Genomic DNA, 115343 nt, shown 5'->3' with positions numbered 1-115343 from the left:
CAAAAGGCGTTATTGCAAGCTCTGCCGATGATGAAGAATGGTTATTTTACCGAAAGTCGGCATTAACTCAGTGGACATACACGACGACGGTAAGCCGCAGTCAAATGGCCAAGGAATCGGCGGGCATCGGATGGCTTGCTTTTTATGCGTGTATTGCGGTGTTTCTCTGCATGACGATCGTTTCCTTGATTATGACCCGCACGCTTTACGTACCGGTTCGCAAGTTGTATGAATCCGTGCAGCGTCTGAAAATACGCAATGATGCAAAAAGGACCTACGACGAGCTGGAGACGATTGCGCAGGAGTTCCGTTCGCTTCAATATGTGGAAGAACACCTGAACCACAGGATGAAATCGCAAAGCATGCAGCTGCGCGATCTGTTTCTGATCGAGTTGATTCAGGGCGAGCTGCATGAACGGGAAATTGAGCAAAACATCGTGTCGTACGGCCTGCCTGCGGATTGGAAACAGCTGTGCATCGCCGTAATTGATATCGATACTCTGGAGGATACCCGTTATAACGAGCAGGACCATCATCTGCTGCTGTACGCCATCGGCAATATCATTCAAGAGACCGTGCCCCAAAACCGGATGTACCACTGTTTTTCCTACCAGCATACGCTTGTTGTTGTATTGCGTTTCGACGATTCCTCGAAAGATACTTTCCTGAAGCTGTTATTTGAAGACGCCCAAAACATCCAGAAACAAGTAAGACGGTTTTTGCAGCTGAACGTCAGCATCGGCTTAAGCCGCATTTTTTTCGCTATGTCCCGTTGTGTTGACGCTTACATGGAAAGTGTGGAAGCTTTGAAATACCGTATGCGGGTCGGAGGAGGAGCCTTGCTTTACATCGACGACCTGGAGCCCTCGCGTGGTCAGCCGCCGGCAAGAGTGGATGAGCACAAGCGGGAGCTGGTTTTAGCCATCAAGTCGGGCGACGAAACGACGGCGAAAGCGGCTTTGCGCCTGCTGCTAAGCGATTTGACGGAGGGTAACCGGACACACCGGGATGTCCGGCTGGCTTTGCTGCTGGTGATGACGGATATTGCCCGCGAAGTGCTCGGATCGTCGGAGGCGGCGCTGAATTTCGCGACGGAAGGCAAGTCGCTGCAGAATGCGATTACGGAACTGAAGACGGCGAAGGAGGCGGAATATTGGTTTATACGCCACGTGCTTACGCCGCTGAGCCGGAAATATGAAGAGCGGATTGCCGCGCAATACCAAAGTATATCCGCCGACGTCATCCGCTTGATCGAAACCCGCTATGACCAGCCGATTTCCTTGGAAATGTGCTCGGCCCAACTTCATTACAGTCCTGATTATATCAAAAGGGTGTTCCGTAAGGAGACGGGAATCAGCTTTAGCGATTATGTGGCGAATTATCGGCTTAAGCTGGCCAAGGAATGGCTTGTGTACACGGAAATGTCGATCTCTCAAATCGCCGAGCGGCTGCAGTACAGTAATATTCAAAATTTCAGCAGATATTTTCGCAAAATGGAAACAATGTCTCCCACCGAATACCGCTTAAAATTCCAGTCCCGAAATGATTGAGCAGGTACTGTAAGGATTGATACGCAAATCAAGAGCCCGATGGCCCTCTGATGATTGATGACGGATAAATGAGCTCCCGGATAAGCTGATGATGTGCCTGCCGATTTCAAATGAAGGGAAGGGTTTCATGAAAAACCGTGTCATGATGAAAAAAACGTTTGTTTTGTTGACGGGGGGAGCGCTGCTTTTAGCCGGGTGCCAAGCGGGGGCTCCGAGTGCCGACAAACCGGCGGCTGCGCCCATATCCGCAGAGAAAAAAAGCGAGCCGCTCAAGATCAGTCTGCTGCTCAAATATTTCAGCACGGAGCCGCCGACCAAAGCCGCCGAAGCTTTTAAAGTGGTCGAAGACTACACGCATACGAAGCTGGACATCATTTGGGCGCCAAGTCCTTCTTATGACGAGAAGGTCAATACAACGCTGGCTTCCGGCAATGTGCCCCAGGTGCTGCTTGTTTCCAGGGATCGGGCGGACAACATCGTGGCTGCGGTCAAGTCGGGCGCTTTCTGGGAAATCGGCCCTTACTTAAAAAATTACCCGAACATTTCCAAGGCGGTAGGCGACATTCGTCTGTACAACGTGTCGCAAAACGGGAAAGTGTACGGCATTCCGTCCGCCCGCGATCTTAGCGAAAATGCGCTGATTTACCGCAAGGATTGGCTCGATAACTTGGGGATGAAACCGCCGACCACCGTCGATGAGCTATACGCCATGATGAAGGCGTTTACACAAAAGGACCCGGATAAAAACGGCAAAGACGATACGTTTGGCGTGATCGAAAACGACGGCAGCGGTATTTTTAATCAAATCAAAGTGTGGATGGGCGGTCCCAACGGCTGGTCCATTAAAAATGGCAAGCTGGTACCCGAGTTTATGTCGGATGAATATAAGCAAGCGATGGATTTTATGCGCAAGCTTTACCAGGAGAAGCTGATCAACCAGGATTTTCCCGTAACCAAGCAAAACCAGATGCTGGATTATTTGGGCAAAAGCCGCGGCGGCGGATATGCCGGGGCGTATGCGCAATTTTCCAACGGATGGCATACGCCGCTGCAGAAGGCCAACCCGGACGCGAAGCTGGATTTTATCTATAAAATCAAAAGCTCCGACGGCAAATATTACAAGCAGGCGGGCGGCGGATATAACGGCGTGTTTATGTTTCCGAAAAGCAGTGTAAAAAGCGAAGCGGCGTTAAAAGAAATTCTCGATTTCTTCGAAAAGCTGGCGGACGACAAAATGAGGACACTGATTAAACTCGGGATCGAAGGAAAGCACTACAAAATGGATAACGGCAAGCCGGTCATCATCAATCCCGAATTGTTCAGCGACGAGGTGATTCCGCTGCGCTGGATCATGGTGGCCGACGGCATTACTGACCGCACCGCCGTTGGTTTGACGCCGCTTGACGAACGTATTACGAAAGCGCAGGAAGATAAGGAAATTACGTATACGTCCAACCCGGCGTTTCCTTTTACATCCAAGCTGATTGTGGACGATAAAATCATCGAAGATGCCAGAACAAAATACATCCTTGGCGAGATTGACGACAACGGCTGGAAAGCGTCCATTGAGAAGTGGCGTACCAACCGCGGCGATCAATTGATAGAAGAATATCAGAAACAATATGACTCGGCTCAGGCCAACCGCAAGTGATCACGTTCAGCTTGGCTGAAGATCGGGGGATTCGTGGAGGACTTTGCCCCGCCTGATTCAAGGCCCGTCGGGTGGGCTTTGCCCGATAGATTTGCCCGGTAAATTTTCCTGGATCAATGGCAGGGCGACATGAAAGGAGGGAGCGGCTTGAGCCAAGTTATGGAAACGGCGGTTTCTGCGGCAGCGGTCAAACCGGCAGCGTCCCGGTTCGGCTATTACGTGAAAAACCGTTGGTTATACGTATTGCTGCTGCCCGGAATTGTGTATTTTGTTTTGTTTAAATATGTGCCGATGTGGGGCATCCTCATTGCCTTTATGGATTATCAGCCGTTTCTCGGCGTAACGGGAAGCCCGTGGGTCGGCTTGGAGCATTTTGAAATGCTGGTGACGGACCCCGCCTTCACGATGCTGCTGGGCAATACGTTTATTTTGGCCATCTACAATATCGTGTTTTACTTTCCGCTGCCGATTATCGTTGCGCTGCTGCTGCATGAAGTCCGGCATATGCTTTATAAGCGGTTGGTGCAGACGGTGATTTATGTGCCGCATTTTGTATCTTGGGTGATCGTTATCGGGATCGCATATATTTTCTTTACGACGGAAGGCGGGCTGGTCAATGAGATCATCGCTTCTCTAGGCTGGGACAAAATCCCGTTTCTGACCAGCTCGGGCTGGTTCAGGAGCATGATTCTGGCGGAGATCATCTGGAAGGAATCCGGCTGGGGCACGATTATTTTTCTTGCCGCCATCGCCGGCGTCGATCCCCAGCTTTATGAAGCGGCGCGTATGGACGGCGCCGGACGGTTCCGCCAGCTCTGGCATGTCACGTTGCCCGCGATCCGCAGCACCATTGTGATCTTGCTAATCTTGCGTCTGGGCAACTTTCTGGATACCGGCTTTGAACAAATTTTTTTAAGTCTCAACGCAACCAACCGCGAGGTCGGCGAGGTGTTCGACACGTATGTGTACCGGCTTGGCTTGCAGGAGGGGCGTTACAGCTACAGCACCGCGATAGGTTTATTCAAGTCGGTTGTCGGTTTTGTTATGCTGGCTGGCGCCAATTATTTAGCAAAGCGGCTTGGAGAAGAGGGGGTGTATTAGCTTGATCGAATCCAAATCGTTGTCTTACCGGATCATCGATGCAGCGGTGTACGGTGCGCTGTTTGTTCTTGCACTGATCGCGGCGATTCCTTTTCTGTACATTATCGCCGGATCTTTTGCTGCGCCGGACGAATATTTGAACAAAACGTTTCTTTTATTTCCGACACAGTTTTCTTGGGAAGCGTATACGTTTATTTTTTCCTCCGGCACGTTTGTATCAAGTCTGCTTATCAGCATATATATTACGGTTGTCGGTACGGCGGTAAATCTGTTTTTTACGGTGACGATGGCTTATCCGCTCGCTCGGCGCGATCTGCGGCACAGGCGTGCCATTCTGTTGGGCGTGCTGTTCACGATGCTGTTCAGCGGCGGCATTATCCCTTTGTTTCTTGTGATCAAAGGGGTCGGCCTGCTCGATTCATTGTGGTCGCTTATGCTTCCCGTAGCGATCAGCCCATTTTATTTAATCATTTTAAAAAATTTCTTTCAGCAGTTGCCCGACGGCATTGAGGAATCGGCGAAAATCGACGGCTGCAACGAGCTGCAAACGTTGTTTCGTATCGTGCTTCCGCTGTCGCTCCCGGCGATCGCGACCTTTTCGCTGTTTTACGCGGTGATGCATTGGAACACTTTTTTTCACGCCATTATGTTTATTAACGATTCCACTAAATGGCCGATTCAGGTGCTGCTGCGGCAGGTCGTCATTATCTCTTCGGGTGTCTTCGAGTCCACGGGGGGGAACGACGTCGTTCCGCCCGGCCAAACGATCAAGATGGCGGTTATCGTTGTATCGACGATTCCGATCATGCTTGTGTATCCTTTTTTGCAAAAGCATTTTGCGCAAGGCGTGTTGTTAGGTTCCGTTAAAGGGTGACGATTAGAGGCAAGAGGGAAGAGGGAAAAGGGAAAAGGGAAAAGGGAGAAGGGAGAAGGGAGAAGCAAATAAGCCAAAGGGAATTTCGCGGATCAGGGCGAAAGAAGGAGCGGATCAGGATGGCGAACGGGAACCGGCCGAATATTGTATATATTTTGGCTGACGATATGGGGTACGGAGATATTTCTTATTTAAATGAAGCGTCGAAAATAAATACGATTCATCTGGACCGGATGGCCCGCGAAGGCATGGCGTTTACGGACGCACATTCGTCTTCGGCGGTGTGCACGCCGTCGCGGTACAGCATTTTGACAGGGAGGTACAATTGGCGCTCGGCGTTAAAGCAGTTCGTGCTTTTTGGCTACGATGCCCCTCTGATCGAGAAAGAGCGCATGACGGTAGCTTCCATGCTGAAGGAGGCGGGTTACCGGACAGCCTGTATCGGCAAATGGCATCTTGGCTTGGATTGGTCCCGCAGCGGCGACAACAAGGAGGATGTCGATTTTACAAGACCGGTTTCAGGGGGGCCGGTTGAGCATGGCTTCGATTATTTCTTCGGGATCAGCGCTTCCTTGGATATGGCGCCGTATGTGTATATCGAAAATGACCGGGTAACGGCGGTTCCCGACTCGTTTTCACAGAACCCGGATCCTATGCAGATGTGGCGTCACGGACCAGTTGCTCCGGACTTTAAGCATGAGGAGGTACTGCAGGTATTAACGCAAAAAGTGCTGGATACGCTGGAGACGAATCGGGACGAGCCGTTTTTCATCTATTTCCCACTGACTGCGCCGCATACGCCGATCCTCCCATCCGAGCCGTTTCAGGGGAAATCGGGAACCAATAGCTATGGAGATTTTGTGCTGATGTGCGACGATGTCGTCGGACAAATTAATGCCAAACTCGAGGAACTGGGATTAAGCGACAATACAATTGTCATTTACACAAGCGATAACGGCTGTTCGCCAAGGGCGAATTACAGCGAACTGCTGCAGGTCGGGCACAATCCGAGTTACATTTTCCGCGGCACCAAAGCGGATATTTATGAAGGAGGACACCGGATTCCGCTTATTATCAAATGGCCGGCGGGGATTCAGGCGGGGAGCATTTGCGGCGAGACCGTATGTCTCGTCGATCTCATGCGTACGGCTGCTGAGCTAATCGGCTACCAGCTTCCCGACAACACAGGGGAAGACAGCGTGAGCAACCTGCCGCTTTGGCGGGGGGAACCGCTTGCCGCGCCGCTGCGCGAAGCGGTCGTACACCACTCCATTGACGGTTCGTTTTCGATTCGTCAGGGGCGGTGGAAGCTGGAGTTGTGTCCGGGCTCGGGCGGCTGGAGCGATCCGGTGCCGGGTCAGGAGCCGGCCGATTCGCCTCCCATTCAGCTGTACGATCTCACGCAGGATATCGGGGAAAGGCGCAATATGTGGGACCAGCAGCCGGAGGTAGTGGAGCGGCTTCGCACGCTGCTCATTTCATACATCGAGGATGGCCGCAGTACGCCGGGAGCACGGCAGCAAAATACCGGCGTTGACGATTGGCCGCAGCTTGCGCGTGTCCGCAGGTGAGTGGAACTTGGCCGCATAAGCCGGTTTAGGCCGCTTCGTTGTCGTTCGAAATGGAGCGGCAATAAGCCTAGCGGTCAGCCTAGTAGATCGATCCCGATTTAATGTTACTTTCAATTTATGGTAGTTCAATCCTGATTTAACGTTATTTTTAAGTGGTTGATGGACGGATACGCCTAATTCGCTTTAACGGACCCCGGAGGCTGTCCATTCGCTGTGCGTAGCCAATATGCGATCAGAGCCTGCCACCTCTAACGGACATGAGCGACGCAATTTACACAAAATCAGAGGTTTGCCAAATGCAACGGACACCCGTGCACTTATTCTGCCTATCACCTGCGGTTTCCCTGACTTTTTGAGCGAATAAGGGCGTGCATGACCGTTAAAAAGGCAAACCTCGATTTTTTTGCTGGATAAGCGCGCCTGTGTCCGTTAGCGCCCAACCGTGACGATTCGTCAGGTTCAACGTTAGAGTAACGTCGCATTTATGCACAAGCCGGACCAGGGAAGCTGCAAAAGCAGCCGTCTTGGGCCCGGCATCTTTCATTTGTCCGCTGCGCTCAAAGCCTTCTACGCATGCGATCCGTTCGCCCCATGTCCGCTGCGTTCAAAGCCTTCTACGCATGCGGTCTGTTTGCTCTATGTCCGCAGCACTCTACAGCTACTACGCACGCGATCCGTTCATCCATGTTCGCCGCGTTCATTGCTTTTCTGCGCACATGATCCTTTCGCAACATATTCACTGCGCCTCCGCGCGCGATCCGTTCACCCATGTCCGCTACGCTCAAAGCTTCTCACACTTAACCCGTTCACCCATGTCCGCTACGCTCAAAGCTTCTCACACTTAACCCTTTCGGCATATGTTCGCAGCACTCTACAGCTACTACGCATGCGATCCGTACGCCCCATGTCCGCTGCATTCACGAACTCTTTACGCGCGAGGTCCGTTCGACACGTCGTCCCCTTGGGCCGAGCGCGCCTCCGCAAGCTCCTGCTCCCATTGGAGGGAGCGGAACTCGGTGGTTTGTTCGGCGTTTTCGAACCAGTTTACAAAATCCTCCCAGATGTCGAGTGTCCAATCGCGGTCGATCTGCGCGGTGGAGTAACGGCCTTCCTCCAGTCGGATAAATCCGAATATGTCGCGCACCATTGATTTTTCCGCAAGCACGACGGTCAGCTCCGCCAAGTGCGGCGGGATAAATATGACCCCGGCCGGTGTCCCCAGCACGACGTCGCCCGGCAGACAGATCGCTTTGCCGATTTGGCACGGTACGTTCATGCCAAGCATCGTCACCTCGCGGATCGGCGTCGGATCGCTGCCCCGGTAAAAAATGTTGATGTTTTCAATCTCCACGATCTGTTCGGTATCGCGGATGCCACCCCAGATGACGGCCCCGCCCCGTTTCGTGCGCGCCGAGATAGCGGTGGACAGGTTGCCCCCGACAAACGTGCCTTTGTACACTTTATCGAACATATCGACGACAACCACGTCGTCCTCCTGCAGGCTGTCGATGACCCACTGGTTAAAAAAACCTTTGCGGTTTTCCTGCTCTTGCCCGTACTTCAGCAGCGTCTCGTGCAGATCGGGGCGCTGCGGCGCAAATACGGCGGTTACAGCCCGGCCGGCCATCGTTTGCCCGGGGCGGGTCGATTTAAATTCGGTTTCTACCTGGAAGTTGTAGTCTCTGTGCCACAGCGGGCTCCAGGCTTCTTCCAGCTTAATGCGCCGCATCCGGCGCAATATATCGTCCGGCACTCTCGGGCGTCCGTTCGGAAACCGCTCCCCTTGCCATAGCGGAGTCAGTTGAATGATATCTTCGGCATTATCGAATTTCATAGATGAACCCTTCTTTCGTTAAAAGTATAAAACGAGCTTGCTGCTGACGGCCGCCGAAGCGAAAGTGGCACCTGCGTGGGGGAAAAAGTGGCAGCCAATTGAACCTCGGCTCTTCGCCGGCGTCGGAGCGGATTGTTTCGGAGCGGGCTTCGCGTCCGGGTGGCGGAACGGCGTGGGTTAGCTCCATAACCTATCGTGCGAGCGGTAGTCGTTCCATGAATCGGTGGACTCCCATAAGCCGGGCACTTCGGGATGCAGGTGGGCGGCGATCACTTCGTCGTTCAAATCGTCGATGCCGAGCCCCGGAGCGTCGGGAACGGTTATAAATCCGTTTTGCACAAGCGGCTTTGGCAGCTTGCTGACGATAATGTCGTCCCACCAGGCGACGTCGTTGGAATGAAACTCCAGCGCAAGGAAGTTTTCCGTAGCCGCTGCGGCATGGACGGCTGCAAGGCAGGCGATTGGGCTTTCCGCCATATGGATAGCCATGGCGACGCCGTATTCCTGCGCCATATCGCCGATTTTTTTCGTTTCCATAATACCGCCCGTGCTCAGCACATCCGGATGGATGACGGAAACGGCGCCGGCTTCCAGCAGCGGCTTGAAGTTTTCTTTGAGGTAAATATCTTCACCGGTGCAGACGGGCGTCGCCACGGCTCTGGAAAGACGGACATATTGCTCCGTGTACTGCCACGGAATCATGTCCTCCATCCAGGCCAGGTTGAATTTATCGATCCGTCGTCCCAGCTTGATGCAGTCTTCGACGCCGATATGACCGAAATGATCGATGGCGAGCGGCACTTCATAACCGATGACGGAGCGGACGTCGGCGACATATTGCTCCAGGATATCAAGGCCTTTTTCCGTAATATGGATGCCGGTGAAAGGGTGGGCGATGTTGTGCAAATCGTATTGCCGGTTGCGCAATGTCCGTATTTCATGTTCGGGAAGCGACATCATCTTGCGGCTTCGCCATGTGGAAGAAACTTCTCTCATTTCTTCCACAAAGCCAAGCGGGCCGCTTAAGGTGCCGGGTTCATGAACAAGCTGATTGATGCCGAGGTCCATTTTCAGGAAGGTGAATCCTTTTTCCATCCGTTTCTTTAAAGCCTGGCCCATGGCGCTGCCCGTATCTTTGCCTTCGATGTCGGTGTCGCAGTACATGCGGATGCGGTCGCGAAACTTGCCGCCCAGCATTTGATAAATCGGGATATGGTAAGCTTTTCCTGCCAAATCCCACAGCGCGATTTCCAGTCCGCTGACGCCGCCGCCTTGACGAGCATGGCCGCCGAATTGCTTGATCCTGCGGAACAACTTGTCGATCTGGCAAGGGTTTTCGCCAAGCAGACGGCTTTTTAGCATAAGGGCGTACAATTTATCAGCTCCGTCGCGCACTTCGCCAAATCCGACCAGCCCCTGATTTGTGTACACCTTGATTAAGCTGCAGTGCATGGGGGCGCCGTGAATATCGGCAAAACGGATATCGGTGATGCGCAGCTCGGACGGCCTGGAATTCGTATTGACATGAGCCAGCGTGCTTTCATAGGTTTCCTTGTGGGACACAGGATGTTCCTCCTCACAGTTTGGTGAAACGTACGGACTTCAAAAGGCATGAACCAGTCTGGCAGCTGGCGGCTGCAGCGGAGAGTGAAGGCGCCAGGCAGCTCTCCTCCCCATTATACAAAGCTCAAAAACGAAACTTCGATGCCGTAAATTTATGATTTTGTTTAATTTTTTTTGCTTCCTAATTATTCTAATATTTTCGAAAAATCGAACAAAATCATAAAAATACCATGTATAATCATTTCGACGGGACTAGTATTTTAGGAGTAGGAGGGGAGAGTTCATGGGGAACGTATGTGTAGTGACCGGAGGCATGTCGGGGCTCGGAAATGCGGTCAGCCGCAGATTGTGGGGCAAAGGGCATACGGTGGCAGTCGTCGATATTGTTGAGCGTTCGGATGCAGCGCCCGAAGGCGCAGACGGCTCGCCTGCATGGTACGCCGTACAGGCCGACGTCACGCAAAAAGAAAGCGCTGTCCAAGCGGCCGCGCACATTATCGAGCGGTTTGGCCGAATCGACGTGCTGATTAATGCCGCGGGCATCATTCGCCGATCGCCGGCCGCCGACATTCCGGAGGCGGAAATCCGCTCCGTGCTGGAGGTCAATTTGCTCGGCACCGTATTCATGTGCCAAGCGGTACATCCGCATATGGCCCAAACGGGCGGGGGAGCGATCGTCAACTTCGGTTCGATGCTGGCTCATTACGGAAGCGAGAACCTGCTCTCCTACGGAGCGTCCAAAGGCGCCGTCGTGCAGGTGACCCAATGCCTCGCCGTCGAATGGGCCAAGTACAATATTCGCGTGAATGCCGTCAGTCCCGGTTACATTGAGACACCGTTGTCGGCGGGAGCGACGCAAGACCCCGTATTCCGCGAACGCATTTTATCGCGCACTCCGTTCCGGCGTTTCGGCAAAGCCGAGGAGGTGGCTGCGGCTATCGATTTTTTATGTTCCGACGATGCGAGTTTCATTACCGGGGTTGATCTGCCAGTGGATGGCGGCCTGCTCGCCGGTGATCCTTCTTTGTTTCCGCCCGCGATGAAGATCATGGCAAAGGGAGAGGAATAAACATGAGCCCATCTTTATATGATTTTGCCAAAATGGTGCAGCTCAGCGATCGCGCAATCGATTTCGATGCGGTTCCCTGGGTCCCGCAGACGGATCGCGTCTGGTTTAAGCCGATGCGCTTCGACCTCGCCAGAGGCAGCTGGGTCAACCTGCTGAAGGTGACGCCCGGCGGCAAGGTCAACCGGCACCGTCACAGCGGCGGACAGGTGCTCGCGTACACGATTCAAGGCACATGGAGATATGCGGAAAGGGACTGGGTAGCCAAACCGGGAACGTTTGTGTATGAGCCGCCGGGCGACATCCATACGCTTTTGGTGGATGGGGAAGAAGAGATGATTACGTTGTTTTTGCTGGAGGGCACGATTCAATATTTGGATGACGAAGACCGTCTTGTGTACCAAGACGATGTTTTCACCAAGCTGAAATTGTATAATGAATACTGCGAGCAGCATCGGATTCCGTATATCGACTTAACTTATTAAACAGACACGCCAAACGATCTGCCCGGCAGGCATGCCAGGATTCTGTCCGAAATATTCACCGATTTACTTTCGTCGGACAGACTCCTAGCTAAGTTTGTCCGGGTTCGCTTTGGCGTAAGGAGGAGCAGAGCATGTCACACAAAATCGTATCCGTACAACCGATCAAACCGGAGCATGAACAGCAAATTCGCAGCATCGCGCCGGATTGGGAATTCGTGAACGGCCAAACAAAGGAGGACTGGCTGCCTCATCTGCAGGAGGCGGAAATCGTGATTGGCTGGAAATCTGAAGTGGGACAGCTGCTGAATCCCGGCACGGGATTGCGCTGGGTGCAGAATTGGGGGGCTGGCGTGGACAAGTTTCCGCTGGCCGCGTTTGGGACGGCGGGTGTGAAGCTGACATCCACAAGCGGGATTCATCCGTATCCAATCTCGGAGCATGTTATTGCCATGATGTTATCGTTTACGCGCAAAATCCATCTTTCCCTCTTGAATCAACAACGGCGCAAATGGCAAAATGTCGGGCCGCTGGGAGAAATGCACGGCAAAACGGTGGGTATTATCGGAGTTGGCGCCATCGGCACAGAAATCGCCCGCTTGTCGAAAGCGTTTGGCATGAAGGTGCTTGGCGTGAAACGGACGGTGGCGCCGGTGGAACATGTGGATCATATGTTTACTTTGGCACAGCTTGATGAAGTGCTGCAGGAAAGCGATTATGTGGTGGTGACGCTGCCTTTGACTAAAGACACGACACACATTTTTGGCCGCGGGCAGTTCCAGGCGATGAAGCGGGACGCTTTCTTCATTAATATCGGAAGAGGCGGGACGACGGATACGAAAGCATTAATCGACGCTTTGCGCGAGGGTGAAATTGCCGGAGCGGGTCTTGATGTATTTGAAGTGGAGCCGCTGCCGGAAGATCATCCGCTGTGGGAGATGGAGAACGTCATGATCACGCCGCATAACTCCGGCAGCTCGGGACATTACGATGAGCGGGCTATGCAGATCTTCACGGAAAATCTGCGTTATTATATAGAAGGTAAACCGCTGCGCAACCTGATTGATTTGCAGAACGAATATTAAGCGAGCGATAGCGGTACGGCATTTTTGAATTGATGGATCGGGGCTTGAACTTGAAAGCTGGGCAAAAAAAAGGAACCTGGGAGTCCGTTTTAAGAACGGTGGCCGCAGGTTCCTTATTGTATTATCTGCTTACGCCGGTAGCGTACGGGTAAGCGTAGTTCAGTTCTTCGTCGAAGGTGATGTAGTCCAGGTTGACCATCAGCAGCAGGTAACGCATGCCGGTCATCGGATCGCTGATGATGATGTGGTCGCGTCCGGCAGCTTCGATGCGGCCTTTGAAAATTTTGGCGTTCCACTCGCGGTTGTTTTCATAAGTCATGTACAAAGTCGCCATTTTGCCGAGGTTGAGGCGCAAAATATTTTCGATAAAAGATTGCTCAATCGGCAGCTGTCCTGCGGCATTCAAACCAGGCGCACCGGCGGGGGACCCGCCCGGACCGGCGATAAAGCCGCCGCTGGAAGGCGGAACCTGAGTTTGAGCAGGCATTTGGGCAGGCATTTGGCCAGCCATTTGGCCGTACATTGGGAATCCGTACGGGTTAACTCCCGGCATGGACCCGATTTTGTAAGGATTGTTCATCATGGTTGATTTCCTCCTAAGTATGTTTTTGCCAGTGATATGGGCGTTTATCTCAATACCCATATTATGGAGGGAGCCCAGATTTGGTGACTGACGCCAAAAGGAAAAATATAGTTCCTGTACAGTTGCGTTACCGGTTGTTTTCTATACAATAGGACATGTAGGCCATTAGAAAAAGGTGCGGAGGTACAGCGATGAAATATCGGGAATTAGGCAATACCGGGCTCATGCTGAGCGAAATCAGCTTTGGCACGTGGGCGATCGGCGGATCGTGGGGGCAAGTGAACGACGGCGAGTCGATGCGTGCGCTTCATGCGGCGATGGATGCGGGAGTGAACTTCTTCGATACGGCCGATGTATACGGAGACGGGCACAGTGAAAGGCTGCTGGAGGAAGCAACCAAAGGCAAAGAAGACGAAATTCACATTGCGACGAAATTTTGCCGGGCCGGGGACATTCACGATCCGCATACGTATTCGGAGGAACAAGTGCGCGCTTATTGCGAAGGAAGCTTGAAACGGCTGAATCGCGAACGGCTTGACCTGTATCAAATTCATTGCCCTCCGCTTGCGATATTGCAGGACGGCCGCGTGTTTGAGGTGCTGGACAAGCTGCAGCAGGAAGGGAAAATACGCCATTACGGAGTCAGTGTTGAAAGTGTGGAAGAGGGTTTGCTTTGTTTGGACAATCCGAATGTCAAAGCACTGCAGGTCATTCTGAACTTATTCCGGCAAAAACCGCTGGAGCGGCTGCTGCCCAAAGCACATGCCCAAGGTGTCGGCATTTTGGCGCGGCTGCCGCTCGCAAGCGGTTTGTTAACCGGTAAATTTACCGCGCAATCCGAATTTGAGGCGGGGGATCACCGCAATTTCAACCGCAACGGAGAGCAGTTTAACGTCGGCGAAACGTTCGCCGGACTGGAATTCGAACGTGGCGTAACGCTCAGCCGGGGGCTGGCGTGGATTGCCGAAGGCCGCGAAAGCATGACACGGGCTGCGCTGCGTTGGCTGCTCGATTTGCCGGAGGTGACGTGTGTCATTCCCGGTTTCCGGTCGGTGTCTCAAATCGAGGACAATTTGGCTGCGCGCGAAGTGCCGTCATTTACCGCGGCGGAGCAGCGCCAGCTTGCCGAATTTTACCGGGACAATGTTCACCCTTACATTCGCGGATCTTACTAAAAGTCTGAAGCCTGAAGCCAGAGGCGTGGGTTCGGAGAATGCTGATCTCATCAACCGCCATTGCGACGCCATAAATGCGCTCAAAGGATTATTCGCGCGTGATGCCATCATCCGGCATGTGCTGTTGCATCACACGCGTGGGGTTCGATCGACCGACCGCCGCGCCCGCTAATCGATCATGCCTTTGCGCTGAATTTTTACCTTGACATGAACGTCGGTTTTCAGGGAAGGAAATGTTTGGTCAAGCCATTGATCTTTGTCCAGTTCCCCGCCATGAGCGACCCGGTACTTTTCGCCAAATCCGACCGGGTCGCTTTTCAGTTGCTGCAGCGTGGTGATGAGCTTGCGGAGATCCTGTTCAATTACCCCTGCCATTTCGTTTTCCACTTTGGTCATAGAAGCGTGGTCCATCAAATAAATCCCCGGAGATTGATCGAAATCAAGCTTCACACGAAGGTTGACCTTCATTTTATCTGCTTCCCAAGCGATATCGGTTTTGTAATCAAGCAGGATAAATGACATTTTGTCCTTGGTGATGGTAAACCCCGTCGGAAGCAGGCTTCGTTGTTGCAGCATCGATATATACTTGACGTTGGATGCGTTCAAATAGCCGGTCAGCCGGTCGCGGCGGAACAGGGCGATTTTATCGATATTGACATCTTTCTCGCGTTCCTTCGACGAACCGAGCACCATGGCGTAAGGCGATATGCCCGGCTCGAAGACCCGGCTGTAAAACTCGTATAAGTAGATCGGCAAAATTTCAAATGTATCCGATCCGGCCTGGGAGAACACATCCACCATCCAATCTCCGACGGATTGCGGCACCGACGGGCTGATATTCATCACGGCTTTGGGGCTTTCCCGTGTGACAGCGATCCAGGATATCGTTTGCAGCTCCTCTCTGCGCATGAAAAAATCCAAATGTTCCGTAAGTCCTTTTTCTGCGAGCTCGCTGGAAATCAATAAAATTTTGGTATGGCCGAATTGAATGTCGCGGGCTGTTTTTCGCTTCATCTGATACAAAGCGTCGGATATGGTGCTTCCTTGTTGGGTAATGATATAATTCGGCGATGTGTCGCTGCCACCGCCTCCCGAACCCGGCGACAAGGAGGCGTATTTTCCGGGAATAGCCGCCATCGCATGGACTAGCACGCCGTTTTCTGCGGATTCGATGCCCAGTGCCGTCACAAAGGTGATACGGTTGATTTGCTTGGCGTTGCCGCATCCGCCGAGCAGCGGGACGAACAAGAGAATGAGCAGCCAGATTCGGTTTCTGTTCAATTGGAGCGCCCCCTCGCAAGCATCAACATATATAACAGCAGAGGAAACGCGACCAGCATCGCAGCGCCGTAACAGCCCAGCCAGTAAGCGAAGTCTCTGAAGAAGAAAGGCTTGCTTGTTGCGACCACAAATATGGCCGAACCGATCCCGACACCGATGATATGCAAGGGGGACAACTTCCAACCGAAGGCTTGCGCTAAACAAAACGACGCGCAGCGGATGAAAAAGGTGCTGCCGGCGATCTCTAAATATTTCCACAATAAAATATGGATAAACACGATTCGCTCCATGACGAAATTTTCGGCGCGTACGGCATCGAATATAGCTTGGGTAAGAGATTCGAATTGCCTGGCGGTATGAACGCCAAATGTCGTAATGCCCATCGTTACCGTATAAGCCCCGAATAAAGCCGAGCCGCTTGCCAGAAGGGAGACGGAAACAAATACCCTTTTTCGTTTGATGCGACTGCTGAGTACGGTGACCGCGGCGAGCGGAATAAACATCAGCATGGCGCCGGATATGCCGTGAATCGGCTGCGCCCATTCCCGGGCACGAATGACGGGCATCAGATAGGACCAATTCGAATTCATCAGTGCGGTCAGAGAAAAAACGATATAAAGCGGAATGATGAATATCATCAGCAGATGCCCGTAACGTCCAACCGTTTCGATGGAAAACAAAGCCAATAATGTGGCTATCAACGTCCCCGATATCATTAATGTCGTCGAATTGCCGTACAGCAAAGTACGGGAAAAAAAGTCCCCGCCCGTGATCAGGTAATAGACCGCCCCGCCCCAAAAGAGAATGGCATACAGCAAATAAGAGACAGGGGTCAGCAGCTTGGGACCGATGCGTCCGCTGGCCAGCATAATGGATTCGCCTTCATAACGCGAGCTGATGCGCAAGCTCAGCCACACTCCTCCAAGCACCACCAGTAGGCAGGCAAAAAAAATCCAAGGGCTGTCCCGGCCAAAACCGGTCAGTGCCATTTTATTAACCCCACGTGTTGTGGACAAACCGGTCATCACGATAAAAAACAACACCGGATAATGAACTTCTTCCTCTTGCGTCTTCCACTTCATAACAGCTTTTCTCCTTCCTTGCGGGGCGATCGCCCGGATGGTTTCAATTTGACTTTGTATGTGCGCGACGCAAGCAGCGACAGCGCCTGTGGGGCGCGAATCAAGGAGTCGCGCAGCAGATCCGAATACATAAACGTGCTGAATGGGGCCAAATATGGGATATCCATCGATTTTAACGAGCACAGATAAAAAAGAATAAGCGCCGAACCGACCGCCATGCCGTAGATTCCCCAGAACACGGAGAAAACGACCAGCAAATAGCTGCACAGCCGCAGCGCTACGCCAAGCATATAGTTCGGTATGGTGTAGCTGCCGATGGCCGTTGCGGCTGTAATGACGATCATAATATTGCTGATCAGATGCGCTTGGGCGGCGGCGGTGCCGATGATCAGACCGCCGACGATCGTGGCGGTGCCGCCGATCACTTTGGGCAAACGCACGGTTGCTTCATTAATCAGCTCCAGCAATATCATCATGACGATTACTTCGATAAAGGCAGGGTACGGGACGCCTTCACGGCTGGCGGCAATGGCGATCATGAACTGAATCCGCAGCACGTCATGATTCACCGACGTGACGGCGACATAAAGCGCCGGGAAATATAAGGTCATCAGCAGTCCGATAAAACGGATCAAGCGTAAAAAGGTGCCGGGCAAGCTCGGAAAATAATAGTCGTCAGCCGTCTGGTACAATGCGGTCATCGTCACCGGCAAAATGACAGCAGTCGGCGAAGTATTCATCAGCACCGCAATTCTTCCTTCCAGCAAGGAAGCTACGGTTTTATCGGGGCGCTCAGTGGATTGCATGAGCGGGAACGGCGTCAGCCATTTTGGCCTGTCCAATATGATCTGCCCCAGTTGGGTCGTATCCAGAAATCCGGATTCTTGGATGCCGCTTAACCTGTATCTGATTTGCTCAATCAGATGAGGTTTCGCCAATCCTTTCATATAAACGATCATGACCTGCGATTGGGTCGTTTCGCCGATCGTTAAAGATTCGACGGTTAAATGCTCATGACGGATCCGAAACCGAATCATCGATAAGTTCGCTTCAATATGTTCCACAAAGGAGTCCCGCGGACCGATCAGCGAACTTTCGATTTCCGGTGTCATTACCGAGCGCTGCGACCATTTTGCCGCATCGATCGCTAAATACCGATTCTGCTCCTCCAAGATCAGCAAGCAATGTCCGGCAAACAATTGCAGCGACATCTTTTTCAGATGAAGCGGGTAGTAGTTCCCCAGAATCGAGAGATGCTGAGGCAAGTCGTGATTCGATTCTTTTCCCGCAACTTTCTTGTTCTCTTGTCCCCCGATCCGCAATACGCCGCCGCTGGATGGATCGCTTTGCTTAGCTGGGACGTCGTTGGTGTGGCGGGATTCGGAATCGGAGGATTGCGGAAGAGGGGACAACAGCTGAGCGATTCTTGCCGTATCGGTAACGGTGGAAAGAAACGCGGCAAAACCCGGCAGTCCGTAACCATCGGGAAGCGGCCGGATAATCAGATCGGGCGGATGCCCGAGAGCCGCTTGCAAATCTTCTTTGGCGAACAAGTCAGCACCTCCTTGGATGTTTTTGCTTCAACTGACGACCTGTTTCCATCTTTAGATTACTTCGGATGCAGCGTCGCTATTCATATTTACCTGTTATTGGAAAACGCTGCGCGCCGAAATCAGGCTTTTATCAGCTCCTGAGACACCGCGACCTGTGACATTTTTTTCTTGCACGAGCTGAATTGCCTTGGCCTGCCTACGGCGGATGACAAAATTTTCCCGTCACAACGATTAACAGTTACGAGCCGGATGTTTCTCCGCTTAAGATAGGTTCAACGGGGACATCCGCAGGGCCCGCGGAAGCCAATCGTTGGTACAGCTTAATTTTTATCGCTCAGCCTTGATGATGACGAGCTGGCAAGCCACTTTTACGGGGAGGATCATTCGATGCAAGACAAGCAGCAAACGACGATAGCGATGCAGGTAGGCGCCGTATCTTTTGTAGACGAAGGCGTGGAGCAGGTACTGGACAATCTTCAGGAGCTTGGCGGCGTGAACACGTTATTTCTGGCCAACTTTACTTATACAAGGGGTACGGGAGGACGCCAGCTGGAAGGGCATCCGCTTCCCGATCACGGCAAAATGGCCTACGACCCGGAATTTGTCGGCGGCAATTACGGGATCGCTCACCCGCAGTATTATAACCGCACGTTTATTCGCCCGGAACAATTCAGAGCGAAGGAACACGGCGATTACGACATGATGGCGGAAGTGATTCCGGAGGCCAAACGCCGCGGCATGAAATCGTATTGCTGGATTGAAGAAAGCTCGGGATTATGGCAGTCCCAGACGATTCCGAATTACGCCCAGCTGCTGGAGCAGGACCCACGTGGGATTAGCGGCCGCAAGCCCTGCTTTAACCATCCGGAGTACAGAAATTGGCACTTCAGTCTGATCGAGGATTATATCAAATCATATGAAGTGGACGGAGTGGCATGGTGCTCGGAGCGGCAGGGACCGCTGGGCAATTTGTTCGGCGGACCTTGGGCGACGGGCGAAGTCACCTGCTTTTGCCCGCACTGCCGGGCCAGAGCCAGAGAGCTTGGCATCAACGTAGAGCGGGCCAGACAAGGTTATATCGCCTTAAGAGACTTTATCCATAAAGCACGCGCCGATGTAAGGCCTAACGACGGATATTTCGTCATGTTCTGGCGTTTGCTCCTGCGATATCCGGAGATTTTGGCTTGGGAAAACCATTGGCATGAAGGGCAACGCCAGTTTTTTAAAGAAATATACGGCATGGTTAAGGCGATTAACCCGGAGGTTCAGGTCGGCTGGCACGTGTTCCATCTAAACTCGCTGTCGCCGTTTTATCGGGCAACGCAGGATTTGTCCGAGATGAGCCATTACAGCGACTTCATCAAGCTGGTCGCCTATAACAACTGCGCAGGTCCGCGTTTTGCCGACTACATGAAACATCTGCACAGCACGATTTTCCGGGATGCCGCGCCGCAGGAAGCGCTGCAGCTGATTTACCGCTTCCTTGGCATCGCGGAAGGGTCGCTTGAGGACATTCCGCAGCAAGGCTGGTCGGCCGATTATGTGCGTCGAGAAACGCAGCGGGCCGTCCAGGCCGTTAAGCTGTCGGGGTGCCCGACCCGCATTTATCCCGGCATCGACGTCGATATTCCGACAGGCCAGGGCCTTAAACAAACGGAACCGCAAGATGTGTACGAGTCGGTCACGGCCGCTATGCAAGCGGGAGCGCAAGGTGTCGTATTGTCGCGCAAATATTCCGAGATGCGGCTGGCCAACCTGGAGGCTTGCGGCAAAGCGCTCAAAGATTTGAGTTTATTGTAAGCGACCCCAACCATCTAAGCGCAAAGGACGTGGTACCATTGACAAGACAAGGAATTATCGATTGCGACGTACATCCTACGCCCAAAAGCATTGAGGAAATTCGCTCTTATATGAAGCAGCCGTGGAAGGACCGCTACAGTGGGAGCGGGCGAGGCTTTTACGGCAATCCGGTCCATGGCGCGCGCCTGGACGCCAAACCTCCGGGTGGAGGCCCGATCGGCTCGGATCCGGACTTTGTGCGGCAGCAGCTGATTGAAGAATATGGCGAAGCTTATGCCATTCTTCTGCCCCGGGCGTTTTGCAACCTGCATCCCGACCCGGATTTTGCTACGGCGATCGCCGCGGCGTACAACGATTGGCTGGCGGATACGTGGCTTGGAAAATACAACCATGACGGCGTGTTTAAAGGCTCCATCACGATAGCGCATCAAGATCCGGCCGCGGCGGCCAAAGAAATCGAACGGTGGGCGGGGCACCCGCATTTTGTGCAGGTAATGACCGACTCCGGCGCCAGAGCGCCGTTTGGACAGCGCCAATATTATCCGATCTACGAAGCTTGCGAGAAACACGGGCTGCCGATGGCGATTCATCCCGGGACGGACGGTATGGGCATTAATGTTCAGCCTTCTCCGGGTTATCCGACGCATTATATCGAGTGGCATACGTGTTTGTCGCTTGGATTCCAGGCGCATCTGGTCAGTTTTTTGACCGAAGGGGTATTCGAGAAATATCCCGGTTTCCGGGTCGTGCTGGTCGAAGGCGGCGTGTCGTGGCTGCCGGCATTGATGTGGCGTCTGGATGCGGAATATAAGGCGCTGCGTTACGAGGTGCCGTGGCTGAAGAAGAAACCAAGCGAATATTTGCGCGACCATGTGCGCCTCTCGTCGCAGCCGCTGGAACGGCCGGACAACGACCAGCATTTGCTGAGCATGCTGGAGATGATGGATGCCGAGCATATTCTGATGTTCGCCAGCGATTATCCGCATTGGGACTTCGATTCGCCGAAGCTGGCTTTCCCCAAGCTCCCGGATGCGCTGAAGCAAAACATATTTTACGAAAACGCCAAGCAGTTTTATCGCCTGTGAGCGTAAGCGGAAAGGAGCCGGCATTATGGGCAGGCACGTCGTATGCAATGTAAAGGAACTTCCGGACGGTTCCAGCAAAATAGTGTCGCTGGAAAACCGCTCCATCGGAGTGTTTCATGTCAAAAGCCGCTTTTATGCGCTGAAAAACAGCTGCCCCCATCAGGGCGCGCCGTTATGCGTAGGCACGGTCACCGGGATGACGCTGCCGTCATTGCCCGGGGAATATTTGTACGGCAAGGAGGGGGAAATCGTCAGATGCCCGTGGCACGGCTGGGAATTTGACATTTTAACCGGCAAGTCGATCTACGATCCCCGCAAATGCCTTGTGAAGACGTATGACGTAGCCGTGGAGACGGAGGAGGAAGTGAAGGCCGTCGAAACGTATACCGTGAAAGTCGAAGAGGAGAAAGTGGTCGTTTATATATAATCGGAGGAGGTTGTTTCATGGGTCGAATTATTCGTTCCGCATCGGTATGCGCTTTGGCCGGGGTTATCGTTTCAACCGGCATGATGTCGGCGTGCAGCACCCAAGACGGAGCTGCTGCGCCCGGCGCCAAGAAAGAGAAGCTGAATATTAAAATGATGTCTTCGCTGCAGACGGAGCCGCCGGATATGAACAGCGCGTTCTGGACCGGTCTGGAGGAACGCACCAATGTGCACCTGGATATCGACTGGGTGCCGATTAACGACTATATCAACAAGGTGAACCTTGTGCTTGCGTCGGGCAATATCCCGGAAGTGCTGACGGTGACGGACACCAACTTGTCCAGCTTGATCGATGCGATCAACAAAGGATCGTTTTGGGATCTCGGCGAACTGCTCGGCGATTTCAGCAAATACCCGAATTTGAAAAATAATGTCCCGGAAAGCGCATGGAGGCTGCTCCGCTACAACGGCAAAACCTTCGGCCTACCACGGACAAGACCGCAAATTACCGCCTCCGAGCACATCCGCAGAGACTGGCTCGATAAGCTGGGATTGCCTGTGCCCAAAACGATGGATGAGCTGCTTGTCACGCTGAAGAAGGTGGTCGACAGCGATCCCGACGGAAATGGCAAGCGGGATACGGTGGGTCTGATGTTTGACGAGTCGTATCGCACGGCGTTCGGCGGATTTGATCCGGAGAATACGCCCGATGGCGGAATGTATCCGAAACAGCTGACCAATGCTTATACGAGCATGGTGGAATGGTACCGCAAAGCGTATGCCGACGGGCTGATGTCGCAGGAATTTGCGATCATGAAAGATTTGCAGTACTCCGACATGTTCGGAGCAGGGCTTGCCGCGTTTTACCGTAAAAATCCGTGGCACCAATACGGGCTGGAGCAATCGGCCAAAAAGGTGCAGCCCGATGCTAAAACGGAAATTATCCCTTATTTGACTGGACCCAACGGGACGACGGCGGTGCTTTCGCCGGGTTTCTTCGGCGGGTTGTACATTCCGAAAAGCGTGCCGAAAGACAAGGTCGAGAAAATTTTGCAGTATTACAATGTGATCGCCAGCGATGAAATTACGAAATACATTACGTACGGCAAAGAAGGAGTACATCACACCGTGGACAACGGCGTGATCAAGATGACCGATCAAGGCAAGAAAGAAATCAACAATACGACCATCGAGCCGTTTGTGCTGAAGCTGGACCCGTGGTCCAAAACGGACAGCCCGATCGCGCCGCAGGAAGTGAACTTAAAAAACCGCGAGAAAGTAAAACCGGAGCTTGATGTCGGCAAAATCGACCCGTTCAGCGTGATCAATTCGCCTTCATGGGTGACACAATGGCCGAAATACGAAGGGGAATTTACTTCGATGAGAACCCAAGTCATTATCGGCAAAATTACGATGGAGCAGTACAAAAGCTACATCGACCAGCTGAAAGCGAAAAAAGAATTTGCCGTGGCTTATAAGGAATTCGGGGACAATTACAAAGCTTTATTTGGAAAATAACAACCGCCGCCGGGCCGCCTTCGGCCCGGCTCCGATTTACAAACCGATAGAGGGGAGGAGTAACTTCATGACACGGAGCGATTTGTTCAAATACCGGCATATGTATATGCTGGTATTCCCCGGGCTGCTCTATTTCATCGTCTTTAAGCTGGTGCCGATGTGGGGGCTGCTTGTCGCTTTCCAGGATTACACCCCGATTCTCGGCATGCTGCACAGCAAATGGGTTGGCTTTAAACATTTTATCGAGCTGTTCCAATACGATTTTTTTTACAATTTGCTGCGCAATACGCTGCTGATTAATGTATTCAGCCTTGTCTTCTTGTTTCCGCTTCCGATCCTGCTCGCCATTATGCTGAATGAAGCGCGGCACGAAGTGTTCAAGCGGATCAACCAGTCGATTGTGTATATGCCGCATTTTTTATCTTGGGTCATTATTACAAGTTTGACCTTTTTTATCTTGTCGACGGACGTAGGGCTAATCAATAAAGCGGTTCGCAGCTTCGGTTACGAGCCGATCCCTTTCTTAAACGAACCGCGGTTTTTCTGGGGACTCCTGACCGTGCAAAACATCTGGAAAGACGCAGGATGGGGCACGATCATCTTTTTGGCCGCCATCGCCGGCGTCGACCCTTCGAGGTATGAAGCCGCCGTCATCGACGGGGCAAGCCGCATGAGGCAAATATGGCATATTACGCTGCCCGCGATCCGGCCGACCATTCTGATTTTGCTTATCCTCCGCTTGGGGCATATTGCCGATGTGAGCTTCGAGCAGGTGCTGCTGATGCTGAACCCGCTGGTGCTTTCCGTCGGTGACGTGTTCGACACCTATGCGTATAAGCAGGGCATACTCAGCGGCCAGACGAGCGTAGGGGTTGCGGTTGGCATGTTCAAAGGCGTCGTAGGTCTTGCTCTGGTGCTCATATCCAACCATATCGTCAAAAAGCTGGGACACGAGGGCATTTATTAGAAAGCAGAAAGGAGGCCTGCCGTGTGAGCTTTGTATATAAAAAACGGCTGACGCTGTTTGACTATGCCAATTATTCGCTGCTGACGCTTATTTCCGTCGTCTGTATATTCCCGATTTTTTATTTGGTCATGGTTTCACTGACGTCCAAAGACGTGTACGTGCCTTTTCAGTTTCATATATGGCCGCAAAAAATGTCTCTGGATGCGTACACGTATATTTTATCGACAAAAAGCTTCCTCACCGCGCTGAAAAATACGGTATTTGTCACCGTTGTCGGCACGCTGCTTAATCTGCTGTTTACCTTTACGATGGCTTACGGCCTTACGGAAAAAAACATGCCGTACCGCGGTCTGATCATGGGTATCGTGGTGCTAACGCTGGTTTTTAATCCGGGCATTATCCCGAATTATTTGCTCGTGAAAAACTTGGGGCTGCTCAATTCGTTCTGGGCGCTGATTTGGCCCGCGCTGACCAATGCCTGGAGCCTGATCGTCGTCAAAAGTTTCCTCGACTCGATTCCTTCCGAGCTTAGAGAATCGGCCAAAATCGACGGCTGCACCGATATCGGGGTGTTTATGCGGATCATCCTGCCGTTATCGATGCCTGCCATCGCCGCGTTTACGCTGTTTTTTGCGATTGCCCATTGGAACACGTATTTCAACGCCATCTTGTATTTGACCGACACGAATAAATGGACGCTGCAGGTGCTCGTCAAAACGATGGTACTTGACGCCAGCTCCAATATGACGGGCAATATGGCCGCGTCCACCGACGATCAGGTGCTTCCCCAGGAGACGGTCCGGCTTGCCTCCGTTGTGCTGGCGATGCTGCCGATTTTGATCGTATATCCGTTTTTGCAGAGGCATTTTGCCAAAGGCGTTATGTTAGGTTCGGTCAAAGGATAAGTCAGGAAAAGGATTCGGCCGGCCTGGGGCGAATATATTCCGGTACGTCCGGGATAAGGACCGTTATTGCGCTGAAAAGGGGAGAGAGGCGTGAAGGGAGTGCTCGGCCACATACTGCGGCTTTTTTCCGTCAAACACCGCATGAAGCATGATTTGTACCGGTTTATTTGGTTCGGATGCATATCGGTTTGTATCCCGATAGTGCTGATCGGCGGCGTCCAATACCAGCTGTCCATGAGGTCCGCGGTGAACGAAGCGACGCAAATTGCCGATTCGTCGCTTTCGCTGGCGAAAGACAGGCTGGAGCGCATCTTCGGCGGGATCGAACTTTCGTCGCTGCAATTGTCGGCCAATCCGCTGATTAACAGCACCTTCTTTGACGGCGATCCGAACGAAAAAATACTCGCCCATCTGGAAATATTGAAGCTGCTGCAGGTGGCGAAGGGCTCCAACGATTTTATCGACGACATCATTTTGTACAATGATGCTTCCGAAGATATTTTAAACAACGAACACGGGTATGTGCTGAAAAAAATGTACAAGCTGCGGCCGGTGCTCGATCAGCTGATGCAATCCGAGCCGCTCGACCAGTGCCTGAACATTAAGCAGCCGCTAATGACCGACACGCTTGCTTGTGTCCGGTTTCTCCCGCCTTCCAGCGTTCACAAGGCCAGAGGACTGCTTGTCGTCAAGCTGCGGCAGGATCTGATCGAAAAATATTTGGAAGGGCCGGCCGTATACAACGCCAAACAATCGATGCTGGTGCTGGATTCATCCCACCACGTGTTGTCCGCAATCGGCAGTCATTTTCAAGGCGCTTCGGCGATTCTTAATGAGGCTTCCGTGAAATCGATTATTCGCTCGGAACTGAGCCATGGCAGTTTTTTTATGGAGGATGCGTCGGGGGAGCAATTTTTTTATTCGTTCCGCAAAACCGAGCTTGGCCGTATTTATATTAGCAAAATCGCCAAAGCCGATATTTACGAGCATATCAGCTGGATTCGCTGGGCTATTGCGCTGACCATTTTGCTCTTCATCAACATCGGCATCGCGCTGTCGATTTATACAAGCTTAAAAGCGTACCGGCCGATCCGCCAGCTGGTCAGTCTCGGCGAAAAGCTGAACAAGGATGCCGACTTGGCGTTACGTTCTTCGGGGGACATCTCCTTTATTCAGGACTGCTGGCTGTATCTTAACGAACAGACGCAAAAGCTGAATGCATATATGCGGCGGTGGGAGCCGACAATCAAGGAGAGTTATTACCGGCAGCTGCTGGAGCTGCGTCCGCCCGATCATGGCGCGCCGGATTTGAAGGAGCTTGCCGCGATTGCCGGCGGCGAACCGAGGGTTTATGCCGTCCTGGTGGCGAAGCTGGAAAACATGCACCGGGAAACCCGTTTCCAGCGCGACGACGGGCCGATTTTATCGTTTATCGTGAAAAATGTGATCGGCGAAATGATGCAGAAAGCCGGACAGCCTGAAGGAGAGGTCATTCTCGACCGGAGCGGGTTAGGCACCGCCGTGTTGACGTTCCCGCAGGATATGGCTGCGGAGGAGATCAGGGAGCGGCTGGCGCGTTTTGCAGCCGATCTCGTCGGGGCGTTCCATAATTATTTGAAGCTGAACGTCAGCATCGGCGTAGGCGGCGTTTATCGCAGTGTGACGGAGGTGTCCGTTTCTTATAAGGATGCGTTGGAAGCGCTTCAGCAGCGGCTGTTTAAAGATCAGCGGCAGGTGTTTTTTGCGGAAGAGCTGGAGTCGCCGAGAAAACACGCCTCCTTTTATTATCCGTTCCTGATTGAAGAAGCGCTGATCGAGCTGCTCGAAAGCCGCAACATAGCCGAAGCGGAGACGCAGCTGAAGGAATATATCGCGGCGGTCAAAACGTCCGAATCCCCGGCGACGATATCGCAATGTTACGTGCTGCTGCTCAGTTCCATTACCAAATCGCTGATCCGCAAAGGATACGCCGGTATTTTCGATCACCATTTTGTGCAGGCGCTGCAGGAGAAAAAAACGTCGCTCGAAATTTTCGACTGGTTTGTGCAGTCCATATTCCCTTATTACGATAAAGCGGAAAAAAACGAAAATACAAATCAGCTTGTCGTTAAAGTGTGCCGGTACATCAACGAACACGTCCACGAAGATATTTCGCTGATCCAATGCGCGGAGCTGGTTCATATCAGCCCGTCCCATTTAAGCAAGCTGTTCCGCAAAGAGACGGGGATGCATTTTCTCGACTACGTGCTGGACCGCAAGCTGAAGGAAGCCCAGTATTTGCTTGCCAATACGGGGCTTACCGTCAGCGAGATCGCGCAAAAAATCGGCTATTCGGAAAGAAGCCTCATCCGTATTTTTCAAAAATACATCCATATGACACCAAGCCAGTTCCGGCTTTCCCATACTTCCGATTGAGCGGGTGTAACCCATGTCAGACGACCAAATGCTTTTTTACCTGATCTTCCGACAGATCCGACGAACTGCCTTGGGCAACGACGGTCCCCTTGTCGAGCACGTAATAGTAGTCGGCGATGCTGGTTGCGAAGGTAAGGCTTTGCTCGACAAGCAGGATCGCCATGTCACGTCTGGCTTTCAGCGACTCGATGGCTTTCTCGATGTCCATCACGATGGACGGCTGAATGCCTTCCATCGGCTCGTCGAGCAGCAGCAGCTTCGGCTCGGCGACAAGCGCCCGGGCGATCGCAAGCTGCTGCTGCTGGCCGCCGCTTAAGTCGCCTCCCTTGCGCTGCAGCATCTCGTGCAGTACAGGAAACATGCCGAAGACGGCTTCCGGCAGCTTGCGTATTCTCCCGCGGGTGGCTTCGAGCCCGAGCAGCAGGTTTTCCTCGACCGTGAGCTGCGGAAAGATGTCGCGCCCCTGCGGGACGTAACCGATGCCTAGCCGGGCGCGTTCCTCCGGCTGCAAACGGGTGATATCGCGGCCGTCCAAGCGGATGCTTCCGCGCCGGGGCCGCAGCAGTCCCATCACGCCGCGTAGCAGCGTTGTTTTGCCGACGCCGTTGCGTCCCATCAGGCAGACGACCTGGCCCATCTTCACCTGCAAGGCGGCCCCGCGCATAATCATGCTTTCGCCGTAACCGACCTCAAGTTGTTCAATCTCCAGCATGGCGTTCGCCCCGCCTCCCTAGATAAACTTCGGCCACCTTGTCGTCCTGCTGAATGTCCTGCATCGTGCCTTCCCGCAGGATGGAGCCTTCGTGCATTACCGTGACCGTTTTGGCGAATTGGCGCACAAACTCCATATCATGCTCAACGACGATCACCGTTTGGTTGTTGTTGATTTTGTGCAGCAGCTCGCCCGTTTTTTCCGTCTCCGCGTCGGTCATTCCGGCGGCGGGTTCGTCGAGCAGCAGCAGCTCCGGCTCCTGAATGAGCAGCATGCCGATTTCCAGCCATTGTTTTTCCCCGTGGGACAGCGAACCCGCTTTCTCCTTACTCTTGTTCGAAAGTCCGATCATGCTTAAATAATGCACCAGTTTATCGCGTTGCTCGGACGTTGTTTTGGTGATCAGCGAGCTGAGCAAGCCGCGGTTTTGCTTTAAGGACAGCAGCATGTTTTCGAGCACCGATAGCGTCATGAAAATCGAGGGGGCCTGAAATTTGCGGCCGATCCCGAGTTGGGCGATTTGGTGCTCCTGATGGCGGGCGATATCGATATGGCCCTTAAACAGCATCTTGCCTTTGGAGGGCTTCGCTTTGCCGCAAATGACATCCAGCAGTGTTGTTTTACCGGCTCCGTTGGGCCCGATTAGAAACCGCAGCTCCCCGTATTGCAGCTGAAAATCGAGCCCGAGGATCGCCTTGAAGCCGTCAAAATCGACCTCCAGGTTCTCTGCCCGTAAAATAGCGGTCTCGGCTTGTTTTCTCGGTGACGTTTCGTTCATGGTTTGGTTCGACCTCCTTAAAGCTTTCCGGAGGAAAGCTGGCATCGAAAGCGTTACTGAGCTTTCCGGAGGAAAGCTGGCATCGAAAGTGTTACTGAGCTTTCCGGAGGAAAGCTAGCATCGAAAGTGTAACAGCGCTACATAGTACGGAAGAGACTTTCCGTACTTCGGAAGATGGACTCCGCCAATATAAGGAAACTGCCGTTTCCACGGGACATAAAGAGAACATAGCCCGTGCGACCGAAACTAATGTGGTTCATACGGAAATTTTTGTCTTTTCCATTACTGAAATAGAGCATACTTTAACAATTAGAAGAAATCTTGCACACTTCATAAAGAAACTTTAGTCTTTATAGGAGCCGGCCTATTAAATTTCATTCCGAATTGGTCAGGATCCCCGAGCATACCGAATCTTAAGGCCGCGTGAGGGTCTGCCGCCGCCATATTACGCCGGGACTCGAGCTCGACTTATAAAGTGCCGGTCTTGCCCTTCAAAGCAGCTTCGCCTGCTGCTGCCGGTGAAATCGAAGGTGACCCCGGCACAGAAGGCGAAGCAGCGGGTATCACGATGCCGGAAGCTGTCTCAGCCGCCAGCGCCATATCCGCCGACGCAGCGGAGCCGCGTCCCGGCCGTACCAGCAAATCCTGCAGCGTGCCAAAGATGCCTTTGGGCATATAGAGCACGACAACGATAAACATCGCTCCCAAAATAATCGGCCACCATTCCGGATACGCCTCGCTGAACGTCGTTTTGGCCGCGCCGGTCACAATAGCCCCGATAATGGCCCCAAACAGCGAGGCGCGCCCGCCGATCGCGACCCACAGCACCATTTCGATGGACGGTACGATACCCATCTGCGCCGGAGAAATGATGCCTTCCTGCAGCACAAACAAGATCCCGGATAATCCGGCGAGTCCCGCGGAAACGCAATAGATGAACATTTTATACGTGACGGGGTTGTAGCCGATGAAACGAACGCGGTTTTCCGCGTCGCGCACCGCCACTAAAATTTTGCCAAGCCGGGTCGACATCAGCCACAGGCAAAGCGCCAATACGAGAGCGAGCACGCCGACGGTCACGTAATAAAAGACCAGCTTGGTCGCGGGTTCGCCAAACGTCAGTCCCAAAAAGCTGTCAAAGTTGGTCAGCCCGTTTGTGCCTCCGGTGTAGCCCTGCTGTCCGACAAACAGCGTCACCGCGATAATGACCAGCGCCTGCGACAAAATCGAAAAGAAGGCGCCCCGGATCCGATTGCGGAACGTAAAATAGCCGAGCACAAACGCAACCGCCATCGGCACCAACAATGCAAGCAGCACCGCGAACCCCACATACTGAAAAGGAAGCCAAAATGCGGGCAGCTGCTCGACGCCGCTCCAAGACATAAAATCCGGCAAACTGCCATGAGAGGCGATCAGCTTCAAATGCATAGCCATGCAGTAAGCGCCCAGCCCGAAGTAAACGCCATGGCCGAGACTGAGAATGCCGGCATATCCCCATATCAGATCGAGACCGATCGCCAGTACCGAATAAGCCAAAAATTTGCCGAGCAGAGAAAGCCGGAACTCCGACAAGAAAAACGGAGCCGCCAGCATAATGACAAACAACGCGATGCTTAATATCCATTTGGCTTTTACACTCATAGCTCTTTAAGCCGCCTCCTTTCTAATCCAATGTCCTGGAACGGACTGTCACAAGACCGGACGGCTTCCATTGCAAAAAGGCGATAATCAGCGTAAACACAATCACTTTGCCCAGTGTGGCGCTTGTGCTGTACTCAAAGGCAGTGCCAAGCACGCCGATACCCAGCGCCCCGGCAACTGAGCCGACCAGCTTGCCGATCCCGCCGAGCACAACGACCATAAAGGCGTCGACGATGTAATACGTGCCGATCGTCGGACCGATCGGGCCAAGCAGCGTCAGCGCGCATCCCGCGATACCGGCCATGCCGGAACCGAAGGCGAAGCTGACGGCATCCACGCGCCGGGTTGAGATGCCAAGGCAGGAAGCCATGCCGCGGTTTTGCATAACGGCCCGCATCCGTCTGCCCCCGGCCGAACGGTAAAGGAACAAATAGATGCCGACGATGCAGACGATCACAAGCGCAATAATAAACAGCCGCTTATAGGGAAGCATCAGCTCCGCATTCAGCGCAAGACCGCCTTCCAGCCAAGCGGGCGCTTTGACGGCGACATTGGGCGCGCCGAAAATTTGCCTTGCCAGCTGCTGCAGCACCAGGCTTACGCCCCACGTGGCCAGCAGGCTGTCGAGCGGCCTGCCGTACAGATGCCGGATCAGCAGCACTTCAAGCAGCCAGCCGACGGCAAACGCCGCCGCAAAAGCAACGATGATCGATAGCGGAAAATACCAGCCGAACAGGCCGGGCGGCAGCGCTTTGAGAAAAAGCTGCTGGATCGTGTACGCCATGTACGCTCCGATCATAATAAATTCGCCGTGCGCCATATTAATCACATTCATGAGACCAAACGTAATGGCAAGGCCCAGCGCAATCAAAAGCAGAATCGAGCTGAGGCTGATGCCGTTAAACAATTGGAGCAGCAGGATGCTCATCGGCTTCCCCTCCACATGACTTTAGTAGAACCACAAACACGATGCCGCCGTACGCATTTGACGGACGGTGTTCTCAAATGCGGTTGCGGTTTTGAGGTTTTCTATAAAAGGCAGGACCGCCGCCGACGCCAGCGGCAGTCCCATCCTTGCATAACGCTACTTTTTGTTCACCTCGGCTCCCCAAGGATAAGTTTTCAGGAACGGATCGGGTTTGACGGCCTGACCGGAGTTCCACACTTCTTTGAATTGTCCGTCCGCTTGCACTTGACCGATACGAACGGTTTTGTAGATGTGCTGGTTTTCGCCGTCGATTTTTACTTTTCCGCCCGGTGCATTAAACTCGATGCCTTTGGCCGCTTCCTTCACCTTGTCTACGTCGACTGAGCCGGCTTTTTTGACAGCTTCCGCCCACAAATATACGGCGTCGTAGGCCGCTTCGATCGGATCGTCGGTGACGCGGTCTTTGCCGTATTTGGCTTTGTACGCTTCGACGAACGTTTTATTTTCCGGCGTATCCGTCGTTTGGTAATAGTTCCAAGCCGCATAGTGGCCTTCGAGGATCGATGCGCCGATGCCGCGGATTTCTTCTTCAGCGATCGATACCGATAAGGTGGTGATGTCGTTGGGGCCGATGCCTGCGTCCTTCAGCTGTTTGAAGAAAGCGACGTTGCTGTCCCCGTTTAACGTATTGAAAATAACGTCGGGTTTATCTTTTTTGATTTTGCTGATGATGGTGTTGTAGTCCGTATGTCCGAGCGGGGTGTATTCTTCGGCGACAAGTGTGCCGCCTTCGGCTTTCAGCTGTTCTTTGATCACTTTGTTGGCCGTTCTTGGGAAGACGTAGTCGGAACCGAGGAGGTAAAATTTCTTGCCTTTGTTTTGTAAAAGCCACGTGACTGCGGGGACGATTTGCTGGTTCGTGGTGGCTCCTGTGTAAAAAATGTTGGGCGACGATTCCAACCCTTCGTACTGAACCGGATACCAGAGCAACCCTTTGTTTTGCTCGACGACCGGAAGTACGGCTTTGCGGCTTGCCGATGTCCAGCAGCCGAAAATGGCGGCTACTTTGTCTTTTTGCAGCAGTTTTTTTGTTTTTTCTGCAAATGTCGGCCAGTCTGATGCTCCATCCTCGATAATCGGCTTGATTTTTTTACCGAGGATGCCCCCTTTGCTGTTGATTTCGTCAATAGCCATGAGCTCCGCGTCTTTGACGGACACTTCGCTGATGGACATCGTGCCTGTGAGCGAATGAAGAATGCCTACAGGTATTTCGCCTCCTGCCACGGTCTCGGTCTTGGTTTCTGTTTTTGTGTCCGCCGATGCCGCCGGTTTTGCGGTGTCCGCCGCGCAGCCCGATAATAACGCGCTAAGCGTCAAGCACGACGCCGCAAACAGTGTTAACCCTCTGCTTCTTTTTCCCATCCTATCCACTCCTTAAAGTTTTTGCGCCGACAACTGCGGCAGCGAAAGCTTAAGCCTTTAAGTTTCTCCCAGCAAAAACCATCCACATGAAGCATCAGCTTAAGTTTTTGCGCCAGCAGAAACCGGCACCGGAGCATCCATCCTCCGGCAAGAAATAAATGGATTAGTGAGCATTATCTGTATCTCCAGCTCACATGGCCTATCATAGTTTCGGTGTCACATAAATGTCAATATATTTTACGTAAAAATTCTAAATAAATATTTTTTGTGCGGTTATTCGAGAAAATTGCATTTGGATATTCAATTTTACTTTAGATCGACTTATTTTATGTCATTAAACATAACATAAATTTATTTACACGTACCCGAATGCCGAATATAATGGGAGTATATGTAACTCATTATTCGTTTTTTTTGGAAGAGGTGAGCCTGTGAATTTAACGGAACGCGAGAAGGAGAAGCTGCTGATTACGGTGGCCGCCGATGTGGCGCGCCGCAGATTGCAGCGGGGGCTCCAGCTGAATTACCCGGAAAGCATCGCTTTAATCACCTCCGAGCTGCTGGAAGGAGCAAGAGACGGACTATCCGTCGCGCAGCTGATGCAGCTTGGCGCCACCGTGCTCCGCAGAGAGCAGGTCATGGAGGGAATTCCGGAAATGATTCACGAGGTTCAGGTGGAGGCGACTTTCCCGGACGGAACAAAACTTGTCACAGTCCATCAACCTATACCCTGACAAACTTCAGCGGCTTAGCCTGGGTGCAGCTTCGTATATGCTGCGGCCGGATTTTTGCGCACCAAGCGGAAGGAGGCGTTTCCCATGATACCGGGAGAATACCGCACAGCTGATGGAAATATTGAAATAAATAAAGATCGTCAAACCATCGAAGTATTGGTCGTGAATCGAGGAGACCGGCCGATACAGGTCGGTTCGCATTATCACTTTTTTGAGGTGAACCGGGCGCTTGTTTTTGCCAGAGGGTTGGCTTTTGGCATGAGACTGGATATTCCTGCAGGCACGGCTGTCCGGTTTGAGCCTGGAGAAGAGCGGCGAGTGATGCTTGTAGAATTGGGAGGAGCAAAGCTCTCATACGGACTGAACAACTTGACGCAGGGCGAAGCGACGTCAGGCAAAATGCCGGAGCAGACGGTGGAACGCTTAGCCCTATGGGAGGAGCGTTGAAGGTGAAACGTATGGAACGGGGCGCTTACGCCCTTATGTTCGGGCCGACAACCGGAGATGCGGTGAGGCTTGCGGATACGGAATTATGGGCTGAGGTCGAGAAAGACTATACCGTCTACGGAGACGAATGCAAATTCGGCGGCGGCAAAGTGATCCGCGACGGGATGGGCCAGTCGAGCCGCCATACCCGCGAAGAAGGCGTGTTGGATACTTTGATTACAAACGCGCTGATTATCGATCATTGGGGTATCGTCAAAGCGGATATCGGCATCAAAGACGGTCTTATCACGGGCATCGGCAAAGCCGGCAATCCCGATATTATGGATGGTGTGACTCCAAGCATGGTCGTCGGCGCTTCCACCGAGGTGATCGCCGGGGAAGGCAAAATCGTTACAGCCGGCGGCATCGATACGCATATTCATTATATATGTCCGCAGCAGATTGAGACCGCGCTGTCATCCGGCGTGACAACGATGATCGGCGGCGGCACGGGGCCGGCTGCGGGAACAAGCGCCACCACGTGTACGCCCGGCGCATGGCATATGCACCGGATGCTGGAGGCGGCTGAAGCGTTTCCGATGAATCTCGGATTTACCGGGAAAGGAAATGCCGCTTTCGAGGCGCCGCTTGCCGAACAAGTCGAAGCCGGAGCGATCGGACTGAAGCTGCACGAGGACTGGGGCACGACACCCGCGGCCATCGATGCCTGCCTGCGTGTCGCTGACCGTTATGACGTGCAGGTGGCGATTCATACCGACACGCTGAATGAATCCGGCTTTGTCGAGGATACGCTTGCGGCGATTAACGGGCGCACCATTCACACCTACCATACGGAGGGAGCGGGCGGAGGCCATGCGCCGGACATTATTCGCGCCGCGGCGGAGCTGAACGTGCTGCCGTCTTCGACGAATCCGACCCGCCCTTACACTGTAAATACCGTCGAGGAGCATCTCGATATGCTGATGGTGTGCCATCATCTGGACAGCCGCATCCCCGAGGATGTTGCTTTTGCCGATTCGCGCATCAGGCCGGAGACAATCGCCGCTGAGGATGTGCTTCACGACATGGGCGTGTTCAGCATGATCAGCTCCGATTCACAGGCGATGGGCCGTGTCGGCGAGGTAATTATCCGCACATGGCAGACGGCGGATAAAATGAAAAAGCAGCGCGGCTGGCTGGCCCCGACCGGTGCGGCGGCGCAGGTATCCGCCGTGCCGGAATCGGCTGACGTCGATGCGGACCCTACGCCGCCCGATGCCGCTGATAATTCGGCGGGGCATCGCGTTCCCGGGGACGCAGCTGCCGGCAGTTCCGCCGATATGAACCAGGCAAGCGACAACTACCGCATTAAGCGCTACATTGCCAAATATACGATCAATCCTGCCATCACACATGGAATCTCACATTTGGTCGGCTCTGTGGAAAACGGCAAGCTCGCCGATCTTGTTATCTGGAGCCCGATGTTTTTTGGCGTGAAGCCGGACATGGTCGTTAAGGGCGGCATGATCGCATTTGCCCAGATGGGCGACCCTAACGCTTCGATCCCAACGCCGCAGCCGGTATTGGGGCGTCCGATGTTTGGAGCGTTAGGAGGTGCGCTGAAGCATTCCGTCACTTTTGTATCCCAAGCCGCCTTCGATCTTGGCGTACAAGAGAAGCTCAAGCTGACCAAACGTATCGAACCTGTCCGCGGCTGCCGCTCGGTCACGAAAAAAGATATGATCCACAACGACGGCACGCCGCTCATTCAAGTGAATCCGGAAACGTACGTCGTCAAGGTAGACGGCGAACCGGTAGGCTGCGAGCCAGCGGAAGTGCTTCCGATGGCGCAGCGGTATTTTATGTTCTGATGAACACGGTAAGCCGTAAGGAGGAAGAGAAATGACACAACCCGCATACTCGCAGCTCTCTTACATTCAATTGCTCGATTCGGCGCTGCCGATCGGCGGCTTTTCCCATTCATTTGGTTTGGAAACGCTGGTGCAGCAAGGATGGATTACCGATGCGCAGAAGCTGCGCGAATTTATTTTGACTATGTTGTATCACAGCTGGAGCACACTTGACGCCCTGGCCGTTAAAGCGGTGTATACGTACCTGCCCAAAGGCGCTTATGAGTCGATCTGGGCGGTCGACCGGCTGCAGCATGTTCAGCGCAGCGCGCGGGAAACCCGCGAAGGCGTGCAGAAAATGGGCAAGCGGCTTTTTCAACTAGCACGCGACATGTACCCTGATCTGGAGTGGGGGCCGCTCGCCAAAGCGATCGCGGGAGGCAGCTGTCCCGGCACGCATCCGACGGTGCACGGATATGCCAGCTATCTGCTTGGCGTTCCGCTGGCGGCGGCCGTAGAAGGGTACTTGTACACGTGTATGGTCACCTGTGTCAACAGCGCCCTCCGGCTTATGGCGATGGGACAAACGGAGGGCCAGAAACTGCTGGCAGGACTTATCCCCGAGGCGGGAAAAGCATGGGGCCGAGCCACCCGTTTGGATCCACTCGAAGACGGGTATACGTGCACGCCGTCGGCCGATATCGCCCAGATGGAACATGAAACGTTGTACTCCAGATTGTTTATGTCATAGCTGCAATGTTTCCAAATCCGTCTTTGTTTCGGAGCGTGCTGCTCCTTATCTTTCGAAATCAGTGTTGTTTCCATAAACTTAAAGGGGAGGAAACATAAATGTGCCAAGGAGGAACACATCATCATCACCACCACTGGGAAACGCCGCCGGCCCGCAAGCTTGATCGTCCTATGAGAATCGGGATCGGAGGGCCAGTAGGCTCCGGCAAAACCGCTCTGGTGGAGAGGCTGGCGCGCAAGTTAAATAGCAAATACAGCATCGCGGTCATTACAAACGATATTTATACAAAAGAAGACGCCAATATTTTGATACGCTCCGCGGCGCTGCCGGAGGACCGGATCATTGGTGTTGAGACGGGCGGATGCCCTCACACGGCCATACGCGAGGACGCATCGATGAATTTTGAGGCGATTGAGGAGTTGGAACGGCGTTTTTCTAATCTGGACATCATATTTATCGAAAGCGGAGGCGATAATTTGGCGGCCGCGTTCAGCCCGGAGCTGGTCGATCGTTTCATCTATATTATCGATGTGGCGCAAGGGGAAAAAATTCCCCGCAAAGGCGGTCCGGGCATTATCCGGTCGGATATGCTGATCATTAACAAAATCGATCTGGCGCCTTATGTCGGCGCATCGCTTCAAGTGATGGAGAACGATACGCGTACGATGAGGGGAGAGAAGCCGTATATTTTTTCCAATCTGTTTAACGGTCAAGGGTTGGAATCGATAGTGAGTTGGGTCGAACGAGAATACAGCTATGCCTGAATTGAGCGCAAGCATGGAAGCGGAATTCGTCAAGACGGGGGAGTCCACAAGACTCTCCCGTAAATTTCACAGTTACCCGCTGAAAATTGCCAAGCCTTTTTCCTTGGCCCACGGCCAGCTCGGCGTATATGTAATGGACGCTTCTCCCGGGATGATGGCGGGCGATCGTTATAAGTTCAAGTGGGAGCTGGGAGAAGGCGCGCATGTTTATGCGACAAATCAGTCAATGACCAAGGTACACCCCTCGCGTAAATATGCCGGCGGTCCGCTGGTGCCATCGGTTCAGCAAACGACCGTGCTGCTGCGCGCAGACTCGCTGTTTGAATATATTCCGGAACCGGTTATGCTGTATAAGGACGCTGCTTTGGTATCCCACACGGAGATCCGAATGGAGGCGGGAAGTGCGCTCATCGTTTCGGAGATACTGTGTCCTGGCCGGATGTCGCGCGGCGAGCTTTTTCAATTCGATAGCTACAAGAGCAAGCTGTCGGTATTTTACAACGGAGAAACCGTTTATTCCGGCAGGCAAAACATCCAACCCGCTTCCACGAGTTTTAACGCCAAAGGAGGCTGGAACGGCTTTACGCATCTCGGTTCGTTATGTGTTTTTCGCGAAGGGATTTGCTCCAAACACGTCGATACCGTCAGAGATACGGTGCGCAGTTATTTGGAGAGCGACCCGGCCTACCGCTTTTCCGCGGGCGTGTCGTTGACGTACAAGCATGGGCTTGTGCTGAACGTGCTTGGAACCGGGGCCGAACCGATTCAGCGGCTGCTGCGCTCGGTATGGGGCGCTCTGCGGCTGCTGTTGTTTGGGCTGCCTCCTCTGGAAATCGGCAAATGACGCTGCGGCGGTTGCACAGTGAAGAGTGAATAATTTTACCCGGCCAAGCCGAGCATAAATGAAAAGGGAGCTTGCCATAGGCAACTGGCAGCGCTCTCTTTTTGTCTATTATTTAGTATAAAAAGGGGTTAAACAACAATGAGCGATGTGCGTCCGCGGGCGGACCGGGCCAAATTGGAGAAGCTGTTCGAGCATAGAGCCGAGCTGATCCGCCAGCTTGAAGCGGTGGATATGGAAATCAGAAACGAGCAAAGCATCTGCACCTGTCCGGAGATTGAGACCCTTCCGAGCGGTGAGAAGTACTGTCCGGACTGCTTTTATATATGGTCGTTCGAGCAATTTTGAAGCACGCCGGCGCCGGATATAATCCGACAATTTTATGAACTCATGGGTGCGTTTGTTGTCAAAAGAAGTTCCGATTGCTATTATATTAATTGTGCTGGAGCGGATGAAATCAATATGCGGATCGTTCATCGCGTGTTTGCTTTGAAGACGCCGGCATGTTTTGAAGTACGTTTTGCGCGAGCCGCAAAACTTGCAGGAGGACATCAAGCATGGAGAAACCATTAGAGCTTGATTTAAACGCGACGAGTCAGGCGCCGGCCGCAGAAGCGGGGACCTACTCGGTTACATGGAGAGATTTCGTTCAATTGGCGAAGCCGGGCATCATTTTTTCAAATTCAATTACGGCTTTCGGCGGTTTTTGGGTCGCTTCCGGTTGGAAGATCGACTGGGTATTGATGATCGTGACGCTGCTGGGTACTGCGCTTGTAATGGCTTCCGGCTGCGTGCTCAACAATTATTTGGACCGCGATATGGATACGAAGATGGCCCGGACTCAGAAGCGTGTGCTTGCTTCCGGCAATATCTCGCCGCAGCTTGTACTCGGCTATGGCATTACGCTTGGCGTGGTAGGGATTCTCGTGCTGGGACTGCTGGCCAACCCGCTGGCGGCGCTGCTGGGGATGATTGGGCTGTTCGTTTATGTATGGATTTATACGGCCTGGTTTAAACGGACATCGGTATGGAGCACTTTTGTGGGCAGTTTTTCGGGTGCGATTCCGCCGGTCATCGGTTATTGTGCAGTCGTTCCGGAGTTTGACAAAATTGCGCTAACGTTGTTCGGCATTATGTTTTTGTGGCAGCCGCCTCATTTCTGGGCGTTGGGCATTCGCCGGATGGAAGAGTATCGCGCAGCCGGATTCCCGCTGCTGCCGGTAGTCAGAGGTTCATATGTGACGAAGATCAGCATGGTTCGTTATATCGTGCTGCTAGTACCGGTATCGCTTTTGCTGACGTTCTTTGGCTACACCGGACAAATTTATTTGTATGTAGCTGCGGCGCTTGGCTTATGGTGGGCGGTTATGAGCATCAAGGGCTTCAAAGCGGAAGATGAAGTGCTGTGGGCTAAGAAAATGTTTATTTTTTCGATTAACTATTTGACGATTTTGTTCCTGGTCATGGTGATCGATACGATTTCCCGAGGTTGATTCAGTTCGTATGAATAAGTAAGGTCCCATGATATCATGGGATTTTTTTTTGGAGAGGGGAACGGAACAGATGGCGGATTTTTTGAAGAAAAACGGGTTTCGGCTTGTTGTGATGGTGCTGCTGCTCGGATTGATCGTTTATTTCGGTTTGACGCTGCTGAAGGGGAATGAAAAGCAGTATCCGATGTCCAAGGCGGCGCCGGAGTTTCAATTGGAAAATATCGACGGGGCGCAAGTAAGCCTATCTCAGCTACAAGGAAAAGCAAAGCTGGTGTACTTCTTCTACGCCACTTGCCCGGACGTCTGCTTGCCGACGACGTACACATTATCCAAAGTGCAGGATGCCTTAGCGAAAAAAGGTGCGTTTGGCACGAAAGCATCGATTGTATCGATTTCGTTTGATCCGACTAAAGATACCCGGCCCGCCTTAAACGAATTCGCAGGCCGCTATCACGCCGATCCGAAGGGATGGTTTTTCCTGCGGGGCGATGAGAAGAAAACGATTGAACTTGCCGAGAAATACGGCGTGATGGTCGTCAAAGACGATAAAACAGGCACATTCTCGCATAGCAATGCCATCCTGCTGGTCGACAGCTCGAATAAAATCCGCTCGTTCTATAATGGCAACGACCCCGATTTGAACATCGACGAAGTCGCCGAAGATCTTATCCGATTAAGCAAATCGTAAGCTCCGGTTATGTTCTGGGAGTGGGGATGTGGGGGTGGCTGGCAATCGCGGGGTCTTCCTCCGGGTAGACGATAAATTCGTCCAAGCCGGCTTTCTCCAACTGCAAAACGATATATTCGTCCGGTGTCCCTTCGACTCCGGCGTAACCCCGGCGAGTATAGATCTGCTCGGCATCGGGAAACGTGTCCCGCAGGATGCCGCGGATTTTTTTGCCCGAAGCGTCGTTGTCCGTGAACAAATAAATTTGCCGGTCTCCGGCTTTTTTCTTCAGCGCCTCCAGCTTGTCCGTATTCAACGAACCGAAGGTGCACAAAATTAATACGTCACTCGTAAGAAGCCGCCTCAGGCGGCTTTTGTCGTTTTTGCCTTCCACGATAATGGCGATGGACATGAGGTTCACCTCATCCGTAGATGTCGTCCGGCAGATGATGCGGCTTCGCCGCTGCCGATGAATGGTTAGATCATAGCGCAATTTCCGCCTTTTCACAAGATTAGTATGCCATGGGCCGAGGGATCCATGCAATTGGGGTAGCATTATTCACATCTCCAAGAGAGGGTGCTGCAAAAGTCTACCTAAAGAAGCATCCGAAGACCTTCGCCCTTGTCCATAAACTATGGACGAGGGCTTTTGCCGTTCTATTACAACCATGGATCTCCTTTGTGGCGAATAAAGAAGCTATTTGTATTTGTTCAGAAATTGTTCAGTCCTTAATTGTTATGATTAGGAAAATAACCATTCCTACCATAAAAGGGGGGATTGAAGCTTCGGGGGCAACTCCTCAGTAAACCGCTTCGCCTATTGCTTCTGCTAGAGGGAAGTCGAATCGAAACCATTACATGTAATAGTTATTCAGTACAATTTATAAAAATTAGAATCATTGTACAAGTGGAGGAGCAGCCTTGAAATTACTAGATAAGACAGCGACATTCAGACTATTCACATTGCTGGTTTGCATTACTTTGTCACTTAGTCTCATGGGTCGCGAAGCGCATGCCTTCGGCGGAGGCAGCGGGACGCAATTATCTCCCTATCTGATTACGAGCAGCACCGATCTTCGCAATATCAACAATAATTCAACCGCACATTATAAGCTGGCCGCGGATATCGTCTTGACCGGGGAATGGACGCCGTTAAATTTATTCAAAGGTTCTTTGGACGGAGACGGGCATACGATTTCCAATCTTACGATTACTTCCGCTTCTGATGATCGGGGTCTATTTTCCGAGATCGGGGCAGGGGGAGCCGTTAAAAATCTGAAGTTGACCAATGTGAACATTACAGGGACAGATGGAAACCGCAAAGGCGCCCTGGCCGGAAAAATCACCGACGGTACCGTAACGCAAGTTCATGTCGTCGTCTCCGAGATAACGGGTACGAATGGAATCGGTGGATTGGTCGGTAATACGCTAAACGCTACAACGATTACTGAAAGCTCCGTAACCGGGACCGACGCAACCAGCATAATTCAAGGTGGCAGCAGCACCTCCAGCTTAAATATTGGCGGAATGGCAGGAGCGAATGCAGCTAGTGCCACGATCGAGTCGAGCTTTACTAATATTCATGTGACCAGTGCCAATGGCATAGCAGGCGGACTTGTCGGATTCAATCTAGGAACGATCTTGAATTCGATTGCCAGCGGAGATGTGACAGGCGGCAGGGATCTCGGGGGGCTTATTGGCTCACATAACGGGCTGCTCAAGTTCAGCTATGCAACAGGCAATGTCACCGGAGATAGCGGTAACGCAGGAAAAGTAGGCGGGTTGATCGGCTCTAACGGTTATACCGCCACCTATACGCCTCGCATTGAGAATTCATTTGCGGCTGGAAAAGCTGCTGGACCTAGCAATGTAGGAGGATTGATCGGTTTTAATCAGACTACCGCTACCTTTGCCGGCAATTCGTATTTCAATACGGACGACAATGTAAAGGCAATTGGCAATCAAACGACTTCCTCGGTCACTGGAAAAACGATCGCCGAATTAAAGCAAGCCGCCACTTATACCGGCTGGGACCCCAATGTTTGGTCCCCCGAGAATGGAAGTTATCCCATATTGAAAGCAATGCCGCCATCTGGCCCCGAGGAAGCTGCTGGAATGACCGTGACGGCAGCTGACGTAACAGGCGCATCGAACAACGGAAAGACGAAAATAAGTGTGGCCCAAACCGTTGGTGTCGGGAACAAGAATGTGTATAAGAATGAAGGAAGCGGCACGGTGACCATACCGAAAGTAGGCGATACGCTATCGGGCTATACGGATCTGCCGAGTGACGGCATTATCGTGGCAGTGAACGGCGACAAAATCGCGATTGCGGAAGTGGATGCGGCCGGCAAGGCCATGAAGTTCGGTCAAACGATAGCCGTGGTAGTCACAGAGCGCGAGGTGAATTATGCCGCGGGTGTCCATGGAACCGTTAGTTCGCCGAAAGAAACAGTCGCACATGGAGGAAACCCGGTGTCTGTACCGGCTGTTACGCCAACCAACGGATATAAATTTGCCGGTTGGAGCACAGACGGCGGCGTTACTTTACTTACTGCGGTGCAGGTAGGTGCGACAACAGTAACAGCGGATATTACCTATACCGCGTATTATGCTGCGGTCGCGAACACTGCGAACAACAGTATGAATGCGAGTCCGACGACGGCAGCGGTTGGGGATTCCATCACGCTTACAGCGACGGGCGACCGCCAATCGATTAGCGGTTCGATCCGTGGAGACGAGCGTTACATACCGGTTAGCTGGACTTCGTCGGAAACAGGAAAATCCGGTACATTCGCAGCTAATGGAGGAACATATATATCCGCTTACGTTTCTTCTGCGGCCGAAACGTATACTGTGACGGCAACGTTCCAGAAGCAGGAGTGGGACGGAATTTCATGGAGCGATGTTACCGGGCAGACCAATACGAAGACAGCGAACGTCACCGTCAATGCGTTTGGGACAGTGACGGTTCTCATCGGTAGTGTTTCCGGTGTGCCGGGAGAGAACGTCACCGTACCGGTATCTTTAGCACAAGCTTCTTCCAGTGCAGGTTCATACGGAATTCGGATCGTCTTCGACGCGGCGGCGCTCGAAGTTGCAGATATATTCGATCCTGCCGACAATTTGATGTTTGCCGCCAATCACAGCAATACGGACGGTTGGCTTATGGCCGCCTGGTCGGAAGGACTTACTCCCGCCAAGGAAGCGGGCGACACGCTCTTTCATATCCGATTCAATATCAAGCAAACCGCAAGTCTTGGAGACAAGGCGCTTACGGTCGCCGACGAATCCGACATCAACCAATTTTCTATGACCAATACGAATGCTATCGAAATGGTTAAGACTTTGACGGTGGGCAAGGTTACCGTATTTCCCGCTCTTTCGATTACGACAGGACCTGACAATCAAACGGCCGATGAAGGTGGAACTGTTCATTTTACAGTCGTCGCAGCAGGTGCAACCGACTACAAGTGGCAGGTGAATACGGGCTCTGGTTTCACAAATATAACCGATGAAGCTCCGTACAGCGGTACGAGTACTTCCACCCTTACCGTCACCGGCGTGTCTAAAGCGATGAGCGGCTATCAATATCGCGCGGTTGCAAGTGGCGCACTATCGCAATCGAAAGCATCGGCATCCGCCGCATTAACGGTCAATCAAATCCCGGAGGAGCCGACAATTGTCGATGCTGCAGCAGGGAATGCAAAAGTGACCCTTATCTGGAATCCGGTATCCGGAGCAACGGGATATAAAGTGTACAAGAGTGAAACCTCCGGTTTGTTCGGGGACCCGATCACTTCGGTATCCGAATCTGCCTATCGCTACGATGTGACGGGATTGATCAACGGAACAACTTATTATTTTGTAATCAAAGCGGCGAATCCGGGGGGCGATAGCACTTATTCCAATGAAGTGAGCGCAATTCCGCAGGCTCTAACGCCGGGCATCCCGAATTTATACAGCGCAATTGCGGGGAATGCCCATGTCCAATTATCGTGGACTCCGGTGCCGGGTTCCACAGGGTATACCGTTTACCGAAGCGTAGCTTCCCAAGTATATGGAACGGAGGTCGGCACGGTTGCGGGTTCGGTTTACAGTTACGATGCAGCCGGATTGACCAATGGAGTAGCGTACTATTTCGTCGTAAAGGCGGCGATTGTGGGAGGCGACAGTTCCTATTCCAACGAATTGAGCGCAATCCCGGCAACGGTACCGGCGGCTCCGATCGACATATCGTCAGTTGCGGGCAGCGGCCGCGCAACCGTTTTCTTCAACGGTCCTGCCGATAACGGTGGAAGTGTTGTAACGGGCTATGAAGTGACCGCTTCCCCGGGCGATCTTGTTGTCACTGGTTCGGCAAGTCCGATTACGATTACCGGATTAACGAACGGCACGTCCTACACCTTTACGGTGAAAGCCATTAATCGCCTTGGCAAAAGTATCTCATCTGAGGCTTCCGCTGCTGTGATCCCGTGGGTTCCGTCAAGCGGCAGCGGCGGTTCGTCATCTCAGCCGTCCACACCATCCGCTCCGGAACCCGCTAATACAGACGCGGCTGTGTATGTCAATGGCAAAGCGGAGAGCGCGGGCACAGCCGCAACGGTAGTAGTCAATGGTCAACAGGTGACGCGAATTGTCATCGATGAACAAAAACTGCAGCAGCTTCTTGAAGCAGAAGGCGAACGGACCGTCATTTTGATACCGGTCAACACAGCTAGCGCTGTCGTTGTCGGCGAGTTGAACGGACGTATGGTGAAGAGCATGGAAGCGCATCAGGCGGTGGTGGAAATTCGCACCGGACAGGCGGCTTATACGCTTCCGGCTCAGCAGATCAACATTGATGCCATATCCGAACGCTTCGGCACCAGCTTGGAGCTGAAGGACGTCAAGATTCGTATCGAGATTGCCACACCGCCGAATGAAACGGTTCAGGTGGTACAAAACGCAGCCGCGGCGAACGGACTGGAGATCGTAGTTCCCCCGCTGAACTTTAGCGTAAAAGCGTTGTACGGCGACCGAACAGAAGAAGTAGCGAAGTTTAACGCTTATGTAAAACGAACGATTGCCATTCCGGAAGGAGTCGATCCGAACCGGATGACTACGGGTGTAGTCATTGAGCCGGACGGAGCAGTCCGCCACGTGCCGACGAAGATCGTTTATGTCGATGGCAAGTATTACGCCGAGATTAACAGCCTGAGCAACAGCACATACACGTTAGTGTGGCGTCCGCTTCAGTTCAAGGACGTGGCGGATCACTGGGCGAAAGCTGCGATCAATAACATGGGTTCGCGGATGGTCGTGAGCGGAGCGAGCACCGAGTTGTTCAGTCCGGATCAGGACATTACCCGTGCCGAGTTTGCAGCCATTGTGGTGCGCAGCTTAGGTTTAAGGCTGGAGAACGGTGAGACTATGTTTACAGATGTAAGGAGAACGGCTTGGTACAGCAGCGCGATTCAAACGGCCTATGCGTATCGGTTAATCAACGGGTTTGAGGACGGTACCTTCCGTCCGGAGGAGAAAGTTACGCGCGAACAGGCGATGCAGATCTTGTCCAAGACAATGGCGATAACGAAACTGCAAGGAGTAAAGCCCGGACAAAGCGCGAATTTGACAATTCATCCATTCGTAGATGCCGAGAATGTATCGAGTTGGGCATTGAATGGTGTTGCGGATAACGTAAGCGCCGGAATCATTTCCGGCAGAAGCGGTGAAACAATAGCTCCGGAAGCCTATATCACAAGAGCTGAAGTCGCGGTGGTCATGCAGCGATTGCTTCAAAAATCCGCTTTAATAAACGATTAGTAGTGATACGGGGTCGATCCAGCAGCCATATGAACGGGTTGCTGGAGCGGCCTCTTTTATCGAACTGGAGGGGACTCATTTGACGCTCACTAGTAAAGCGCGATGTTTATAGGCTTGCGGCAGCAAGCGATAAATACCAAGACGCGGGTCTCGAGGCACAAAGCTGCTCCCCGCGTCACAACGCCTGGAGTCCCCCGGCGGGGGGATTGAGGGGGGCAACGTCACAGGAATAATCGAGCTTCTTTTATGCGTGGAGACCCGTTCTGGACTTAGAATCCATCTGGATGGATAACGGACGGACTGAGTGAGACTGTCGATTCATTGTGCATCATCCAACCGTTGTGTAACCCCCAGCGTTGGAGAAGCCCCCTTTCTAACGGACATCAGCGCAGCTATGTAAACCAAATCTGAGGTTTGCTTAATAGGACGGACACCAGCGCTCTTATTTGGCCTGCCATCGCGATTTTTCCGACTTTTTTGGGCAAATAGAGTCGCTCATGTCCATTAAAAAATGATAACCCGATTTTTTTGCCAAATAAAGGCGCTGTTGACCGTTAGCGTTGGAGCGTGCCGTTCGCATGCATAATGCTAACCATAGTGATGATGTTGTCCGTTACAGACAGCTAGCCAAAGATCGACTTTCATCAAGTTGAATCGAAGTCGCTTCATTTGCTCTGTTCAAGCATTTTGTGTGCGTTAGGATTACTCCATAGACCCGATATGATTGCGATAATATAACCAATATGAGCCCCGAATACCAGCCATTTATCGCTAACCTGACAACAGTGCGCATAGCCTGAAGTCCCCGGGGAGGGGATTGCGGGCGACCAACCGCTCAAAGTAGAGCGCGATGTTTATAGGTTTGCGGCAGCAAGCCATAACATCAAGGCGCGGGCCCGCGGCACACAGCTGCTCGACCGTGGCGGGTCCAGGCGCAGCGCCTGGAGTCCCCCGGCGGGGGAATTGAGGGGGGGCGACCAACCGCCGAAAGTAGAGCGCGATGTTTATAGGTTTGCGGCAGCAAACCATAAACATCAAGGCGCGGGCCCGCGGCACACGGCAGCACCCTGCGTCACAACGCCTAGAGTAAAGCGCGATGTTTATAGGTTTGCGGCAGCAAGCCATAAACATCAAGGCGCGGGCCAGCGGCACAAACCACCTCTACTGTGGCGGGTCCAGGGCGCAGCGCCTGGAGTCCCCCGGCGGGGGGATTGAGGGGGGGATATAAATAATGGCCTGACGCAAAAGCGCCAGGCCAATAAAAGGGGAGAGTGAGTCCGGTCAATCTAATTGATAAATGCCGCGTTAGACAAGAAGCGTTTCAGCATCGTTGCCGATTGAGCACGTGTTGCATGCTGCGCGGAACCGATGGTGCTTTCCGTCATGCCTTCGATGATTCCCGAATGAATGGCTGCAGCGATTTCCTTCTGTGCCCATACGATGCTGGATGCATCGGTGAACTTGCCGAGCAAGGATGACTGCTCGTCGGAAGAAACTTCGGTGCTCAGACCGGCGTAATTCATAGCGCGGACGACCATGGCCGCAAGTTCTTCACGGCTGATTTGCGCATCCGGACGGAAGGTGCCGTCTTCGTAGCCATCAATGATATGAGCTTTGACGGCTGCGCCTACAACGCCTGCGTACCAAGCTCCGGAATTCACGTCATTGAACTCGCCTGAATAAGTTCCTTGGCCAAGGCCGAGGGAACGTACCACAAGGGCGGCGAATTCAGCGCGGCTGATATTGCGGTCAGGCTCAAAGGAGGTGTCCGATACTCCGTCAACTACTAGCTTGTTAGCAAGTATTTCGACATAAGGTTGGGACCAGTGGCCTGCAAGATCGCCGAACGATTTGCTCAACGTGACGACAGTATAGATACTGCTGCCGTTGCGTTTCAAGGTTGCATTTGTTTGACCGTCCGTAGTGTCGAACACCGTAGGGACAAACGAAAGTTTTCCGGTAGCAGTGTCGTACAGCACGCCGGTCGCTTGATTCCAGTTCACGTCTTGGTTCACCGGTATAACGCGGCTGACGTAGCGGTTTCCGAAATCAATAGCCGCTGTGCTGTCATCGGGACCAACCGCAACGATATTGAAATCGACGGATGCCGCCGCTGAAGTTGCGCCAAGCGCCGCTGCCGCCGCTGCAATATCCGAAGCCGCCTGTCCGGTGACCGCACTGATGGAAACTTTAATCTTCAGATCGTCCACGGAGACGCCAAGCTTTTGCGCCAATTCATCCAGATTAAACAAGGACAACGGTAAGATGTATGTGCCGTTTGCGTTGGAAACGCGCAGCACCTTGTTTTCGGATGTAAAGCCGACCAGCGCTTTTGCCGGAATCAGTGCTAGATCCCCATTCAGGTTAAGCGTGACGGTGTCGTTTGTTTCGAGCGAAGCCGTCAAGGAACCGGAGTCTACGAATCCATCGGTGGTCACCTGAATGGTAGGACCGGATGAAACGCCGCCGCCTCCACCACCACCGCCGCCGCCGCTGGAGCCGCTGCCGCCTGAACTGCTAGGTGTGGAGTTATATACATTTTGGTATACCGAGTCGGTTACCTTTTCCTGCAGGTTCAGATAATTGTAATAACCGCTAACTGAACCGCTAAAACCGTAATGATACGTGTATACTCCTTCATAAACGCTGTATGTAACCCCGGTAGCTGTGGCAGAGCCAACTAAGTTCCCGTTCGGGTCGTACATGTACACAACGTCCGTAATGGAAGGTTCGTATACATCAGAGTAAACAGAGCCGGAAACCGTCCCATATTGGTAAGTCACATTCTGAAATCCTGTTGCCGCAAAGGCAAGAACTGGAAACAAAGCGGTAAAAATCATCATAAAGACGGTAATCCTGGATGTTTTTTGAAGCAATTGCTTCATGCTCTTGTCACTCCTATCTTTCTTTGGGTTTGTATTTAACATGGAACTCACCTCCTTCTAGCTAAAACTGTTCGTAAGGTGTGCAGGGGAATATGTCCGTAGGGAGAGAAAAAAATTTTCCAGCATATGCAAAAGCAAGCAGAGATTCTCTTCCTGGCCCACTAACGAGGATACTGTAGCTTTGTTGAAAAATGCTTTCTGGCGGTCTAAATCGGGCGACATGAAAAAACCGCCCAGCTCTCCGGGCGGCTCATGTTTTGTTCAATTAGATCCAGAAACCTGCCGAAAGAACAATGACCAGCAGGATGTACAGCACAAGAATAACAGCTGTTGAAGTCCAAAGACCACCATATCCGGGATTAACGCAACCTCCCATGCGAGATCCACTCCTTTCCAAGTCAAAGTACTGTTATTGCAATATCATATTATGAAGGAGGGGGGCGGATTTCTTAAGGCAAACACCCAGACTTCCACAAATGGGCACCAGATGATCGCAGGTCAAGCCGAAGCGGTTGTAAGGGTGCGGTAGGGAAGCAGCGTAAGTGCGATCATCAGCGCCAGAAAGGCGAGAAAATACGGCGATGTTTGCAATCGTAGTTGTCCGGCAAGAATGGGTCCTAAGAACGCGCCTACGGAAAACGATATCGACAGCAGCGAGAACACCCGGCCGTACCGGCTGGCGCTGGTTACGCTCGCTAAAGCAGAGGCGATCGCCGGGTAAATAATGCCTTTTGCCATCCCAATCAGAAACAGCGAGGCAAACAGCGGAATCATCCAGTTGACCGACATCCCAAAGAAGATGAGCGCCAGCGCCAAACTGCCGATAACAACACGAATGAATGGAGAATATTTGCTTAAGAAAAGCAGGCTGAGCGTTACAAGCGCTCCCAGACTGACCAGCGAGAACAAAATGCCGGAAGTGAGTATCGATCCTTGGGACTCCTTGACAAGCGGCAATTCAAAAAACAGAATGCCTTGGGAGCAGGAGAGTGCCAGCGGGATGCCATAAAACAACCAGGGAATGGTGCCATCTTCACCGGACAAGCCCGATGCGGCTGACGGCAGATGCGGATCGGCATGTTCAGGCAAAGCGACGGCTTGCTGGAGCAGCTTTTTCTCCTGTATGCCAAAAAAGGCCAGAACGCCGGTTATAATGAGCCCCCAACCAAGCAGCATAAATGAAGTGGAGAATCCGAGCTTAGCGACCAGAAATGCTCCGGCGGCAGGAGAAACGACAGACGCCATCGTATGCACGAGTCCGTTGCCGGCCATCAGCTTCCCTTGATGAATCCGGTCTTTGGCAAGTTTGGCGAGCAGCGATAGGCACGCGGGAGACAAGAAGGCCAGCACGAAGCCGCTGATCGAACGGATGACAAGCAGGTCCCAAGGATCCGTTACCTTAGATTGAAAAATAAGAACGATTCCTGCTACAATCAGGCTGAACACAATGAAACTTTTGCTTCCGTATTTGTCGACGCCGTAACCTGCAATCAGATTGCCAGGCAGGTGAGTGATGGAATAAACGCCAAGGATGAGGCCGATAAACGACGGCGCGGCGCCTAATGAAAGCGCAAACGGCGACAAAATCGGATACTGCGCGTGCAGATCGAAAAATGCGACAAAAATGAACAGATAAAGCCAGATTGCAGTTTTCATAAAATAGATGCACCACCCATATCTTATGGTTGTCTCTTTGCTTTACTTTACGTGCCAGTCCCTGCAAATAGTACGGTTTGTACGAAAAAAGCGGTCAAGTCCCCGGGCTGTCCAGAAGGGAGTGAAGAAATGGATCCTTATTTAATCGTTCTGCTGGCGCTCATTGTGGTTTCTGTGTTATTCCGGATACGCCGAACTTACCGCAAAACGGCCAAATCGGACAAGTCGGCGCAAATTCAGCGGCAGCTTCAAGAGTTAAGAAAAAAAAGGGATGAAGACCGGTAGGGCCGTATTGTATGATGGGAAAGGCATGAACAAGTACTTAAAACATGGAAAATAAGGGGGAATGTATGGATGGATTTTATTATGCCTTTTTTGCAGGACCGCTGGTATGTTATCATTGCAGCGATCGTTGTGCTGTTTATCGTGGTCCGTATCGTCAAAACGATTGTGAAATGGGTCATCATCGTGGCGGTGTTGGCCGGACTATGGTTCTACGGGGCGAGCTACAAGGATAAGCTGGTCGAGTTGGGTACGACGGCCGTGAACTCTGCGGTCAGCGAGGTAAAAGACCAGGCCGTCAAAGCGATCACAAATGAGGCGAAGGAAGCTCAGTATAAAGCCAATCCCGACGGATCGTTTACCATTTCCACCAAAAGCTTAAAGCTGGAAGGAAAGCCGGGGACAAGCGAAGTGAAAGTGACCTTCATGAACCAGACGTTTACGATGAAAGCCGACGATATGGTGAACGCGCTTATTGATCAAGCAAAGAAAAACACCAAGCAATAACATAATGACTCGAAATTCAATGATTTAAAAAAAGAATAAAGGAGGTGACCGGCATGCCCCATGAAGCGCTGCAATCGGTAACGTCCATGAATGTGATATCCATCTGTTTGATCGTTGTGGTGGCGGTTTCCGTATTGCAAGGCATGTCCAGGGGAGCCTCCGGTTCGGCGCGTCAGCTTGGCGGCATGATCGCGGAAGGGGTTATGACCGCAGCGGCCATTTATGCGGGCTGGACATGTGCCGGTCTGCTGTCGCCCGCAGTGCAGTCGTGGCTGGTGTCGCTGCAGGTGCAAATTCCCCGGGAGCAGCTCGGCATGTTTGAGCAGCTGTATTATACGCTGGTTACGGGAGTGCGCGATTTTCCGCTGCTCCGCTTTGGCTTGCTGTTTCTGCTCGTCTATGCCGTGGCGAAGCAGCTGCTGTACCGGCTGGCGCTGCCGCTGCTGTTCGGACTGTGGTCCGGACCGATCGCGCCGTCTGTCCGCCGCATCGGCATCTTAAGCAGTCTGACCGGCGGCGCGATCGGCGTGGTCAGCGGGGCGGCACGGGCGCTCATATTGGTCGCGGTGTTGTTTGTTTACGCGACTTTATTTCCGCAGACACCGGTCACGAATTACATCCAATCTTCCGAGCTCTACCAGCGCGGCGCCAAAGAGGTGATTGAGCCGGTAACGGGCGATTTGATCGCCAGCAAACTGCCGGTGTTCACCCGGGCGGTCGAGCAGGAATTCAGCGGCATCCTGCAGCGCAAATACGAAGTGATTGATGCCCAAATACCAGGGGATATTGCCGGAGCGGCCAAGGAAGTGACCGTCTCCGCCAAAACCGACGAAGAAAAAGCGAAGCTGCTGTACCGGTTTGTCGGCACAAGAATCAGCTATGACTGGGACAAAGTGAAGTTGTACGAAAATCAGCGCATCTGGAAAGAACAAACGCCGGAGGACACGTTCAGCACGCGGAAAGGCGTCTGCATCGACTTCTCGCGGCTGTACGCGATGATGGCCCGTTCGGTAGGGCTGGAAGTGAAAGTCGTGACCGGACTTGGTTACGACGGTCTTGGCGGCTATGGCCCCCATGCCTGGAACGAAGTTTATTTGCCGGAGAAAAAACAATGGATTCCGCTTGACTCCACATGGGTTGCCAGCGGCGGCAACTGGTTTAACCCGCCAGATTTCGACAAAACCCATATTAAGGAAGCATAAGAAGCGCCTGGTTTGTCGGTGCTTCTTTTTTTGCTTAGTTGACTTTTTGAACAACCTCTATTACATATGTTAAACTAATAGATATACTACGTTTAGAGAACGGAGCAGAAGCTATGAAGCCTTTGCATCAATATAAAGCGATTTTTTTCGACGTGGGAGATACGTTGATGACGATTCCGGCGGCAAGGGCCGTCATTCATCAATATTTGGCCGACCGGTCGCTGCACAGAGACGAATCCCACATCGGAGATTTGTTTACCGAAGCATTCCGCGAACTGTACTACGGCAAGGAAGTTGGCGCGTTCGAGGAATGCACGCCGGAAACGGACCGGGCCTTTTGGGTCATGCTGTATCATTATATACTGGAGAAACTCGGAGTCCGCGACGAATGGTCGGAAGACGAAGTTCACCGCTGCTGCCACGAGTTGTACGAGATGTTTACTTCCCCCGAGCATTACGAGTTGTTTGACGATGTGAAAGAATGCATGCCGTTATTTCGGGAAAAAGGGCTGAAGCTTGGCATCATCTCCAATTTTGCGCCAACGCTGCGCACGATACTGGAGTACAAGGGGATTTTGCACCATTTCAATCCGGTCATCGTTTCTACGGAGGTCGGTTTGGAAAAGCCGGACCCCGCGATATTTACACTTGCCCTTCAGACGGCGGGACTTGATGCTTCCGAAGTGTTGTATGTCGGCGATCATGAGCGCAACGACATTTGGGCGCCGGGCCAGATCGGCATGGATGCCGTTCAAATCAGAAGGTACGACGATTTTCCCGGGGAGGGCATCCGCTCGCTCCGTGAGCTGCTTTAGGGGCGTGTCCCCGCGCACTTATTTTAGATTTCGTATAAGGAGCAAGCTTATGTTATGAAAAAATCGATGAATATGGAAGATCCGCAAAAGCAGGAAGTGAACAAACGCAGACATTTTACACTCCGCATTAATTTATTCTTTTTTTGCATATTCGCTTTGTTTTCCGTGTTAATCGTCCGTTTGGCGATACTGCAGTTTGTTGAAAGCAAGGAGCTGCGCGCCAAGGAAGGCGAAACAGGCAAAATGGACACACCGATCGCGCCGATCCGCGGCAATATTTTCGACCGCAAAGGGTACCCGATCGCCAATACAAGATCCACGCAGTCTCTTTATTTCCGCATTGAGTCGGACCAGAAGAAAGACGAAGTCGTCGCGCTGGCCAACAAACTTGCGGACATCTTCAGCAAATACGGCAGTAACACGCAGAAGCCGCTGACCCCTCAGGATATTATTAAAGATATGGACGTCGGTTACGATCTGGATAAAAATCCAAGTGGCACGCCAAGTTATTATTATGTGCCGCGGCGCATCAAATCGGGGCTGACCCGCGATGAAATCGCCTACTTGCTGGAGCACCGCGACGAGCTGAAATGGCTTGAAATTATGGAGGAAAGCATCCGCAACTACGACGACAGCACGATCGCCGCTCAATTGGTCGGTTATATGAGGCCTTACTCCACGGCAAGGGAATCGAAGAGCGGGCTTGCTTTCTACAAGGATAAAAACAATACCCAGGAATATTTGGACACCGAATATGTCGGCTTTGACGGGATTGAATTGATGTATCAAAGCGAGCTGCGCGGCAAAAACGGGATCAAGCGGTACCCGATCAACGCCTCGCAAAAAATCATCGGCAAAGTGGAAATCACAAAACCGGAAAAAGGCAATAACCTGATGCTGACGATCGACAAAGACGTGCAGCTGGAGACCGAAAAAGCGATTATGGACCAGCTTGCATGGCTGAAGTCACCGCAAGCCCGGGCTTCCCAGTTCGGCTATGCGCCTAACGCAAAAGCCGGATATGCTGTGGCGATGGAAGTGAAAACAGGCAAAGTCGTGGCGATGGCCAGCATGCCGGACTACGATCCCAACTCATGGAACGGCGGTATTCCGGCGGCGGAGTACAACCGGATTCAACCGTTTATCAACAACGGCACGATCACGACGGCGTATCCGGAATATCCGGCGAGTGAACTAAGCAAACATCCGACCTCCATCGTATACGTCGGATCTACTATCAAACCGCTCACGGTGCTTGTCGGGCTGAATGAGGGCTTGTTTAATATCAACACGCGTTATAACGATACAGGGGTATTCACCTTCGGTAAAGATAACAACGCCAGATTGACCAATTCCGATGTCCATGCTTACGGTTCAATCAACGCTCAATTGGCCGTTCAATACTCATCCAACACGTTTATGTCGGCGATGGTGGGCAACCCGCTTTATTTACGAAGCGGCGCCAAGGCGGTCGATATTTGGGAGGGATACTTGAACAAGTTCGGGCTTGGCGTGCTGACCGGAAGCGGACTGCCGAAGGAATTCGCCGGAATCAGCGAATTTAAGACCAATACGAAAGAAACGCTGCAGTCCCGGATGATCTACGCTTCATGGGGACAAAACGAAAAATATACGACGCTGCAGCTTGCCCAATACGCAGCTACGCTTGCCAATAAAGGCAAACGGATGAAGCCGTTGTTTGTCGATCAGATCAAGACGTACGACGGAACCCCGATCAGATCCATCGAGCCGGAAGTGCTTGATGAAACGACGTTCCCTAAGGAATATTGGGATGCGGTTACCAAAGGGATGAAGGAAGTATTTGTCCAAGGATTTGATGGTTTTCCTTACACGCTGGCCCGCAAGACGGGAACCTCTACGCAGTCGGTCGGCGGGAAAAATGTCGATAATGCGGTGTTTATCGCATTTGCTCCGGCGGAGAACCCAACGCTTGCCGTATCCGTCGTTATTCCCGAAGGCGGCTTCGGATCATGGGGCGCCGCGCCGATCGCGCGCAAAATGTTCGATGCTTACGACCGGGTATACGGGCTTGACGGCGTTCCGAAGGGCGGCACTTCGGAAAAACCGGCCCCATAACGATCTACCATAAAAAAGCTCCGCGGCGGCGGAGCTTTTTGTGCGCGCAAAGACGGCCATACATTTTGACCCAAGGTTCGCATGGCTATTTTTTAAGAATGCGAATTTTGTTCATAAAATAAAATTTTATTGAAACCATTGGTCGGAAATTCCAAAATTTTAGAGTATAATATGAAGAGATTGCAAAAGACAGCGTTTCCAGTGCCTATTTGCATGCCTATTAAATTTGACAAAAAACGCCATGAGTCGCTAGAATTTGATTCATAGTTTACGTTTGATAGATTGGAGCCGGATATAATGGATGAGACATGGTCAAAACTCGCAAAATTTCTGATTGTTGACGACCAGGAATACAACATTAGCCTGCTGGAACGAATTTTACGCCGTGCAGGGTACTCCAACCTGCACAGTACCACCAACCCGCAGCTGATTGAACCGCTTTTTCATCAGATTGAACCCGATATCGTGCTTCTCGATTTGCATATGCCCGAAATGGACGGTTTCGAAGCGCTGCGATTGATTCGTAATTATTCAAGCAGCTATTTGCCGGTGCTGGTTTTAACGGCCGATGTGACGCCGGAGGCGAAGCAAAAAGCGCTGCACGATGGAGCCAACGACTTTTTGACGAAGCCGTTTGACAAAACGGAAGTGATTTTACGGATCAACAACTTGCTCAAAACCCGTTATCTGCACCTGGAGCTGCAGAGCCAGAACGAGCATCTGGAGATGAGGGTTCAGGAACGGACAGCGGATTTGGAAAAAGCCAAATTTGAAATATTGCAGCTGCTTGCGCGCGCGTCGGAGTTCCGCGACGACATGACCGGCCAGCATACGCACCGGGTGGGACGGATGGCGGGGTTGATCGCGGAAACGCTGGGACTTCCGGAAACGGAGGTCGAGTCGATTCAATTGGCCGCGCCGCTGCATGACTTGGGCAAAATCGGCATTCCCGATAAAATTTTGCTCAAACCCGGAAGATTTACCCCGGAAGAATTCGACTTTATGAAGACCCATACGTCGATCGGAGCCAGCATATTGGAGGGCAGCTTTTTTCCCGTCTTGAAAGTAGCCGAAGAAATCGCGATGTCGCATCATGAGAAATGGGACGGCACCGGGTATCCGCACGGACTTAAGGGCGAAGATATTCCGCTTGTTGCGCGTATCGTCGCGATTGCCGATTTTTACGACGCGCTGACGCATGAGCGTCCATACAAAGAGGCGTGGTCTCCGGAGGAAGCTTTCGCCGAAATCGAAAAGCTGCGGGGTACGCATTTTGACCCGCAAGTCGTGGATGCGTTTTTCCGCATTATGGGATTAGAACGGGTCTCCGAATATACATAGAGGTGGGTATTGGATGAAGGGAATTGTTTTTACAACATTTATTGAAATGGTAGAAAGCAAGTTTTCCTTGGAGATTGCCGATAAAATTATCGTCGAGGCCGATCTTCCCTCCGGAGGCAGTTACACCTCGGTGGGGACATACGATCACGGAGAAATCATCCAGCTTGTCATCAAGCTTCATGAGCAGACAGGCATACCGGTGACCGATTTGGTGCGCACGTTTGGTGAATACATGTTTGGGCAGCTTGTTGAAATGTATCCGCAGTTCGTGGAAATGAACGCCACCGCATTCGATTTATTGCGGAATGTCGACAGCTATATTCACGTAGAAGTACGCAAGCTGTATCCCGATGCGGAACTGCCCGGATTTGAATATGAGACGCCCGAACCCGGCACTCTGAAAATGGTCTATCGTTCGTCGCGTCCATTCGCCGACTTGGCCGAAGGGCTGATTAGCGGCTGCATCGGCCACTATGGCGAGAACATCGCGGTGATCCGTGAGGATATTTCGGATGGCGCCGGCACGGGGGCTTGCTTTACTTTGAAGAAACGGGAGTAAGCGGATGAGCGAAATCGAAATTCTTCGCAGACAACTGGAACGCGAAAGAGCGGCCCGTAAAGAAGCGGAAAAAATAACGGAGCAGAAAACGCGTGAAATTTTTTTCATCAACCAAGAACTGCGGCAGCTGAACGATCACTTGGAGGAAAAGGTGAGGGAACGCACTGCAGAGCTGGCGAAAGCCCGCGATGAGGCTGTGGAGGCGAGCTTGTTCAAAAGCCAGTTTCTCGCCAACATGAGCCATGAGCTGCGGACGCCGCTTAATGCGATTATCGGCTATAGCGAAATGCTGAAAGAAGAAGCCGAGGATATGGGCGAGCAGGTATTCGTCGACGATTTGCAAAAAATCAATACGGCCGGCAAACACCTGCTTTCGCTGATTAACGACATCTTGGACATTTCCAAAATTGAAGCAGGCAAAATGGACTTGTATTTCGAAACCTGCGATGTACCGGGGCTGATTCAAGATGTGATAACAACCGTGAAGCCGCTCACGGACGCCAACCGCAACCGTCTTGAGACCCGCTGTGCGGAAGGCGAGATCGAAACGGATGTGACGAAGCTGCGCCAGATTTTAATTAATCTGCTCAGCAATGCCAGCAAATTTACCCAACAGGGAACAATTGGGCTGAAAGCCGTTCATGAGGAGCGGCACGGGATACCGGGCATCATCTTTCAGGTATGGGATACGGGCATCGGTATGACGCAAGAGCAGGTGGACAAGCTGTTTCAGCCGTTTACGCAAGCCGACTCCTCAACGACCCGCAAATATGGAGGCACAGGCTTGGGGCTGGCGATCAGCCATCATTTCTGTTCGATGCTCGGCGGAGAAATCCGTGTGGAAAGTGAGCTAGGCCAAGGCAGTGAATTTATTTGCTGGCTCCCCGCTCAGCCTATGGCTCGCAGGAAAGAGATCGGGCCTGCAGGAGATCAGACAGGATCTCAAACCGCAGGGAAAGCGACCGTGCTTGTTATTGACGACGAGCCGTCCGCGCTTCAGCTTATGGAACGTTACCTCGGCAAAGAACACTGGTCGCTTGCTTTCGCGCAAAGCGGGCAAGAAGGGCTGAAGATGGCCCGGCAGCTGCGGCCAAGCGTGATTTGTTTGGATATCCTCATGCCCAGCATGGACGGCTGGAGCGTGCTGACCGAGCTGAAAAACGACCCTGAGCTGGCGGAAATTCCGGTTATCATTTTAACGCTGACCAGCGACAAAAATCTCGGATACGCTTTGGGCGCCTCGGAATTTTTGACCAAACCGGTTCACCGCGATCAGCTGATCGCCGTTCTGGACAAATACATGCCCAAGGGCAGCGGGAACACGGTGCTTGTGATCGAAGACGATGTGACGACCAGTGAAATGATGTCGAAAATGTTGGAGCGGGAAGGATATACGGCGGCGCGGGCGGGCAATGGAAGAATCGCCTTGAACAGCTTGACCAAATCGGTGCCCAGGCTGATTTTGCTTGATCTGATGATGCCGGAGATGGACGGATTTCAATTCGTTGCCGAGCTGCGTAAGAACGAAGCTTGGCGCCATATTCCGATTGTTGTGGTGACGGCGAAGACCATTACTGCCGAAGATCGGATGAGGTTGAATGGATATGTGGAAAAGATTATTCAAAAAGGATCGTTTGACCGCGAAACGCTGCTGAATGAGGTGCGCACGCACATTAGTCGCCCGTTCGGTTTAACTTAAGCGGCCCGATGAAGCTGGTAAAGGAGCCTTCTGATATGCACAAAATATTGCTGGTCGAAGACAATGAGATGAATCGCGATATGCTGTCGCGCCGCCTTATACGCAAAGGGTTCGAGGTAGTGATCGCCGTAGACGGGGAGCAGGGCTTCCAGCTTGCAATGGCCGAGCGGCCCGACCTGATCTTGATGGATCTGAGCTTGCCGGTGCTGGACGGCTGGGAAGCGACGCGGAGACTGAAAGCGTCTGTGGAGACGAAGGAAATCCCGGTAATTGCGCTGACGGCGCATGCGATGGCAAGCGATGAGGAGAAAGCGTTTGAGGCGGGCTGTGATGGCTTTGACACAAAGCCGGTGGATTTGGAGCGCTTGTTGGGTAAAATCCATACATTCCTGAAGGTTTAATATGATATCATAACGGGGCGAGTTCTCATTGAGGGGATTGCCCCTTCTTTTTGTTTAGGCAATGCGAAAGTGGGAAATATAAAACAGCACGGGAGGAAGCAAATATGTCCAAAATTGCTAAAAACTTAACGGAATTAATCGGAAATACTCCTTTATTGGAGCTATCGAATTACAAACGCCAACACCGGATACATGCGAGGATCGTCGCCAAGCTGGAATATTTTAACCCGGCCGGCAGCGTCAAAGACCGTATCGGCTTTGCTATGATTCAGGATGCGGAGAGAAAGGGACTGCTGACGAAAGATGCTACGATTATTGAGCCGACCAGCGGCAACACGGGGGTAGGTCTTGCTTTTGCCGCAGCCGCATTGGGGTACAAGCTGATGATTACCTTGCCGGACAGCTTCAGCATCGAGCGGAGGAAGATGTTGACAGCGCTTGGAGCCGAACTTGTGCTCACCCCGGCGGCTGAAGGAATGGCCGGAGCGATTAAAAAAGCCGAAGAGCTGGCGGCTGAAATACCAAATGCGTATATCCCGCAGCAATTTAACAATCCTGCCAATCCGGAGGCCCATCGGCACACAACGGCGGAAGAAATATGGCGGGACACGGACGGCGAAGTCGATATTTTTGTTTGCGGTGTCGGCAGCGGCGGCACAATTACGGGTGTGGGGGAAGTGCTGAAGGCCAAGAAACCGTCCGTGCAGATCGTGGCCGTGGAACCGTACGAATCGGCCGTCTTATCCGGCAAACCACGCGGGAATCATATGATTCAAGGCATTGGGGCCGGTTTTGTGCCGGGCAATTTCAATCGTGCCGTCGTGGATGAGATCATCACGGTGAAATCGGAAGCGGCCATCGAAACCGCCCGCGAGCTGGCGCGAATCGAAGGGCTGCTGGTCGGCATTTCTTCGGGTGCCGCTGTGGAGGCGGCCGCACAATTGGCGAGCCGGCCGGATAACGAAGGGAAAACCATTGTTGTCATTTTGCCGGATACGGGGGAGCGGTATTTATCGACGGCTCTTTTCCAAGATTAAACCCAGCGATTTACTAAAGTTTCGATTGACAAATGCAGGAAGAAAATATTATCATTTAAAGTAAGTTACATAATAAATTTCAGTTAATAACGGAGGCGTAGTTCATGTCTAAGACCAAATGGGCCGTTGATGCATCACACAGCAGTATCGATTTTTCGATCCGTCATATGATGATTGCTAAGGTTAAAGGATCTTTTCATGAGTTTGAAGCGCAAATTGAAGCCGATCCCGAAGATCTGACTTCCGCCGACATTCGTTTTAGCGTCACCGTTAGCAGCATCGATACTCGCAACTCGGACCGTGACAATCATCTGCGTACAGGCGACTTCTTTAACGCGGAGCAGTACCCGAATATGACATTCCAATCGACACGGATTGTAAAGACAGACGATGGGGAATACAATGTTACCGGCGACTTTACGCTTCATGGCGTAACCCGTCCGGAGACGTTCACCGTAACGTTTGAAGGAGCGGGCAAAGACCCATGGGGCAACGAGAAGGTCGGCTTCAGCGCGACGGGCAGCATCAAACGCAGCGACTTTGGATTGACCTACAACGCCGCGCTTGAAACCGGCGGTGTGCTGATCGGGGACGAAGTGAAAGTGTCTTTGGAAATCGAAGCCTCCAAGCAAGCCTAACAGCAGCCATACCGGCTATACGATTCCAAGTCAAAAAGGCGCCAATTCGGCGCCTTTTTGACGTTATAGATTTATAAGTTCGCTTAAGCGGACTGCGAAGTTCTATATCAAGAATAAACTTCTGCTAAACCGCGGCCACTGTGACACAAAAGCAATTTGGCCACACGCCGATTTTTTTTCAACTCGCCCGTTTGGAGCTGTTAACGACAGCGGTTATTCGAGGCCTGCCGCGGCATACACTTTCTGGAAAGCAAGCTGGGATTTGGCGAACAGCTCTTCTGCAGGAGCAGTCACCGGCTGCGGCATTAATATTTCTTGGGAGATGACCCCCTTGTAGCCGATCGCTTGCAGCCCCTGAAGAAAGTCAGTCAGCGGGATCACGCCTTCGCCCGGATAAAGGCGGTCATTATCGAGAACTTCGCTTATCGGGACCGCTTTCGCATCGTTAATGTGGGCATGTACGATCTGCGAGGCGTTAAGCTTCAATATATCTTCTTTGGTCCCGCTTATCGTATACCAATGATAAGCGTCAAACAGCAGGCCTACGTTACCTTTATTGATGGTGTCGATCCAGTCCAGCGTACTGGACATGTCCCAGATGAACGGGTTCGCCCATTTGCTGCGGAGATGATGGGGACCGACGAATTCGAGCCCAAGGCGAATGCCGTAAGCTTCCAAAATATCGGCGCAAACCCGCAGCCTGCGAGTAGCCAGCGCCATAAAATGAGCGGCATTCGAGTCGGTGGAGGGTAATATGTAGGTGGTGCAGCTTTGGCAGCCAAGGGCCGCAGCGGCGGCCGCATCTTGAGTAAGACGGGTCAGCCCTTCGCGAAATTTGTCCTCGCTTTGACGCCACTCCGCAGATAAGCCGATAGTCCCGATGCGGACCTGGTGTTCCTGCAAGTAGCTGCTTGCATGCTCCAAACCTTCCTGTGCAATCCAATCTTCCAGCTCTTTACCGGAGCAGTCGACGGCTCCGAATCCATAACGGGAAGCGCTTGCTATGTATTGCTCAATCGTTCCGACATTTCCAAGACCGGCTTTTGTTACCCCTTTAATCATCGCGGTTCCTCCTATTTCCACTAGTTTGACCTCAATATAGCCCAATAGCCGTGCTTTGTCTATGCGATATTAGGAGGTGAATGGTGCAAAATTGCGACACCTTCTGGAAAAGAAAATCCCTGCCCGGTTACCGTTTGTACCGCAATTATGCTATACTAGGATATTAGAATCTGGGGTAGCTGCAACTTGGAAAGGGGCAACATCATGTGCGGAATAACCGGCGCATTGTTTTTTGAAGATCGAGAACCGTCCCATACACTGCTGAAACGTATGACCGACGTGATTATCCACCGCGGCCCCAACGATGTGGGGTATTGGACGGAAAACCGCATCGGGCTGGGGTTTAGAAGGCTGTCCATCATCGATTTGAAGGAAGGCCATCAGCCGATGTGCAACGAAGATGAATCCGTCTGGATTGTATTTAACGGCGAAATATACAACTACAAGTATTTGCGCAACATGCTGGTGGAAAAAGGCCATCAGTTCAAAACACACTGCGACACGGAAGTAATCGTGCATTTATACGAAGAATTGGGCGAAGATTGCGTCAAGCATCTGCGCGGCATGTTTGGTTTCGTCATATGGGATCGCAAGCGGAAGCAGCTGTTTGGCGCACGCGACCATTTCGGGATCAAACCGTTTTATTATCATCACGATCCGAAGCAGTTCCTGTTTGGCTCGGAGATTAAGAGCATTCTCGCGGCTAACGACAATCAGCGGACGATACATACCGAAAGTCTGCTTAATTATTTGACGTTTCAATATGTGCCGGAGCCGGATACAATGTTTAAAGGCATCAGCAAGCTGCCGCCGGCGCATTATGTGAAAGTGACTTATGACGGGCATATGTCCGTACACCGCTATTGGGATCCGACGTTCGAGCCGGAGCAGAGGCCTTTTGACGAGTATGTGGAGCGTATCCGCGAGGCGCTGAACGATTCGGTCATTCACCATATGCAAAGCGACGTGGAGCGGGGCTGCTTTTTATCCAGCGGCATCGACTCGACGGCCATCGCCACGCATATGCGGAGAATTGAACCGATTCGCACGTTTTCAGTCGGTTTTGAAGGGCCAAACAACGAAACGGGTATCGCCAAGCAGACGGCCGATGCGCTGGATACGGAGCATTATGCCAAAATCATCTCGCGCGACGATTTTTTTGCCGCTTTGCCGAAGGCCATCTGGCACCAGGATGAGCCGGTCGCCGATCCGTCCGCGATCGCGTTGTGGCATGTCGCCGAACTGGCTCGCAAGCATGTGACGGTGGTGTTGTCGGGCGAAGGCGCCGATGAGCTGTTCGGCGGATACCGGATATACCGGGAGCCGCTTGCCGTGGCTCCGCTCACGCGGCTGCCCGTTGCGCTGCAGCGTGTGCTGCATGCGTTGGCAAGGCTGCTGCCGGCGGGTACCAAAGGGCGCAGCTACGTGATGCGCGGCACAACACCGCTGGAAGAGCGGTTCCTCGGCAACGCCAAAATATTCAGCGAAGAGATGAAAGCCGAGCTGGTCCGCATCGATGCGGAGATGCTTCGCTCTTACCGCAACCCGCTGCAGGTGGCCAAAGGATTTTACGAGAAAACACGTCATCTTGATCCGGTCACAAGAATGCAATACATCGATATGAATTTGTGGCTGCCCGGCGATATTCTGATGAAGGCGGACAAAATGACGATGGCTCATTCGCTTGAGCTGCGCGTGCCGTTCCTTGACGTCGATGTATTTGAAGTGGCCCGTAAAATTCCAATGCAATACCGTGTGGCGGAAGGCACAACCAAATACATTTTCCGCAAAGCGATGGAAGGGATCATTCCCGACTTTATATTAAACCGGCCGAAGCTGGGCTTCCCGGTACCGATTCGCGAGTGGATGAAAGGCCCGCAAGGCGAGCTGATTGTGGAGCAAATTGCCGGAAGCGGCATCGAGGACTATATTAATATGGACACTGTGCGTACGATGCTTGCGCGGCACCGCAGCGGCAAAGCCGATCATTCGCGTCATTTGTGGACCGTGTATGTGTTTGCGCTGTGGCATATGACCTACATGGAAGAACTGCCTAAAAACAATATGGTAGGCGCTATCTAACGACATCAAGGTATGTACATCGGCGGAAGGACCGCTTGTTTGTGCATACCTTTTGCCTTCAAACGGAACAAGAGGGAGCGCTTGCGAAGCCAGCTTTCTGAATGGAAAGCACCAGGAGGGACTTATGGGACATTATAAACTGATTGCTTTGGATATGGATGGTACGCTGCTGAACGAAGACAAGGCGATTTCCGAAGGAAACCGCAAGGCGATACAGGCCGCCAAAGCAGCCGGAGTCACCGTTGTGTTATCGACGGGCCGGAATCTGCACAACATTATGGCATATATTGATGAATTGGCCTTGTCATCCCCGGTGGTTACGGTGAATGGCGGCGAAGTGTGGGAAACGCCGGAAAAGCTGCAGAAACGAACGACGCTGGATCACAGGCTTGTCGAACGGATGAGGGAGATTGCTTTGCGTCAGGACTCATGGTTCTGGGCTTATTCCGTTGAAGGCGTGTTTAATAAAAACAATTGGATCGAGAAGCCGATTTCCGAGCTGGAGTGGTTAAAATTCGGCTATCACATCGAAAATCCCGAAGCGCTCGCTTCGATTCGCGCCGAACTGGAAAGCTGGGACGTTCTTGAGATTACGAATTCCCATCCGTTTAACTTGGAGCTTAATCCGAAAGGCGTCAGTAAGGCCAGCGGACTGCAGGACGTATGCGAATTGCTTGGCATCGAGATGTCCCAGGTAGTTGCAGTGGGAGACAGCTTAAACGATATGTCGATGATCCGGCAAGCGGGACTTGGCGTGGCGATGGGCAACGCCCAAGAAGAAGTCAAGCGGGAAGCGGGTTTTATCACTTCAAGCAATGAAGAGGATGGAGTCGCGCGGGTCATTTGGGAGCATCTAGTAAGCCCGGAAGGCGCCTAGAGTGTTGGTTGCGGCCTTCTCGCTGCTGGATCTTAAAGGTTTGAACTTTGCACGATAAGGGTGGGTGTAGATCAGGTGACCATAACCATCATTGCATGGGTTCTCGTCATTGCATTGTTTGTTGTCGGGATGCTCGGAGCCGTATATCCCGTATTGCCCGGGGTGCTTGCGATTTTCGGAGCATTTTTCGTGTACGGGCTGATGATCAGCTTTGAACCGTTTGGCTTATGGTTTTGGCTTATTCAGTCGACGATCGTAGCCGCCGTCATTATCGGGGATTATGTGATCAGTGCGCTTGGGGTCAAAAAGTTCGGCGGAAGCAGGGCGTCTGCGATTGGCAGCACGATCGGGGTTATCGTTGGGCCTTTTGTCATTCCGGCGGTGGGACTGATTGTCGGACCGTTTCTCGGAGCGATGATCGGGGAATTAATCATCGGCGCTAACTTCCGCCAATCGGTTAATTCGGGTCTGGGCGCATTGCTTGGCTTTTTCTCCAGCGTCGTCGTCAAGGTGGTCCTTCAGATCATCATGGTCATTTTGTTCTTCATCTGGGTCTGGGTGAACTAGAGGGGGGAAACCGATGAGCTTTTTTGGGCAACGTATCTTGCCTGCCGTTCGCAAAATGAAAGATTTCGAGCTGCTGCTCGCCAGTCCCTATACTTATTTGGTGCTGCTCGATACGCATATTTCCCATCTGCAAAGCATAGCCAGCACGGCTAGGCAACATCAGAAGAAACTGCTGATTCATGCCGACCTGATTGAGGGGCTGAAGAACGACGAACATGCCGTAGAATTTTTATGCCAAACGATTCGGCCGGCCGGCATTATTTCCACCCGCAGCAGCGCCATTTCGACGGCCAAAAAAAATAAGGTGCTGGCGATCCAACGGCATTTTTTGCTTGATTCCACCGCGCTTGAAATGACGTATAAGATCACCGAAAAAACGCAGCCCGATTTTATCGAGGTGCTTCCCGGGGTAATGCCGCATATTATCGCGGAGATGAAAGCGGCGCTGCCGATTCCGATATTGGCCGGCGGGCTCATTCGCTCGATTGAAGATTCGGACAGGGCGCTGCAAGCCGGGGCCATCGCGATAACAACGTCAAAGCGGGATATTTGGAAGCATTACATTTAAGCAGCATAACGCAGCGGCGCGGCCGTTCAATAGGAATGTGCAAAACAAAGGGAGTCTCGGACGCAAGCGGCGTCAAGGACTCCCTTAAGTGTATAAGATAAAACTTGCGGTTGTGTTGATCTCCCCATGCCGGGAGAAACAAAGGATTTATTTCTCCATGGGCACGACGGCATCGTGTATTTGCTTGTCGAGCGCATCGCTTAATACGGCGGTTTGCTCATCATTCCAGCCAAAACGGTCGGCCATGTATTGAATAACCGGCGCTTTCCACTTTTTGGCCCACTCGATATCGAAATAAACCGCGCCGGTGCGGCGAATAAAGAAATCGACAGGTGTCGCCACCATTTCATATTCGATGCCATAAACCAGCATGGCCATAACCGCCGCGGGGATTTGCCATTTTTGCGCTTCTTCGCGGTGCAACGAGTGCAGTTCGAACAGCAGCGCGGCGTTGGAGCCGTAAGCGCGCGCAAGCTGTTTGGCTTCCTGCTCGTTAATTCCCCACTTGGCGCCTGCTTTGGCTTGTTCTTCGATATAACCGCGAAATCGGGCCGAACCGCCGACATCGCCGCCGGACAAGCGGACGCGGTCCGTTGTACAGGCCGGGTACGAGCCACGGCCTTCTTGGCTCAGCTGATTGCCGACAAGATCGACGATCCGTTCGGCCATTTTGCGGTAACCGGTCAGCTTGCCGCCAGCGATCGTCATAAGTCCCGACGGTGCGACGAAAATTTCATCTTTGCGCGACAGTTCGGACGGAGATTTGCCGTCTTCATGAATCAGTGGCCGCAGTCCGGACCAGCTGGACTCGACATCGTTTGTGGTCAGCTTGAGCGTCGGGAACATAAAATTGGCGGCGGTGACAATGTAGTCGCGGTCGGCGGCCGTCATGCGCGGATGCGCAATATCGCCTTGATAGTTCGTATCGGTCGTGCCGATGTAGGTTTTGCCGTCGCGTGGAATGGCGAATACCATACGGCCGTCAGGCGTATCGAAATAAATCGCCTGATTGAGCGGGAACCTTTTGCCGTCGATGACGAGATGCACACCTTTGGTCAGGTGCAGCCGTTTGCCTTTCTTGGAGCCGTCCATCTCGCGGATGGTGTCTGCCCAAGGACCGGCCGCGTTGACGATTTTTTTGGCGTAAATTTGGTAGGATTCTCCGCTCAACTGATCGACTGCACGTACGCCGACTACTTTGCCGTTTTCGTACAAGAGCTCTTCAGCCTTGGTATAGTTGACGGATAACGTGCCCCGGGAAACGGCTTCTTTCATCGTCTCAATCGTCAGGCGGGCGTCGTCGGTGCGGTATTCAACATAATAACCGCCGCCTTTCAGTTTGTCTGTGCGGAGCAGCGGCTCCATCCTAAGTGTCGCTTCTTTGCTCAGCATTTTGCGGCGTTCGCCGCGTTTGACTCCGGCGAGCACATCGTACACATACAGACCGACCGAGGTTGCCAGCTTGCCGTAAGTACCGCCTTCGATAATCGGCAGCAGCATCCATTCGGGAGTTGTCACATGGGGAGCATTTTCATAAACAATCGCACGTTCTTTGCCGACCTCGGCAACCAGCTTGATTTCAAGCTGCTTTAAGTAGCGGAGTCCTCCGTGAATCAGCTTGGTGGAACGGCTGGATGTGCCTGCGCCGAAATCCTGCATTTCGAGCAGACCGACGTTCATGCCGCGTGTTTTGGCGTCAAGGGCAATGCCCGCACCGGTAATGCCGCCCCCGATGACGAGCAGATCAAGTTGATTGGAAGACATCTCTTTAAGTAAGGCGCTGCGGTTTTGCGAAGAAAATTTCATATGCAGTAAGACCCCTTTCAGGAAAATAATGGTTTTTGGGCAAAATAAAAAGAAGACACGGAACAATACTGTTCAAAAAACAGAACAGCACGTCACCGGTCTTCTCCAGATCTCTGACCCATGAATGGATGTATTAACTTGTTATGGAATAAATGATTGATTTCATCATAACACGAAAAATGTCGACCGACAAGAGGGCATTGCGCCTCCTTACCGAAAGCACTACAATATGTAAGTGATTAAAATATCGAAATGATCTGCAATATATGGGTTTGCGGAATTGGGGAAGAGGGCTGCAAGTTGTCAAAAGATTCATTAGTCAAAGGAACGCTGATATTAACGATTGCTGCGCTTGTCGCCCGTGCGCTGGGCGTCGTCCAGCGGGTGCCGCTTGTGCATTTGCTGGAGGACAAGGGGATGGCGTGGTACGGCATCGCCTTTAATTTATATTCGGTGCTGCTGGTTGTGGCGACCGCGGGTATTCCAAGTGCGCTCAGCAAGATGATCTCGGAGCGCACGGCGCTTGGGAAACATGCCGAAGCGGAGCGCGTGTACCATGCGGCTGTGTTGTTCTCCCTTGCCGCAGGCGTTGTGATGACCGCCGCATTGTACGCGCTTGCGCCTTGGAGCGCAAATCTGGCGGGTAATCCGGAGGCGCTGCCGGCGATCCGCGCGCTCGCGCCCGCGCTGCTGCTGTTTCCGCTGATTGCGATCATGCGCGGTTATTTTCAGGGCCGGCAAAACATGCTGCCCAACGGGCTGTCGCAAATTATCGAGCAAATTTTCCGCGTTGTGGCGTCGGTGGCCCTTGCGTATGCGCTGCTTGGCTACGGGCTGGAGAGCGCGGCGGCCGGCGCTTCGTTCGGCGGTGTTGTCGGCAGTGTGGCGGCGGTTGTAGTGATGATTTATTTTGCCCGGAAGCTGCGCCGCAAGGACAAGCAGGAGGGCATCGCCCGGGACGGCGGGGAAAGCCGCATAACCTATAGAACGATATACGGCCAGTTGTTCCGTTTATCGATTCCGATCGTTATTTTCTCCATTACCGTGACGCTTATTTATACCATTGATTCGACGATTGTGACACCGCTGCTGGAAGGACGGGCAGGCCACGCCGAAGCGGTTGAAATGCTCGGTATCCTGACCGGCCGGGCGCAGTCGCTCGCCGGGATTCCGATCATTCTTGCGGTTGCGCTCAGCCAATCGGTGGTGCCGATCGTCTCCGGCGCTTACTCGCGCGGAGATCTGGCGCAGGTATCGCAGCAAACGGGCCGCGTGCTGCAGCTTTCCGTGCTGAGCGGACTGCCGATGGTGCTGGTCATCTGCGCCGCCGCCCGGCCGCTGAACGGATTTATTTTCGGAGCGGGCACTCCGGTTGTGATCCAGTATGCCGCCCCGATCATAACGCTGCTGACGGCAAGCGCGATGTTCCAGATCGTGATGCAAACGTCGGGTGCCGTGCTGATGGGCGTAGGGCGGATGAAGCCGCTTGTCGCCAGCGTTGCGGCCGGTATTGCCGTCAAACTGCTGGCCAGCTTTCTGCTTGCCCCGGTCCTTGGCATATACGGAATTATTGTTGCGACAGGACTTTGCTTTATCGTTATGACCATATGGAACCTGTACGTGCTGAAGCAAACGGTGAAATTCCGGGTGCTCGGCTCCCGCTGGTGGGGACTGCTTGGCTCGACAGCCGTGATTGCGCTGCTCGGCTGGGGGATCGAACGGCTTAACGCCGCGTATATCAACCCGTTTGCCAATGCGGTCTTGAACAACCTGCTGCAGTCGGTGATCGCTTGTGCGATCTTGACCGCCGCTTACCCGCTGCTGCTGATGGCGACACGCACCGTCACGATGGAGGATGTACAGCATATGCCGGCCCCGATTCGTAAGCTGGTAGGCAAAATTGCCGGAAGATTGCCGAAGCGCGGCCAAGGCCAGCGGGGTTAACGAGCTTGCCCATCAAATTCTTAAGAGGAAAAGCAACCATTTACCACAATTAAAAGGAGATTGCATAAACCATGAGCGAAACGATCAACGAGCAAGAGTTATTGGAATATATCGCGGCGAAAGTGAAAGTGGATATCGGCACAATCAAGCTTGTTCTGGGGCACGCGCAGCAGTTTATCGACAGCGCTCAAGAGGATGCCAAAGGCGAAGTGGATATCGACAGCGATGAATTGGTGGATTACATCTTGAGCCGCCGCGACGTCAAGTTGGACGAGCTGACGATCGAAACGATTTTGGACCTGGAGATGGATTATTTGATGGAAAAAGGCGTTGCCGGTTACGTGGATTAATCGCCGGTCCCAGCAAAGCAAGCCCCTCTGCGCCAAGATGGCGGGAGGGGCTGTTTCATTTGCAGCGGCTGTTGCCGGCGCCTTGGCGGTTTCTGGCGAGTTCGAAGCTGGAGTTGTTGTAGTAGCGCTTGGCGCATTCAAAGGCCAGCCAAACCGCTGCGTCCTTCACCATCCGCCGCGTTTCTTCGCATTCGTTTTCAATTTCCTTGGCGGATTGCTGTTCGAACGTGTCGCCGATATATTGGCGGATCGAGGCGAGCCATTCCAAATAAGGCGAATAGTCGTATAAGTAATCGTCCGCCAGCGCTTCCCCGCTTGTGGCAATCCGTGAAGCTTCATCGCCAGTAATTTGATACGTCTCGACGAGAAAATCTTTGATCCCGTCCAAAATGCACGATAATTCCGACTCGGTCACCAAATCGTGCAAGGCCATATCATCACTCCCCGGAAATAATGACAGCAGCCCCGGATTACGCCAAACAAAACAACACAGTGACAATTACACTAAAGTCATAACCGCAGTAAGCTTCTGTATGCTAAAATAATAGCAAACAATCGAATCCCGAAGTCATATTGGATTGCTCAAAAATGTCACTGTATTGCGCTTTTTAGACGACCGCTGAGGAGCTGGCAATCGATGAAAATGGCTTATTTCAATTTGCATCAGAATCCGATTCACATCAAATACCGGGATTATTCCATCGGCGACTACGACGGGTTCTATCATTATCATCAAGGCATCGAGCTTTTGATTGTCCATCAAGGCAAGGGGCATGTCGTAATCAACAGTAAGCTGCAGCCGCTCGAATCGGGCACGGCGCTGTGCATCCAACCTTACCAACTGCATAGAGTGCACTTTGAAGTTAGCGAACATTCGCCTTACGAGCGGACTGTCGTGACGTTTGAGCCGACCGCGCTTGTTCCGTTTGTCAACATGTTTCCCGCCGCGCACCGGTTTTTCGAACGTCTGTGGAGAGGCGGCATGTCCAGCCAAAGTGTCCGGATGGGAGACAGCGAGCCTTATATTAACGCGATGCTTGCTCATTATCACAACAGCTTATCGTTGGGCAGAGGCAAGGAGTTGTTTGAGAACGCCTCATTGATGGTTGTTCAACTGCTGGATGTGCTGGGGATGCTGCTCAGCAGCCAATCCGGACCGGCAGCCGCGGTGAGGAGCGCAAGGCACTCCGAGACGATTATGCATTATCTGGAGCAGCGTTACGCGGAACCGTTTGATCTGGGCAAGCTGGCAGAGGAACTTCATTTGTCCCGCCACCATATCTCTCATCTGTTCCGGGAGGAAACCGGCAGCAGCATCTCCGATTATTTAATCGCCCGCCGCATTCGGCAGGCTTGTTATTTGCTGAGTACCGATACGCTGCCGATCGAGCATGTCGGAGCGCGTGTCGGGATCGCCAACTTTTCTTATTTTTGCCGGCTGTTTAAGAAGGTGACCGGCTTTACGCCGAAGCAATTCCGCGATCACGCCTTGGTGCCGCCGATTTATTCATAAACGGAGCGATTTGTCGCCGGATATTCAAATCTTTTGCGATTTTCCGGAAGGAATCGGGCGGCAAGTCTAGTAATTAAATAGTGGTGTTTTATTTTAAAAAAGTTGGAAAGAGGGTGAGGAACGATGAAAAAATGGATCGCCTGCCTGACTGTTGCGCTGCTGCTGATCTTAAGCGGCTGTCAAACGTTGGACGGGATCAACATGAACCAAGCGATGAAAAACTCGCTTACGGCGACCTCCGGCGAAAGTACACGTACGATTGCAATCACTTTGCTTCCTGACGATAAAGTGGAATTAAGCGGAGAAACGAAGAAATGGGCGGATCTGCTGGGGGCCTTTAAACTGACGCTCAGCGAGGTGAAAACCCAGGACATGCAGCATATGTCCTTTAAGGGCGAGCTGGCGTTTGCAAAAGGGAATATTCCGTTTATGGTAAACGCCTCCGGTACGGATATCATGATTCAGACGGAAGGATCAAAGAAACCTATCGTCATCCGTTATGCCGGGGATAAAGCGAAGGGTGAGCAGTTGTCCGGCCAATTGACGAATTTCAGCAATCAGCTGATGGTGTCATTGGCTCAAAATATGCCGAATCCGTCCCGTTTTATAACGAAGTCGGTGAATTTACCGATTCATGATGAAATGTTGACGTTGAAAAATGTGCACGCCGAATTAAACGGAGCGGAATTGACGACGTGGGTCAAAGGATTACTGGCCAATTTGTCCGATGATGATTCGACCAAAAGTTTGATCGGACAGCTGTACGACATATTCGCCGGCTCTCAGGACTCTAATCTTTTATCGGATGCACTGGGTATCGACGTGCCGTTTCTTGACAATAAATCGTTTGTCGTCGGTCTGGTTATGGGTTTCTTGAACAGCAAAAATACGGTAGACGAGTTTTTGTCCACAGACAAAGGCAAGAAGGTGAGCCCGCTGCTGAACAACAAGCAGTCCCTTGCCGCGGATATTTACATCGACAGCAACAATCTGATCCGCAAATCGGCTTATGAGCTTAAGCTAGAGCTGCCTCCGGAGGAATGGGAAGGATTGGCTGGGGTCAAGGTAACGATGAATTCGGAAATGTGGAATATAAACAAACCGGTGGAGATGGAGAAAGTCGATCTGTTCAAAACCGGGATTGCGGAGTTTACCGGCGCGATCAACCCGTCCAAGCTGTTAGCTTCGTTTGATCCGAAATCGCTCGCTTACAAGGTGCTGAAGGAAGATTTCAGAATCACCAACAAAGATATCCGGCTGGTGATGGATAACTCAGGCAGAAACGCCGCTGCTCCGTACAACAAAAACGGCACGGTTTTTGTACCCGCGCGTTTCGTATCGGAACAGCTTGACGCCGACGTGGATTGGGATGAAGCGACCAAGCAGGTGAAAATCAACGATGAACTGCGCGGCGTCAAAATCATTATGACCATCGGCAATCAGACGGCTTCGGTCAACGGGGTTTTTAAGAAATTGGAAAGCGCGCCCGAATTGACAAACGGCTTGACGTTTGTGCCGGTCCGTTTTATTGCCGAGCAGCTTGGCGGCATCGTTGGCTGGGATCAGGACACGGGTACGGTTGTTATTGTGAGAGACTAGGAAACGTAAGCCGGACGCGCTCCTCTCTGGAATCGCTGAATCGGCACAAAGGCCTGGGCACACCGCAAGGTGAGCTCAGGCCTTTGTTAACGATAAACAATTTATGTTTTCAGCAGAGCTGAACAAATTTTTTATCACAAGAATAAACTTCCGCTTACTCGCGGTCGCTCATCCTTGAAGGGACTTCGATAGAAGTTTTTGTTATATCGTCCTGCGGAGCCGGAATCGGTGGCGGCTGCCGGTTGGGCAGCCTTCCGGCCTTGGCTGCGGCTTCGCGAAGCAAAAATTCGATATGTGCGTTTACGCTGCGGAATTCATCGGCAGACCAACGCTCCAATATTTCATACAGCTTCGGATCGAGCCGCAGCGGAAAGTTCTTTTTCTGAGCCATGACCGGAAGCTATAGAGACGGTCTGTTAGTACAGACTGCTCGTGTTAATTACAGGGTTAGCCGAACGGTCCGATACAATCGCCACCAGCAGATTGTTAATCATCGCGGCTTTACGTTCTTCATCCAATTCGATAATGCCATCCCTTTGCAGTTGGGCAATCGCAAGCTGCACCATGCCGACAGCGCCCTCTACGATTCGTTGGCGCGCGGCGACGATCGCATCGGCCTGCTGGCGCTGCAGCATCGCACTGGCAATTTCCGTGGAATACGCCAAGTGGGTCAGCCTTGCTTCCACCACTTCAACGCCCGCTACGGCAAGGCGTTCCTGCAGCTCGCGGCTCAGCTCCATGCCGACTTCTTCGGAATTGCCGCGCAGCGAATAACCGGTGTCACCGAACACATCGTATGCGTATTTGCTGGCTACGTGACGAAGCGCGGTTTCGCTTTGAATTTTGACGAACTGCTCGTATTGGTCGACATCAAACATCGCTTTGGCGGTGTCCACCACACGGAATACGACAACGGTGGCGATTTCAATCGGACTGCCTTCCACGTCGTTGACCTTCAGCTTGGAGCTGTCGAAGTTGCGGACGCGCAGCGATACCTTCTTGTGAATCGCCAGAGGAATGGTCAGCCACATTCCGCTTTGGCTGATCGTCCCGACATAACTGCCGAAAAAGAGAATCACCTTCGCTTCATTCGGCTGCACAATCGTGATCGAGCTGACAAGCAGGGCGGCAATAATGATAATGGCGACTCCCAGGACAACCAATCCGTAAGACATAAGAATGAATCCGATTAAGGCCCACAACAGCAGGCCCAGTATACCGACGTAACCGTTCATCTTCCAAGCATTGCGTTCTTTCATCGCGTTCATCTCCTTAACATTTTTTGCGCCAGTAAAACTGGCTTTGCAAGCAGTAGCTTCAGATGTTGAAATTGAATTAATATTGTATTGATATTTATATGATATCACTTTTTCAAAATACTGTAAATGGATGATGTTGGTTTTTGCCGCCCGATGTCGACATCGCGTTATAATAGCCCTATAATAAAGATGGCAACTATTACCGCAATTATGGGGGTTGATGGCCATCTATTACGCTTTGTCCTTTTTGATATCTTTCCTGATTGTGTATTTATTGATACCGCCTTTGGGCAAACTGGCCTTCCGGTTGGACTTTGTGGACAAGCCCCGTAAAGACGTCGAGCGCAAAATCCATAGAGACCCTATTCCGCTTACGGCGGGTTTTGCGATTTTCGCCGGATTTGCCGCTACATACTTGGTATTCTCCAGCCATATGTCAGGCCAAATGTTTGCGATTCTCGGAGGTTCGCTGCTGCTCCTGTTTATCGGGACCGTAGACGATTGGTACAAAACGCAAGGAAAAGACTTCCCCGCTTTACCGAAGTTCATCGTGCAGCTGTCCGCGGCGGTGATCGTTTATTTCTCCGGCATTACGTTTGACGGCTTCTATAATCCGTTCAGCGGCGAATTCGTCGGGCTGCCGGTATGGCTGCAATTCATCCTGACGATCATGTGGATCTTCGGGGTCACTACCGTCATTAATTTCTCCGACGGGATGGACGGTCTGGCCGGAGGCTTGTCGTCGATATCGGCCGTCACGTTGTTTATAGTGGCTATCGTTAAAGGCCAAAGCGAATCGGCGTTAATGGCGATTATTCTGGTCGGTGTGTCGGCAGCGTATCTGCGCTACAACAAGCCGCCCGCCAAAGTGTTTATGGGCGACGCGGGCGCGACGTTTCTCGGCTTTATACTCGGCGTTATTGCCCTTGACGGGGCGTTTAAACAGGCGACGGTGCTGTCGTTGTTCATTCCGATTTTGGCGCTGGGCGTACCGATTTTCGACAATGTGTTTGTGGTTGCCAGACGGTTTCTGCAAGGCAAGCCAATTTATCAAGCGGACGCGAGTCAAGCCCATTACCGGCTGCTGAGAGCCGGGCTGAAGCCAAAGCAAGTGGTTGCTTTCTTGTATTTAATCAGCGTTTGCTTCAGCTTGTCTTCGATTATTTTATTGCTGCTTAACGTGTAGCGCCCGTTATAATTGCAATAGATTGACAATTACGGGGCATGCTATATAGTAAGAATACATCCCGGCATTGACGGGAAATTCATGGAATCATAAAATAACCATTATCCAAAACTAAAATAAAGGCGGTGCATATCATTATGGAACAAGTGAAAACCGAAGACGTTTTTAACGCCAAAATTGCCGGGCCTGAGCTGACCATTGCGGTGTTTAAGACGACATGGTGCAAGGATTGCCATTTTATGAATCCGTTTATGCCGGACGTGGAGAAGCAGTATGCGGACCGTCTCCGTTTTATCGAGATTGATCGCGACGAGATGCCGGACTTATGCGAGCAGTTGAACATTCTGGGCATTCCGAGTTTCATCGCGTTTCGGGAAGGCAAGGAACTGGTTCGTTTCGTGAGCAAGCTGCGCAAAACACGCGAAGAAATCGAGCAGTTTTTGGACCGCGCTGTAGAAGTGGCAGGCGCGCTGAAATAATTGATGTTTGCAAGCCGGGATAACGGACAGCCTTCGGGCCGTCCGTTTTGAACATTCAGGGGGACGTTGGGCGGGGCAAGGGCATTGGGGGAGCACGTGCCGTCATATTGTAACAATTGCGCGTGGAATTGGCTGTCTATTAGGCTATAATTAAGGGTGTTGAAAGGTTTTCAGCGAATGATCAGGAAGAAGGTACTGAACGTGAATAAGACAACCTCCAATAAACTTAATTCCCTCATAAAACCGACCGCCTTTGTGAATATGATCTTTATGTTTCTTGTCCTCCTGATGGGAGCGCTTGTGACCAAGACGGAATCGGGCCGGGGCTGCGGCGACGATTGGCCCTTATGCAACGGCAAATTTGTGCCTGCCTACACCATCGAATCGATGATAGAATACAGCCACCGTTTTGTGGCGGGACTTGCCGGCATGCTGATGCTGGCCGTATTTGTGCTCGTTTTTTTGACGAATGCGCGTAAAGAAGTCAAATGGTATGCGTCCGGCGGGTTGTTTTTTACAATCCTGCAAGCGATTCTTGGCGCCATGGCGGTTGTTTGGCCTCAATCTTCGCCGGTGCTTGCGCTTCATTTCGGATTTTCGCTGCTGGCCTTTTCGCTTACGCTGCTGCTTGCTTTAGCGTATACGAAGTCAGGCTCGTCCAGTCAGAAGACGGTCATGTCGAGCGGTCTGCGGATGGGCATTTGGCTAACAACGCTGTATTGTTACGGAGTCGTATACTTAGGCGCTTTTGTCAGACATACCAAATCGTCCGGCGGGTGTCTGGGCTGGCCGTTGTGCAACGGGCAGGTGATCCCCGAACTGAGCGGAGAAACCGGAATCGTGTTTGCGCACAGGCTTGCGGCAATCGGCATGCTGATCTTGGTTATTTTGCTGCTGGCCACCGTTTCCAAAACATACAAGCGGACGGATTCCGTTTATAAATGGAGCCAATGGTCATTGATTTTTGTTGTGCTGCAAATTTTGAGCGGCGCTTTGGTTACTTACACGATGGGGTATGATTCGTATTTGCTTGCCAGCTTATTGCATACGCTGCTTGTTTCCTGCTTGTTCGGCATGTTGAGTTATTTGACCGTGCTGGCGATTAGGGCAAAGCAAACGGAGGTAGCCGGCGTTCGCGCCGCCGAGAGGAGCTAAAGCATGACCCATCCGGATTTGCGCTCTTTTTTGGAATTGTTAAAGCAAGAACACGAATTGCAGGTCGTATCGGCCCCTGTTGACCCTAACCTGGAACTAGCGGAAATTCATCGGCGGGTTATCGGCGAGCAGGGGCCCTCTTTGCTTTTTACCAATGTCAAGGGCAGCAAATTTCCGGTTGTCGCCAATTTATTCGGGACAAGCCGCAGGGTGGATCTTGCTTTCGGAGCACGTCCGGAGCAGTTGGTGCGCCAGATGGTCGAAGCGATGAATACACTCATACCGCCGACGCCAAAAGCTTTGTGGAACGAGCGCAATATGCTGATGGACTTGCTTAAGGCGGGAACAAAGCAGGTGCCGCAGCCGGCCGCTCCGGTCCTGCAAGTATGCAATACTTCGGCTCCGCTCCGCGGTATGCCTAATCTGGTCAGCCGGCAAGAGGACGGCGGACCGTTTGTTACGTTGCCTCTTGTGTATACGGAACATCCGGATACCGGTCGTCACCATCTCGGCATGCACCGCATGCAGGTGTTTGACGAGCGGACTGCCGGGATGCATTGGCAGCTGCATAAGGGCGGCGGCTTCCGCTATGACGAAGCCGCGCGGCGCAATACGGCGCTGCCTGTTACGGTTTTTTTGGGCGGACCGCCCGCATTGACCGCTTCAGCTGTCGCCTCGGTTCCCGAGCACTTGCCGAAGCTGCTGTTAGCCTCGCTGCTGCTTGGCTCCAAGCTGCCGCTCGCCGACAATCCCAACGGCGGCCATAGACTTGTGGCCGAAGCGGAATTCGCTATTTGCGGCAGTGTACAGCCATCGTTGCGCCATCCCGAAAGATCGTTTGGGGATCGTTATGGCTCCTTTCTCTCTCATGATTTCCCTGTGTTTCAAATCGACTGCGTCTGGCACCGCAAAGATGCGATCTATCCGGCAGCTATCGTCGGGGAGCCGAAACAGGAGAATGATTATCTCAGCGAATTTCTGCAGCGCTTGCTGTCTCCGGCGGTACCGCTTGTTATGCCCGGCGTCAAAAGTTTATGGACTTATACGGAAACCGGATTTCACGCGCTTGCCGCGGCCGCGGTTAGGGAAAGCTATCAAGGAGAGGCGCTGACGTTGGCTTTTCGCATATTGGGCGAAAGCCAGCTGACGCAGACGAAGTTCCTGATGCTGACCGATCAACCGGTCGATCTGGAACATTTTCCGCAGCTGTTGGAAACGGTGCTGGAGAGGTTCGATCCGGCGAAGGATTTGATTATTTTCAACAATACGCCGCAGGATACGCCCGATCATACGGGAAGCAGGCCGAACCACGGCAGCAAGGCGGTGCTGCTTGGCCTGGGCGCTCCTATACGCCATCTGCTGACTCAATATAGCGGGGGGCAGCTGCCGGGAATTACGAACGTGGTGGTATACTCCCGCGGCTGCCTTATGGTTCAAGGCGCTTCATACGAGAAGGACCCCGGTTTGGCCGAACGGCTGCTGGAGGGGACCGGAACCAAGTTGTCCCCGTGGCCGCTTGTTGTTCTCGTTGATGACGCCGCTGCGGCTGTACAAAACCAAACTTCATTTTTGCGGACCGTATTTACCCGCTTTCATCCTGCGGCTGACATGTATTCCAATGCAAAAGTGCGCCGGCACCATATAACCTACGAAATTCCGCTGATTGTCGATGCCCGCATGAAACCGGGTGATCCGGACGAGTTGTTTCCGCGGGAGGATATTGTCAGGCTGGTAGACCGGCGATGGAACGAATATTTTGCCTGATGCTTAAAGAGGTAGTTCAAAAAGACGTCTTTTGAACACGCACTTAAAAGGAGGCATGCATGTTACGACAACTATTCGGAGAAACGCGTCGGCAAGACGTCGGCTTGATGCATGACGCCAATCATGCGATCGAATCGTATTTAGCGAGGCTGGGGAAACAACCTAAGAACCGTAAAACGGTCGATAAAGAACGCCGTCTTGAGCTGTGGAGCAGAGGGTTTATTCGCGCGCTGGACGAGCTGGAGCAAAGCGTGTATTGCGCACGGCGCTGCGGAGCTAATGTAAATAAGCAATATGTTGAGGATATGTCCGAAGAGGAACAAGACGACTACCATCGCCATATTTATTTTTATAAAAATGCCTTTATTCGTTTGTTTTCGATCCTCGACAAAATCGGTTATTTCATGAACGAAGCGTTTGATCTGAAAACAGAGCAGGTCAAGCTGAGGTTTTCTTATTTCACCGTTTTGCGCACGATGCATCAGAGAGGCATTGAAACGGAGCTGGAGCAATGTTTGTACGACATGAAGGTGAAGTACAAACCCGAGCTGGAGCGGCTGCGCAACCAGCGCAACATGGAAATTCATATGCTGAACGCCGATTTGCTCGACGATTTGCTGAATGCCAAGGAAATGCTCGCACCACGGGAAGAAAAAACACACGTTGAGAACATTAGCGGCAATATGGACGATCTGACGATTTCCTTCGAGATGACCTGCCGTGCGCTGATCTGTCTATATGACCATATGCTGAAACGAAGCGGCGGGAGGAAACGGACATGACGCAGCAGCGCAAGGTTGCTCTGATAACGGGAAGCGCCAAAGGTTTGGGTAAAATGACGGCTCTTACTTTAGCCGAGGCGGGCTGCGACATTGTGATTAATTACGTGTCCAGCGAGCAGGAGGCTGTGCAGCTGCGCAGCCGCATAGAAGGGCTCGGAGCCGAGTGTTTGGCAGTGCAGGCCGATGTAACGAAGCCGGAGCAGTTGGAGCATATGGTCAGCTGTATTCAACGCCGTTTCGGGCGGTTGGATATACTGGTCAACAACGCAGGACCTTTTATAAGGGAACGCCGGCGTTTTGCCGATTATACCCCTGAAGAGATTGAATATTTGCTTCGCGGCAACCTGATTGGCGTGATGCAGCTGGATCATATGGCATTGCCTTTGATGCGGGAAAACAAATGGGGCAGAATTATTCACTTCGGGTTCGGCCGGGCAGCGGAAGCTAGAGGTTGGCCCCACCGCGCCGTATATGCCGCAGCCAAGGTCGGGCTCGTTTCTTTTACGAAAACGCTTGCCGAAGAAGAAGCCGAATACGGCATTACCGTAAACATGATGTGTCCTGGCGATATTCGCGGCGATAACAAGGAGAAGCTGATCTCCGAGGTGGAAGGCATTACGGACGACGAGTCGCCGCGCGGCCGCCCGGGCACCGGGGAAGATATCGCAAGAGTGATCGCTTTCTTGTGCGGGGAGCAGTCGGATTTTATCACCGGCAATATCATCGACATATCCGGAGGGTTCGACCCGATCCGGCCGATTAAATCGTGGAAATAACCCGCCTAACTATATACAAAAAGCCCCGCTATGCCGTTAGGCGAAGCGGGGCCATCTTTTATTAAAAATTAGAATACTTGGACGACCTCGGACACGCCTTCGACTTCTTCAAGCAAAGCGCGTTCGATGCCTGCTTTCAGTGTGATCGTGGAGCTGGGGCAGCTGCCGCAAGCGCCCATCAACTTCAGCTTGACGATGCCGTCTTCCACGTCAACGAGTTCGACGTCGCCGCCGTCGCGTTGCAGGAACGGACGCAGTTTATCCAATACATCCTGGACCTCATCATATATAGCGGTACCTTGTGCATTTTCACTCATTTGATTCATCTCCCTTCTCCTTGTATTATATTACAATAAACACAAAATGAAAATGGTTAGTAAGGTGGACGAGCAACCGATGAGACCGATCATAGAATTTTGCACTAATAATATGCATCATGGAACCAACCGCGTCATGGAGGCGCTCGAAAGCAATCCCGATTACGACGTAATCGAATACGGCTGTTTGGGCAACTGCGGCGAATGCTTCTCCAATCCGTATGCGCTGGTTAACGGCGAAATTATATCCGCGCAAACAGCTGACGAGCTGCATAATCATATTATGGCCAAAATTAAAGAAATCGAAGATCTGCTCAAGTTATTTGACGATTAAAAAGTAATTCGGGCGGAGATCATCCGAAATGGTTCTTCGATTTCCATAACACGCCGCTTTTCAGCGCGCGAGGCACTTTCCCTGTCATTACCGTGCTTTTGCCCATAAAACCAAAACCCGCTTTTTTGCCAAGCGAACCTAATACCCCTTTGAGCTTGATTTGACCAAGCCGAGGGGTTTCATTTTTCCATACGGCTTTAAGCACTTCGACGACTTGTTTCCCTTGGGCTTGGGCCGCTTGAGCGCTTGGCGAGAAAGGCAGACTTGCGCAGTCGCCGACAACATACACTTCCGGATGCGACGGCAGCTGATGATAGTTGTTGATCGTCAGCCGGCCTTGCGTATCCTTGGGCAAGTCGAACTGCTGGACAATCGGATTCGGCTGAATGCCGGCCGTCCAAACCGTCACGTCGGTCAAAATCTGCTCATCCTGGTTGTGCAATATATTGCCCTCCAGCCTGCAAAGCGAAACGTGGGAGCGCATCTCGATCTCATGATCCATCATCCACTCGCGAACATACTGCTGCAGCTTACCGGGGAACGCCGATAAAATGCTCGGTCCTCTATCCAATATGCGGATGTTCAAATCAGGGCGAGCTTCGCGTAGTTCCGCGGCCATCTCCACACCGCTGAGCCCGCCGCCCACAATGGTAATTTGACCGTATGGGGAGACGTTATTGACCTTCTGATAGGTCGAGCGGGTGGAGGCCATCGTTTGAATGCTGCAGGAATATTCGGCGGCACCCGGCAAGCCGTGGTACTTGTCCACACACCCAAGTGAAATAACCATGTAATCGTAAGTGAGCGGCTGATCGTTTTCAAACCTAATTGTTTTGGTGTCCAGATCGACCCCGGTGACTTCCCCGAACTTTAAAATCAGCCTGGGATCGATCGGATATTGCACACGCACTTCCGTCTCCGGCACAGTTCCCGCCGCCAAAGCATAATATTCGGTCTTCAAGCCTTGGAAAGGCATCCGGTCGACCATCACCATCAGCACATCGTGCGGAAGTCCTCTTTCAAGCAAGTTGGTTGCAATTTGGTAACCCCCATAACCCCCGCCTAAAATGACCAGCTTCTTCATGATAGCAATCCTTTCTCTTTCTATGCTGTAGACTAGTATACTTTAAGCTCGTTATAGAACGTATCGCGTTCGACAGGGATACGGCCCGCACCTTTCACCAGGAATACCAATTCATCGCGTGTCAGGCCTTCCGGAGACAATGCGCCCGCCGCATGGCTGATACGTTCCTTGACGATCGTGCCGTGAACGTCCGAAGCCCCGTAGGTCAAGGCAATTTGCGTAATTTGCGTGCCCAAATTGATGAAGTAAGCTTTTATATGTTGAATATTGTCAAGCATGAGTCTGCTGATCGCGATGGTTTTCAAATCGTCAAACGCGGATACCCGGCGTTTGATCCCTGCGCTGACGCTGGCCGGTTGTACGGCATTAGGGATGAACACAAGGAAACCGTCCGTATCGTCTTGAATTTCGCGCAAATAAATCATGTGCTGAATGCGTTCCTCCATCGTTTCGATGGATCCGTACAACATCGTGGCATGTGTTTTCATGCCAAGGCTGTGAGCGGTACGCTGCACCTCCAGCCATTGTTCCGTAGTTGCTTTGCCGACGCCCATCTTCTGACGGTAACGTTCGGACAAAATTTCCGCTCCGCCCCCGGTAAGCGTGCTGAGCCCCGCATCCACCAAAGTTTGCAGCACTTCTTTATAGCTTAACCCGCTAATGCGCGAAAAAAACTCAATTTCCGCCGCGGTGTGCGCTTTAATCGACATATGCGGATAACGTTGCTTCAGAGCGCGTACATAACCGAGGTAATAGTCAAAGGAGACATGCGTATTATGGCCGCCCGTAATATGGAATTCCTGCATGCCCGGTTGAAGGTGCTCATCAATATATTCGAACATTTGCTCCGGCGTCAGCGTAAACGCGCCTTCTTCGCCTTCGTCCCGGCGATAATGGCAGAATGCGCAATGCGCTTCGCAAACGTTTGTGAAATAAAGGCTCATATTTTCAATAAAATACACTTTTTTGCCGTTTTTGCGCAGGTTTACTTTGTTGGCGAGCTGGCCAATCGTCAATAGATCGTCGGATCCGTACAAAAACACGCCGTCCTCTTTGGACAAACGCTCTCCATGCTCAACCTTCTCAGCAATTTCCGCCATCCGGCGGTCGGTCTCGTTTAATATAATGCTCATAAAGCCACCTCCAAATGAATTGATAAAACGAATGTACAACTTCTGAGAAATATCACGCCGTTCCGCCCGATTCTCCTGTAACCATACCGGTCTTTATGAGTTCGCAGCCGGACGGTTCACCGCAATAAACCGGCAGTCTGAAAAGAACTCGCTTGTACCGTGGTATCCATGAATCGTGCGATGTTATTCACAAGCTGTGAAACCTTGCACAAAGTCCCGCGTAAGAAAACGCCGTGCCGCCGTGGCAGCACTTTGGTGCGGTTTTGCAAGAAAAGCAACATACTGTAAAACCCGAGAGAATCGGAAGCTTTTCTTATTATAAACCTCCAAATGGGACGCGGCAACACATACGTTTGATAAAAATAGACCGGCAGTAGAAAATCGTCAAAGTTTGCTGGAATTTCATAAAATTTTTGCTAAAAATGTATTTTCTTCTGGAATACATTCGGGTATACTATTGTATTGGAAATGATAAGTTTAAAGGTGGTGCAGGTGTTGGTTTTGGCGGTATCCCCCGATTCACGGACGGCGCTTTCCATTGAGATAGAAATTGTCCGCAAGCAAATGAATTTGCTCGGAGAACAGCTTGGCTTTCTGCATCCGGACGTACAAGCTTGCAGCAAGAAGCTCGACAAGCTTCTGCTTCAGTATTATGAGCTTAGATAATCACATAACGTTAAGACGCCCTTGAGGTATGCGGTGGAACGGAGTATACTGCATATAGAAGGGCTTTTTTTCTTAAGAGATATAAATTCAAACGTTCTTATCTCGCCATAAGGGAGGAATACAATATGATTACTATTAGTGAAGCAGCTAATCATAAAATAAAAGAAGTGATCGCCGCGGAGGAGACGCCCAATCTGTTTTTGCGTCTTGGCGTCAAGGGCGGCGGGTGCAGCGGTTTGTCATACAGCATGGGCTTTGATGACGTAGAGCAGGATAACGATCTGACGTTTGAAACCGATGGCTTAAAGGTCGTTGTGGACAAAGAAAGCGCACTGGTGCTGAACGGCGTTGAAATCGACTTCAAAGATACAGGCATGGGCGGCGGGTTTACTATTCATAATCCGAATGCCATCGCCACATGCGGCTGCGGCAGCTCGTTCCGCACGGCGAAAACCCAGGAAGCCGACGCTCAGAAGTGTGACGATGAGCCGGCTCAAGTGTAACCCCATCGAAGTAAAATAACGAATTCCCGGATGGTGCATGGATGACATGTGCTGGCCGGGAATTTTTGTGTGAGCAAAAAAGGATTAATTTCAATTTATTGACAATACAAAAAGAAAAGTACTAATATAAGGGTTAGATGGGGGTTACAATTTCCGACGATTGATACAGCATCAATTGCTTTGGAAAGGAGTTGAGAGTCAGAAGGCAGCTTTTAAAGATGTTTTTGAAAACGCTTACTATTGTGGATACAACTTTGCACTGCTCCAGGGTCGGTATTAACAAATCTCATTTGTGACTAGGAGGGCTTTTCGGATGATAAACAATATGTTTTCGAAAAAACGTTCGGTTGGATGGGGTGCTTCCGCATTGCTTGGCATGACGGCATTGTTGGCGGCACTTGGCGTACATCAGCAGCAGGCTTTGGCTGCTTCAACGACATGCAGCACGGCTTCTTGTCTGACCTCGGCATTATCAAGCGCCGCCGCGGGCGATGTCATCACTTTAGCCGACGGGGTGACGTTCTCCGGCCATTTCACCGCCAGCGCCAACGGGACGGCGGCCAACCCGATTACCATTCAGTCCAATGCCGCGAATAAGGCGATTCTTGATGCAGGAGGCACCGGCAGCAACTATACGCTGTACATCACCGGCGATTATTGGGTGGTCAAAAACGTGAAAATCACCAATGCCAAAAAAGGCATCATGCTGGACCACTCTAACCATACGATGATCGACGGCGCTGAGGTGTATAACATCGGGGAAGAGGCGGTCCATTTTCGCGACGGCAGCTCGTATAATACGATCCAAAATTCATATATCCACGATGCCGGAACCGTCAATCCGGAGTATGGGGAAGGCGTCTATATCGGCTCCGATTACGGCAAATGGAGCACTTATGCGAAAGAAACCGATTATAATGTGGTGAAGAACAATACAATCGGTCCAAACGTGAGAGCTGAATCGATCGACATCAAAGAAGGTTCGACCGGAGCGGTCATTGAGGGCAACACGTTTAACGGCACCGGCATCAGCGGCGCCAATTCGGCGGACAGCTTTATGGATGTGAAAGGAAACAACAACATCATCCGCAACAACATCGGTTACCGCAACGGCAATGCACAAATCAACGACGCTTTCCAAACGAATGAACGCCAGCCGGGCTGGGGTTACGACAACGATTTTTACGGCAACACCGTTTATATGGATATTGCTGCCGGATACGTCGTTAACGTGAAAGCGGGTTCGGCTAAAGTATGCGGCAATACGCGCAATCCCGTCAGCGCCTCCGCCATGTATACGGGAGCGGTTACTGCTTATACGAGCTGCGGAGGCGGCGATACGGCGGCTCCCAGCATCCCTGCCGGGCTTTCCGCCGTGGCGGTATCCGGCAGTCAGATCAACTTGAGCTGGACCGCCTCCACCGACAATGTGGGTGTGACCGGCTACGATATTTACAGGGGCGGCAGTTTTTTGAAAAATGTAACCGGCACCTCGGCAAGCGATACGGGATTATCGCCAAGCACCACTTACAGCTACACGGTTAGAGCCAAAGATGCGGCAGGCAACGCATCGGCGGCCAGCGCTGCCGCGTCCGCCACGACGTTGGCGGGTACAGGCGCCTCCAACGCCAAGTTCAGCATTGCCGGGAGCAACGTGACGGCAAGCACCTCCGATACCAACGTGCCGGCCAATGCGGTAGACGGCAACCTGAGCACGCGCTGGTCGGGCGAAGGGGATGGGGCGTGGCTCAAGCTGGATCTGGGAGCCGCTAAAACCGTCGCTTTTGTCAAAATCGCCTTTTATGACGGCGCCTCGCGTACGTTCACTTTCGACATCCAGACTTCGCCGGACAATACGAACTGGACAACGCAGGGGGCAGGCCTTCACAACGCCGCGAATAATACGCTGCAAACCTTCGATTTTGCCGATTTGTCGGCACGTTATGTGCGCATTGTCGGTCATGGCAACACGGGCAATAACTGGAACAGTTTAACCGAAGTTGAAGTTTGGGGGCAATAAGCCGGATGTGCAGCGCAAGTCCCGTTCCGAGTTGATAGAACTGCAAAGATGTTCCGCGGAAAATTGTATGCGAATCCCTGCGGTACTTGTGCAAGCGTATGAATTTCGATATGCTAAATGCGAATCTATGCGTGGTCGGACTTACGTGAAAAAGCATGCGTACAAGCGGGGTAATCATGACAAAAAAAACAATTCGCAAAGGCTTTCAGGATAGAATCAAAGCGATGATCCATTCGCTGCGCGACGGCATCGTCTCCGGTCAGCTGTCCGTCGGAACGTATCTGCCTTCGGAAGACGACTTGGAGAAGCGGTTTCAACTCGGCAACAACTCGGTCCGCAGAGGGTTGGAGGCGCTTGTTGAGGAGGGGCTTATCGAAAAAATCCCGCGCGTCGGTAACAAGGTGAAGATGCTGCCGGAGCAGATGAAACTTACCGTACGGTTCGGGTATTGCAGCGAGCTGACCGAAAGTACGATCATCGATTCCATAGTCGAGCGGTTCCACTCGCAATATCCGCAAATCGCCATTCAATTGGTGGCGCTTCCTTTATACGGTTATGGCGGTGCGCTTATGCAGTATATGGAAGCCGGTATGCTGGATGTCGTCATGATGAGCAATACCAATTATCAGGATTTTGTGGAGGCGGAGTGCACGGAGCTATTTGAGCCGCTGGATGCCGCTGATGTTTGCCATCCGTTTTTAACTAAGCCGTTTACCGTGAACGGGCGGCTGCTTGTTCAGCCTTTTATTTATTCGCCCGTTATCCTTTGCTATAACAAGGCCCATTTCAGAGAAAAGCTGCTGCCCGAGCCGGACGGCAGCTGGACCTGGGACGATTTATTTGAGGCAGGCAAAAGGCTGGCGGTACAAGAAAGAAGATTCGGCTTTTATTTCTATTTGCCGTCGCGCAACCGCTGGCCTGTATTTATGCTGCAGAGCGGCGCGGCTGTAAAACCGGACGGGAGCGGGAGATATCGTTTGCGTGAGAGCGCGGTGCTGGAAGGGTTGGAGCTGTGCCGGAAGATGCTGGCCGATGCCGACGTGTTCCCGAGGATGCTGTCCGAAAGCGATGCGGATGCTGAAGCCTTATTCAAGGAGGAGAAAGTGTCGGTCATTATGACGACTTATTATTTTTTGAACGAGCTGAAGCGTTCTTCTCTGCTGTTTGAAGTGGCTCCATTGCCGCGGTTGAACAACTCCAAAACGCCGCTGGTCATTACAGGGCTAGCGGTCAACAGCAGATCGGCGCACAAGGAGGCGGCAAAGAGACTCTTGCAATTTCTGGCTTCTTACGAGATTCAGCTGATGCTGCGGAAAAGCACTTACTACCTCCCGGCACACCGCCTGGTTGCGGAGACGCAGGAGGAAGAGCTTGATTACCGCCCGGCGCGGTTTATGATGTACAGGGAGATCGCTTCGACCTACAGCATGATTAACGAGATCGGTTTAAGCAACAGGCAGCTCAAGCTCATTCAAAGAGAAGTGATGTTGTTTCTGTCGAACGTGTATGACCAGGAGCGGTTTTGCCGCCGCTTGGAGCAATTATTAAACGAGCCGGTCACGCAAGCGGGGAATGCAACCTAGCGGTTTTCGGGTTATGAAAAAATAAGCCAAAGCGGCTGAGCGGATATGATATCTGCACAGTCGTTTTTTTGTTCACATATCGGATTCCGATCATTTTTTTTTATCACTAACAAGCAAGGCAAGGGTGTGCATAACTTTATCCACACTATTCACCCCGAAAACAGACAGTTTTTGACACATATTAACAAGTTGCACACAGGATGTCCACAAAAAGCTGTGGATATCGGAACGCTTGTTCTACTATAATGACCATGCTAATATAATAGTAAATTTCCAATGATTAGGAGCTGGCCATATGAGAATGATCAGCAATGAAGTATTGATAGATTCCTATTTTAAAGCTATAGATTTAAAGCTGGAGGACGAATTCATCAAGCTGCTGATGGATGAAATCATACGGCGCCAACTTAAAGTCAGCTTCGACCAATCGAAAGCGCAGGTCAGCTAAGCGCGAAAAAAAAGTACCCCATGCGCTTGTGCAGGAATACTTTTTTTAAGGCGCAATGTCTTATTTGAACTTCATGTTGCTGCTGTGGCCTGGGGATAACTTTGCAGTTGGATCGATGTATACTTTTGCGTTGTTGATCGCTGTTGGAGCTTCGCCGAAGCCGACGGCAATCAGTTTGAGCTTGCCCGGATAAGTGCTGATATCTCCGGCGGCAAATATGCCCGGAATGCTTGTCTCCATACGGGAGTCTACAAGAATCGATCCGTTGTCGATATCAAGTCCCCATTCAGCGATAGGTCCAAGCGAAGATACGAAGCCAAAATTGATAATGACCGCGTCAACCGCAATCTCTTCCGTTTCGCCGGATTTGATGTCGCTGAGCGTCACTTTCTCAATCGTTTGGTCGCCATGCAGCTTCGTAATTTCTTTTGGCGTCATGACGCGAACTTTCGAATTCATCAAGTTTTCCACACTGTGTTCATGCGCGCGGAATTTATCGCGGCGATGCACAAGGATAACCTCTTCGGCGATCGGTTCGAGCATAAGTGCCCAATCGACTGCGGAATCGCCGCCGCCGGAAATGATGACGCGTTGGCCTTGGAAACGGTTTAAGTCGTTTACAAAGTAATGCAGGTTCTTTTTCTCATATTGAGCCGCTTCCGGAAGTTCAAGTTTTCTAGGCTCAAATGCGCCTACTCCTCCGGTAATAATAACCGCTTTGGAATAATGCACGCCTTGATCCGTAGTAATCTCGAAAAGCCGTTCTTCCTTTTTGACGACATTAAGCACTTTTTCTTCGAGGCAAATTTGCAGCTCGGGGAAAAGTTTCATCTGATTTTCTAAGTTGTTAACAAGCTCCTGTGCCGTAACCTTCGGAAAACCCGCTACGTCGTAAATGTATTTCTCCGGATACAACGCTGCAAGCTGTCCGCCCAATTGCGGCATGCTCTCGATTAATTTGACCGACGCTTGGCGCATACCACCGTAAAAAGCGGCAAACATTCCTGCCGGCCCCCCGCCAACAATCACCACATCAACTAACTCTTGTGACACTATTTAGCACCTCCGCACCCATCCGTATAATCTTTGTTATCTCCCGAAACGACTTCGATAGACTATACTATTATAAACGTTAGTAACTAACGATGAAAGTATGGTGTTCCGTTTTTTCATGACTATTTTTATATATGAAGCTGATAAATAAATTATATTGCTTAAGATGTGTCGGAATTTCAACAAAATGGAAGGCGAGTCTTGCATTTAACGTCTAGTGTGGTTAAAATGGATATTTTTTAATCAAAATAATACTTGCCATTTCGGGCTTTGCATTGTATTATTTTTTTTGAATTGGTTAAATATGTTGTCGAAATCTGCACTGCGGTTAATATTAGAGATAGAGGATACACTTAGGGATAGGAAACGTTATCTTTCGAATTCGCTTGTGTAATTTTTCACAATATGTTGCCTAAAAAAGAGACGTGATGGAAGGGATAACTCATGAGTCGAATACCGAGAATAGTCATTTTGGGAGCAGGTTATGGCGGCATTGTAACGGCTATTCGCTTGCAAAAGGAACTGAACTACAACGAAGCCGACGTGACGCTTGTCAATAAGCACGATTATCATTATATCACCACCCATCTTCATATGCCGGCTGCGGGAACGGACAATCCGGAAAACGCCCGTGTCAACATTTTGAAGCTGATTGACGAGTTCAAAGTCGATTTTGTCAAATCGACGGTTGTTCAAATTAGGCTGCAGGAGAAAAAGGTTATTTTAGAGGAAGGCAGCTTGTCCTACGATTATTTGGTCGTGGGCCTTGGCGGCGAACCGGAAACGTTCGGCATTCCCGGCTTGAAGGAATATGCCTTGAATATCCGCAGCATCAACAGCGTTCGCTTTATCCGCGAGCACATCGAATATCAGTTTGCCAAGTTCAAACGGGAGCCGCACCGCACCGATTATTTGACGTTTGTTGTGGGCGGAGCCGGATTCACGGGGATTGAATTCGTCGGGGAATTGGCCGACCGGATCCCGGAATTGTGCAAAGAATTCGACGTGGACGCTTCGCTTGTGAAAATTTACAATATCGAAGCGGCTCCAACCGCGCTGCCGGGTTTTGATCCGGAGCTGGTCGAATATGCAATGAATGTACTGACCAATAAAGGCGTTACTTTCAAAATTGCCACAGCGATTAAGGAATGTACACCGGAGGGCGTATCGCTGGCCACCGGAGAAGAAATCAAAGCGGCGACTGTGATTTGGACCGGGGGCGTGCGCGGCAACCATTTGCTGGAGGATGCAGGCTTCGAAACGATGCGCGGCCGCATTAAGGTGGATGAGTTCCTGAAAGCGCCGGGTCACGATAACATCTACATTTTGGGCGATTGCTCCATCGTCATGTCTCCGGAAGGCAGACCGTATCCGCCGACGGCACAAATCTCGATGCAGCAAGCCGATGTATGCTCGCACAACCTTGTAGCGTCCATCCGCGGTACGGCGCTTAAGAAATTCGAGTACCTGCCTAAAGGCACCGTTGCCTCTCTTGGACGGGGCGAAGCGATCGGTATCGTAGGTTCCCGCAAAATAAAAGGCGGCGCCGCTTCAGTCATGAAAAAAATCATTGATCTTCGCTATTTGTACATTATCGGCGGCATTCCGCTTGTCGTCAGAAAAGGCCGGTTCTAGACGTGAGACACTGCAGCGTTCAAGTTCGAGGGTTGCTGACACGTGAAGAGTTGGACCGGTATAATGCGCTGATCGATGTGGGGCATTATCTGGAAGAGCAGCAGCGTTACGACCTTGCTCACACGGTGCAGAAGGAAATCGATATTCTCATTCTCCCGGCAATAGAAAGGCTCAAGGAAAAGAGCCGTCAACGGGACCGCGAGACGGATGAATATTTGGCCCGCAAAGCCGAAATGGAGCGCCAGCTTGCTGCTTTGAAACAGGAAGACGAGGACGACGAATAAGCATATCTCGGTAACAATAAAACCCGCGCCACCATGGCGCGGGTTCATTTTGCATATTTTACAATGCCAGCATATTGGCGATCTTGCTTTCGTCCAGCAGATTGCCGACGTAGAAATCGCCAAACTCTCCAAAGCGGGCGCTGACTTCATCAAAGCGCATTTCATAAACAAGCTTCTTGAATTGCAGCGCATCTTCGGCAAACAGCGTAACGCCCCATTCCCAGTCGTCGAGGCCGACGGAACCGGTGATGATCTGCTTCACTTTGCCGGCGTATTGACGGCCGATCATGCCGTGGCTGCGCATCATCGTTTTACGCTCGTCGATGCTGAGCATGTACCAATTGTCGGCGCCGTCGCGTTTTTTGTTCATCGGATAAAAGCAAACGTGTTTTGCCTTCGGCAAGATAGGTTTGAGACGCGCCAAAAGGTCAGGGTCCTCCATCGGGTCGACGCCCGGCTTCGCCAAGTAGCTGCTCAGCTCGACGATGGACACGTAAGAGTATGTAGGTACGGTGACTTGGGCAAGAATGGACTTGTTGAACTGTGTTTCCACTTCGTTTAACTCTTCCAGCGTCTCGCGCAGGTGCATGAACATGAAATCGGCTTTTTGCCCGACAATACTGTAAAATGCCGTGCTGCCGGTTTTATTTTCCTCGGCTTGCTTGTATTGGTGCAGCAAACTTAACAACTCGTCCTGCGCAGCGTTGCGCTCTTTGGCGCTCAGCGCTCTCCAGGCGTTCCAGTCGATAGCGCGGAAATCGTGAAGCGCATACCAGCCTTCCAGTGTTTGTGCGGCTTCGCTCATGGTCAACACTCCTTCTATTGCATAGGTTTGATCGCTTGTATCATTGTATCCAATACGCGGAAAAAGGGCAAATGACATGTCTGTGACGGGATATGAGCCGCGCCAGCGGCGATGGCAGCGCTGAATGAGCAGTACGTTTTCACCGGACGTTCACTTTACCGGAGAGCTTATTTTGACTACAATATAGAGAAAGATGTCCGTTTGCCGTAAGAAGGGCGTTCAAGAACAAGACGTCTGATTGTCGTGAACTTTCATAACTAGAAGGGGTTGGACCGTTTGCTGCAATTAATCATCGTTACCGTGCTGTTGTTTGTGCTTTTCTTCGGGCTCGGTTTTATTCTAAACATGCTGATGAAAACAACCTGGTTTCCGATTTACGGTTACATCGCGTTGGTCATTGGGCTGCTTATTTATTGGGGTTCGGAAACGGGCTCGCTGATGCAAAATTTCGCTGAATATTCGGTGGCCGATTACGTGCCGGCAGTAGGCGGGCTGATCGGCGCGGTATTGAGCGGCTCGACGATCAAAGCGCTGCGCACAAAAGGGTTTAAAATGTTTTGAGCCGAAAGGAGCCGGAGGGCTCTTTTTTTGTGCGATTGTAAATGTGCTGGAATGTATTTTCATAGCCATGGAGGGCTTGTTCTGTGTTAAAATGAAGGGTAACTATCTTTATAGATTGGCGGCGAATCATCGCTGCGGATGGAGTAATGTACATATGCGCATGACCAATATGCTTCATTTTACGGAAAACCACCGGTTTCGCACGGTGCGCGCCTTCAGCCTGAGCCCGCTCGATCAGAAGGTGCTCAGCTGTTTGTATCAGCCGATGATTGGCGCCGTTGCGATCGGATTGTACTATACGTTGTTTCATCAGCTCCCGGCAGACCGTGCGGGCACGTCGGCGCTGGAGCATCAGCGCAAGCTTTTCCTTGCTTTGGAGCTGGAGCCCGGTGAGCGCGGACGCAAATTTCTCGCCGAGCAGGCCTCCAAGCTGGAGGCGATCGGGCTGATGCAGACATACCGCAAATATGTACAGGACTTGGACGACTATATATACGAATACGAGCTGCTGGCGCCGCAAGTGCCGGCCGAGTTTTTCAAAAACCAGCATTTGACGCTGCTGCTGCGGGATAAGATCGGGAAACATGCCGTACTTGCGCTGCGGGAAGAAATGCTGCCTGCAGATGTTGCCGAGATCGGCAGCGCGACAGCGGAAAATTTATCCATGCCGTTCTACGAATTGTTCCGTCTTAATACGCAGGTGATCGATCTGGAGCTGGAGCAGGCGCAATACGAAACGGCGGCAAGCCGCCCGGCTGCCGAGCAGCAAGCGCAAGGAATCAACGTCAAGGGCTTCAGCTATGCCGAAATCATTATGAGGTTTCCGAAGGAATCTGTAAACCGCGGCCACGTGGAGCGGCTTAAATTCAATCAGGAGCAGCTGACCAAACTGAATTTTTTCGCCAAAAAATATGGGCTTACTTTAGGGGAAACGTGCCGTTTGCTGGATGAAGACGGAGCTTTTGATGCGGACGGCCAGTTAAGCGAAGATTTCCTGCAGCGTCGCGCCAGCCTTGTGTACCGTCAGGACAAGAAACGTTCCGAGGATCGGGAGCGGCTGCTGGCCCGAATGAACTCAGCTGCCGAGGATGAGCAGTCCAAGACGCCAAGAGCTGTGGAGATGGAGTTTTATTTGGAGGTGCCGGATATTTTCCAAGGGGAATGCAACCAGCACCAGTACAACTATATTTTGCGCAATGAACCTTACACGTATTTGCTGGAAAAAATATTTTCCAAAGGCACGGTTCCGGACGGGCTGCTTGACGTCTTTACGAAAATCGATCTGAATTACGGCTTAAGCGAAGAAGTCATCAACGTGATGATTCATTTTATTTATGTCAACAAGCGGTCGTGGGCCAAATCGTCGCTGGAAAGCACGGCCTCGGATATGCTCGGCAAGCAGGTGCAAACCTTCGAGCAAGCTGTTCATTATGTCCGCGACGCTAACAGGTACAAGGAGAAGCCTCGCGGCGGCAGATTAGGCGGCGCTTCGTCGGCTCCCGGGGCTTCGTCCGGCAAGGGCCGGGTGAACCAGAAGCCGGTCATACCGATTGTGCAGAACCGCGAAGGCGTACGGGAATTGACCAAAGACGAACGCGAACAGATGCAGAGCATTATCCGCAAACTGGGAGGTTCGCTTAAGTTGTAACGCTTGGCGTGAGATTGACGGCCGCAAGCGGCAAGGAAGAGGAGGGGTGCGAACATGGAGTCTTTAGGGGAGATTATGCGCTCGATGCCCAATTCGTCATTGATGAGACGCGCGGAGGAAAAGGTTGTCCAGGTGTTGGCCGATCCGCTGGTCAGGAAGCTGACGGCCAAGTATCCGGGCCTTGACGCATATACGCTGCGCATGAACGTCAATAAGCTGTATCAATACATTACCGAACATAACCAATGCTCCCAATGTCCGGGCCTTGAGAAGTGCCCGAACGACTTTACAGGGCATTATACGATGATTGGCGTGGAGCCTGCGGGGGAATCGCTTGAACTTATCGATTATAAAGTTTCCTGCAAAAAATATGTAGCCAAGCAAGCTCAAGATGCGATTAAAGGGCGCATCCGCAGCTTTTACGTCGATGACCGCGCGCTGAAGCAAGGGTATTCCATCGACGAGATCGTCACCAACGATCCGCAGCGCATGTCTGCGGTGCTGCAGGTCGGCAGCTACATCATGGAGACAACGGAAGCCGGGCTGCAGAATAAGGGGCTTTTTTTATCGGGACCGTTTGGTACGGGAAAGACGTTCCTAATGTGTTACATGTTGTACGAGTTGGCCAAAACCGGCTTAACCGGCGCGATCGTCTATATGCCCGATTTTGCCGAGGATTTAAAAGCGATGTTCCAAGAGCCGCAAAAGCTGAAGGAAACGATCGACGCCTTAAAAGATACCGATCTGCTCGTATTTGACGATCTTGGCGCGGAGAATTTGAATCCTTGGCTGAGGGATCATGTGATGGGGACGATTCTGAATTACCGGATGAACCGCAAACCGACGTTTTTTACATCCAACTACAGCTTGGACGATTTGCAAAAGCATTTCAGTTTCACCAACGGGGACGGCGAGCAGGAATTCAAAGGCCAGCGTATTATGGACCGCATTCGGCCGTTTGTCGATGTCATTGAAGTGCATGGACATAACAAGCGCGGGATGTAGCGGAAACAAGCCGGAGTACGGGCAGAGCCCGGGTACAGGGAGATCATCTTCCCGTATCCGGGTTTTTTGGCATGTAAAAAAAGCCCGCCCCGGCGTTAACGCGCAGGACAGACTTTTTGAGCGGGATGAGTGAAGCGGGTTTATTACTTTACGTAAGCTGCGATGATACCCATAATTACGGCAACCACCAGAAGGACTACAAAAAATACGCCAAAACCGGCGGCAACGTCAAAAGAATCGTTTCTTACTTCCTCATACACGTGAAGTTCCGGACTTTTACGATCGCTCATTGTCTTTCCCCTTTCAAGGATCATATAGAATAGTATACCCAACTCGTTCGAATATTGTAAAGGTAACGTCTGTGACAATTGTGAGAACATTGTCGACGGAGGGGGCAGGGGGAGCGCGCTTTTGATATGAATCCAATTTTATTAATATTTTTTGAGCGGTGTTTTAGATAGCTTGCAAATAATTTATTCATTCTTTGTGCAGATCGTAATATAGCAACATTTTTTCATTTTTTAGCGATAATGAGACCGTTTTATTTATGTTAGTATGAATTTTACAAAAGTTATTAAAGAAAACTGGAAGGGGGCTCTACATAGGTATTTCTGAACTACGGGGAAGAAGACCGGCTATAAAATTTGGCAGAAGCAATCCGCACAGCAGCATAATTGATTTATTTAGAATCGGCTACAATTAAATTGAAAACGGTTACTTGAGAACTTTTATGAGGTGAGTTTTTATGTTAAAACGAAATTCCAAATCTTTTTTAGGCATTATACTTGTCGTTGCGCTTGTTTTTTCCATGCTTCCGGTCATGCCGGCATCTGTTGCTCATGCAGCCGCGACCAACTTGTTACCCTCTAATTTAACATTAAACGGCAACATTAAGGCTAGCTCGCAACAGAGCACTAGATTGGCAGTAAATGTCGGTAATTCGGTTACTTGGACTTTAGGGGCTAATACAGTCTTCTCAGCTACATATAACAATTTATGGGTAGCTATCGACCTTGGTTCTTCAAGCGATATAAAAGGTTTAAACTTTCAAACTTCCGCCGACGATGCAGCTACCAAAAGCCGTGGCTCCCAGTACGAAATCAGCTACTCCAATGACGCTTCAGCGAATTCTCCGTGGAATAAGCTCCCTGCCACTCCCAACAATAATCCGATAACCTTTTCGCCAACAGCTAACGGCTGGACTAGTGCTGCAGTTGTACCAACGACGATTGCGTCAGGAACTATTCCTAATGGAACGTACAGTTGGAAATTAGACGGTAAATATTTCTCTACCGTAACTTTTACTAATCCAATAACAGCGCGCTATATTTTAATAAATTATACGTTAAATCCATCTCCTGCCACAGGACAGTTGGGAATCGGTCAATTAAGAATAATACCTCCCGTTACTCTTTCTTCTGCATCAGGAAGTTTTTATAGAACATTGCAAAATACATTATCCACTCAAGCCAATTTTGATACCGACACCGACTTCGCAGGAATTACCAATGGTTCATACACTCTTGTGCAAGGAACCGATTATACTGTTGATGCAAACAACGTGGTTACATTTTCAAACAACTACTTAAATAGTCTTGCTAATGGGAACTATAATTTAAGTTTTAATTTTTCTTCAAGTCAAGGGCCTTCAACTCTTCCTTATGTACTAACTGTAGCAGCGGCGGCCGATTCTTCTCTTTCGCCTCAAGGCGCTATTTATATCCCTGCGTCGCCTTCTACCGTATCAACGGCATTGAATTTTAATGGCAACACGTTTAAAAACATTAGCGATGGAACGACAGTTTTGTCTTCATCCGCTTATACAGTTTCAGGCGACGGCACAACGGTTACTTTTAATCAAAGTTACCTGGACACTCTTAGTATGGGAACTCACGCTTATACTTTTAACTTTAATCAAGGAATGCCTCAAACATTTATGATTACCATATCGGGCAAACCCCCTGCCGCAGGCATTGATTACCGCTATTGGACTTTGCAGGAGCCGCTCACCGGCGGGGCAGGTCAAACATCGCAAACATTGCAAGCAGGTTATGCTGATCCTTATTTCTACATCGGGACTGACGGCAGCCAAGTCTTCATGGATACCGCTGTGGGAGGCACCACATCCGGCTCGGCCCATCCGCGCAGTGAGCTTAGGGAATACGATCCTCTAGCGGGAAAAGATGCGGGCTGGCTGCCTGCAGGGGCTAACGTGATGACGAACAACGTTGCCGTTGCAGCTCTTGGAACTTTAGATGGTGTAGGTTGGACGACCATCGGGCAAGTTTTTGACAATGATGTCACAACCTTGTGCGAACTTGAGTATGGATACGACCCTGCTCGTCCTAATAGCAACATTCGCATACTTTATGAACCTGAGGGTAGAAATGAAATTGGTTACCAATATCTCCCGATCAAAATACCGTTAAATCAATATTTCACATATAGAATGACCCTTAACGACGGTGTGCTCAAAGTTTATATCAACGGCAGTTTGATATTTAATGGTCAAACAGCCAGCAACCAAGTTATACCGCCTGCTCATAAATACTACTTTAAAGCCGGCAACTATGATCAAACTGCCAAGTTCGGCGATGTAAATTATATTCCGTATACCGTTGTTCAGTTTAAATCCATAAACGTATATCATACTCCAACCGTATCCAGCAACGCTGACTTAAATTCACTGGCGTTGTCGAACGGCACGTTAAGTCCTTCATTTGCATCCGGTACGACGGTTTACACTTCCAATGTGGCGAACAGCGTTTCGAGCGTTACCGTAACGGCAAACGTATATGATACTAACGCCATGTTGACTGTGAATGGTACGCAGGTAGTATCAGGTCAAGCAAGCGGCGCCATTAACTTGAATGTGGGCAGTAATGTAATCCCCATCGTAGTGACAGCGGAGGACGGCACAACAAAGGCGTACAACGTGACGGTCACAAGAGCCGATATGCTTACGGCAAATTCCGGCGTTCCTATCGCCATCACAGACGCACCTGTAAGCGTCACGGTTCCTTCGGGAGTAACGAATGCGAAGGTGCAGGTGACGACAACAACGGAAGGTTCGAATTTGGTAGCAACGCTGCCGAACGTGGAAGCGACAGCGACTACTTCTCTGGGCAATGTGAGCGTTGCGATTCCGGAAGGAACAAAAATTACGGCTCCGTCCACTTGGGATGGCACGATCAAACTTCCGGAAGTACAGAGCAGTAGCAGCGTCTCCATCAGCAATGCAACCGTTAGCGCAGTTATTGAAGTAGGCTCGGCGGATGTAACGTTAACATTTGACAAAGCAGTTCGCTTGCTTATTCCAAGCCAAGGGGGCAAATCGGCCGGATACGTAAGAAATGGCGTGTTTACACCCATTTCCGGTACGATTTCGGCAGATACTCAAGCCGCGGCGGACAATGAAATTGCCGCTGGTGGAGAAGCAGCTATCACGGTGGGCGGAGACCTGGTCATTTGGACGAAACACTTCACCAAATTCGCAAGTTATACGCCGGTTACTCCGACGCAAACTTATTACAGCAGCGGAAGCAGCGGTAGCGCTCCCGTTAACTCCGGGACAATTTCGGCGGCCAACGGCGGTACAATCGCTTTTAATGGAGTCAAAATCGATCTGCCGGCCGGAGCGGGAGAGGGCATCGTCCTGATAACCGTAGACAAAATAAGCGACAGCTTGGTTCCAACCGCTGACAATGCACTGCAAAGAGTAGGCGACGCTTTTGAAATCAAGAAAAGCAATGACGGTGATTTTAGCAAACCCGTCGTTATCACTTTGCCTTATGATAAATCCAAGGTGAACTTAACCAAATCGACGGTCAGCATCTATGGACTGGATGAACAAACTAAGAAGTGGATGCGGTTGGCTGACGTGAAGGTGGACTCGGAGAATGGGACAGTTTCCGGATCAGTGAAACATTTTGGAAAATTTGCCGTGTTGGCTTCGGACAAAGTGAAAAGTGAGCAGCCGCAGGCAAGCGCGGGCAACTTCACCGATCTTACAGGGCACTGGGCCGAAGCAAGCGTGCTGGAGTTGGTGAAACGAGGCGCAATCAACGGCTATCCGGACAATACCTTTAAGCCAAACAACCAAATCACAAGAGCCGAATTTGTGTCCTTGATCGTCAAAGCCTTTAATCTTCAAGCAAAAGACGGCAAAAGCTTTGCCGATACGCAAGATCATTGGGCTAAAGATGAGATTGCGACAGCCGCGGCGCTTGGCGTTGTAACAGGTTACGACGAAAGTACCTTCGGACCGGATGAAAAAATCACCCGCGAGCAAATGGCGGTCATTGTGGTCCGAGCTGCCAAATTGGGAACGGCGGCGGGCAGTGTAAACTTCTCGGACAGCAGCGATATATCCGATTGGGCGCGTGCGGCAATGGCTTCCGCTGTGAAATCAGGTTTGATCGGCGGATATGAAGACGGGACGGTAAAACCGCAGGCAAACACAACCCGTGGGGAAGCGGCGACCATCCTTCTGCGGGCTTTGCAGCAAATGAAATAGTGTGTATCGAGCTTCAATAATCGGAGTTATCCTGTATGCGCCTAAAAGGGCACTACAGGATAACTTTGCTTTAGCCCCTTTTACCACAAATCGCTATGATTGAAAGGTCGGCAGACTGAGGCATACTTTACATATCAACCGCCAAAGATGTATTATTATATAGTCACTATTGAAAATGAAGGGAGAACTGGATAATGGCTATAGTAAATGTTACGGACCAATCCTTCAAAAATGAAGTTGAAGGTACCGGTACCGTTTTGGTAGATTTCTGGGCGCCATGGTGCGGTCCTTGCAAAATGATCGCTCCTGTACTGGAGGAACTGGATAAAGAAGTCGACAGCTTGAAAATTGCAAAGGTAAATGTTGATGACAATCCGGAGTCTGCTTCCCGTTTCGGCGTAATGAGCATTCCGACATTAATCGTGTTTAAGGATGGACAACCTGTTGATAAAGTAGTAGGTTTCCAATCCAAGGACGCTCTGAAAAGTGTCGTAAGCCGTCATCAATAATTATGAACGAATAGATGAGAAGAAGCTCTTTTTCTGCTATGCTGAGAAGGGGCTTTTTCTTTTGTCTGCGGACATGTAGATGGCCTGCATGGTTAAGGGGGAATAAACATGAGCGAGCAATACGGCCGGGAGCACGTGTTGGAATCGATTCGGCGGAAGCTGGCGCTGCTGCCCGATCAGCCAGGCTGCTATTTGATGAAAAATAAAGACAATACCATCATTTACGTCGGTAAAGCCAAGGTGCTGAAAAATCGCGTCCGCTCTTATTTCACGGGCAGTCATAATGCGAAAACGCAGCATCTTGTGGCTGAAATCGCCGACTTTGAATATATCGTGACCGCAAGCAACGTGGAAGCGCTAATCCTGGAATGCAATCTGATCAAAAAGTATTCGCCGCGTTATAACGTGCTGCTAAAGGACGACAAATCCTTTCCGTACATCAAGATTACGAACGAGAACCATCCGCGCCTCGAGGTCACGCGCAAAATATATAAGGACAAGGGCAAATATTTCGGGCCTTACCCCAATGCGTTTGCGGCCCAACAGACCAAAAAGCTGCTGGACCGGCTGTACCCGCTGCGCAAATGCAAGACACTGCCGGATAAGGTATGTCTGTATTACCACATCGGACAATGCATCGCGCCGTGCGAATTCGAGGTGCCGGAGTCCGAATACGACCGGATGGTTACGGAAATTACCCGGTTTCTGGGCGGAGGGCATGACGAAATTAAAGATTCGCTGACGGCCAAGATGCTCGAAGCCGCCGAAGCGCTTGAGTTTGAACGGGCCAAAGAGCTGCGCGACCAAATCGTGCACATCGACGCGGTGATGGAGAAGCAGAAAATTACGACCATCGATGCCCAAGACCGCGACGTATTTGGTTATGCTGTGGACAAAGGGTGGATGTGCGTGCAAATTTTGTACATGCGCCAAGGCAAAATGATCGAGCGCCACGCCACCTTATTCCCGTATTACGGCGACGAATACGAGGATTTTATTACGTTTGTCACCCAATATTACAGCGAGAATCCGGCGGTGCCAAAAGAAATACTGCTGCCGGGGCCGCCCGGCGATAAAACGGAGCCGGAAGATACCGGAGCCGGTAAAGAGCAGGAAGCGATCCTGCCGGAACGGGACGATTCCGTTTCCTCCGCGGAAGCTGCAGTCCAGAAGCAGGATGTGCGCGAATCGCTTGAGCATTGGCTGAAGGTCAAGGTTCATTTCCCGCAGCGCGGGCTGAAGAAAAATATGATCGGCATGGCGTGCGACAACGCGCGGGTCGGGCTGGAGGAGAAGTTCCGGCTGCTGGAGCGGGATGAGGAACGTTCGGTCAGAGCCGTCGAAAATCTCGGCAACTGGCTTGGCACCGGCTCGATTCACCGCATCGAGGCGTTTGACAACTCGAACATTCAAGGTTCGGACCCGGTATCGGCGATGGTCGTTTTTATCGATGGCAAACCGGATAAAAGGGAATACCGCAAGTTCAAAGTCCGTACGGTGCAAGGACCGGACGATTACGAAACGATGCGTGAGGTCATCCGCAGAAGGTATGAAAGAGTGCTGAAGGAGGAACTGGAGCTGCCGGACATGATTGTTGTCGATGGCGGCAAAGGGCAAATTTCGGCGGCGCTTGACGTGCTGGAGAACGAGCTTGGGTTATATATCCCCGTATGTGGTCTGGTGAAGGACATCAAGCATAAAACGGCCCAATTGATGAGCGGAGATCCGCCCGAAGTGGTGCCGCTGCCGCGGGACAGCCAGGAATTTTATTTGCTGCAGCGGATTCAAGACGAGGTGCACCGGTTCGCCATTACATTTCACCGCGAAACACGAGCCAAATCGATGGTGGTGTCCCAGCTTGACGCGATCCCGGGCATCGGCGAGAAGCGGAGAACGGCGCTGCTCAAGCATTTTGGCTCGGTGAAAAAAATGAAAGAGGCCGAAGTTCAAGACTTCAAGCCTCTGGGTATCGGCGAAAAGCTGGCTGCGCAAATTATCAGATCGCTCCGCGGCGAAGCGGAGCCTACCGATCATCAGGATGCCGCCGAGGAAACGGAGATTTCCGTTTCCGGTGAAAATGGGCAATGACCAAAGCGACTATGCCGGGGAGCAGCATATAGAATAGGGCTGTTGCAATATCTCCGGCGCTGCCGTCGTCGATCAAGCTCAGCCCCATGAGAATGCTGTCCATCGACGCATGGGCGAATACGACGGTGATAAAGCCGTACCGCAGGAACGCGTAGCCGAATATAAGGCCGATGATCGTCACCTCGATAAAGCGGGTATACACCGGATAAATCGGATATTGCGTATGGCTTAACGCCCAAATCATCGACGGCAGCAGCACGGCGGCAAAGCGGTTTCTCACGATGCGCTGGAACAAGGCGATGCCGAACAGCCGGTAAACGGCTTCTTCGGATATCGCCGCGGCCCACGCCATCAGCGGAAACAGCCCCGGAGCCAGCATATTGTAGACGGAATCGGACGGATCGTTGACAGCCCATACGTGAAACTGCTTTTCCGCTATGAAGAACAGCAGCTGCTGCACGCCAAGCACAAACAGGCAAAGCAAATATCCCCGGCCCATCCCGTTCAGCACTTCTTGACCGAACATGCGGCTGTCCCTGTGCGGCCATGCATTCCAGCCGTGGCCCAGCCACATTTCTCTGCCTGCCAGCAGCGATACGTAAATCGATGCGGCCATCAGAAAAACGACAAAATTCATCACAAATAAAGAAGATATGGCTTCCCACCCCGAGAGATGGGTGCCGCTGATCGTTTTGTACGACGGATACATATTGATGTTGTTTGCGACATATACGGCACAGAAGATGACGGTCAATACCACGCCGTGCCTGAACGTGATGAAACGGCGCTGCTTGACGACTTCGACTGCCGCCGCCAGAGCCATAAACAGCGTAAATAACAGGCTGATACGGGTCATCCAGGAAGCAGAATCGTCCTGGTCCTCCTGCCATGCCGAATAGCTGCTTGGCGCCTCGTAGAGCGGCTGGAAGCCTGTGACTGCACCGCCGGCCACATTAATGCGAATTCGCAGCGGAGCGTCTCCGATCCGCTGGGACTGGCTTTCAAAGATGAGCGCGCCGTCCGCTCCCGACTGTTTTAACAATTGAAAATCGGCAAGGCCGAGGTTGCGCTTCACGAGCGCTTGCTCGGCTATTTTTTTGCGGTCCTGTCCGGAGGTTTCTATCGTTTTTCTCAGTGCAGTGGACTGCTGCTTGCTCCAAGCCACGATTTGCGAGTTGTTAAAATTTACATCCGTGTAGTAAATAGCGCCATCGTCGGGATCCACCGCCTCAACTTCGAAGTAATCCAGCGGATACAAGCGGCTGAACTGCTTGTCATAAAGCTCGGCAAGCTTTTCTTTTTGCAAATAACCGCTGATCGTTTTGTGCGTCTGGTACGTTACGAAGGTGCGCATAGGCCCGTCAATGCCGTATTCCTGCTGCAAAAAAGTGACGGCCGCAGATTCCGCCTCCTGCTTCGTAATCGACGGTATTCCCGGAACGGGCTGGTTCTCGGCATCGTTGCCGGAGCTTGAGCCGTTTGAAATCGCGATCACGCCGGTATAAAGAATAATGCCGATCAATGCAAGCCATAGCAGCTTGCGGTTCCATGAGATTTTGGCCATAAATGGCTCCTTTGCAAAATTGAATATCCCAGCATCCCTAAATTATCTCATCTTTTTGCCGAGAATAAAAGCAAGCGGAGGGAAATAGCAGCAAACGCACGCCTAGCCGGTTCCTGTCCTCATTAAAATCTGCAAACTTTCCTTAAATCAACCCTTTTACGCGAAAAACCGCTTTGTAGTTTAGCGTCAAGCGCTATATAATTCATATCAATTGAATAAAAGCCGAATTTCTTTATGAAAACGGGGGAACCATGAGTTTCAATTGGGGTGAATTTGGCAGAAGCGGCGCTTCTGCTGATAGGGTGCCTGTAAACCCGAATCCGTCAGCTAACCTCGTAGGCTTATTTCAGGAACCAACCGTCAAAGGCATTGGATTTCCAGTGTCTTTTTGTTTTGTACAAACGACAATAAAAGGATGAGATCGTTCGTGGAAAATGCCAGAAAAAAGGCGGGACTTACGCCACCGCAAATTTTGGTGATCGGCTTCGCGGTCATCATTTTGCTGGGAGCGGCTTTGCTTTCCACACCGGCGGCTTCAGCCAACGGGCAGCCGCTGCCGTTTCTCGACGCGCTTTTTACCGCAACGTCGGCTACTTGTGTAACAGGGCTTGTCGTAGTGGATACGGGCAGCCGGTTTACGATGTTTGGGCAAATCGTGATTATAACGCTTATTCAAATCGGCGGGCTCGGGTTTATGTCGATGGCGACGCTGGTGGCGTTTGCCCTGAAAAAACGCATTTCTCTGAAAGAACGGCTCATATTGCAGGAAGCGATGAATCAAGGGAGCATGGAAGGCATCGTCCGGCTTATTCGCAAGGTCATCATGTATTCCCTGACCATTGAGTTGACGGCGGCCGTCATTTTCGCCATTCGCTGGTCCTTTGATTTAAGTCCCGGTAAAGCGATTTATTTCGGCATTTTCCATGCGATTTCTTTCTTTAATAACGCCGGCTTCGATTTGTTCGGGTCGATCAGCGGCCCGTTCAGCAGTCTGACTTCCTACGTTGGCGATCCCGTGGTCAACATCGTCTCAATGGGCCTCATTATTTTGGGCGGACTAGGTTTTGTAGTTATTTCCGACCTGCTTGAGCTGCGCAAAGGGCGCAAGCTTTCGCTGCATTCCAAGGTCGTGCTGAGCGCCACGGGAGCCTTGATCGTTGTCGGCGCGCTGGTCATCTATATCTTTGAATTTACCAATCCGAAGACGCTTGGCTCCTTAAGCTGGCACGGAAAAATATGGGCGGCGCTGTTCCAGTCGGTTACGCCGCGGACGGCGGGCGCCAATACGCTGGATCTTGGCGGGATGAGGCAGGCGTCGCAATTTTTTATCATCATCCTGATGTTTATCGGAGCTTCCCCCGGCTCAACCGGAGGCGGCATCAAAACAACGACGTTTACGACGCTGGTCGGCGCCATGATTGCGATGATCCGCGGCAAAGAAGATATCGTATTTTTCCGCCAGAGACTGGGTAGAGACCGGATTCTCAAGGCGATTACGCTGACCATGTTTGCTTTGTCGCTTGTCGTGTTTGTGGCGATGGTGCTGTCGACGACGGAAAATCACAACTTTCTGATGATTTTGTATGAAGTCACGTCGGCATTTGGTACGGTCGGCTTGACGATGGGGCTGACGCCGGATTTGACGCATGTCGGCAAGGTACTGATTATGCTGATGATGTTCATCGGCAGGCTTGGCCCATTGACGCTGGCTTATGCGCTTGGACCCAAAGCGGAAAAGGAGCTTTACCGGTATCCCGAAGGCAAAATTACGATCGGCTAGAAGATGGCAAGCTAAAGGAATTGATAAACCTTTATTCATTAACATAATTTATATAAAGAGTGAGGAGAAACGTTGCATGAAAGGGAATCAGTACGCGGTAATCGGCTTGGGGAGGTTCGGGTCAAGCTTGGCCAAAGAGCTGGTAAAGCTGGGCTATGAGGTGCTGGGGGTCGACATTAACGAAGAAGCGGTGGAGGAAATGAGCCAGACGCTGACTCACGTCGTTGTCGCCGACTCCACTGACGAAGAGGTGCTTAAATCGCTGGGGGTGCGCAATTTTGACTGCGCGGTTGTGGCGATTGGCGACGACATTCAGTCCAGCATTCTGACGGCGATCTTGCTTAAGGATCTCGGAGTCAAGTCCGTAGTGGCCAAAGCACTGTCCGATCTGCACGGCAAGGTGCTGGAGAAAATCGGCGTCGACCGCATTATTTTTCCGGAGCGGGATATGGGCATTCGGGTTGCGCATCAGCTTGTATCGCCGAACTTGCTTGATTATATCGACCTGTCGGAGAAATACACGATCGCCGAATTGGCCGTGCCGAAGCGGCTTACCGGCTGCTCGCTCAAGGAGATTGACCCGCGTGCGAAATACGGCTGCAGCGTTGTTGCCATTAACAAAAAGAAAGGCGTTATCATCGCGCCGACAGCAGTCGATACGGTGGAGGAACGGGATGTCATGGTCGTGATCGGCACAAGAGAGCAGATCGATCAATTTGAACATGCTGTAATTCGTTAGGCCAAGCGTTTCGGAGGATGAGATTCAGCTTATGGAAAACAACATCGCGGAGATGGTGCGGCACGTTATATTTTTGCTCATTCTAATCTTTGCTCTGGGCATGTTATCGGGGAAACTGGCGGTCTGGCTAAAATTGCCCGATGTCGCGTTGTTTCTGGTGGCAGGCATCGTCTTCGGACAAGGTTTCCACCTGGTGACGGAGACGAGCAGTTCGTTTACCAACCAGTTCATCCTGACGATCGGCTCGGCGCTTATCCTGTTCGACGGGGGGCGCAATATCCGGTTGTCGGGCCTGAAAAAAGTAGGGCTGACCGTTGCAATGCTGAGCGTGCCCGGCGTTCTGATTACCTGCGCGGCGGTTGCGGCTGCGGCGCATCTATTGCTTGGGCTGCCGTGGATGTACGCGCTGCTGCTCGGCGCGATCATTTCGTCGACGGATCCGGCGACGCTGATCCCGGTATTCAAGCAGGTACGCATTCGCACCAAGGTGCGCGAGACGGTGGAAAGCGAGTCGGCGTTTAACGACGCTACCGGGTCGATCCTTACGTTCAGCCTGCTAGGGGTCATTGCAGGGGGGCAAGCGCTCAGTGTGGGCGCAGCTGTCGGGCAATTCGCAGTCAGCGCGCTAGGGGGCATCGCAGTTGGTGCGGCGGTTGGCTACGGCTTGTGCCTGATTACTGCCCATTTGCGTCTTGGCTTGCTTCGCGACTATGCGACGATCGCTTTGGTCGTTACCGCATTAGGCGCGTATTGGCTGGGCGATACGCTGCACGTCAGCGGATTTATGGCTACGTTCACCGCGGGCCTGATTTGGGGCAATGCCGGGGAATTTAAGCTGAATATCGAAGACAAGCTCCAAGAAATCGGCCATTTTACGGAAAATATCACGGTGCTGCTGAGGATGCTTATTTTTATTTTGCTGGGCAGCCAGGTTAATTTTCAAGTTATTGCCGATCATCTGTGGACAAGCCTTGGGGTCATCGCCATATTTATGCTGATCGGAAGGCCGCTGACCGTATTGGCGTCGGCGCTTCCAGACAGGAAAGCGGGCTGGAGTTGGCGGGAAATTGTATTTATGTTCTGGGTGCGCGAAACGGGGGTCATTCCTGCGGCTTTATCGGGCATGATTGCCGGCATGGGCGTGAAATACGCGGATATTATCGCTTCGGTCACGTTTATGGCGGTGCTTGTTACGATCCTGCTGCAAGCCGGAACCACAGCGTATTTCGCTCGTAAGTTGGGCTTGGAGGAGTAGCTGGCCGTCAAGCTGCCTAAACAAACTGCTGCCGATGAGCTTTGCTTCTCCGGGCGCCTTCGTCATGGCTAGCTCTGAATGCCGGAGAAGTGCTGCTCGGCTTTCATAATAAACCGCTTGGCGATCGGGTAATCCCCGGATTCGTCGGCAAACAGCAGCGAGGTCGTCCGCTTCGTCTGCTCCAGTTCGGTTAAGCTGCGGACGACAATCTCATTTTCATCGGCCAGGGTGCGGCGAAGGTAAGACTTCGGCAGCAGCGTGGCCGTTTTGCATGTGGAGACGAGCCGCACGATCGCTTCGAACGAATCGATTTCCATTTTGACATCGGGATAAATTTCAAAGCGATGGAACAAATCGTCCATCAGCACACGGTACCACGTGCCGCGGGAAAACAGGATCATCGGCAAATTGTGCAGATCCTGCACAGCCAGCGCGCGCATGTCCGTAAAGGCATGTCCCGCCGGCAGCACCAGGCAAAGATGGTCGTCGAACAACGGAACGCAGGAAAGGCCGGGCTGCTCGATCTTGGAAGCGACCAGGCCGATATCGACCTTTTTGTCTTTGACCAGTGAGACGATTTCGTGCGTTTTGCCGGTAATGGCTTTGATGTCCGTATTAGGGTGATCCTTCGTATATAATGTAATTAAATCGGGCAAGGTGGATTGCAGGGTGGTCAGGCTGGCGCCAATCGTAATGCTGCCCGGCTGATCGGCGGATTTGAACTGCTCGATGGATGCACGCAGTTTCCTTTCCAACTGGCGCATTTCCCTGGCGTGCTCGTAGCAAATTTCTCCGGCGCGGGTGATTTCCAGCTTTTTCCCTTTACGGGCAAACAACTGCGTGCCCAGCTCCTCTTCCAGCTTCATAATTTTACGCGATAAAGCGGGCTGAGATAAGTTCAGCACCTGTGAAGCTTTATTTAAACTTTGCTGTTCCACGACTACAATGAAAAAATCGATATTTTCCATAATAACCCCTTATTTCTCATATGCATAAAACGAATAATGTTATATAAAAAACTAGCACTTCCATTATAAGCGATAAAGGAGTAGTATGTATACGTCACGTTTCGTTCACAAATTTTGGCTTCCGCTGTATAAAATGGCGCTGCACAATGGAGAATAGCTGTATATGTCTATTTTCGAATGTTGCCAAGACGCTTGTTAATCTATGGCCGCGGAATGTCGATTTATGTGGAAAACCGTTATTGACGCACGTTTTCACCGGGAGTACAATGAAATGTGGTTTTGAGGACCACGAGGTTGAAAGTATTTTTTTGAGGGAGGGACCCAAGTTCATGTTTCGCAATTCTTATTTCTCGCGCAAGCTTCATTCCTTGCTCGGCGTCATTCCGGTCGGCTTTTTCTTAATTGAGCATTTGCTGACCAACTACTCGGCGACCAAAGGACATGCGGAATTTGCCGAGCAAATCGACTGGCTGAATAATTTGCCGCTCTTGCTTTGGCTTGAGGTGATCGGTATTTGGATTCCGCTGGCTTACCATGCGATTTACGGACTGTACGTAGCTTACACGGCGCGCAACAACGTCTCGAATTACGGTTATTTCCGCAATCAGATGTTTTTCCTGCAGCGTGTGACCGGCGTCATCACGTTTATTTTTGTGGCATGGCACTTTTTTCAAACCAGACTGCAAGTGGCGTTTGGCAACGTAAAACACGAGGAACTTGGCATGACGATGCACAGCATCGCTACCAATCCGGTGATGTTTGCCGTGTATACGATTGGTGTACTTGCCGCCGTATTCCATTTCTCCAACGGCATGTGGTCATTCCTTGTCAGCTGGGGCGTTACGGTTGGCCCACGCGCGCAGCGCGTATCTTCTTACGTATGGATGGCTGTATTCGTGATTATGGCCATTATGTTCATTATGTCGCTGACGGCGTTCCTGGACCCGCAATTCCAAGAAGCGCCTAAGATGGTTAAAGGTTAAGGGGGACGGAATTTCCAATGGCTAATGCAAAAGTAATCGTTGTAGGTGGAGGCTTGGCCGGGCTTATGGCCACCATTAAAGCCGCCGAGGCCGGGGTTCACGTCGACTTGTTTTCCTTGGTTCCGGTAAAAAGATCCCACTCCGTATGCGCGCAAGGCGGCATCAACGGAGCGGTTAATACAAAAGGCGAAGGCGACTCCACATGGGAGCACTTTGACGATACGGTTTACGGCGGGGACTTCCTGGCCAACCAGCCGCCGGTTAAGGCGCTGTGCGATGCCGCTCCGGGCATCATTCACTTGATGGACCGGATGGGCGTTATGTTCAACCGCACGCCGGAAGGACTTCTCGATTTCCGCCGCTTCGGCGGAACGCAGTATCACCGCACCGCATTCGCGGGCGCAACGACAGGCCAACAGCTGTTGTACGCTTTGGACGAGCAAGTACGCCGCTGGGAAACAGCCGGTCTTGTCAAAAAGTTCGAGCATTATGAGTTTTTGGGCGCTGTAATCGACGGCGACGGCGTATGCCGCGGCGTGTCCGCTCAAAGCTTGCGCGACATGGAAATCAGCACGTTCCGCGCTGACGCGGTAATTTTGGCGACAGGCGGCCCTGGCATCATCTTCGGCCGCACGACAAACTCCGTCATCAACACGGGTACGGCGGCAAGCGCTGTGTACCAGCAGGGCGTCAATTACGCCAACGGCGAAATGATTCAAATTCACCCGACGGCTATTCCGGGAGACGACAAATTGCGTCTCATGTCCGAATCCGCACGCGGCGAAGGCGGCCGGATCTGGACATATAAAGACGGCAAACCTTGGTATTTCCTCGAAGAGAAATACCCGGCTTACGGAAACCTCGTGCCGCGCGACATTGCAACCCGGGAAATTTTCGACGTATGTGTCAATCAGAAGCTGGGCATCAACGGCGAGAACATGGTGTACCTCGATCTTTCGCATAAAGATCCGAAGGAGCTGGACGTTAAGCTCGGCGGGATTATGGAAATTTACGAGAAGTTCATGGGCGACGACCCGCGGAAAATTCCGATGAAGATTTACCCTGCGGTTCACTACTCGATGGGCGGCATGTGGTGCGATTACAACCTGATGACCAATATTCCGGGGCTGTTTGCAGCCGGCGAATGTAATTTCCAGCATCACGGCGCAAACCGCTTGGGCGCGAACTCGCTGGTATCGGCGATTTTCGACGGCATGGTAGCCGGTCCGAAAGCGGTGGAATACATCAAGAGTTTGAACAAGCACGCAGAAGACGTTTCCTCCACGATTTACGATCAAGAGAAGAAGAGACATCAGGACAAATACGAAAACCTCTTGAAAATGGACGGTACGGAAAACGCGTACGTGATTCACAGAGAGCTTGGCGAAATGATGAACAACAACATGACGGTTGTTCGTTTCAATGATAAGCTGCAGAGCACGCTGAATACGATCAGCGATATGAAACAACGCTACAAAAAGATCAGTATGACGGATACGGCGCGCTGGAACAACCAAGGCGTCGCGTTTACCCGTCAGCTGTGGAACATGCTGGAGTTGGCACAAGCGATGACAACCGGCGCGCTGCTCCGCAACGAAAGCCGCGGCGCTCACTATAAGCCGGACTTCCCTGAACGTGACGACGATCATTTCCTGAAGACATCGATTGCAACCTGGACGCCGGACGGTCCGACCATGACGTGGGAAGATGTCGACGTATCGCTCATTACGCCGCGTAAACGCGATTACTCCACGAGCAAGAAGGGAGGAGGTCATTGATCATGGCTGACAAAAAAACGGTAAAGTTTATTGTAACGAGACAGGATAGTCCTGACTCGGCTCCATATACCGAAGAATTTGAAGTGCCGTACCGCCCGAATATGAACGTGATCAGCGCATTGATGGAAGTGCAGCGCAATCCGGTTAATGCCGGCGGGACCAAGACAACTCCGGTATGCTGGGAATCGAACTGTTTGGAAGAAGTGTGCGGCGCCTGCTCGATGGTCATTAACGGCAAGCCGCGCCAAGCGTGCTCGGCGCTGATCGATAAGCTGGAGCAGCCGGTGCGCGTAGCGCCGATGACGACCTTCCCGGTTGTTCGCGACCTCGTGATCAACCGTGAGCGCATGTTCTCCGCTTTGAAAAGGGTCAAAGCGTGGATTCCGATCGACGGCACGTACGATCTGGGTCCGGGTCCGCGGATGGCCGAATCGAAGCGCCAATGGGCATATGAGCTGTCCAAATGCATGACCTGCGGCGTCTGCCTTGAATCGTGTCCGAACGTAAACGACAAAACAACGTTTATCGGACCTGCCGCCATTTCGCAAGTGCGCTTGTTTAATGCACATCCGACAGGCGAAATGAACGCCGAGGAACGTCTTGAAACGCTGATGGAAGACGGCGGCATCGAAGGCTGCGGCAACTCGCAAAACTGCGTGCGCTCCTGCCCGAAAGGCATTCCGTTGACGACATCGATCGCCGCGATGAACCGCGACACCACCAAACATTTGTTCAAGAAATGGCTTGGCGTGTAATGACATAAACATAACGGCCCGTTTAGCGCACTGACGTTAAACGGGCCGTTTTTGTGTTCCATCGTAAAGGGGGGATTAGCGCTTCTCCAGCATGATTTCGCTCACTCCGCTGCTTTTTCAGCGGCCTCGTTTTCTGCCGGGGGCTTTGGGTTCAGGTTCAACGGGACATATAAATCACTAAAAAATGGGTTGCGGAATATCGTATTGTAAAAGCCACAACGAAGCGGAGGCTAACAGTTATGCGCAATGTTGCAACCAATAACCCGTTTGTTAACGAACCGTTCACCGACTATTCCCTCGAGGAGAACAAAAAAGCGATGGAAGCGGCCATCGCCAAAACAAAAAGCGAGCTGGGCAGGCATTATCAGCTGCATATCGGCGCCGAGAAAGTGACGACCGAAGCCCAAATCATCTCCGTTAATCCGGGCAACACCAACGAGATCGTCGGTTATGTCAGCAAGGCGGACCGGTCCTTGGCGGAAAAAGCGATGCAGACCGCACTCGAAACTTTTGAAACGTGGAAAAAGATGCCTGCACGCGAGCGGGCGGACTATTTGTTCAAGGCTGCGGCGCTGATGCGCGCGCGTAAACATGAGTTTTCCGCGCTGATGATTGTGGAAGCGGGCAAAAACTACGCCGAAGCCGACGCGGATACGGCCGAAGCGATCGATTTCCTGGAGTTTTACGGCCGCGAAATGATCCGCTTAAGCCGCATCAACGAAACGCAGCCGCTTGTCAGCATAACAGGCGAAGACAACCACCTCACGTATATTCCGCTTGGCGTCGGTGTCATCATTCCGCCGTGGAACTTCCCGCTTGCCATCTGCGTGGGCATGACAAGCGCAGCCGTCGTTTCCGGCAATACGGTGCTGCTCAAGCCGGCCTCCACGACACCGGTGATTGCCCATAAGTTTGTCTCACTGCTGGAGGAGGCTGGGCTTCCGCCGGGCGTCATCAACTTTATTCCGGGCAGCGGGGCCGAAGTCGGCGATTATTTGACCACACATCCGAAGACACGTTTTATCAGCTTTACCGGTTCCAAGGAAGTTGGCCTGCGCATCAACAAGCTGGCCGCCGAGACGGCCCCCGGCCAAATCTGGATCAAACGGGTCATTGCGGAGATGGGCGGCAAAGACGGCATCGTCGTGGACGAAACCGCTAACCTGGATGCGGCTGCCGCGGCAATCGTCGCTTCCGCTTTTGGCTTCCAGGGCCAGAAATGCTCGGCTTGCTCCAGAGCTTACATTGTCGAGTCCGTGTACGACCAAGTCGTGGGCAAAATCGAAGTGCTGACTAGAGCACTTGCCGTCGGCCTTCCCGAGCAAAACTATCCGGCCGGACCGGTGATTGACAAGGCGTCTTACGACAAAGTCCTCGAATATATTGAAATCGGCAAAAGTGAAGGGAAGCTGCTGGCCGGTGGCGCGGCGGCGGAAGGAAACGGCTATTATATTCAGCCGACTGTGTTTATCGACGTGGACAACAAAACCCGGCTGATGCAGGAGGAAATATTCGGACCGGTGCTGGCGATTGGGAGAGCGAAGGACTGGAGGGAAGCGATCGAGCTGTACAACGATACGGAATTTGGCCTCACCGGCTCCTTTTTCTCCACAGACGACGATCGCATTGCGGAAGCGCTGGAGACAATGCACTGCGGCAACTTGTATGTGAACCGCAAATGCACTGGCGCTTTGGTCGGCGTCCATCCGTTCGGCGGCTTTAATATGTCCGGCACGGATTCGAAAGCCGGCGGCTACGACTATTTGCTGCTGTTCACGCAAGCGAAAGCGGCTTCCCGAAAAAAATAACGACGCTGCGGCGGGGCTTTATGGCCCCGCTTTTTGCCGCTTCTTTTTAAGGTTCCTTTGTGGACATGCCGATCGGTAGTTAAGTATAGAAAACGAAGTTGATTAAAAAACTATACGGAAGACAGATGAAGTCCAGCGGTAATATGTCAAGTCCTGATCTGTGAAAATTGGAAATTGTTTTACCACGGTTGAGGTGGGAATCAGGAAAAATGGCAACACCAAGCTAAACCCAGTCGAAAACCGAAGTATCTTCC

The 115343-nt window shown here is 51.8% G+C and carries 100 protein-coding genes and 1 riboswitch (1 of these 101 running past the window's edge); of the genes, 72 read left to right on the top strand and 28 right to left on the bottom strand.

Annotated features, from left to right (window positions below; genetic code table 11):
• The 5 genes from EYB31_RS29930 to EYB31_RS29910 form a co-directional block, all read left to right on the top strand.
• Window positions 1-1550, top strand: the 3' portion of a protein-coding gene (locus EYB31_RS29930; RefSeq protein ID WP_131017161.1) for a helix-turn-helix domain-containing protein. It extends 718 nt beyond the left edge of the window; the window shows 1550 of its 2268 coding nt (coding positions 719-2268); its start codon lies off the left edge, out of view; its stop codon occupies window positions 1548-1550.
• Between the two features lie 127 nt (window positions 1551-1677).
• Window positions 1678-3201: an extracellular solute-binding protein gene (locus tag EYB31_RS29925; protein WP_165452689.1), complete on the top strand. Its 1524-nt coding sequence runs from the start codon at window positions 1678-1680 to the stop codon at window positions 3199-3201.
• Window positions 3202-3360: 159 nt separating this feature from the next.
• The gene (locus EYB31_RS29920) at window positions 3361-4302 is read left to right on the top strand and encodes an ABC transporter permease (RefSeq protein ID WP_131017200.1); all 942 of its coding nucleotides are present in this window, start codon (window positions 3361-3363) and stop codon (window positions 4300-4302) included.
• Between the two features lies 1 nt (window position 4303).
• Entirely contained in the window at window positions 4304-5176 is an 873-nt protein-coding gene (locus tag EYB31_RS29915; protein WP_420819485.1) for a carbohydrate ABC transporter permease, read from the top strand.
• Between the two features lie 119 nt (window positions 5177-5295).
• Window positions 5296-6747 (top strand): sulfatase family protein, encoded by a 1452-nt coding sequence (locus tag EYB31_RS29910; RefSeq protein WP_131017159.1) that lies wholly within the window; start codon window positions 5296-5298, stop codon window positions 6745-6747.
• Between the two features lie 928 nt (window positions 6748-7675).
• On the opposite strand, the gene EYB31_RS29905 is transcribed toward EYB31_RS29910, so the two are convergent.
• Both EYB31_RS29905 and EYB31_RS29900 read right to left on the bottom strand, forming a co-directional pair.
• Window positions 7676-8581 carry an RraA family protein gene (locus EYB31_RS29905; protein WP_131017158.1) on the bottom strand — a complete coding sequence of 302 codons (906 nt, stop codon included), beginning with the start codon at window positions 8579-8581 and terminating at the stop codon, window positions 7676-7678.
• Window positions 8582-8758: 177 nt separating this feature from the next.
• Window positions 8759-10144 (bottom strand): mandelate racemase/muconate lactonizing enzyme family protein, encoded by a 1386-nt coding sequence (locus EYB31_RS29900; protein WP_131017157.1) that lies wholly within the window; start codon window positions 10142-10144, stop codon window positions 8759-8761.
• Window positions 10145-10427: 283 nt separating this feature from the next.
• On the opposite strand from EYB31_RS29900, the gene EYB31_RS29895 reads away from it, so the two are divergent.
• From EYB31_RS29895 to EYB31_RS29885, 3 genes are all read left to right on the top strand, one after another.
• Window positions 10428-11213: an SDR family NAD(P)-dependent oxidoreductase gene (locus EYB31_RS29895; protein WP_131017156.1), complete on the top strand. Its 786-nt coding sequence runs from the start codon at window positions 10428-10430 to the stop codon at window positions 11211-11213.
• A gap of 2 nt (window positions 11214-11215) precedes the next feature.
• Window positions 11216-11695, top strand: a complete 480-nt coding sequence (locus EYB31_RS29890; protein WP_131017155.1) for a 2,4'-dihydroxyacetophenone dioxygenase family protein — start codon at window positions 11216-11218, stop codon at window positions 11693-11695.
• 131 nt (window positions 11696-11826) lie between these two features.
• Window positions 11827-12777, top strand: coding sequence for a D-2-hydroxyacid dehydrogenase (locus EYB31_RS29885; RefSeq protein WP_131017154.1), 951 nt, complete (start codon window positions 11827-11829; stop codon window positions 12775-12777).
• Between the two features lie 121 nt (window positions 12778-12898).
• Here the strand turns inward: EYB31_RS29885 and gerQ are convergent, their stop codons facing one another.
• Window positions 12899-13360 carry a spore coat protein GerQ gene (gene gerQ / locus EYB31_RS29880; RefSeq protein ID WP_240763010.1) on the bottom strand — a complete coding sequence of 154 codons (462 nt, stop codon included), beginning with the start codon at window positions 13358-13360 and terminating at the stop codon, window positions 12899-12901.
• A gap of 191 nt (window positions 13361-13551) precedes the next feature.
• On the opposite strand from gerQ, the gene EYB31_RS29875 reads away from it, so the two are divergent.
• Entirely contained in the window at window positions 13552-14535 is a 984-nt protein-coding gene (locus EYB31_RS29875; protein ID WP_131017153.1) for an aldo/keto reductase, read from the top strand.
• Between the two features lie 168 nt (window positions 14536-14703).
• Here EYB31_RS29875 and EYB31_RS40420 read toward each other — a convergent pair whose 3' ends face one another.
• Genes EYB31_RS40420 through EYB31_RS29865 form a run of 3 tightly spaced genes read right to left on the bottom strand, consistent with a single transcriptional unit; the run spans window position 14704 to window position 18451 of the window.
• Window positions 14704-15816 carry a Ger(x)C family spore germination protein gene (locus EYB31_RS40420; protein ID WP_165452688.1) on the bottom strand — a complete coding sequence of 371 codons (1113 nt, stop codon included), beginning with the start codon at window positions 15814-15816 and terminating at the stop codon, window positions 14704-14706.
• Complete coding sequence (locus EYB31_RS40415) at window positions 15813-16898, bottom strand: SLC5/6 family protein (RefSeq protein ID WP_165452687.1); 1086 nt, start codon at window positions 16896-16898, stop codon at window positions 15813-15815. The genes EYB31_RS40420 and EYB31_RS40415 overlap by 4 nt, the downstream gene beginning before the upstream one ends.
• Entirely contained in the window at window positions 16895-18451 is a 1557-nt protein-coding gene (locus EYB31_RS29865) for a spore germination protein (protein ID WP_165452686.1), read from the bottom strand. Before EYB31_RS29865 ends, EYB31_RS40415 begins: the two co-directional genes overlap by 4 nt.
• 387 nt (window positions 18452-18838) lie before the next feature.
• Between EYB31_RS29865 and EYB31_RS29860 the strand changes: the two genes are divergently transcribed.
• From EYB31_RS29860 to EYB31_RS29830, 7 genes are all read left to right on the top strand, one after another.
• Window positions 18839-20251 (top strand): alpha-amylase family protein, encoded by a 1413-nt coding sequence (locus EYB31_RS29860; protein ID WP_131017150.1) that lies wholly within the window; start codon window positions 18839-18841, stop codon window positions 20249-20251.
• A gap of 38 nt (window positions 20252-20289) precedes the next feature.
• The gene (locus EYB31_RS29855) at window positions 20290-21336 is read left to right on the top strand and encodes an amidohydrolase family protein (RefSeq protein ID WP_170318285.1); all 1047 of its coding nucleotides are present in this window, start codon (window positions 20290-20292) and stop codon (window positions 21334-21336) included.
• 25 nt (window positions 21337-21361) lie between these two features.
• A complete protein-coding gene (locus tag EYB31_RS29850) occupies window positions 21362-21763 on the top strand; it encodes a Rieske (2Fe-2S) protein (RefSeq protein WP_131017148.1) in 402 nt (133 codons plus the stop codon).
• 17 nt (window positions 21764-21780) lie between these two features.
• Window positions 21781-23280 (top strand): extracellular solute-binding protein, encoded by a 1500-nt coding sequence (locus EYB31_RS29845; protein WP_131017147.1) that lies wholly within the window; start codon window positions 21781-21783, stop codon window positions 23278-23280.
• 67 nt (window positions 23281-23347) lie between these two features.
• Complete coding sequence (locus EYB31_RS29840; protein WP_131017146.1) at window positions 23348-24247, top strand: ABC transporter permease; 900 nt, start codon at window positions 23348-23350, stop codon at window positions 24245-24247.
• A gap of 23 nt (window positions 24248-24270) precedes the next feature.
• Window positions 24271-25152: a carbohydrate ABC transporter permease gene (locus tag EYB31_RS29835; protein WP_131017145.1), complete on the top strand. Its 882-nt coding sequence runs from the start codon at window positions 24271-24273 to the stop codon at window positions 25150-25152.
• Window positions 25153-25293: 141 nt separating this feature from the next.
• Window positions 25294-27567: a helix-turn-helix domain-containing protein gene (locus EYB31_RS29830; protein WP_165452685.1), complete on the top strand. Its 2274-nt coding sequence runs from the start codon at window positions 25294-25296 to the stop codon at window positions 27565-27567.
• A 16-nt stretch (window positions 27568-27583) separates the two neighbouring features.
• On the opposite strand, the gene urtE is transcribed toward EYB31_RS29830, so the two are convergent.
• From urtE to urtA, 5 genes are all read right to left on the bottom strand, one after another.
• Window positions 27584-28279 carry an urea ABC transporter ATP-binding subunit UrtE gene (gene urtE / locus EYB31_RS29825; protein ID WP_131017143.1) on the bottom strand — a complete coding sequence of 232 codons (696 nt, stop codon included), beginning with the start codon at window positions 28277-28279 and terminating at the stop codon, window positions 27584-27586.
• Entirely contained in the window at window positions 28266-29057 is a 792-nt protein-coding gene (gene urtD / locus EYB31_RS29820) for an urea ABC transporter ATP-binding protein UrtD (RefSeq protein ID WP_131017142.1), read from the bottom strand. The genes urtE and urtD overlap by 14 nt, the downstream gene beginning before the upstream one ends.
• Before the next feature lie 468 nt (window positions 29058-29525).
• On the bottom strand, window positions 29526-30698 hold the full coding sequence (gene urtC, locus EYB31_RS29815) for an urea ABC transporter permease subunit UrtC (protein ID WP_131017141.1): 1173 nt from the start codon (window positions 30696-30698) through the stop codon (window positions 29526-29528).
• A 22-nt stretch (window positions 30699-30720) separates the two neighbouring features.
• Window positions 30721-31626, bottom strand: a complete 906-nt coding sequence (gene urtB / locus EYB31_RS29810) for an urea ABC transporter permease subunit UrtB (protein WP_131017140.1) — start codon at window positions 31624-31626, stop codon at window positions 30721-30723.
• A gap of 156 nt (window positions 31627-31782) precedes the next feature.
• Window positions 31783-33048, bottom strand: coding sequence for an urea ABC transporter substrate-binding protein (gene urtA, locus EYB31_RS29805; RefSeq protein WP_131017139.1), 1266 nt, complete (start codon window positions 33046-33048; stop codon window positions 31783-31785).
• A 431-nt stretch (window positions 33049-33479) separates the two neighbouring features.
• Between urtA and EYB31_RS29800 the strand changes: the two genes are divergently transcribed.
• The 9 genes from EYB31_RS29800 (at window position 33480) to EYB31_RS29760 (ending at window position 40595) form a co-directional block, all read left to right on the top strand.
• Window positions 33480-33782 (top strand): urease subunit gamma, encoded by a 303-nt coding sequence (locus EYB31_RS29800; protein ID WP_131017138.1) that lies wholly within the window; start codon window positions 33480-33482, stop codon window positions 33780-33782.
• A gap of 84 nt (window positions 33783-33866) precedes the next feature.
• Window positions 33867-34229 (top strand): urease subunit beta, encoded by a 363-nt coding sequence (locus EYB31_RS29795; protein ID WP_131017137.1) that lies wholly within the window; start codon window positions 33867-33869, stop codon window positions 34227-34229.
• 11 nt (window positions 34230-34240) lie between these two features.
• Window positions 34241-36079 (top strand): urease subunit alpha, encoded by a 1839-nt coding sequence (gene ureC, locus EYB31_RS29790; protein WP_131017197.1) that lies wholly within the window; start codon window positions 34241-34243, stop codon window positions 36077-36079.
• Between the two features lie 31 nt (window positions 36080-36110).
• Window positions 36111-36809: an urease accessory protein UreF gene (locus tag EYB31_RS29785; RefSeq protein WP_131017136.1), complete on the top strand. Its 699-nt coding sequence runs from the start codon at window positions 36111-36113 to the stop codon at window positions 36807-36809.
• 98 nt (window positions 36810-36907) lie between these two features.
• The gene (gene ureG, locus EYB31_RS29780) at window positions 36908-37573 is read left to right on the top strand and encodes an urease accessory protein UreG (RefSeq protein WP_131017135.1); all 666 of its coding nucleotides are present in this window, start codon (window positions 36908-36910) and stop codon (window positions 37571-37573) included.
• Window positions 37574-37586: 13 nt separating this feature from the next.
• Window positions 37587-38417 (top strand): urease accessory protein UreD, encoded by an 831-nt coding sequence (locus EYB31_RS29775; protein WP_165452684.1) that lies wholly within the window; start codon window positions 37587-37589, stop codon window positions 38415-38417.
• Window positions 38418-38555: 138 nt separating this feature from the next.
• Entirely contained in the window at window positions 38556-38762 is a 207-nt protein-coding gene (locus EYB31_RS29770) for a hypothetical protein (RefSeq protein ID WP_131017133.1), read from the top strand.
• 209 nt (window positions 38763-38971) lie between these two features.
• Window positions 38972-39907, top strand: a complete 936-nt coding sequence (gene cyoE / locus EYB31_RS29765; RefSeq protein ID WP_131017132.1) for a heme o synthase — start codon at window positions 38972-38974, stop codon at window positions 39905-39907.
• Window positions 39908-39977: 70 nt separating this feature from the next.
• Window positions 39978-40595, top strand: a complete 618-nt coding sequence (locus EYB31_RS29760) for an SCO family protein (RefSeq protein ID WP_240763006.1) — start codon at window positions 39978-39980, stop codon at window positions 40593-40595.
• A gap of 7 nt (window positions 40596-40602) precedes the next feature.
• Here the strand turns inward: EYB31_RS29760 and EYB31_RS29755 are convergent, their stop codons facing one another.
• Window positions 40603-40986 carry a ribonuclease M5 gene (locus tag EYB31_RS29755; RefSeq protein WP_131017195.1) on the bottom strand — a complete coding sequence of 128 codons (384 nt, stop codon included), beginning with the start codon at window positions 40984-40986 and terminating at the stop codon, window positions 40603-40605.
• A 509-nt stretch (window positions 40987-41495) separates the two neighbouring features.
• On the opposite strand from EYB31_RS29755, the gene EYB31_RS29745 reads away from it, so the two are divergent.
• Window positions 41496-46379, top strand: a complete 4884-nt coding sequence (locus tag EYB31_RS29745; RefSeq protein ID WP_131017130.1) for an S-layer homology domain-containing protein — start codon at window positions 41496-41498, stop codon at window positions 46377-46379.
• A gap of 1286 nt (window positions 46380-47665) precedes the next feature.
• On the opposite strand, the gene EYB31_RS29740 is transcribed toward EYB31_RS29745, so the two are convergent.
• The 3 genes from EYB31_RS29740 to EYB31_RS29735 all read right to left on the bottom strand — a co-directional run bounded on the left by EYB31_RS29740 (window position 47666) and on the right by EYB31_RS29735 (window position 50920).
• Window positions 47666-49264, bottom strand: a complete 1599-nt coding sequence (locus tag EYB31_RS29740; protein WP_131017129.1) for an S-layer homology domain-containing protein — start codon at window positions 49262-49264, stop codon at window positions 47666-47668.
• Window positions 49265-49529: 265 nt separating this feature from the next.
• Entirely contained in the window at window positions 49530-49640 is a 111-nt protein-coding gene (locus tag EYB31_RS41035) for a YjcZ family sporulation protein (protein ID WP_240763004.1), read from the bottom strand.
• A gap of 122 nt (window positions 49641-49762) precedes the next feature.
• Entirely contained in the window at window positions 49763-50920 is a 1158-nt protein-coding gene (locus tag EYB31_RS29735; protein ID WP_131017128.1) for an MFS transporter, read from the bottom strand.
• A gap of 129 nt (window positions 50921-51049) precedes the next feature.
• On the opposite strand from EYB31_RS29735, the gene EYB31_RS40410 reads away from it, so the two are divergent.
• The 11 genes from EYB31_RS40410 (at window position 51050) to EYB31_RS29685 (ending at window position 61498) form a co-directional block, all read left to right on the top strand.
• Window positions 51050-51205 (top strand): hypothetical protein, encoded by a 156-nt coding sequence (locus EYB31_RS40410; protein ID WP_165452683.1) that lies wholly within the window; start codon window positions 51050-51052, stop codon window positions 51203-51205.
• Between the two features lie 69 nt (window positions 51206-51274).
• Window positions 51275-51709, top strand: coding sequence for a hypothetical protein (locus tag EYB31_RS29730; protein ID WP_131017127.1), 435 nt, complete (start codon window positions 51275-51277; stop codon window positions 51707-51709).
• A gap of 53 nt (window positions 51710-51762) precedes the next feature.
• Window positions 51763-52911, top strand: coding sequence for a transglutaminase family protein (locus EYB31_RS29725; protein ID WP_131017126.1), 1149 nt, complete (start codon window positions 51763-51765; stop codon window positions 52909-52911).
• 113 nt (window positions 52912-53024) lie between these two features.
• Window positions 53025-53726, top strand: coding sequence for an HAD-IA family hydrolase (locus tag EYB31_RS29720; RefSeq protein WP_131017125.1), 702 nt, complete (start codon window positions 53025-53027; stop codon window positions 53724-53726).
• A 54-nt stretch (window positions 53727-53780) separates the two neighbouring features.
• On the top strand, window positions 53781-55823 hold the full coding sequence (locus tag EYB31_RS29715) for a peptidoglycan D,D-transpeptidase FtsI family protein (protein WP_131017124.1): 2043 nt from the start codon (window positions 53781-53783) through the stop codon (window positions 55821-55823).
• Window positions 55824-56120: 297 nt separating this feature from the next.
• Entirely contained in the window at window positions 56121-57164 is a 1044-nt protein-coding gene (locus EYB31_RS29710; protein ID WP_131017123.1) for an HD domain-containing phosphohydrolase, read from the top strand.
• A 13-nt stretch (window positions 57165-57177) separates the two neighbouring features.
• A complete protein-coding gene (locus EYB31_RS29705) occupies window positions 57178-57723 on the top strand; it encodes a heme NO-binding domain-containing protein (RefSeq protein WP_131017122.1) in 546 nt (181 codons plus the stop codon).
• A gap of 4 nt (window positions 57724-57727) precedes the next feature.
• Window positions 57728-59422, top strand: a complete 1695-nt coding sequence (locus EYB31_RS29700; RefSeq protein WP_131017121.1) for a hybrid sensor histidine kinase/response regulator — start codon at window positions 57728-57730, stop codon at window positions 59420-59422.
• A gap of 35 nt (window positions 59423-59457) precedes the next feature.
• Window positions 59458-59823 (top strand): response regulator, encoded by a 366-nt coding sequence (locus EYB31_RS29695; RefSeq protein ID WP_131017120.1) that lies wholly within the window; start codon window positions 59458-59460, stop codon window positions 59821-59823.
• 104 nt (window positions 59824-59927) lie between these two features.
• Window positions 59928-60860: a cysteine synthase A gene (cysK, locus tag EYB31_RS29690; RefSeq protein ID WP_131017119.1), complete on the top strand. Its 933-nt coding sequence runs from the start codon at window positions 59928-59930 to the stop codon at window positions 60858-60860.
• Window positions 60861-60964: 104 nt separating this feature from the next.
• Window positions 60965-61498 carry a YceI family protein gene (locus tag EYB31_RS29685; protein ID WP_131017118.1) on the top strand — a complete coding sequence of 178 codons (534 nt, stop codon included), beginning with the start codon at window positions 60965-60967 and terminating at the stop codon, window positions 61496-61498.
• Between the two features lie 213 nt (window positions 61499-61711).
• Here the strand turns inward: EYB31_RS29685 and EYB31_RS29680 are convergent, their stop codons facing one another.
• Window positions 61712-62560, bottom strand: coding sequence for a sugar phosphate isomerase/epimerase family protein (locus EYB31_RS29680; RefSeq protein ID WP_131017117.1), 849 nt, complete (start codon window positions 62558-62560; stop codon window positions 61712-61714).
• A gap of 204 nt (window positions 62561-62764) precedes the next feature.
• Between EYB31_RS29680 and asnB the strand changes: the two genes are divergently transcribed.
• The 4 genes from asnB to EYB31_RS29660 all read left to right on the top strand — a co-directional run bounded on the left by asnB (window position 62765) and on the right by EYB31_RS29660 (window position 66654).
• A complete protein-coding gene (gene asnB / locus EYB31_RS29675) occupies window positions 62765-64642 on the top strand; it encodes an asparagine synthase (glutamine-hydrolyzing) (RefSeq protein ID WP_131017116.1) in 1878 nt (625 codons plus the stop codon).
• 124 nt (window positions 64643-64766) lie between these two features.
• Window positions 64767-65519, top strand: coding sequence for a Cof-type HAD-IIB family hydrolase (locus EYB31_RS29670; RefSeq protein ID WP_131017115.1), 753 nt, complete (start codon window positions 64767-64769; stop codon window positions 65517-65519).
• Window positions 65520-65600: 81 nt separating this feature from the next.
• Window positions 65601-66086: a DUF456 domain-containing protein gene (locus tag EYB31_RS29665; RefSeq protein ID WP_131017194.1), complete on the top strand. Its 486-nt coding sequence runs from the start codon at window positions 65601-65603 to the stop codon at window positions 66084-66086.
• Window positions 66087-66099: 13 nt separating this feature from the next.
• On the top strand, window positions 66100-66654 hold the full coding sequence (locus tag EYB31_RS29660) for a glycerol-3-phosphate responsive antiterminator (RefSeq protein WP_131017114.1): 555 nt from the start codon (window positions 66100-66102) through the stop codon (window positions 66652-66654).
• A gap of 147 nt (window positions 66655-66801) precedes the next feature.
• Here EYB31_RS29660 and EYB31_RS29655 read toward each other — a convergent pair whose 3' ends face one another.
• Window positions 66802-68460: a glycerol-3-phosphate dehydrogenase/oxidase gene (locus EYB31_RS29655; protein ID WP_131017113.1), complete on the bottom strand. Its 1659-nt coding sequence runs from the start codon at window positions 68458-68460 to the stop codon at window positions 66802-66804.
• A gap of 300 nt (window positions 68461-68760) precedes the next feature.
• Here EYB31_RS29655 and EYB31_RS29650 point away from each other — a divergent pair, with 300 nt between their 5' ends.
• Window positions 68761-70404 carry a putative polysaccharide biosynthesis protein gene (locus EYB31_RS29650; protein WP_240763002.1) on the top strand — a complete coding sequence of 548 codons (1644 nt, stop codon included), beginning with the start codon at window positions 68761-68763 and terminating at the stop codon, window positions 70402-70404.
• A gap of 71 nt (window positions 70405-70475) precedes the next feature.
• Window positions 70476-70754 carry a hypothetical protein gene (locus EYB31_RS29645; protein ID WP_131017111.1) on the top strand — a complete coding sequence of 93 codons (279 nt, stop codon included), beginning with the start codon at window positions 70476-70478 and terminating at the stop codon, window positions 70752-70754.
• A gap of 55 nt (window positions 70755-70809) precedes the next feature.
• Here EYB31_RS29645 and EYB31_RS29640 read toward each other — a convergent pair whose 3' ends face one another.
• A complete protein-coding gene (locus tag EYB31_RS29640) occupies window positions 70810-71187 on the bottom strand; it encodes a hypothetical protein (RefSeq protein WP_131017110.1) in 378 nt (125 codons plus the stop codon).
• A gap of 204 nt (window positions 71188-71391) precedes the next feature.
• On the opposite strand from EYB31_RS29640, the gene EYB31_RS29635 reads away from it, so the two are divergent.
• Together EYB31_RS29635 and EYB31_RS29630 are read left to right on the top strand one after the other, a co-directional pair.
• Complete coding sequence (locus EYB31_RS29635) at window positions 71392-72267, top strand: AraC family transcriptional regulator (RefSeq protein WP_131017109.1); 876 nt, start codon at window positions 71392-71394, stop codon at window positions 72265-72267.
• A gap of 123 nt (window positions 72268-72390) precedes the next feature.
• On the top strand, window positions 72391-73866 hold the full coding sequence (locus EYB31_RS29630) for a copper amine oxidase N-terminal domain-containing protein (RefSeq protein ID WP_131017108.1): 1476 nt from the start codon (window positions 72391-72393) through the stop codon (window positions 73864-73866).
• A gap of 154 nt (window positions 73867-74020) precedes the next feature.
• Here EYB31_RS29630 and EYB31_RS29625 read toward each other — a convergent pair whose 3' ends face one another.
• Window positions 74021-74257: a type II toxin-antitoxin system antitoxin gene (locus EYB31_RS29625; protein ID WP_131017107.1), complete on the bottom strand. Its 237-nt coding sequence runs from the start codon at window positions 74255-74257 to the stop codon at window positions 74021-74023.
• A 25-nt stretch (window positions 74258-74282) separates the two neighbouring features.
• Window positions 74283-75125, bottom strand: coding sequence for an SPFH domain-containing protein (locus EYB31_RS29620; RefSeq protein WP_131017106.1), 843 nt, complete (start codon window positions 75123-75125; stop codon window positions 74283-74285).
• Between the two features lie 220 nt (window positions 75126-75345).
• Between EYB31_RS29620 and EYB31_RS29615 the strand changes: the two genes are divergently transcribed.
• The 6 genes from EYB31_RS29615 to EYB31_RS29590 all read left to right on the top strand — a co-directional run bounded on the left by EYB31_RS29615 (window position 75346) and on the right by EYB31_RS29590 (window position 81267).
• Entirely contained in the window at window positions 75346-76311 is a 966-nt protein-coding gene (locus EYB31_RS29615) for an MraY family glycosyltransferase (RefSeq protein WP_170318284.1), read from the top strand.
• Between the two features lie 137 nt (window positions 76312-76448).
• Entirely contained in the window at window positions 76449-76790 is a 342-nt protein-coding gene (locus EYB31_RS29610) for a thioredoxin family protein (RefSeq protein WP_131017104.1), read from the top strand.
• Window positions 76791-76991: 201 nt separating this feature from the next.
• Window positions 76992-77945 carry a COX15/CtaA family protein gene (locus tag EYB31_RS29605; RefSeq protein WP_338119996.1) on the top strand — a complete coding sequence of 318 codons (954 nt, stop codon included), beginning with the start codon at window positions 76992-76994 and terminating at the stop codon, window positions 77943-77945.
• Window positions 77946-77948: 3 nt separating this feature from the next.
• Entirely contained in the window at window positions 77949-79709 is a 1761-nt protein-coding gene (locus EYB31_RS29600) for a UbiD family decarboxylase (RefSeq protein WP_131017102.1), read from the top strand.
• A 59-nt stretch (window positions 79710-79768) separates the two neighbouring features.
• Window positions 79769-80491, top strand: a complete 723-nt coding sequence (locus EYB31_RS29595) for a Cthe_2314 family HEPN domain-containing protein (RefSeq protein WP_131017101.1) — start codon at window positions 79769-79771, stop codon at window positions 80489-80491.
• Window positions 80488-81267 (top strand): SDR family oxidoreductase, encoded by a 780-nt coding sequence (locus EYB31_RS29590; RefSeq protein ID WP_131017100.1) that lies wholly within the window; start codon window positions 80488-80490, stop codon window positions 81265-81267. Before EYB31_RS29595 ends, EYB31_RS29590 begins: the two co-directional genes overlap by 4 nt.
• Before the next feature lie 68 nt (window positions 81268-81335).
• Here the strand turns inward: EYB31_RS29590 and EYB31_RS29585 are convergent, their stop codons facing one another.
• Window positions 81336-81584: a NifU family protein gene (locus EYB31_RS29585; protein WP_131017099.1), complete on the bottom strand. Its 249-nt coding sequence runs from the start codon at window positions 81582-81584 to the stop codon at window positions 81336-81338.
• Window positions 81585-81663: 79 nt separating this feature from the next.
• Between EYB31_RS29585 and EYB31_RS29580 the strand changes: the two genes are divergently transcribed.
• Window positions 81664-81918: a YuzB family protein gene (locus EYB31_RS29580; RefSeq protein WP_131017098.1), complete on the top strand. Its 255-nt coding sequence runs from the start codon at window positions 81664-81666 to the stop codon at window positions 81916-81918.
• Between the two features lie 19 nt (window positions 81919-81937).
• On the opposite strand, the gene EYB31_RS29575 is transcribed toward EYB31_RS29580, so the two are convergent.
• Together EYB31_RS29575 and mqnE are read right to left on the bottom strand one after the other, a co-directional pair.
• Window positions 81938-83002, bottom strand: a complete 1065-nt coding sequence (locus EYB31_RS29575; RefSeq protein WP_131017097.1) for an NAD(P)/FAD-dependent oxidoreductase — start codon at window positions 83000-83002, stop codon at window positions 81938-81940.
• Window positions 83003-83034: 32 nt separating this feature from the next.
• Window positions 83035-84135, bottom strand: a complete 1101-nt coding sequence (gene mqnE, locus EYB31_RS29570; protein ID WP_131017096.1) for an aminofutalosine synthase MqnE — start codon at window positions 84133-84135, stop codon at window positions 83035-83037.
• Between the two features lie 468 nt (window positions 84136-84603).
• On the opposite strand from mqnE, the gene EYB31_RS29565 reads away from it, so the two are divergent.
• From EYB31_RS29565 to EYB31_RS29545, 5 genes are all read left to right on the top strand, one after another.
• Window positions 84604-84801: an aspartyl-phosphate phosphatase Spo0E family protein gene (locus EYB31_RS29565; RefSeq protein ID WP_131017095.1), complete on the top strand. Its 198-nt coding sequence runs from the start codon at window positions 84604-84606 to the stop codon at window positions 84799-84801.
• Window positions 84802-84926: 125 nt separating this feature from the next.
• The gene (locus EYB31_RS29560; protein ID WP_131017094.1) at window positions 84927-85304 is read left to right on the top strand and encodes a HesB/IscA family protein; all 378 of its coding nucleotides are present in this window, start codon (window positions 84927-84929) and stop codon (window positions 85302-85304) included.
• A gap of 313 nt (window positions 85305-85617) precedes the next feature.
• Window positions 85618-87324 (top strand): discoidin domain-containing protein, encoded by a 1707-nt coding sequence (locus EYB31_RS41030; protein ID WP_131017093.1) that lies wholly within the window; start codon window positions 85618-85620, stop codon window positions 87322-87324.
• Between the two features lie 176 nt (window positions 87325-87500).
• Window positions 87501-88907 (top strand): extracellular solute-binding protein, encoded by a 1407-nt coding sequence (locus EYB31_RS29550; protein WP_165452682.1) that lies wholly within the window; start codon window positions 87501-87503, stop codon window positions 88905-88907.
• 295 nt (window positions 88908-89202) lie between these two features.
• Window positions 89203-89355 carry a sporulation histidine kinase inhibitor Sda gene (locus EYB31_RS29545; protein WP_131017091.1) on the top strand — a complete coding sequence of 51 codons (153 nt, stop codon included), beginning with the start codon at window positions 89203-89205 and terminating at the stop codon, window positions 89353-89355.
• A gap of 60 nt (window positions 89356-89415) precedes the next feature.
• Here EYB31_RS29545 and EYB31_RS29540 read toward each other — a convergent pair whose 3' ends face one another.
• Window positions 89416-90408 (bottom strand): NAD(P)/FAD-dependent oxidoreductase, encoded by a 993-nt coding sequence (locus tag EYB31_RS29540; protein ID WP_131017090.1) that lies wholly within the window; start codon window positions 90406-90408, stop codon window positions 89416-89418.
• A 444-nt stretch (window positions 90409-90852) separates the two neighbouring features.
• Here EYB31_RS29540 and EYB31_RS29535 point away from each other — a divergent pair, with 444 nt between their 5' ends.
• Window positions 90853-92043: an NAD(P)/FAD-dependent oxidoreductase gene (locus EYB31_RS29535; protein ID WP_131017089.1), complete on the top strand. Its 1191-nt coding sequence runs from the start codon at window positions 90853-90855 to the stop codon at window positions 92041-92043.
• A 2-nt stretch (window positions 92044-92045) separates the two neighbouring features.
• A complete protein-coding gene (locus EYB31_RS29530) occupies window positions 92046-92327 on the top strand; it encodes a hypothetical protein (RefSeq protein WP_131017088.1) in 282 nt (93 codons plus the stop codon).
• Window positions 92328-92385: 58 nt separating this feature from the next.
• Here the strand turns inward: EYB31_RS29530 and hemQ are convergent, their stop codons facing one another.
• Entirely contained in the window at window positions 92386-93132 is a 747-nt protein-coding gene (gene hemQ / locus EYB31_RS29525; protein WP_131017087.1) for a hydrogen peroxide-dependent heme synthase, read from the bottom strand.
• A 276-nt stretch (window positions 93133-93408) separates the two neighbouring features.
• On the opposite strand from hemQ, the gene EYB31_RS29520 reads away from it, so the two are divergent.
• The 3 genes from EYB31_RS29520 to dnaI all read left to right on the top strand — a co-directional run bounded on the left by EYB31_RS29520 (window position 93409) and on the right by dnaI (window position 96346).
• Window positions 93409-93693, top strand: a complete 285-nt coding sequence (locus tag EYB31_RS29520) for a YuiB family protein (protein WP_170318283.1) — start codon at window positions 93409-93411, stop codon at window positions 93691-93693.
• Between the two features lie 154 nt (window positions 93694-93847).
• Window positions 93848-95341 carry a replication initiation and membrane attachment family protein gene (locus EYB31_RS29515; protein WP_131017085.1) on the top strand — a complete coding sequence of 498 codons (1494 nt, stop codon included), beginning with the start codon at window positions 93848-93850 and terminating at the stop codon, window positions 95339-95341.
• A gap of 54 nt (window positions 95342-95395) precedes the next feature.
• The gene (gene dnaI / locus EYB31_RS29510) at window positions 95396-96346 is read left to right on the top strand and encodes a primosomal protein DnaI (RefSeq protein WP_131017084.1); all 951 of its coding nucleotides are present in this window, start codon (window positions 95396-95398) and stop codon (window positions 96344-96346) included.
• Between the two features lie 143 nt (window positions 96347-96489).
• Here dnaI and EYB31_RS29505 read toward each other — a convergent pair whose 3' ends face one another.
• Entirely contained in the window at window positions 96490-96636 is a 147-nt protein-coding gene (locus tag EYB31_RS29505) for a YqzM family protein (protein ID WP_131017083.1), read from the bottom strand.
• A gap of 455 nt (window positions 96637-97091) precedes the next feature.
• On the opposite strand from EYB31_RS29505, the gene EYB31_RS29500 reads away from it, so the two are divergent.
• The 3 genes from EYB31_RS29500 to uvrC all read left to right on the top strand — a co-directional run bounded on the left by EYB31_RS29500 (window position 97092) and on the right by uvrC (window position 103459).
• A complete protein-coding gene (locus tag EYB31_RS29500) occupies window positions 97092-100862 on the top strand; it encodes an S-layer homology domain-containing protein (RefSeq protein ID WP_131017082.1) in 3771 nt (1256 codons plus the stop codon).
• A 194-nt stretch (window positions 100863-101056) separates the two neighbouring features.
• Complete coding sequence (trxA, locus tag EYB31_RS29495; protein WP_131017081.1) at window positions 101057-101371, top strand: thioredoxin; 315 nt, start codon at window positions 101057-101059, stop codon at window positions 101369-101371.
• 108 nt (window positions 101372-101479) lie between these two features.
• Window positions 101480-103459, top strand: coding sequence for an excinuclease ABC subunit UvrC (uvrC, locus tag EYB31_RS29490; RefSeq protein WP_131017080.1), 1980 nt, complete (start codon window positions 101480-101482; stop codon window positions 103457-103459).
• Here uvrC and EYB31_RS29485 read toward each other — a convergent pair.
• Entirely contained in the window at window positions 103395-105023 is a 1629-nt protein-coding gene (locus EYB31_RS29485; RefSeq protein ID WP_131017079.1) for a CPBP family intramembrane glutamic endopeptidase, read from the bottom strand. The two genes, uvrC and EYB31_RS29485, sit on opposite strands and share 65 nt — an antisense overlap.
• A 210-nt stretch (window positions 105024-105233) precedes the next feature.
• Window positions 105234-105380, top strand: a riboswitch (cyclic di-AMP (ydaO/yuaA leader).
• 70 nt (window positions 105381-105450) lie between these two features.
• Between EYB31_RS29485 and EYB31_RS29480 the strand changes: the two genes are divergently transcribed.
• The 3 genes from EYB31_RS29480 to EYB31_RS29470 all read left to right on the top strand — a co-directional run bounded on the left by EYB31_RS29480 (window position 105451) and on the right by EYB31_RS29470 (window position 108797).
• Entirely contained in the window at window positions 105451-106803 is a 1353-nt protein-coding gene (locus EYB31_RS29480; protein WP_131017078.1) for a TrkH family potassium uptake protein, read from the top strand.
• Window positions 106804-106879: 76 nt separating this feature from the next.
• Window positions 106880-107542 (top strand): potassium channel family protein, encoded by a 663-nt coding sequence (locus tag EYB31_RS29475; RefSeq protein ID WP_131017077.1) that lies wholly within the window; start codon window positions 106880-106882, stop codon window positions 107540-107542.
• Between the two features lie 31 nt (window positions 107543-107573).
• A complete protein-coding gene (locus tag EYB31_RS29470) occupies window positions 107574-108797 on the top strand; it encodes a cation:proton antiporter (protein WP_131017076.1) in 1224 nt (407 codons plus the stop codon).
• A gap of 68 nt (window positions 108798-108865) precedes the next feature.
• Here the strand turns inward: EYB31_RS29470 and EYB31_RS29465 are convergent, their stop codons facing one another.
• Window positions 108866-109765: a LysR family transcriptional regulator gene (locus tag EYB31_RS29465; RefSeq protein WP_131017075.1), complete on the bottom strand. Its 900-nt coding sequence runs from the start codon at window positions 109763-109765 to the stop codon at window positions 108866-108868.
• 329 nt (window positions 109766-110094) lie between these two features.
• Here EYB31_RS29465 and EYB31_RS29460 point away from each other — a divergent pair, with 329 nt between their 5' ends.
• The 4 genes from EYB31_RS29460 (at window position 110095) to pruA (ending at window position 115089) form a co-directional block, all read left to right on the top strand.
• A complete protein-coding gene (locus EYB31_RS29460; RefSeq protein ID WP_131017074.1) occupies window positions 110095-110748 on the top strand; it encodes a succinate dehydrogenase cytochrome b558 subunit in 654 nt (217 codons plus the stop codon).
• Window positions 110749-110765: 17 nt separating this feature from the next.
• The gene (gene sdhA, locus EYB31_RS29455; protein ID WP_131017073.1) at window positions 110766-112526 is read left to right on the top strand and encodes a succinate dehydrogenase flavoprotein subunit; all 1761 of its coding nucleotides are present in this window, start codon (window positions 110766-110768) and stop codon (window positions 112524-112526) included.
• Between the two features lie 2 nt (window positions 112527-112528).
• A complete protein-coding gene (sdhB, locus tag EYB31_RS29450; RefSeq protein WP_131017072.1) occupies window positions 112529-113281 on the top strand; it encodes a succinate dehydrogenase iron-sulfur subunit in 753 nt (250 codons plus the stop codon).
• A 239-nt stretch (window positions 113282-113520) separates the two neighbouring features.
• Complete coding sequence (gene pruA / locus EYB31_RS29445; protein WP_131017071.1) at window positions 113521-115089, top strand: L-glutamate gamma-semialdehyde dehydrogenase; 1569 nt, start codon at window positions 113521-113523, stop codon at window positions 115087-115089.
• The last annotated feature ends 254 nt before the right edge of the window (window positions 115090-115343 follow it).

The organism is Paenibacillus thalictri (assembly GCF_004307995.1).
Lineage (GTDB): Bacteria > Bacillota > Bacilli > Paenibacillales > NBRC-103111 > Paenibacillus_AF > Paenibacillus_AF thalictri.
The sequence above is the reverse complement of the archived record's forward strand: the minus strand, read 5'-3'. Positions and strand labels throughout refer to the sequence as shown.

Coding starts and splice junctions, on each gene's coding strand:
- EYB31_RS29640 (WP_131017110.1), bottom strand. CDS start 71,187: ATGGCCTTGCACGATTTGGTGACCGAGTCGGAATTATCGTGCATTTTG.
- EYB31_RS29565 (WP_131017095.1), top strand. CDS start 84,604: ATGATAAGTTTAAAGGTGGTGCAGGTGTTGGTTTTGGCGGTATCCCCC.
- mqnE (WP_131017096.1), bottom strand. CDS start 84,135: ATGAGCATTATATTAAACGAGACCGACCGCCGGATGGCGGAAATTGCT.
- EYB31_RS41030 (WP_131017093.1), top strand. CDS start 85,618: ATGATAAACAATATGTTTTCGAAAAAACGTTCGGTTGGATGGGGTGCT.
- uvrC (WP_131017080.1), top strand. CDS start 101,480: ATGAGCGAGCAATACGGCCGGGAGCACGTGTTGGAATCGATTCGGCGG.
- EYB31_RS29845 (WP_131017147.1), top strand. CDS start 21,781: ATGGGTCGAATTATTCGTTCCGCATCGGTATGCGCTTTGGCCGGGGTT.
- EYB31_RS40415 (WP_165452687.1), bottom strand. CDS start 16,898: ATGAAGTGGAAGACGCAAGAGGAAGAAGTTCATTATCCGGTGTTGTTT.
- cyoE (WP_131017132.1), top strand. CDS start 38,972: ATGGAGAAACCATTAGAGCTTGATTTAAACGCGACGAGTCAGGCGCCG.
- EYB31_RS29795 (WP_131017137.1), top strand. CDS start 33,867: ATGATACCGGGAGAATACCGCACAGCTGATGGAAATATTGAAATAAAT.
- EYB31_RS29715 (WP_131017124.1), top strand. CDS start 53,781: ATGAAAAAATCGATGAATATGGAAGATCCGCAAAAGCAGGAAGTGAAC.
- gerQ (WP_240763010.1), bottom strand. CDS start 13,360: ATGATGAACAATCCTTACAAAATCGGGTCCATGCCGGGAGTTAACCCG.
- dnaI (WP_131017084.1), top strand. CDS start 95,396: ATGGAGTCTTTAGGGGAGATTATGCGCTCGATGCCCAATTCGTCATTG.
- EYB31_RS29760 (WP_240763006.1), top strand. CDS start 39,978: ATGGCGGATTTTTTGAAGAAAAACGGGTTTCGGCTTGTTGTGATGGTG.
- EYB31_RS29505 (WP_131017083.1), bottom strand. CDS start 96,636: ATGAGCGATCGTAAAAGTCCGGAACTTCACGTGTATGAGGAAGTAAGA.
- ureG (WP_131017135.1), top strand. CDS start 36,908: ATGTGCCAAGGAGGAACACATCATCATCACCACCACTGGGAAACGCCG.
- hemQ (WP_131017087.1), bottom strand. CDS start 93,132: ATGAGCGAAGCCGCACAAACACTGGAAGGCTGGTATGCGCTTCACGAT.
- EYB31_RS29610 (WP_131017104.1), top strand. CDS start 76,449: ATGGAACAAGTGAAAACCGAAGACGTTTTTAACGCCAAAATTGCCGGG.
- EYB31_RS29635 (WP_131017109.1), top strand. CDS start 71,392: ATGAAAATGGCTTATTTCAATTTGCATCAGAATCCGATTCACATCAAA.
- urtE (WP_131017143.1), bottom strand. CDS start 28,279: ATGCTGGAGATTGAACAACTTGAGGTCGGTTACGGCGAAAGCATGATT.
- EYB31_RS29580 (WP_131017098.1), top strand. CDS start 81,664: ATGAGACCGATCATAGAATTTTGCACTAATAATATGCATCATGGAACC.
- EYB31_RS29600 (WP_131017102.1), top strand. CDS start 77,949: ATGACCCATCCGGATTTGCGCTCTTTTTTGGAATTGTTAAAGCAAGAA.
- EYB31_RS29645 (WP_131017111.1), top strand. CDS start 70,476: ATGAGCGAAACGATCAACGAGCAAGAGTTATTGGAATATATCGCGGCG.
- pruA (WP_131017071.1), top strand. CDS start 113,521: ATGCGCAATGTTGCAACCAATAACCCGTTTGTTAACGAACCGTTCACC.
- EYB31_RS29535 (WP_131017089.1), top strand. CDS start 90,853: ATGAGTCGAATACCGAGAATAGTCATTTTGGGAGCAGGTTATGGCGGC.
- ureC (WP_131017197.1), top strand. CDS start 34,241: ATGGAACGGGGCGCTTACGCCCTTATGTTCGGGCCGACAACCGGAGAT.
- EYB31_RS29755 (WP_131017195.1), bottom strand. CDS start 40,986: ATGTCCATCGCCATTATCGTGGAAGGCAAAAACGACAAAAGCCGCCTG.
- EYB31_RS29460 (WP_131017074.1), top strand. CDS start 110,095: ATGTTTCGCAATTCTTATTTCTCGCGCAAGCTTCATTCCTTGCTCGGC.
- EYB31_RS29890 (WP_131017155.1), top strand. CDS start 11,216: ATGAGCCCATCTTTATATGATTTTGCCAAAATGGTGCAGCTCAGCGAT.
- EYB31_RS29920 (WP_131017200.1), top strand. CDS start 3,361: ATGGAAACGGCGGTTTCTGCGGCAGCGGTCAAACCGGCAGCGTCCCGG.
- EYB31_RS29705 (WP_131017122.1), top strand. CDS start 57,178: ATGAAGGGAATTGTTTTTACAACATTTATTGAAATGGTAGAAAGCAAG.
- EYB31_RS29735 (WP_131017128.1), bottom strand. CDS start 50,920: ATGAAAACTGCAATCTGGCTTTATCTGTTCATTTTTGTCGCATTTTTC.
- EYB31_RS29500 (WP_131017082.1), top strand. CDS start 97,092: ATGTTAAAACGAAATTCCAAATCTTTTTTAGGCATTATACTTGTCGTT.
- sdhB (WP_131017072.1), top strand. CDS start 112,529: ATGGCTGACAAAAAAACGGTAAAGTTTATTGTAACGAGACAGGATAGT.
- EYB31_RS29730 (WP_131017127.1), top strand. CDS start 51,275: ATGGATTTTATTATGCCTTTTTTGCAGGACCGCTGGTATGTTATCATT.
- EYB31_RS29685 (WP_131017118.1), top strand. CDS start 60,965: ATGTCTAAGACCAAATGGGCCGTTGATGCATCACACAGCAGTATCGAT.
- EYB31_RS29585 (WP_131017099.1), bottom strand. CDS start 81,584: ATGAGTGAAAATGCACAAGGTACCGCTATATATGATGAGGTCCAGGAT.
- EYB31_RS29630 (WP_131017108.1), top strand. CDS start 72,391: ATGAAAAAATGGATCGCCTGCCTGACTGTTGCGCTGCTGCTGATCTTA.
- urtC (WP_131017141.1), bottom strand. CDS start 30,698: ATGAGTGTAAAAGCCAAATGGATATTAAGCATCGCGTTGTTTGTCATT.
- EYB31_RS29515 (WP_131017085.1), top strand. CDS start 93,848: ATGCGCATGACCAATATGCTTCATTTTACGGAAAACCACCGGTTTCGC.
- EYB31_RS29710 (WP_131017123.1), top strand. CDS start 56,121: ATGGATGAGACATGGTCAAAACTCGCAAAATTTCTGATTGTTGACGAC.
- EYB31_RS29590 (WP_131017100.1), top strand. CDS start 80,488: ATGACGCAGCAGCGCAAGGTTGCTCTGATAACGGGAAGCGCCAAAGGT.
- EYB31_RS29485 (WP_131017079.1), bottom strand. CDS start 105,023: ATGGCCAAAATCTCATGGAACCGCAAGCTGCTATGGCTTGCATTGATC.
- EYB31_RS29680 (WP_131017117.1), bottom strand. CDS start 62,560: ATGATTAAAGGGGTAACAAAAGCCGGTCTTGGAAATGTCGGAACGATT.
- EYB31_RS29740 (WP_131017129.1), bottom strand. CDS start 49,264: ATGAAGCAATTGCTTCAAAAAACATCCAGGATTACCGTCTTTATGATG.
- EYB31_RS29895 (WP_131017156.1), top strand. CDS start 10,428: ATGGGGAACGTATGTGTAGTGACCGGAGGCATGTCGGGGCTCGGAAAT.
- urtD (WP_131017142.1), bottom strand. CDS start 29,057: ATGAACGAAACGTCACCGAGAAAACAAGCCGAGACCGCTATTTTACGG.
- EYB31_RS29620 (WP_131017106.1), bottom strand. CDS start 75,125: ATGAAAGAACGCAATGCTTGGAAGATGAACGGTTACGTCGGTATACTG.
- EYB31_RS29720 (WP_131017125.1), top strand. CDS start 53,025: ATGAAGCCTTTGCATCAATATAAAGCGATTTTTTTCGACGTGGGAGAT.
- EYB31_RS29470 (WP_131017076.1), top strand. CDS start 107,574: ATGGAAAACAACATCGCGGAGATGGTGCGGCACGTTATATTTTTGCTC.
- asnB (WP_131017116.1), top strand. CDS start 62,765: ATGTGCGGAATAACCGGCGCATTGTTTTTTGAAGATCGAGAACCGTCC.
- EYB31_RS29475 (WP_131017077.1), top strand. CDS start 106,880: ATGAAAGGGAATCAGTACGCGGTAATCGGCTTGGGGAGGTTCGGGTCA.
- EYB31_RS29550 (WP_165452682.1), top strand. CDS start 87,501: ATGACAAAAAAAACAATTCGCAAAGGCTTTCAGGATAGAATCAAAGCG.
- EYB31_RS29465 (WP_131017075.1), bottom strand. CDS start 109,765: ATGGAAAATATCGATTTTTTCATTGTAGTCGTGGAACAGCAAAGTTTA.
- EYB31_RS29850 (WP_131017148.1), top strand. CDS start 21,362: ATGGGCAGGCACGTCGTATGCAATGTAAAGGAACTTCCGGACGGTTCC.
- EYB31_RS29615 (WP_170318284.1), top strand. CDS start 75,346: ATGGCCATCTATTACGCTTTGTCCTTTTTGATATCTTTCCTGATTGTG.
- EYB31_RS29770 (WP_131017133.1), top strand. CDS start 38,556: ATGAGCGATGTGCGTCCGCGGGCGGACCGGGCCAAATTGGAGAAGCTG.
- EYB31_RS29925 (WP_165452689.1), top strand. CDS start 1,678: ATGAAAAACCGTGTCATGATGAAAAAAACGTTTGTTTTGTTGACGGGG.
- EYB31_RS29725 (WP_131017126.1), top strand. CDS start 51,763: ATGCCCCATGAAGCGCTGCAATCGGTAACGTCCATGAATGTGATATCC.
- trxA (WP_131017081.1), top strand. CDS start 101,057: ATGGCTATAGTAAATGTTACGGACCAATCCTTCAAAAATGAAGTTGAA.
- EYB31_RS40410 (WP_165452683.1), top strand. CDS start 51,050: ATGGATCCTTATTTAATCGTTCTGCTGGCGCTCATTGTGGTTTCTGTG.
- EYB31_RS29695 (WP_131017120.1), top strand. CDS start 59,458: ATGCACAAAATATTGCTGGTCGAAGACAATGAGATGAATCGCGATATG.
- EYB31_RS29655 (WP_131017113.1), bottom strand. CDS start 68,460: ATGAAATTTTCTTCGCAAAACCGCAGCGCCTTACTTAAAGAGATGTCT.
- EYB31_RS29670 (WP_131017115.1), top strand. CDS start 64,767: ATGGGACATTATAAACTGATTGCTTTGGATATGGATGGTACGCTGCTG.
- EYB31_RS29595 (WP_131017101.1), top strand. CDS start 79,769: ATGTTACGACAACTATTCGGAGAAACGCGTCGGCAAGACGTCGGCTTG.
- EYB31_RS29860 (WP_131017150.1), top strand. CDS start 18,839: ATGCAAGACAAGCAGCAAACGACGATAGCGATGCAGGTAGGCGCCGTA.
- sdhA (WP_131017073.1), top strand. CDS start 110,766: ATGGCTAATGCAAAAGTAATCGTTGTAGGTGGAGGCTTGGCCGGGCTT.
- EYB31_RS29830 (WP_165452685.1), top strand. CDS start 25,294: ATGAAGCATGATTTGTACCGGTTTATTTGGTTCGGATGCATATCGGTT.
- EYB31_RS29885 (WP_131017154.1), top strand. CDS start 11,827: ATGTCACACAAAATCGTATCCGTACAACCGATCAAACCGGAGCATGAA.
- EYB31_RS29875 (WP_131017153.1), top strand. CDS start 13,552: ATGAAATATCGGGAATTAGGCAATACCGGGCTCATGCTGAGCGAAATC.
- urtA (WP_131017139.1), bottom strand. CDS start 33,048: ATGGGAAAAAGAAGCAGAGGGTTAACACTGTTTGCGGCGTCGTGCTTG.
- EYB31_RS29840 (WP_131017146.1), top strand. CDS start 23,348: ATGACACGGAGCGATTTGTTCAAATACCGGCATATGTATATGCTGGTA.
- EYB31_RS29560 (WP_131017094.1), top strand. CDS start 84,927: ATGATTACTATTAGTGAAGCAGCTAATCATAAAATAAAAGAAGTGATC.
- EYB31_RS29660 (WP_131017114.1), top strand. CDS start 66,100: ATGAGCTTTTTTGGGCAACGTATCTTGCCTGCCGTTCGCAAAATGAAA.
- EYB31_RS29905 (WP_131017158.1), bottom strand. CDS start 8,581: ATGAAATTCGATAATGCCGAAGATATCATTCAACTGACTCCGCTATGG.
- cysK (WP_131017119.1), top strand. CDS start 59,928: ATGTCCAAAATTGCTAAAAACTTAACGGAATTAATCGGAAATACTCCT.
- EYB31_RS29625 (WP_131017107.1), bottom strand. CDS start 74,257: ATGGCTCAGAAAAAGAACTTTCCGCTGCGGCTCGATCCGAAGCTGTAT.
- EYB31_RS29775 (WP_165452684.1), top strand. CDS start 37,587: ATGGAAGCGGAATTCGTCAAGACGGGGGAGTCCACAAGACTCTCCCGT.
- EYB31_RS29785 (WP_131017136.1), top strand. CDS start 36,111: ATGACACAACCCGCATACTCGCAGCTCTCTTACATTCAATTGCTCGAT.
- EYB31_RS29545 (WP_131017091.1), top strand. CDS start 89,203: ATGAGAATGATCAGCAATGAAGTATTGATAGATTCCTATTTTAAAGCT.
- EYB31_RS29700 (WP_131017121.1), top strand. CDS start 57,728: ATGAGCGAAATCGAAATTCTTCGCAGACAACTGGAACGCGAAAGAGCG.
- EYB31_RS29575 (WP_131017097.1), bottom strand. CDS start 83,002: ATGAAGAAGCTGGTCATTTTAGGCGGGGGTTATGGGGGTTACCAAATT.
- EYB31_RS41035 (WP_240763004.1), bottom strand. CDS start 49,640: ATGGGAGGTTGCGTTAATCCCGGATATGGTGGTCTTTGGACTTCAACA.
- EYB31_RS29910 (WP_131017159.1), top strand. CDS start 5,296: ATGGCGAACGGGAACCGGCCGAATATTGTATATATTTTGGCTGACGAT.
- urtB (WP_131017140.1), bottom strand. CDS start 31,626: ATGAGCATCCTGCTGCTCCAATTGTTTAACGGCATCAGCCTCAGCTCG.